The 93,690-nt window shown below is 47.4% G+C and carries 100 protein-coding genes (1 of these 100 cut by a window edge); 80 read left to right on the forward strand and 20 right to left on the reverse strand.

Features of this window, described 5'->3' with window-relative positions; all coding sequences use genetic code 11:
• The 9 genes from rpsA to spoIVA form a co-directional block, all read left to right on the forward strand.
• Nucleotides 1-885 carry the 3' portion of a 30S ribosomal protein S1 gene (rpsA, locus tag NLX78_RS21265; RefSeq protein WP_013371699.1) on the forward strand. Its footprint begins 342 nt before the window's first position, so only the last 885 of its 1,227 coding nucleotides appear in the window; the start codon falls outside the window, past its left edge; the stop codon is at nucleotides 883-885.
• 147 nt (nucleotides 886-1,032) lie between these two features.
• On the forward strand, nucleotides 1,033-2,355 hold the full coding sequence (gene der, locus NLX78_RS21270; protein ID WP_013310744.1) for a ribosome biogenesis GTPase Der: 1,323 nt from the start codon (nucleotides 1,033-1,035) through the stop codon (nucleotides 2,353-2,355).
• Nucleotides 2,356-2,366: 11 nt separating this feature from the next.
• Nucleotides 2,367-2,975: a glycerol-3-phosphate 1-O-acyltransferase PlsY gene (gene plsY / locus NLX78_RS21275; RefSeq protein ID WP_039271041.1), complete on the forward strand. Its 609-nt coding sequence runs from the start codon at nucleotides 2,367-2,369 to the stop codon at nucleotides 2,973-2,975.
• Entirely contained in the window at nucleotides 2,968-4,008 is a 1,041-nt protein-coding gene (locus NLX78_RS21280; protein ID WP_302057460.1) for an NAD(P)H-dependent glycerol-3-phosphate dehydrogenase, read from the forward strand. The genes plsY and NLX78_RS21280 overlap by 8 nt, the downstream gene beginning before the upstream one ends.
• A gap of 165 nt (nucleotides 4,009-4,173) precedes the next feature.
• Complete coding sequence (locus NLX78_RS21285) at nucleotides 4,174-4,449, forward strand: stage VI sporulation protein F (protein ID WP_013310741.1); 276 nt, start codon at nucleotides 4,174-4,176, stop codon at nucleotides 4,447-4,449.
• A 178-nt stretch (nucleotides 4,450-4,627) separates the two neighbouring features.
• Entirely contained in the window at nucleotides 4,628-5,278 is a 651-nt protein-coding gene (locus NLX78_RS21290) for a hypothetical protein (protein ID WP_254351452.1), read from the forward strand.
• Nucleotides 5,279-5,317: 39 nt separating this feature from the next.
• On the forward strand, nucleotides 5,318-5,668 hold the full coding sequence (locus NLX78_RS21295) for a 2Fe-2S iron-sulfur cluster-binding protein (RefSeq protein ID WP_235309581.1): 351 nt from the start codon (nucleotides 5,318-5,320) through the stop codon (nucleotides 5,666-5,668).
• Nucleotides 5,669-5,913: 245 nt separating this feature from the next.
• Nucleotides 5,914-6,051: a hypothetical protein gene (locus tag NLX78_RS21300; RefSeq protein ID WP_013371690.1), complete on the forward strand. Its 138-nt coding sequence runs from the start codon at nucleotides 5,914-5,916 to the stop codon at nucleotides 6,049-6,051.
• Nucleotides 6,052-6,089: 38 nt separating this feature from the next.
• Nucleotides 6,090-7,568, forward strand: a complete 1,479-nt coding sequence (gene spoIVA / locus NLX78_RS21305) for a stage IV sporulation protein A (RefSeq protein ID WP_023989182.1) — start codon at nucleotides 6,090-6,092, stop codon at nucleotides 7,566-7,568.
• A gap of 180 nt (nucleotides 7,569-7,748) precedes the next feature.
• Here the strand turns inward: spoIVA and NLX78_RS21310 are convergent, their stop codons facing one another.
• Entirely contained in the window at nucleotides 7,749-8,660 is a 912-nt protein-coding gene (locus NLX78_RS21310) for an MmyB family transcriptional regulator (protein ID WP_061829223.1), read from the reverse strand.
• 131 nt (nucleotides 8,661-8,791) lie between these two features.
• Here NLX78_RS21310 and NLX78_RS21315 point away from each other — a divergent pair, with 131 nt between their 5' ends.
• The 5 genes from NLX78_RS21315 (at nucleotide 8,792) to NLX78_RS21335 (ending at nucleotide 14,179) form a co-directional block, all read left to right on the forward strand.
• Nucleotides 8,792-9,724, forward strand: coding sequence for a zinc-binding dehydrogenase (locus NLX78_RS21315; protein WP_061829222.1), 933 nt, complete (start codon nucleotides 8,792-8,794; stop codon nucleotides 9,722-9,724).
• Nucleotides 9,725-9,975: 251 nt separating this feature from the next.
• Nucleotides 9,976-11,091: a sugar ABC transporter substrate-binding protein gene (locus NLX78_RS21320; protein WP_250268708.1), complete on the forward strand. Its 1,116-nt coding sequence runs from the start codon at nucleotides 9,976-9,978 to the stop codon at nucleotides 11,089-11,091.
• Between the two features lie 67 nt (nucleotides 11,092-11,158).
• Nucleotides 11,159-12,676, forward strand: coding sequence for a sugar ABC transporter ATP-binding protein (locus tag NLX78_RS21325; protein ID WP_254351453.1), 1,518 nt, complete (start codon nucleotides 11,159-11,161; stop codon nucleotides 12,674-12,676).
• Complete coding sequence (locus NLX78_RS21330) at nucleotides 12,673-13,659, forward strand: ABC transporter permease (protein WP_165177228.1); 987 nt, start codon at nucleotides 12,673-12,675, stop codon at nucleotides 13,657-13,659. Before NLX78_RS21325 ends, NLX78_RS21330 begins: the two co-directional genes overlap by 4 nt.
• A gap of 247 nt (nucleotides 13,660-13,906) precedes the next feature.
• The gene (locus NLX78_RS21335; RefSeq protein WP_013310732.1) at nucleotides 13,907-14,179 is read left to right on the forward strand and encodes an HU family DNA-binding protein; all 273 of its coding nucleotides are present in this window, start codon (nucleotides 13,907-13,909) and stop codon (nucleotides 14,177-14,179) included.
• A 71-nt stretch (nucleotides 14,180-14,250) separates the two neighbouring features.
• Here the strand turns inward: NLX78_RS21335 and NLX78_RS21340 are convergent, their stop codons facing one another.
• A complete protein-coding gene (locus tag NLX78_RS21340; protein WP_165176772.1) occupies nucleotides 14,251-14,544 on the reverse strand; it encodes a hypothetical protein in 294 nt (97 codons plus the stop codon).
• Nucleotides 14,545-14,581: 37 nt separating this feature from the next.
• Between NLX78_RS21340 and mtrB the strand changes: the two genes are divergently transcribed.
• The 30 genes from mtrB to NLX78_RS21490 all read left to right on the forward strand — a co-directional run bounded on the left by mtrB (nucleotide 14,582) and on the right by NLX78_RS21490 (nucleotide 40,516).
• The gene (mtrB, locus tag NLX78_RS21345; RefSeq protein ID WP_013310730.1) at nucleotides 14,582-14,812 is read left to right on the forward strand and encodes a trp RNA-binding attenuation protein MtrB; all 231 of its coding nucleotides are present in this window, start codon (nucleotides 14,582-14,584) and stop codon (nucleotides 14,810-14,812) included.
• Between the two features lie 98 nt (nucleotides 14,813-14,910).
• Nucleotides 14,911-15,462 (forward strand): hypothetical protein, encoded by a 552-nt coding sequence (locus NLX78_RS21350; protein ID WP_061829217.1) that lies wholly within the window; start codon nucleotides 14,911-14,913, stop codon nucleotides 15,460-15,462.
• Between the two features lie 116 nt (nucleotides 15,463-15,578).
• Nucleotides 15,579-16,448, forward strand: a complete 870-nt coding sequence (locus NLX78_RS21355; RefSeq protein ID WP_235309588.1) for a heptaprenyl diphosphate synthase component 1 — start codon at nucleotides 15,579-15,581, stop codon at nucleotides 16,446-16,448.
• Between the two features lie 9 nt (nucleotides 16,449-16,457).
• Nucleotides 16,458-17,186, forward strand: coding sequence for a demethylmenaquinone methyltransferase (locus NLX78_RS21360; RefSeq protein WP_254325691.1), 729 nt, complete (start codon nucleotides 16,458-16,460; stop codon nucleotides 17,184-17,186).
• Nucleotides 17,179-18,051, forward strand: coding sequence for a UbiA-like polyprenyltransferase (locus tag NLX78_RS21365; protein ID WP_061829215.1), 873 nt, complete (start codon nucleotides 17,179-17,181; stop codon nucleotides 18,049-18,051). The genes NLX78_RS21360 and NLX78_RS21365 overlap by 8 nt, the downstream gene beginning before the upstream one ends.
• Nucleotides 18,051-18,710 carry a UbiX family flavin prenyltransferase gene (locus NLX78_RS21370; RefSeq protein ID WP_061829214.1) on the forward strand — a complete coding sequence of 220 codons (660 nt, stop codon included), beginning with the start codon at nucleotides 18,051-18,053 and terminating at the stop codon, nucleotides 18,708-18,710. The genes NLX78_RS21365 and NLX78_RS21370 overlap by 1 nt, the downstream gene beginning before the upstream one ends.
• The gene (locus NLX78_RS21375; RefSeq protein WP_235309589.1) at nucleotides 18,667-19,533 is read left to right on the forward strand and encodes a menaquinone biosynthetic enzyme MqnA/MqnD family protein; all 867 of its coding nucleotides are present in this window, start codon (nucleotides 18,667-18,669) and stop codon (nucleotides 19,531-19,533) included. Before NLX78_RS21370 ends, NLX78_RS21375 begins: the two co-directional genes overlap by 44 nt.
• Entirely contained in the window at nucleotides 19,530-20,504 is a 975-nt protein-coding gene (locus tag NLX78_RS21380; protein WP_061829212.1) for a polyprenyl synthetase family protein, read from the forward strand. Before NLX78_RS21375 ends, NLX78_RS21380 begins: the two co-directional genes overlap by 4 nt.
• Before the next feature lie 110 nt (nucleotides 20,505-20,614).
• The gene (gene ndk / locus NLX78_RS21385; protein ID WP_254325410.1) at nucleotides 20,615-21,058 is read left to right on the forward strand and encodes a nucleoside-diphosphate kinase; all 444 of its coding nucleotides are present in this window, start codon (nucleotides 20,615-20,617) and stop codon (nucleotides 21,056-21,058) included.
• Nucleotides 21,059-21,088: 30 nt separating this feature from the next.
• Nucleotides 21,089-21,889, forward strand: coding sequence for a CheR family methyltransferase (locus NLX78_RS21390; RefSeq protein WP_023989169.1), 801 nt, complete (start codon nucleotides 21,089-21,091; stop codon nucleotides 21,887-21,889).
• Nucleotides 21,890-22,118: 229 nt separating this feature from the next.
• The gene (gene aroC, locus NLX78_RS21395; RefSeq protein ID WP_013310720.1) at nucleotides 22,119-23,288 is read left to right on the forward strand and encodes a chorismate synthase; all 1,170 of its coding nucleotides are present in this window, start codon (nucleotides 22,119-22,121) and stop codon (nucleotides 23,286-23,288) included.
• Between the two features lies 1 nt (nucleotide 23,289).
• Entirely contained in the window at nucleotides 23,290-24,384 is a 1,095-nt protein-coding gene (aroB, locus tag NLX78_RS21400; protein WP_254351454.1) for a 3-dehydroquinate synthase, read from the forward strand.
• Nucleotides 24,385-24,386: 2 nt separating this feature from the next.
• Nucleotides 24,387-24,761: a chorismate mutase gene (aroH, locus tag NLX78_RS21405; RefSeq protein ID WP_013310718.1), complete on the forward strand. Its 375-nt coding sequence runs from the start codon at nucleotides 24,387-24,389 to the stop codon at nucleotides 24,759-24,761.
• Between the two features lie 385 nt (nucleotides 24,762-25,146).
• Nucleotides 25,147-26,697 (forward strand): anthranilate synthase component I, encoded by a 1,551-nt coding sequence (trpE, locus tag NLX78_RS21410; protein ID WP_235309591.1) that lies wholly within the window; start codon nucleotides 25,147-25,149, stop codon nucleotides 26,695-26,697.
• Between the two features lie 34 nt (nucleotides 26,698-26,731).
• Nucleotides 26,732-27,778 (forward strand): anthranilate phosphoribosyltransferase, encoded by a 1,047-nt coding sequence (gene trpD, locus NLX78_RS21415; RefSeq protein ID WP_254351455.1) that lies wholly within the window; start codon nucleotides 26,732-26,734, stop codon nucleotides 27,776-27,778.
• Nucleotides 27,768-28,562 (forward strand): indole-3-glycerol phosphate synthase TrpC, encoded by a 795-nt coding sequence (gene trpC, locus NLX78_RS21420; protein WP_069289827.1) that lies wholly within the window; start codon nucleotides 27,768-27,770, stop codon nucleotides 28,560-28,562. The genes trpD and trpC overlap by 11 nt, the downstream gene beginning before the upstream one ends.
• Nucleotides 28,559-29,230 carry a phosphoribosylanthranilate isomerase gene (locus NLX78_RS21425; protein ID WP_254351456.1) on the forward strand — a complete coding sequence of 224 codons (672 nt, stop codon included), beginning with the start codon at nucleotides 28,559-28,561 and terminating at the stop codon, nucleotides 29,228-29,230. The genes trpC and NLX78_RS21425 overlap by 4 nt, the downstream gene beginning before the upstream one ends.
• On the forward strand, nucleotides 29,227-30,423 hold the full coding sequence (trpB, locus tag NLX78_RS21430; protein ID WP_069289825.1) for a tryptophan synthase subunit beta: 1,197 nt from the start codon (nucleotides 29,227-29,229) through the stop codon (nucleotides 30,421-30,423). Before NLX78_RS21425 ends, trpB begins: the two co-directional genes overlap by 4 nt.
• Entirely contained in the window at nucleotides 30,420-31,226 is an 807-nt protein-coding gene (trpA, locus tag NLX78_RS21435; RefSeq protein ID WP_254351457.1) for a tryptophan synthase subunit alpha, read from the forward strand. The genes trpB and trpA overlap by 4 nt, the downstream gene beginning before the upstream one ends.
• Nucleotides 31,227-31,280: 54 nt before the next feature.
• Nucleotides 31,281-32,384, forward strand: coding sequence for a histidinol-phosphate transaminase (gene hisC / locus NLX78_RS21440; RefSeq protein WP_069289823.1), 1,104 nt, complete (start codon nucleotides 31,281-31,283; stop codon nucleotides 32,382-32,384).
• A gap of 26 nt (nucleotides 32,385-32,410) precedes the next feature.
• The gene (locus NLX78_RS21445; protein WP_069289822.1) at nucleotides 32,411-33,499 is read left to right on the forward strand and encodes a prephenate dehydrogenase; all 1,089 of its coding nucleotides are present in this window, start codon (nucleotides 32,411-32,413) and stop codon (nucleotides 33,497-33,499) included.
• Nucleotides 33,500-34,355: 856 nt separating this feature from the next.
• On the forward strand, nucleotides 34,356-34,952 hold the full coding sequence (locus tag NLX78_RS21450; protein WP_172828252.1) for an RNA polymerase sigma factor: 597 nt from the start codon (nucleotides 34,356-34,358) through the stop codon (nucleotides 34,950-34,952).
• Nucleotides 34,949-35,575 carry a hypothetical protein gene (locus NLX78_RS21455; RefSeq protein ID WP_061829202.1) on the forward strand — a complete coding sequence of 209 codons (627 nt, stop codon included), beginning with the start codon at nucleotides 34,949-34,951 and terminating at the stop codon, nucleotides 35,573-35,575. The genes NLX78_RS21450 and NLX78_RS21455 overlap by 4 nt, the downstream gene beginning before the upstream one ends.
• Nucleotides 35,576-35,645: 70 nt before the next feature.
• A complete protein-coding gene (locus tag NLX78_RS21460; RefSeq protein WP_061829201.1) occupies nucleotides 35,646-36,248 on the forward strand; it encodes a histidine phosphatase family protein in 603 nt (200 codons plus the stop codon).
• 166 nt (nucleotides 36,249-36,414) lie between these two features.
• Nucleotides 36,415-37,524, forward strand: coding sequence for a hypothetical protein (locus tag NLX78_RS21465; RefSeq protein ID WP_061829200.1), 1,110 nt, complete (start codon nucleotides 36,415-36,417; stop codon nucleotides 37,522-37,524).
• A 52-nt stretch (nucleotides 37,525-37,576) separates the two neighbouring features.
• On the forward strand, nucleotides 37,577-38,083 hold the full coding sequence (locus tag NLX78_RS21470) for a gamma carbonic anhydrase family protein (RefSeq protein ID WP_023989153.1): 507 nt from the start codon (nucleotides 37,577-37,579) through the stop codon (nucleotides 38,081-38,083).
• Between the two features lie 22 nt (nucleotides 38,084-38,105).
• Entirely contained in the window at nucleotides 38,106-38,285 is a 180-nt protein-coding gene (locus tag NLX78_RS21475; RefSeq protein WP_013371655.1) for an IDEAL domain-containing protein, read from the forward strand.
• A 173-nt stretch (nucleotides 38,286-38,458) separates the two neighbouring features.
• Complete coding sequence (locus NLX78_RS21480; RefSeq protein ID WP_254351458.1) at nucleotides 38,459-39,103, forward strand: DUF1405 domain-containing protein; 645 nt, start codon at nucleotides 38,459-38,461, stop codon at nucleotides 39,101-39,103.
• A gap of 288 nt (nucleotides 39,104-39,391) precedes the next feature.
• On the forward strand, nucleotides 39,392-39,652 hold the full coding sequence (locus tag NLX78_RS21485) for a hypothetical protein (protein ID WP_155729680.1): 261 nt from the start codon (nucleotides 39,392-39,394) through the stop codon (nucleotides 39,650-39,652).
• A gap of 18 nt (nucleotides 39,653-39,670) precedes the next feature.
• Nucleotides 39,671-40,516: a sporulation protein YpjB gene (locus tag NLX78_RS21490; protein WP_061829197.1), complete on the forward strand. Its 846-nt coding sequence runs from the start codon at nucleotides 39,671-39,673 to the stop codon at nucleotides 40,514-40,516.
• 77 nt (nucleotides 40,517-40,593) lie between these two features.
• Here the strand turns inward: NLX78_RS21490 and NLX78_RS21495 are convergent, their stop codons facing one another.
• Nucleotides 40,594-41,463, reverse strand: coding sequence for a YitT family protein (locus tag NLX78_RS21495; RefSeq protein WP_061829196.1), 870 nt, complete (start codon nucleotides 41,461-41,463; stop codon nucleotides 40,594-40,596).
• Nucleotides 41,464-41,677: 214 nt separating this feature from the next.
• Here NLX78_RS21495 and NLX78_RS21500 point away from each other — a divergent pair, with 214 nt between their 5' ends.
• The 16 genes from NLX78_RS21500 (at nucleotide 41,678) to NLX78_RS21575 (ending at nucleotide 57,030) form a co-directional block, all read left to right on the forward strand.
• Entirely contained in the window at nucleotides 41,678-42,007 is a 330-nt protein-coding gene (locus tag NLX78_RS21500) for a nucleotide pyrophosphohydrolase (RefSeq protein ID WP_013310697.1), read from the forward strand.
• A 50-nt stretch (nucleotides 42,008-42,057) separates the two neighbouring features.
• Nucleotides 42,058-42,576, forward strand: a complete 519-nt coding sequence (locus NLX78_RS21505; RefSeq protein WP_013310696.1) for a tetratricopeptide repeat protein — start codon at nucleotides 42,058-42,060, stop codon at nucleotides 42,574-42,576.
• A gap of 31 nt (nucleotides 42,577-42,607) precedes the next feature.
• Complete coding sequence (dapB, locus tag NLX78_RS21510; RefSeq protein WP_061829195.1) at nucleotides 42,608-43,411, forward strand: 4-hydroxy-tetrahydrodipicolinate reductase; 804 nt, start codon at nucleotides 42,608-42,610, stop codon at nucleotides 43,409-43,411.
• Nucleotides 43,412-43,467: 56 nt separating this feature from the next.
• Nucleotides 43,468-43,905, forward strand: coding sequence for a methylglyoxal synthase (gene mgsA, locus NLX78_RS21515; protein ID WP_013310694.1), 438 nt, complete (start codon nucleotides 43,468-43,470; stop codon nucleotides 43,903-43,905).
• Nucleotides 43,902-44,594, forward strand: a complete 693-nt coding sequence (gene bshB1, locus NLX78_RS21520) for a bacillithiol biosynthesis deacetylase BshB1 (RefSeq protein WP_254351459.1) — start codon at nucleotides 43,902-43,904, stop codon at nucleotides 44,592-44,594. The genes mgsA and bshB1 overlap by 4 nt, the downstream gene beginning before the upstream one ends.
• A gap of 85 nt (nucleotides 44,595-44,679) precedes the next feature.
• On the forward strand, nucleotides 44,680-45,843 hold the full coding sequence (bshA, locus tag NLX78_RS21525) for an N-acetyl-alpha-D-glucosaminyl L-malate synthase BshA (protein ID WP_061829193.1): 1,164 nt from the start codon (nucleotides 44,680-44,682) through the stop codon (nucleotides 45,841-45,843).
• A gap of 55 nt (nucleotides 45,844-45,898) precedes the next feature.
• The gene (locus NLX78_RS21530) at nucleotides 45,899-47,221 is read left to right on the forward strand and encodes a CCA tRNA nucleotidyltransferase (protein ID WP_254351460.1); all 1,323 of its coding nucleotides are present in this window, start codon (nucleotides 45,899-45,901) and stop codon (nucleotides 47,219-47,221) included.
• A complete protein-coding gene (locus NLX78_RS21535) occupies nucleotides 47,214-48,188 on the forward strand; it encodes a biotin--[acetyl-CoA-carboxylase] ligase (RefSeq protein WP_254351461.1) in 975 nt (324 codons plus the stop codon). The genes NLX78_RS21530 and NLX78_RS21535 overlap by 8 nt, the downstream gene beginning before the upstream one ends.
• Nucleotides 48,189-48,533: 345 nt before the next feature.
• Nucleotides 48,534-49,433, forward strand: coding sequence for a 3-methyl-2-oxobutanoate hydroxymethyltransferase (gene panB / locus NLX78_RS21540; protein ID WP_023989139.1), 900 nt, complete (start codon nucleotides 48,534-48,536; stop codon nucleotides 49,431-49,433).
• Nucleotides 49,430-50,368, forward strand: coding sequence for a pantoate--beta-alanine ligase (panC, locus tag NLX78_RS21545; RefSeq protein WP_254351462.1), 939 nt, complete (start codon nucleotides 49,430-49,432; stop codon nucleotides 50,366-50,368). Before panB ends, panC begins: the two co-directional genes overlap by 4 nt.
• Nucleotides 50,361-50,744, forward strand: coding sequence for an aspartate 1-decarboxylase (gene panD, locus NLX78_RS21550; RefSeq protein ID WP_013371641.1), 384 nt, complete (start codon nucleotides 50,361-50,363; stop codon nucleotides 50,742-50,744). The genes panC and panD overlap by 8 nt, the downstream gene beginning before the upstream one ends.
• Before the next feature lie 82 nt (nucleotides 50,745-50,826).
• Nucleotides 50,827-51,459, forward strand: coding sequence for a tetratricopeptide repeat protein (locus NLX78_RS21555; protein WP_061829188.1), 633 nt, complete (start codon nucleotides 50,827-50,829; stop codon nucleotides 51,457-51,459).
• Nucleotides 51,460-51,614: 155 nt separating this feature from the next.
• Nucleotides 51,615-54,482: an ATP-dependent DNA helicase DinG gene (gene dinG / locus NLX78_RS21560; protein ID WP_061829187.1), complete on the forward strand. Its 2,868-nt coding sequence runs from the start codon at nucleotides 51,615-51,617 to the stop codon at nucleotides 54,480-54,482.
• A gap of 44 nt (nucleotides 54,483-54,526) precedes the next feature.
• Nucleotides 54,527-55,180 (forward strand): redox-sensing transcriptional repressor Rex, encoded by a 654-nt coding sequence (locus NLX78_RS21565; protein WP_254351463.1) that lies wholly within the window; start codon nucleotides 54,527-54,529, stop codon nucleotides 55,178-55,180.
• A complete protein-coding gene (locus NLX78_RS21570) occupies nucleotides 55,167-56,468 on the forward strand; it encodes an amidohydrolase (RefSeq protein WP_069289812.1) in 1,302 nt (433 codons plus the stop codon). The genes NLX78_RS21565 and NLX78_RS21570 overlap by 14 nt, the downstream gene beginning before the upstream one ends.
• A 37-nt stretch (nucleotides 56,469-56,505) precedes the next feature.
• Complete coding sequence (locus NLX78_RS21575; protein ID WP_165177181.1) at nucleotides 56,506-57,030, forward strand: cell wall elongation regulator TseB-like domain-containing protein; 525 nt, start codon at nucleotides 56,506-56,508, stop codon at nucleotides 57,028-57,030.
• A 52-nt stretch (nucleotides 57,031-57,082) separates the two neighbouring features.
• Here the strand turns inward: NLX78_RS21575 and NLX78_RS21580 are convergent, their stop codons facing one another.
• Nucleotides 57,083-57,349 carry a hypothetical protein gene (locus NLX78_RS21580; protein ID WP_254351464.1) on the reverse strand — a complete coding sequence of 89 codons (267 nt, stop codon included), beginning with the start codon at nucleotides 57,347-57,349 and terminating at the stop codon, nucleotides 57,083-57,085.
• Between the two features lie 220 nt (nucleotides 57,350-57,569).
• On the opposite strand from NLX78_RS21580, the gene NLX78_RS21585 reads away from it, so the two are divergent.
• The 11 genes from NLX78_RS21585 to NLX78_RS21635 all read left to right on the forward strand — a co-directional run bounded on the left by NLX78_RS21585 (nucleotide 57,570) and on the right by NLX78_RS21635 (nucleotide 68,042).
• Nucleotides 57,570-58,103 carry a hypothetical protein gene (locus NLX78_RS21585; RefSeq protein WP_061829183.1) on the forward strand — a complete coding sequence of 178 codons (534 nt, stop codon included), beginning with the start codon at nucleotides 57,570-57,572 and terminating at the stop codon, nucleotides 58,101-58,103.
• Complete coding sequence (locus tag NLX78_RS21590) at nucleotides 58,096-59,598, forward strand: AAA family ATPase (protein ID WP_069289810.1); 1,503 nt, start codon at nucleotides 58,096-58,098, stop codon at nucleotides 59,596-59,598. Before NLX78_RS21585 ends, NLX78_RS21590 begins: the two co-directional genes overlap by 8 nt.
• Nucleotides 59,599-59,734: 136 nt before the next feature.
• Nucleotides 59,735-60,607: a 3-hydroxyacyl-CoA dehydrogenase family protein gene (locus NLX78_RS21595; RefSeq protein WP_061829181.1), complete on the forward strand. Its 873-nt coding sequence runs from the start codon at nucleotides 59,735-59,737 to the stop codon at nucleotides 60,605-60,607.
• Nucleotides 60,604-61,800: an acetate/propionate family kinase gene (locus NLX78_RS21600; protein WP_013310675.1), complete on the forward strand. Its 1,197-nt coding sequence runs from the start codon at nucleotides 60,604-60,606 to the stop codon at nucleotides 61,798-61,800. The genes NLX78_RS21595 and NLX78_RS21600 overlap by 4 nt, the downstream gene beginning before the upstream one ends.
• 132 nt (nucleotides 61,801-61,932) lie before the next feature.
• Nucleotides 61,933-63,228: an asparagine--tRNA ligase gene (gene asnS, locus NLX78_RS21605; RefSeq protein WP_013310674.1), complete on the forward strand. Its 1,296-nt coding sequence runs from the start codon at nucleotides 61,933-61,935 to the stop codon at nucleotides 63,226-63,228.
• Nucleotides 63,229-63,231: 3 nt separating this feature from the next.
• A complete protein-coding gene (locus NLX78_RS21610; RefSeq protein ID WP_069289808.1) occupies nucleotides 63,232-63,960 on the forward strand; it encodes a DnaD domain-containing protein in 729 nt (242 codons plus the stop codon).
• A gap of 202 nt (nucleotides 63,961-64,162) precedes the next feature.
• Nucleotides 64,163-64,651, forward strand: a complete 489-nt coding sequence (locus NLX78_RS21615; protein WP_061829179.1) for an RNA polymerase sigma factor — start codon at nucleotides 64,163-64,165, stop codon at nucleotides 64,649-64,651.
• Nucleotides 64,648-65,118 carry a hypothetical protein gene (locus NLX78_RS21620; RefSeq protein WP_061829178.1) on the forward strand — a complete coding sequence of 157 codons (471 nt, stop codon included), beginning with the start codon at nucleotides 64,648-64,650 and terminating at the stop codon, nucleotides 65,116-65,118. The genes NLX78_RS21615 and NLX78_RS21620 overlap by 4 nt, the downstream gene beginning before the upstream one ends.
• A 95-nt stretch (nucleotides 65,119-65,213) precedes the next feature.
• Complete coding sequence (locus NLX78_RS21625; protein ID WP_254351465.1) at nucleotides 65,214-66,482, forward strand: multi-tm2 domain protein; 1,269 nt, start codon at nucleotides 65,214-65,216, stop codon at nucleotides 66,480-66,482.
• 1 nt (nucleotide 66,483) lies between these two features.
• Entirely contained in the window at nucleotides 66,484-67,266 is a 783-nt protein-coding gene (locus NLX78_RS21630; protein ID WP_235309608.1) for a hypothetical protein, read from the forward strand.
• Between the two features lie 164 nt (nucleotides 67,267-67,430).
• Nucleotides 67,431-68,042: a flavin reductase family protein gene (locus NLX78_RS21635; protein WP_061829175.1), complete on the forward strand. Its 612-nt coding sequence runs from the start codon at nucleotides 67,431-67,433 to the stop codon at nucleotides 68,040-68,042.
• Nucleotides 68,043-68,208: 166 nt separating this feature from the next.
• Here NLX78_RS21635 and NLX78_RS21640 read toward each other — a convergent pair whose 3' ends face one another.
• The 7 genes from NLX78_RS21640 to NLX78_RS21670 form a co-directional block, all read right to left on the reverse strand.
• Nucleotides 68,209-68,865: a methylthioribulose 1-phosphate dehydratase gene (locus NLX78_RS21640; protein WP_254351466.1), complete on the reverse strand. Its 657-nt coding sequence runs from the start codon at nucleotides 68,863-68,865 to the stop codon at nucleotides 68,209-68,211.
• Complete coding sequence (locus tag NLX78_RS21645; RefSeq protein ID WP_254351467.1) at nucleotides 68,866-69,543, reverse strand: 2-hydroxy-3-keto-5-methylthiopentenyl-1-phosphate phosphatase; 678 nt, start codon at nucleotides 69,541-69,543, stop codon at nucleotides 68,866-68,868. It lies immediately after the preceding gene.
• The gene (locus tag NLX78_RS21650; protein ID WP_254351468.1) at nucleotides 69,540-70,751 is read right to left on the reverse strand and encodes a 2,3-diketo-5-methylthiopentyl-1-phosphate enolase; all 1,212 of its coding nucleotides are present in this window, start codon (nucleotides 70,749-70,751) and stop codon (nucleotides 69,540-69,542) included. Before NLX78_RS21650 ends, NLX78_RS21645 begins: the two co-directional genes overlap by 4 nt.
• Complete coding sequence (gene proC / locus NLX78_RS21655; protein ID WP_028540660.1) at nucleotides 70,748-71,614, reverse strand: pyrroline-5-carboxylate reductase; 867 nt, start codon at nucleotides 71,612-71,614, stop codon at nucleotides 70,748-70,750. Before proC ends, NLX78_RS21650 begins: the two co-directional genes overlap by 4 nt.
• Nucleotides 71,615-71,653: 39 nt before the next feature.
• On the reverse strand, nucleotides 71,654-72,946 hold the full coding sequence (locus NLX78_RS21660) for a glutamate-5-semialdehyde dehydrogenase (protein ID WP_254351469.1): 1,293 nt from the start codon (nucleotides 72,944-72,946) through the stop codon (nucleotides 71,654-71,656).
• A gap of 12 nt (nucleotides 72,947-72,958) precedes the next feature.
• Complete coding sequence (gene proB / locus NLX78_RS21665; RefSeq protein WP_069289799.1) at nucleotides 72,959-74,164, reverse strand: glutamate 5-kinase; 1,206 nt, start codon at nucleotides 74,162-74,164, stop codon at nucleotides 72,959-72,961.
• A gap of 241 nt (nucleotides 74,165-74,405) precedes the next feature.
• A complete protein-coding gene (locus NLX78_RS21670; RefSeq protein ID WP_254351470.1) occupies nucleotides 74,406-75,587 on the reverse strand; it encodes a pyridoxal phosphate-dependent aminotransferase in 1,182 nt (393 codons plus the stop codon).
• Between the two features lie 176 nt (nucleotides 75,588-75,763).
• On the opposite strand from NLX78_RS21670, the gene NLX78_RS21675 reads away from it, so the two are divergent.
• From NLX78_RS21675 to NLX78_RS21700, 6 genes are all read left to right on the forward strand, one after another.
• Nucleotides 75,764-76,582, forward strand: coding sequence for a carbon-nitrogen family hydrolase (locus NLX78_RS21675; protein WP_254351471.1), 819 nt, complete (start codon nucleotides 75,764-75,766; stop codon nucleotides 76,580-76,582).
• A gap of 22 nt (nucleotides 76,583-76,604) precedes the next feature.
• A complete protein-coding gene (locus NLX78_RS21680) occupies nucleotides 76,605-76,985 on the forward strand; it encodes a helix-turn-helix domain-containing protein (protein WP_254351472.1) in 381 nt (126 codons plus the stop codon).
• A gap of 15 nt (nucleotides 76,986-77,000) precedes the next feature.
• Nucleotides 77,001-77,177 (forward strand): hypothetical protein, encoded by a 177-nt coding sequence (locus NLX78_RS21685; protein WP_254351473.1) that lies wholly within the window; start codon nucleotides 77,001-77,003, stop codon nucleotides 77,175-77,177.
• Nucleotides 77,178-77,195: 18 nt separating this feature from the next.
• A complete protein-coding gene (locus NLX78_RS21690; RefSeq protein ID WP_254351474.1) occupies nucleotides 77,196-77,576 on the forward strand; it encodes a hypothetical protein in 381 nt (126 codons plus the stop codon).
• Nucleotides 77,570-77,983, forward strand: coding sequence for a hypothetical protein (locus NLX78_RS21695; RefSeq protein ID WP_254351475.1), 414 nt, complete (start codon nucleotides 77,570-77,572; stop codon nucleotides 77,981-77,983). Before NLX78_RS21690 ends, NLX78_RS21695 begins: the two co-directional genes overlap by 7 nt.
• Nucleotides 77,984-78,065: 82 nt before the next feature.
• Complete coding sequence (locus NLX78_RS21700; protein WP_023989112.1) at nucleotides 78,066-78,206, forward strand: hypothetical protein; 141 nt, start codon at nucleotides 78,066-78,068, stop codon at nucleotides 78,204-78,206.
• A 339-nt stretch (nucleotides 78,207-78,545) separates the two neighbouring features.
• On the opposite strand, the gene NLX78_RS21705 is transcribed toward NLX78_RS21700, so the two are convergent.
• Complete coding sequence (locus NLX78_RS21705) at nucleotides 78,546-79,463, reverse strand: LysR family transcriptional regulator (RefSeq protein ID WP_165177151.1); 918 nt, start codon at nucleotides 79,461-79,463, stop codon at nucleotides 78,546-78,548.
• Nucleotides 79,464-79,702: 239 nt separating this feature from the next.
• On the opposite strand from NLX78_RS21705, the gene NLX78_RS21710 reads away from it, so the two are divergent.
• The 3 genes from NLX78_RS21710 (at nucleotide 79,703) to hydG (ending at nucleotide 84,090) form a co-directional block, all read left to right on the forward strand.
• On the forward strand, nucleotides 79,703-81,319 hold the full coding sequence (locus NLX78_RS21710) for an alkaline phosphatase (protein WP_254351476.1): 1,617 nt from the start codon (nucleotides 79,703-79,705) through the stop codon (nucleotides 81,317-81,319).
• Between the two features lie 250 nt (nucleotides 81,320-81,569).
• Entirely contained in the window at nucleotides 81,570-82,628 is a 1,059-nt protein-coding gene (gene hydE, locus NLX78_RS21715; protein ID WP_223822128.1) for a [FeFe] hydrogenase H-cluster radical SAM maturase HydE, read from the forward strand.
• 49 nt (nucleotides 82,629-82,677) lie between these two features.
• Nucleotides 82,678-84,090: a [FeFe] hydrogenase H-cluster radical SAM maturase HydG gene (gene hydG / locus NLX78_RS21720; RefSeq protein ID WP_254351477.1), complete on the forward strand. Its 1,413-nt coding sequence runs from the start codon at nucleotides 82,678-82,680 to the stop codon at nucleotides 84,088-84,090.
• Nucleotides 84,091-84,237: 147 nt separating this feature from the next.
• Here the strand turns inward: hydG and hydF are convergent, their stop codons facing one another.
• The 8 genes from hydF to NLX78_RS21770 all read right to left on the reverse strand — a co-directional run bounded on the left by hydF (nucleotide 84,238) and on the right by NLX78_RS21770 (nucleotide 93,543).
• On the reverse strand, nucleotides 84,238-85,491 hold the full coding sequence (gene hydF, locus NLX78_RS21725; RefSeq protein ID WP_254351478.1) for a [FeFe] hydrogenase H-cluster maturation GTPase HydF: 1,254 nt from the start codon (nucleotides 85,489-85,491) through the stop codon (nucleotides 84,238-84,240).
• Nucleotides 85,478-86,926: an aspartate ammonia-lyase gene (locus NLX78_RS21730; RefSeq protein ID WP_081330668.1), complete on the reverse strand. Its 1,449-nt coding sequence runs from the start codon at nucleotides 86,924-86,926 to the stop codon at nucleotides 85,478-85,480. The genes hydF and NLX78_RS21730 overlap by 14 nt, the downstream gene beginning before the upstream one ends.
• The gene (locus tag NLX78_RS21735; RefSeq protein ID WP_254351479.1) at nucleotides 86,923-87,513 is read right to left on the reverse strand and encodes a 4Fe-4S dicluster domain-containing protein; all 591 of its coding nucleotides are present in this window, start codon (nucleotides 87,511-87,513) and stop codon (nucleotides 86,923-86,925) included. Before NLX78_RS21735 ends, NLX78_RS21730 begins: the two co-directional genes overlap by 4 nt.
• 65 nt (nucleotides 87,514-87,578) lie before the next feature.
• Nucleotides 87,579-89,084: a [FeFe] hydrogenase, group A gene (locus tag NLX78_RS21740; protein ID WP_250261134.1), complete on the reverse strand. Its 1,506-nt coding sequence runs from the start codon at nucleotides 89,082-89,084 to the stop codon at nucleotides 87,579-87,581.
• Nucleotides 89,085-89,116: 32 nt separating this feature from the next.
• Complete coding sequence (locus tag NLX78_RS26605; protein WP_302057462.1) at nucleotides 89,117-89,767, reverse strand: 4Fe-4S dicluster domain-containing protein; 651 nt, start codon at nucleotides 89,765-89,767, stop codon at nucleotides 89,117-89,119.
• Nucleotides 89,764-91,926: a formate dehydrogenase subunit alpha gene (gene fdhF / locus NLX78_RS21760; protein WP_235309618.1), complete on the reverse strand. Its 2,163-nt coding sequence runs from the start codon at nucleotides 91,924-91,926 to the stop codon at nucleotides 89,764-89,766. The genes NLX78_RS26605 and fdhF overlap by 4 nt, the downstream gene beginning before the upstream one ends.
• A gap of 127 nt (nucleotides 91,927-92,053) precedes the next feature.
• Entirely contained in the window at nucleotides 92,054-92,536 is a 483-nt protein-coding gene (locus tag NLX78_RS21765; protein WP_235309619.1) for a DUF2294 domain-containing protein, read from the reverse strand.
• A 581-nt stretch (nucleotides 92,537-93,117) separates the two neighbouring features.
• Nucleotides 93,118-93,543 (reverse strand): MaoC family dehydratase, encoded by a 426-nt coding sequence (locus NLX78_RS21770; RefSeq protein WP_235309620.1) that lies wholly within the window; start codon nucleotides 93,541-93,543, stop codon nucleotides 93,118-93,120.
• Nucleotides 93,544-93,690: the final 147 nt, after the last annotated feature.

Genomic DNA, 93,690 nt, shown 5'->3' on the forward strand with positions numbered 1-93,690 from the left:
GAAGTATTTGAAGTTGTTGTGAATGATGTCGTTAAAGGCGGCATCGTAGTAGACGTGGGTCTGCGCGGATTCATCCCTGCATCCATGGTAGAACGCCACTTCGTTGAAGATTTCAGTGATTACAAAGGCCGCACATTGCGTGTTGTTGTAAAAGAACTGGATCGTGAAAATAACAAAGTGATCCTTTCTCAAAAAGACGTTCTGGAAGCAGAATTCGAAGCCAACAAGCTTAAAGTAATGGCTGAGCTGAAAGAAGGCCAAGAAATCGTAGGTACGGTTCAACGTCTTACTCAGTTCGGTGCTTTCGTAGATGTTGGCGGCGTGGACGGTCTGGTTCACGTATCTGAAATTGCTTGGACTCATGTCGATAAGCCTTCTGATGCAGTTTCTGAAGGAGATCAAGTGAAAGTGAAAGTCTTGAAAGTAGATCCTGAAAAAGGAAAAATCAGCCTGAGCATGAAAGCTGCACAGCCTGGTCCTTGGGAATCGGCTGCTGGACAATTCAACAACAATGACATCGTAACAGGCGTTGTAAAACGTCTGGTTAACTTCGGTGCATTCGTTGAAATCGCTCCTGGCGTGGAAGGTTTGGTTCATATTTCCCAAATTTCCCACAAACACATTGGAACTCCACAAGAAGTTCTGGAAGAAGGACAAGAAGTGAAAGTTAAAATTCTTGAAATGAATCCTTCCGAAAAACGTGTTAGCCTGAGCATTAAAGAAACTGAGGAAGCTCCTGAAGCTGCTCCTAAAGCAGAAAGAGCACCACGTGCATCTCGTGCACCTCGTGAGGAACTGAATAATCCTAACGTTTCCCTCAATAATTCCGGTCTGAGCATTACGCTCGGCGAGCGTTTTGGCGATAAGCTGAACAAATTTAAATGAGTTTAAATCAATACATTTTATAATAAGCATAACGTACACCATCGGCGGACCCAGAGGGTTCGCCGATTGTTGTTACGTGACCATATCGCTAATAGGTATGTTTTTTGCTATGATGATAGCGGAAGAATTGACAGGAGGAGTGAATTTATGGCAAGACCCGTTGTGGCTATCGTTGGTCGTCCGAATGTGGGTAAGTCCACTATTTTTAATCGGATTATCGGGGATCGTTTGTCCATCGTGGAAGATAAACCCGGAATCACTCGTGACCGTATATACGGTATATCGGAGTGGAATGGTAAATCCTTCAGTATTATTGACACCGGCGGCATTGAGATTGATGGTGAGGATGTCATTTTAAAATCCATCCGTATGCAGGCCGAACTTGCAATAGAAGAAGCAGATGTAATTGTATTCATGAGTGATGCGAAAGCAGGAATTACACAGTCAGATGAAGAGGTAGCTCAAATGTTATATCGTTCGGGTAAACCGATCATCGTAGCTGTCAACAAGGTGGACAACCTCAGTCGCGCCGATCTGATTTATGAGTTTTATTCTTATGGATTTGGTGATCCAATTGCTGTTTCTGGTAGTCATGGCACAGGGATAGGCGACCTGCTAGATGCAATTACGTCCAATTTGCCTGAGCTGGAAGAAGATCACTATGATGAAGACGTTATTCGTGTTGCCTTGATCGGCCGCCCGAATGTAGGTAAATCTTCACTGGTTAACGCCATTCTGGGAGAAGAACGGGTTATCGTTAGTGACATTGCGGGCACGACGCGTGATGCAATTGATACACCTTTTGAAAAAGACGGTCAAAAGTATGTGCTGATTGATACGGCAGGTATGCGTAAACGTGGCAAAGTATATGAAACGACTGAAAAATATAGTGTAATGCGTGCCATGCGTGCCATTGAGCGTGCAGATGTTGTACTGGTCGTTATTAACGGCGAGGAAGGCATTATTGAGCAGGATAAGCACATTGCTGGCTATGCTTATGAAGCGGGTAAAGCGTCGCTGTTTGTCGTTAACAAATGGGATGTCGTGGACAAGGACGATAAAACGATGCACCAGTTTGAAACGAAAATTCGCGATCACTTTCTGTTTATGACATATGCTCCGATTGTGTTCTTGTCTGCAAAAACGAAGCAACGCCTGCAAAAGCTGCTTCCTGTTGTACAGCATGTGGCACAGCAGCATGTATTGCGTATTCAGACACATTTGCTGAATGATGTAATTTCCGACGCGGTTGCCATCAATCCTCCACCAACAGACAAGGGACGTCGTCTGCGTATTAACTATGTGACCCAGGTTGCTGTTAAGCCGCCTACGATGGTTGTATTCGTAAACGATCCAGAAATAATGCACTTCTCGTATGAGCGTTATCTGGAGAACAAAATTCGCGCCGCCTTCAATTTTGAAGGAACTCCAATTCGTATCTTTACACGGCGCAAGTCTGACGAAAGTTAGGAGCGAATAGGTTGATTTTACAAATCGTTGCCATCGTACTCAGTTACTTGCTTGGCTCTGTCAGCTTTAGTTTGCTGTATGGAAAATTAAAAGGAATCGACATTCGCCAGCATGGAAGCGGCAATGCCGGTGCGACGAATACGCTGCGTGTGCTTGGAAAAGGCCCAGCTATTCTGGTACTGCTGCTGGACGTACTTAAAGGGGTTATTGCAGTGCTAATAGGGCACTGGTTAGGTGGAGAATCATCCTGGGTATCGGGTTTGTGCGGCATTGCAGCGATTGCGGGCCATAACTGGCCGATATATTTTCACTTCCGTGGAGGAAAAGGTATTGCGACTGCTATTGGTGTATTGGCATCGCTTGCCTTACTGCCCGCACTATATGCCGGAATCATTGCGATACTTGCAATCGTAATGACGCGTTACGTATCCTTGGGATCGCTCATATTTGTCATTTTGACTCCCTGGATATTACTCGTGCTTGGTTATGCATGGCCGTTATTTTGGACGGCTCTAATCATTTGTCTGTTCGCTGTGTGGAGACACCGTACCAACATAGTCAAGCTGGTACGTGGGAATGAGAACAAGCTTGGCTCCAAAGGAGGAGATCGTCTTGTCTGAGAAAATAGCTGTGCTGGTCGCTGGGAGTTGGGGAACAGCCCTGGCTTCCGTTCTTGCGGCCAATAACAACGATGTCTCTGTCTGGACGAGAAACGAGCAGCAAGCAGCTGAAATCAATGAGAAGCATACGAATGAGCATTATTTACCAGGCTCCATTTTGTCTGATCGCATTTCAGCTACAACTGATATGCAGACTGCGGTATCTGGTGCTAAAGCAGTGATTATCGTATCTCCTTCGGCTGCTGCTCGTCAGGTAGCACGTAGTCTGAAAGCTCATTTTAACAAGGATATGCTGGTAGTGCATGCCATTAAAGGTTTTGAAACTGAAACGCTTAAACGTATGTCCACGGTGATCTCGGAAGAACTGGAAGTCGCTGAGGGTGATATTGCTGTGCTGTCTGGTCCGAGTCATGCGGAAGAAGTGGTGAGGAAATGTCCTACAACGGTTGTTGTAGCTTCCTCCAATGAGAAGGCTGCGCAAGCCGCACAGGGTCTGTTCATGAACTCCTATTTCCGCGTCTATACAAACCGTGATTTGCTCGGCGTGGAACTGTCCGGGGCGCTAAAAAACATTATCGCATTGGGTGCGGGAATGTCAGATGGACTTGGTTTCGGTGATAATGCCAAAGCGGCTTTATTGACCCGTGGATTGGCTGAAATTACCCGTGCCGGAGTTGAGATGGGCGCTAACCCACTAACCTTTGCCGGCCTGGCTGGTATTGGCGATCTAGTGGTCACTGCAACGAGTCGTCACAGTCGCAACTGGCGTGCAGGGTCACTATTGGGACAGGGCCAACAGCTTGATGCTGTGCTGGAATCTATGGGCATGGTCGTAGAAGGTATTCGAACGACAAAAGCGGCATACGCCATCTCTCAAAAATTAGGTGTTCAGATGCCTATTACAGAGGTGCTATATGGAGTACTGTTTGAAGGACGTGACGTCCGTAAGGCCGTTGAGGCGCTGATGGGTCGCGATCCTAAGACCGAGATGGAAGTCATGCCACTTCAAACTTGGGAGCAATGGCATTCTTAAGGGCTCGGATGAGCTTTATAATATAAAGGCTGTCTCATGGTAGATTTTTTCTATAATGAGATAGCCTTTTTTAGTTAGGCGTTTGGCATGTCTTATGTATGCTTAATCACCTTTTGTCTCTGCCACTCATAGACTGAGTTGAGCAATGGCGGAGGAGGGGAGATTGTGAATAAAAACTTTCCGAAAGATGCATTGAAGGCCATTAACAAAAAAGGCGGCAAAAACATATCCGAAAATGCAGTGAAAAAGCTGGCAGGCACGGTAAAGGCGGACACGCTTCAAAGCGAAGCGCAACTGCGTCAGCTTATCAAGCAGGTGTCTGCGATGGCCAACATTCCGGTGTCGGAAGATACAGTAAGGGATATTGTTGGTGCCGTCAAAAAGAGCGGAATGAATCCTTCCAATATGGAAGCGTTGATGAAAATGATGATGAAAAAATAGACCGCTGGCCGCACGCCAGTTAGTATTATTCACCGTGAACCGGGAAGGTTCGCGGTTTTTTTTGTATTTTGGAGTAGGTAACCTCTTTTTCAGTACACAAAATATCGAACTGCCCTGTCGAACATGTTATAATGATGCCCATCAGGAAACGGAAGGAAAGACAGAAAAGGAGGCAATAATGTTGAAGGAGGCAATATCATCAGTGTTAGTGGACAGGCTTCCTCACAATCTGGCAGTTGCGCTGAGTAGCTTGGCAGAGAGCTGGTCAACAGTGTCGGTTCCGTGGATGCTGGGCGGAAGCTGTTCACTACTTGTGCAAGAAGTTGAACTGGATCGCCTGCCTCGGGACATTGATATTTATGCGGATATTCATGCCGCAAAGCAGCTTCATTCGCACCCCCTGGGTATGAGTATAGATCGACAGCAGGTTGATCGTAGCGGCTCTTACGTTTCATTGCTGAGCCACTATGATCTGAAGGGATTTCCAGTCGAGTTGGTGGGAGGATTTGAGGTATTATGTGGCGGAGCGTTATACCGCTTAGAGATCGAGCGACTACTTTGGTCGACTGGTGTTCAGCTTGAGCTGGGGAGTGCTTCACTGCGTCTGATGCCGCTCAGTCATGAACTTTTATTCAATATATTGCGAAATCGACCCGACCGGTACAAAGCGATTGCAGATGTCATGAAGCGCGACCCGCGACGTCATATAATTGTACTGAAGCAGTTACTAGTCAGTAATATTTGGAATGAGGAGCAATTGGACAAGCTTGCAGAACTTCTGCCTTGGCCAGAGTTGCACTCTGTCATCCAGATGGGCAATGAAGTATAAGCTGTGTGTATTAGGATAAAGAGAACTGGAGGACCGTTCATGAATGTGCAGATTACGTTCAAGCCGTCAGGCAGGCGCGTGCAGGTCGGTCAGGGTACGTCATTGCTTCAGGCTGCTCGTAAAGCGGGTGTATATATTCCCACTCGTTGTGATGGAAAAGCAGCCTGTCTGATGTGTAAGGTACAAATATCACCGGGATGGGCTGAATTCGCAGGTCAACCAAGCGATGCAGAGCAGCGGAAGCTGGGACCTTTACTGGATGAAGGAATACGCTTATCCTGCCAGGCCCGTGTCCAAGGCGATATGGAGGTAACCATACCGGAGGATAAGCTCAAGGCGGCTATCAGGCGGCAACTGGAGCGTCAGGCGATGGATGATGAACTGTGGTAATGCCGATTATGTCAGGAGAATAAAAAAAGGATGGTTTCCGACGACTCTAAACAGTCAGGAGAAACATCCTTTTTTTATTTAGTCTAGCGACAAAGTCATGGGATAGCCTTGCCCCGCATATATTAGGTGAGTGGACCCAAACGTAAAATATCGTTTCTGCAATGATCGCTCTGTCGTAATCTATTTTTCAAAAAACTAAACATATTTTACGGAGGGGATACATATGATGGTATCAGTCCAAATGCATGTACGAGTTTACGCCGTTTCGCCGATTCCATCAGTCTCCTGAATCTCGGCGGCGGACGACTTCCGGGCATTTTAAAGGCTGTTCTGCCGCATCTGGGATCAAGCAGTTGGTTGAACACGAAGCGGATGCTCTTTAAGCATTTTTCCTTCGGAGACTTTTGAGGAGGGGATTTCATTGGAGAAAGTGGACATTTTTAAAGACATTGCCGAACGCACCGGAGGAGACATTTATCTTGGGGTCGTCGGCGCAGTCCGAACAGGAAAATCAACGTTTATCAAGCGGTTTATGGAGACGATTGTTCTGCCAAACATTACAAGTGAGGCGGACCGTGCCCGCGCCGTAGACGAGTTGCCGCAAAGTGCGGCAGGCAAGACGATCATGACGACGGAGCCTAAATTCGTACCGAATAATGCCGTCCAGATCAAAGTAACGGAAGGACTGGATGTGAATGTACGTCTGGTTGACTGTGTAGGATATGCAGTAGAAGGAGCAAAAGGTTACGAGGATGAAAATGGTCCGAGGATGATCTCCACACCATGGTTCGAAGAACCTATTCCTTTTCAGGAAGCGGCAGAAATTGGTACACGCAAGGTTATTCAGGAGCATTCGACGCTCGGTGTGGTAGTCACTACAGACGGCACGATTGCGGAAATCCCGCGCAGCTCTTATGTAGAGTCGGAGGAACGCGTCATTGAGGAGTTGAAGGAAGTTGGCAAACCATTTGTTTTGGTTATCAACTCCACTCATCCGCGCAGTGATGAAACACTCCAGCTTCGCAGTGAGCTGGCTGCCAAGTACGATATACCCGTCATGACACTCAGCGCGGCGACTATGACAGAAGATGATGTTACAGGCGTACTTCGTGAAGTATTGTATGAATTTCCGGTGCATGAGGTGAATGTAAACCTGCCGAGCTGGGTCATGGTGCTGAACGAAGAGCACTGGCTGCGAAGCAATTATGAAAATTCCGTTCGCGATACGGTTAAAGATATTCGACGCCTACGTGATGTAGATCGAGTGGTTGGCCAGTTTATGGAATATGAATTCATCGACAGGGCCGGGTTGAGCGGAATGAATATGGGGCAGGGCGTAGCTGAAATTGATCTGTATGCTCCCGATGAGCTGTACGACCAGATTTTGGTCGAAGTCGTCGGGGTAGAGATTCGCGGCAAGGATCATTTGCTGCAAATGATGCAGGATTTTGCCCATGCCAAACGGGAGTACGACCGCTTCGCTGAGGCGCTGGAAATGGTCAAGACAACGGGATATGGCATTGCCGCGCCGTCGTTGTCCGAGATGGCACTAGACGATCCGCAGTTGATTCGTCAGGGTACAAGGTTTGGTGTGCGGCTCAAGGCAACAGCACCTTCCATACACATGATTCGGGTCGATGTGGAATCGGAATTTGCTCCGATTATCGGAACAGAGAAGCAAAGTGAGGAGCTTATGCGCTATCTGATGCAGGATTTTGAGAATGACCCAATCAAAATTTGGGAGTCAGACATTTTCGGACGTTCGCTGCATTCTATTGTACGGGAAGGCATTCAGGGTAAAATCGCCATGATGCCGGACAATGCACGCTATAAGCTGCAGGAAACGCTGGGTCGTATCATTAATGAAGGCTCCGGCGGTCTTATTGCTATTATTCTTTAAGGCTAAGCCACACCAAAAAATCTTTAAGAGAACTACCGTGGAGAGCAATTTGCTCTCTACGGTTCGCAGAAAACAAAATATTAGACTGACCTCCAAAACCAGAGAGGGGTAGCCATGGACGAGAAAATAAAGTCCTAGACTACCTCTATTTTTATTGAGCTTTCGTTTCTCATTGACTGGCTATTCATTAAACGCGAAGTTCTGACATTCTGCAGGACACCCCAAATATTCAAATACTCTGCGTGCAGGTTCGTCTATTGGTAAGTACACTTCAATTCCAGGATACATGTGGCTGCTTACAGAAAGATGAATTTGCTTGTAACGAATAGGGACAAAATCGGCCATGGTTCCCATTCTGGCCAAAATGATTTTGGATTGCTCAACTTCATTTGCTGAGTCCTTTGGCTGCATATTCCAATATTTATTGAGGTCGTCGTATTTTCGAAATCTGTCAATTAACTTTTTATACCCATGGTCGTATCGGGAAAACATGTTATTCCTTCTAAAAGCTTGTATCCCATAAATAGCATGAGACTCCCATTGTTCGAACGACTCAGTATCGAAGGTGGAACGGGGCCGAATGGAAAAATCGGAGTTAAAATGAAAATCAACTTTATTCAGCTTGCCATTCATAAAAGAATCATAGGGGATATCAAATAACTGGCGAAACGGCTCATTTAACCCCTTAATATCTAAGGTATGAGTGACGATCATTGCCGGAAAAGGCAGATTACTCATGATCTGCTGCGCTTGCTCCAGCGCCAGCTCCAGAGACCGTCCTTCCAATTCGTAATGGATCGGAAGATAATCGGCGGCGAGGAGAAGATCGTTGCGCTCATCTGAAGTGCACTCCAGATACTCAGCAATATGGATCATCGTTTGCCGATCCGGTATTCGACGAGACCGTCCAACCAATAGATTTTTATATGTAGGACAGGCCTCATCATTAAGCTCCTGCTGAGTAAATCGTTTCAATAACGGGTGAGATTGCTCGGTATATTCCCGCTGGCGTTTCATACGAACAGCTTCAATCTCTCCCAATACGATTTTTAATGTTTTGTGCTGGAAGTCCTCATCCTTGTGCATGGTCATCTCTTTTCAATCCTTTTCATAATGAGGTGTAGTTCTACACTTGGTACACATGATTCCCTACAGTATACTACATTGTGAAAAAAGGGAGCTATTTACAAAGGGTTCTCAATGACAAACATGGAGGAGATCATATGGTTCGTGCAATTGTAACAGATCCGTTTGCTTCAGGATATTTTGCGATAAAGGAAGTTGCCGCCCCACAGGCCCAGCCTTGGGAAGCGATCGTTCAAGTACAAGCCTTCTCTCTTAATCGGGGTGAAGTTGTAGATGCAAGAAATAATGGAGGACAGATCAGACCAGGCTGGGATTTTTCTGGGATCGTCGTTGAGCAGGCTAAAGATGGCACGGGTCCGAAACAGGGAAGCCGTGTCGTAGGCCTTCTCTTGATGGGAGCATGGGCCGAACAGGTTGCTGCTCCTACTTCATTACTGGCTGAATTTCCCGATGATATTACCTTTGCCCAGGCGGCTACTTTACCAGTAGCTGGTCTGTCAGCGCTCTATACGCTTAGAAAAGGAGGAATGCTGCTCGGTAAGCGAATGTTGATTACTGGCTCGACTGGCGGAGTTGGAATTTTTGCACATCAGCTAGCCGCGCAATCTGGAGCTTTTACAGTAGGTGTTGCCAGAACAACGGAAAAAGCCTTACTTGTTCAAGAGGCTGGTGCTAATGAGGTTATTGTTGGAGATACCGCGATTCCATCGGTTGATGCATTTGGACCTTATCATCTAATTATAGATTCAGTAGGTGGTGATACGCTAGCTGCCTTACTGCCTCAGCTTGTGCCAGACGGAATATGTGTATCCATGGGACATTCGTCCTCACCTTACGCAACGATTAATATCAGGGGCTTAGGTGGTAGAACCTTGTATAGCTTCTTTTTAGGAGAGGAGATAAATCGCTATTCGCCGGCGGAAGATCTGAAATTATTAGGTGAATTTGTTTCCAAAGGCCAGTTAGTACCAAGGATCGAAGTGGAGACATCTTGGAAGGAAATTGGAACTATTGCCCAACAACTGATAGATCGGAGGTTCTCCGGTAAAGCAGTGCTCCAAATAAATTAGATGTGAGCTTTCTCATATTTAAAATAACAAAACAGGATTGTATCTTCGGACTAGGCTCCGTCCTGATTTCATATTTAAGCAGCAACCGTTTTCCGGTATTCAATCGGGGGGCGGTTGTTTGTTGTGTTTTGGCTTTAAAACCGGAAATTTTTCTATATTTCATAAAACCTATTTACATACTTGGTTTAAAGCGATATATTAAGTATCAAATTTGAATCATTTTGTGGATTGAACGAGGGGGAAATGAAATCATGAATATCCAAAAAGAGCTCCAAAGAAACAAAAAGCTAGGGCTAGGGGCTATCATGCTACTGGTGCTGGTTTTGCTGGTCACTGCATGCGGCGTGCCGAAAACAGAGAGCGGCACTCAAGGGACAAGCACTGCGGGATCGAATACAACAAACGGAAAAACGGACAATTTAAATCTAAAGGGTAAACGGGTTGCGTTGATCATGGAGTTTAACACGGGCACATTTTCGCAACAGTATGTTCAAGGCGTGGAAGAGGAAGTTAAGAAATTTGGCGGTACGCTGACTAAGTTTGTGGCAGATAACGATAAGGCTAAAATGGCTTCTCTGCTTGATAGTGCGATTAACCAGCAGTTTGATGTCATTTTGACTGATCACGGTGATGCATTGCTGGAGACAGGACTGAAAAAAGCAATTTCCCGCAATATTCCGGTTATCGTGTTCGATGCTGCCGTCAATGTTCCGGGTGCGGTAGTGCTCTCACAGGATGACCAAAGCATGGCTGAGTTGACGCTGGAGCAAATGAAAAAGGATATCGGCGGCAAAGGTAACATTGTGAAAGTATGGGTTGCTGGATTTGCACCGATGGAACGTCGTCAGGTTGCTTATGATGCATTTTTGAAATCCAATCCGGATATTAAAGAAATCGCGACTTTTGGTTCGGCTCAGAATCCTGCTTTAGATACGCAAGCCAAAATGGAAGCTGTATTAAAGCAATATCCTAAGGGCGAAATTACAGCCGTCTGGGCGGCTTGGGATGAATTTGCCAAAGGCGCAGCCCGTGCGATCCAACAAGCGGGACGTACGGAAATTAAGGTCTACGGCATTGACATGAGCGACGAGGACTTGCAAATGATCCAGGACCCGAAAAATCCTTGGGTGGCCTCGGCAGCCGTTGATCCAACAGATATCGGGCGCGTACAAGTGCGCTATGCATATCAGAAGCTGCATGGGGATAATCCGGAGGAGAAAGTCGTATTGAAGGCTGTATATGTGCAACGCGAAGCGCTGCCAGATAAGCAAATTTCCACATCCGAGCTGTCCCAATATGTGGAGGGATGGGGCCAAAGTGAGCAGGGCTATAAGGATTGGATGAAGGAATATGAAACGTCCAAATAAAATGTTTGCATCATGCAAAAGGCGCGCTTCGGCGCGCTTTTATCATAAGCAGGCGTGAGGGGGCACCATGAGTTCACAAGTATATACATTGGAGATGAAGAAAATCAGCAAACAGTTTGCTGGTGTAGATGCGCTGCAAGCTGTGGATTTTACGGTGCAGGGTGGCGAAATTCACGCTCTGCTGGGTGCCAACGGGGCAGGGAAAAGCACATTGATGAAGATTTTGTCCGGTGCGTATCGTTCCGATCAGGGAGTTATCGTAGTTGGTGGCAAGGAACTAAACATTAGTTCACCGTGGGAGGCCAAAAGAGCGGGAATCCACTGTGTGTATCAGGAGGTTGATTCAGCGCTTGTGCCTCAGTTAACCGTCGCTGAAAACATTGTAATGGACGATTTGTCTGCACCTGATGGTCGATGGTGGGCTGCGCCGGGGGCTATGCGCAGACGAGCGCGTGAGGCATTAGCACGTCTAGAGGTAGATATTGACGTACGACGATATGTGTCTGAACTGACGTTGGCAGAAAAACAACTTGTACTTATCGCACGTATTCTGACACAGCAAGCAAATACGATCATTTTTGATGAGCCTACGGCGCCGCTCAGCGAGGAAGAAACGCGACGTTTGTTCCGTACAATCCATACACTCAAGGATGAGGGGGTTGCATGTATTCTCATCACACACCGATTGCCGGAGGTTATCGAACACAGTGACCGTGTTACGGTGATGCGTGATGGTGAGCGCGTGTTCACGGGGCCTGCTTCTGATTTAAGTGTAGGCGACATCGTTACGCATATGCTTGGGAAAACATTTGAAGAGGAATTCCCAAAAACAGAGGTACCGATTGGTGAAACGATATTGGAAGCAAAAGGGCTTCACAAAGGATTACGAGTGCACGGCGTTGATTTACAGGTCCGACGTGGTGAAATTCTCTCTATTGTGGGTCTGGTTGGTGCAGGCAAGACGGAGCTGTCACGACTTCTTACAGGAGCAGACAAGCCGGATAAGGGAGAGCTGACCTTTAAGGGGCGCTCCATTCGATTGAGAGAGCCAGCGGACGCGGTAGCTCGAGGAATTGTGTCCATACCCGAGGAGCGGCGTAAGCAGGGGGTGCTAATTGAGGAGAGTGTAGAAAGAAACCTCAGCCTTCCGCTATTGGGGAAGCTGAGTGTCCTTGGTTTCATCAGTCGGCGTAAAGAACGAAATAACGGTAATGGGATTGTCGCCTCTCTCGGTATTAAGACGCCATCGCTCCGTCAGAATGTTAAATATTTGAGTGGCGGGAATCAGCAAAAAGTTGCGATTGGGAAATGGCTGCATTCGGGAGCGGATGTATTTGTTTTTGACGAGCCAACCAAGGGTGTGGATATAGGGGCAAAAAGTGATATTTTCCGTATCATTGGCCAGTTGGCGGAGCAAGGAAAAGCAATCATCTATCTAACCTGTGAATTTGCTGAAGGGATTGGCATTGGTGATCGGATTGCAGTGATGTATGATGGCAAAATTATAAAGGAATTTGCGCGGGGCGAAGTGGAACAGGAACAGCTTCTGTTGTATGCCAGCGGCGGTGAAGAGGTGCATTCATGAAGGAAAAATGGTTAAACGTCTCATTTCGATACGGTGCCGTAGTTGTCATTATAGGTGTATTGGCGTTTTTTTCATCTACATTACCTTATTTCTGGACTTATGATAATTTAATGGATATTCTAGGATCGATTGCCATTGTTACTTTCGTTGCCATTGGTGTGACGTTGTCACTTATCGTGGATGGTTTTGACCTGTCGGTAGGAGCTACAGTATCTTTGACAACGGTCGTTTCAGCTTCTTTGATGGTCTGGTATGAGCAGCCTGTTGCGGTGGTCATTATTGTGTCTCTGATTGTCGGCGCTTTGGTAGGACTGTTAAATTCATTATTGATCATTAAATTGCGTATTCCTGATTTGCTCGCAACCCTTGCAATCATGTATATTGTAAGCGGGATTCACAAAACGTACGCTCAAGGCTATACCATATACAATCATATGCAGTTTCCCGATGGCAGCAAGGCGCCGGGGGAGATATCTCCTGCATTTCTTTTGCTGGGGCAAGGTAAATGGTTGGGTATCCCGATTTCGGTTATTTTACTGTTACTGGCTGTGGCGGCGGTGCATGTTTTCTTGACCTATACAAAGCATGGGCGTCAAATGTATGTAACGGGTGGAAATGAGGAAGCTGCTCGTCTGTCGGGCATACGGGTAAAAAAAGTCCGTACTCTGGCCTATGTTGCTTCAGGCGTATTTGCGGCGATTGCCGGTATTTTGTATGCCTCGCGAGTAGGCTCAGGCCAAATTGACGCAGGTTCCCCTTTGCTCATGGAGGCGGTAGCTGCAGTATTCGTCGGTTTTTCGGTCTTTGGTGCTGGTAAACCCAATGTCATTGGTACATTTATTGGTGCGGTATTGATCGGTGTGTTGGTTAATGGATTAACGATGATGAATGTGCAATATTTTGCCCATGATATTGTCAAAGGAGTAGTGCTGGTACTTGCGCTGGCCGTTACTTTTTACGTGTTAAACCGTCGTCGTACTTGAAATTGTCTGTGGACTGTATTACTATAAACCTTGTTCCACGCAAGAAGGGTGCCATAAAACGCCAGTTTCGGCCTATATTGCGGAGGTTAGGTATATTCTATGTATATTTAACGACGAAACGGAAACAGATGATAACATTATGGAAGGCAGTACGCCGCCCGGGTTATTTTATACAGGCGACCTCATATCGGTCATTAACACCGATAACCTTAATGCTGGACTACACTTGAATTGGGAGGTGAATATTATGAATAAAACGGATTTGATCAATCAGGTTTCTGAAAGCACTGAATTGTCCAAAAAGGACGTAACCAAAGCAATCGATGCAGTATTTGAGGCGATCTCTGGAGCGCTGCAAAGCGGAGATAAAGTACAACTGGTAGGTTTTGGTAACTTTGAGGTTCGTGAACGTTCCGCACGTAAAGGACGTAACCCGCAAACAGGAGAAGAAATCGAAATCCCTGCGAGCAAAATTCCGGCATTTAAACCGGGTAAAGCGCTCAAAGACGGAATTAAATAAGATTTCTTACATATTCCCAATGCGCTGAAAAGACCGTGAATTTGATTCACGGCCTTTTCTTTTTGCCCTGTTTACTTCGTGGTAGATGTGCTATGGTCTGAAGAAGAGGAAGCTGTTCTGGCGTTTCGCGAGGCATAAGCGATCAGCACCAGGGGTTTACCCGTTAGCTCAGCAAATTCATGCTCTAGCTGTTGAAGCCGTTCGATTTGGGCAGGGCTGAGATTGGCGGGAAGATAGTTTTTCATCAGATCCGTTCCTTTCTTTAATGGATGGGACTGCACGGATAGTATGGCTCGGGACACGCTAATTGTTGCAGGTAGCTCGGGAAGCATGTAGTTGACAAAACTAGCTTGAATCTCCATCATAAAAAGTATAGCTTCGGCTCTCAGGGAGGAAAAGGACATGGAAGATAATGTGACGGGTAGCAGTGAGTACGTCGTAATTAAAGCGAAAAGCAACGGATGTCAGGTTTTTGGTCTGACTAGAGGTCAGGATACACGCTTGCATCATTCAGAAAAATTGGACAAGGGCGAGGTACTGATCGTCCAATTTACGGATCATACTTCTGCTATTAAAATTCGCGGCAAAGCCGTTGTGATGACTAAGCACGGGGTAGTAGATACTGAGGATTAAAATGCAGGCATAGCCTGCTTTTTTTTGTTGTAGAATGAGAGTGAGGACCTTTACCGTAGCAAACCCACATTATGAGGTAGAGGTCAGGGGAGGCTCTGATGAAACCTTGGATTGTATTCGGTGGCTCCATTCTCATAACCATCGCAGCAGCTGTGTTGCTGCCGTCCTTACAGGTGCTGGACTCGGGAACCGCAGCAGTTCGTGAAACACAGGCGACGATTTCGCCTCAGCAACGGGTGCTGCTGTCGGATGACAATCTGGTGGATACGCTGAACGAGCTGCCGTTGACCACACCGATTGCAAGCGCAAGCTGGGAACATTCAGTCCTGACCCTGGATGTCAAGCTGTCCAAGGAAGAAACTGCCCCACTAGAGATTTATCAAAACATGGCGGAGCTTGCCGCTTTTAGCTTTTACGGAACGACGAATGTACGGCAATTGCTGCTTCGGGTGGTGACGCAGGACGAATGGTCAGGAGAACGGCATTTGCTGCTTGCATCAGATATACGCCGCAACGAGTGGACGAACGAGGCATTGGAACAGCTGAGAAGCCGGGAAGGCGCGGAATTGCCAGAGGAATTGAAATCCCGTTTCCGCATTACAGTAACGCCCATGTGGCAAAACAGGTTTAACGGTGTATATACAGATTAGATATTTCTGCCGGTGGACCTACAGTACTTTAGTCGCGAATCATTTTAAATTGTGATATAATATAAGGCATTGCAATTATTTGAGTATAGCAGAAAGTCATGTCTCGGAGGCTTAGGATGAAACCGTATCGCGTACCCCAATTAGCAAGGAAATATGTGGAATACGACATGATTCAACAACATACGGAAATGCCGGCTTTTCCTGACAGCCGTACCCGTTTGATGTTTGTGTTTTTGAACCGGAATGCGCAGGAGCTGCATGCCAGTGAGGACGAACTGTACGCATTGGTAACCTCACTTGTGCAGATGGGGCTGGATACGCATGATATGATTGATACTCTATCCGGTATACGGAGCCCGGAGGAGATGCGTTCCAGACAGCTGAAAGTGTTAGCAGGGGACTATTTTAGCAGTCGTTTTTATCAGTTGCTTGCACTGGCAGGCCGCATCACGGCCATTTCGAAGCTGAGTGATGCTGTATGTGAAGTGAACGCAGGGAAAATGAGTCTGTACTGGGGAATGAAGCAATTCCGATTGGATGCAACTCAGTATTTAACTCAGATGGTTCGTTTCAAAAAGGAGCTTTTTTTATCATTCACTTCACTTGTAGCAGAACAGGATCAGGAAATTTGGAAGCAGCTTCTCAACAAATTTGCCCTCTGTGATACCTTGGTGGAGGAATGGGGGAAGCGGACAGAACCGGACAAGTCCCGTTTCGGATATATGTTCTGGCATATTTATAGTAACGGGGACCGGAACGAGCAGGTATTGCTTTCAGAGAGTGGTACTGACACTGAAGCATGGCGTAAGCTGGTTCTGAAATACAAAGCCGAGGATGCGATACTGGACAAGCTTCGCACGGCAGTTACACACATCCGGCAGATCCTGTCAGATGATCAAAATACGGGGATCGAGGAATTTGAACGCATGCTTGAGCCTTTCCTGAAGCTGCTAAATAGTCCGCACCCAGTTGTGAGGGAAGGTTAGGTGAACGTGATGGGACCAAGCGACACCAAGCCGAAAGAACAATTCGTTCATGGCGTGTTTGAAAGTATAGCAGGTAAATACGATTTGATGAACGATATACTGAGCTTTCGCAGACATAAGGCTTGGCGGAAATTTACGATGAAAAAAATGAACATGCATCGCGGCGATACGGCAATCGATCTTTGCTGTGGCACATGTGACTGGACGCTTGCGATGGCGCGTGCAAGTGAAAGTGGTCACATCGTAGGACTGGATTTTAGTCAGAACATGCTCAATGTTGGCGAGCGTAAGATTACATCAGAATCCCGTGAAAAGCAAATTAAGCTTGTTCAGGGCAACGCGATGGAACTACCTTTTGAAGATAATTCATTTGATTATGCGACGATTGGTTTCGGTCTGCGCAACGTGCCTGACCTGCGCCAAGTGTTACAGGAGATGCAACGAGTCGTCAAACCTGGCGGGCAGGTCGTATGTCTGGAATTGTCCAAACCTACTTGGCAGCCGTTCAAGGGAATTTACTACACATATTTTCAACACATCTTGCCCATGCTCGGCAAATTGTTCGCCAAACGTTATGAGCAGTATAAATGGCTCCCTGATTCGTTGGCGCTTTTTCCAGGAAGGGATGAGTTGGCTGGCATCTTCCGTGAAGTCGGATTGAAGGATGTTCAGGCTCATTCTCTCACCGGAGGCATTGCGGCATTGCACATTGGAATCAAGGAGAGTCAGCATGTTTAAGAAAATTGCTATTTTTTTGGAAATGATTAAAATTGAACATACGTTATTTGCGCTCCCATTTGCATTCATGGGGGCTGTATTGGGGTCTGTTGTCGTGACAGGCAACCTTCCCTCCTGGCCGCAGATCGGCTGGATCCTGCTAGCTATGGTTGGCGCACGTAGCGCGGCTTTTGGCTTCAATCGTATGATTGACCGGGTGATTGACGGGAAAAATCCGCGCACAGCAGGACGCGCTATCCCAGCGGGGTTGCTCAAATCGAGCGAAGTGGTGATTTTTATTATCGTCAGTTTGGTGTTGTTATTCTGGGCATCATTCAAGTTAAGTCCGCTGGCGTTCAAGCTGTTTCCGCTGGCCTTTTTTATGCTCGTTTTTTATTCTTACACCAAGCGTTTCACTTGGCTTTGCCATATTGTACTTGGTCTGACCATTGGTTTGGCGCCACTAGGCGCGTGGGTTGCAGTAACGGGACAAATAGATTTGACCGCTATCGTACTATATCTCACGATTGCATTTTGGACGGCGGGATTTGATGTAATTTATGCTTGTCAGGATATAGATTTTGACCAAAACGAAGGAGTTTATTCTATTCCTGCCCGTTTTGGTGTAGCAGGTGCGCTGAACATCGCTCGGGCATTCCACGTCATTACGGCGATCGGATTTATTGTATTGTTCTTTATTGCAGATTTAAGCTGGTGGTATCTGGCGGGCATGATTATTTCGTACATTATTTTATTTTATGAACACTATATCGTATCTCCAAAAGATTTGAGTCGATTGCAGACGGCATTCTTTACTATGAACGGTGTACTTAGCACTGTCGTATTTGCCTTTACACTGATTGATTTGGTGGTGCGTCAATACTAATGAATAATCAGGTGAGCGGACATCAAGGCAAACGAATCGTTATTGGCATTACAGGCGCGAGCGGAAGCATTTATGGTGTGCGACTGGTAGAGACTCTGCTGGACTTGCAATACACAGTTCACCTGATCGTTTCCAATGCTGGCTGGCGGGTGTTGAAAGAGGAGTTGGGCTGGAATGTGACTGACCGGGAAGGGGCTTTGAATGAACAATTCGGAGGCCGTCCCGGTTCTCTTGTATACCATCCGTTCACAGATATTGGAGCTTCGATTGCGAGCGGCTCTTATTTGGTGGATGCGATGATTATCATGCCATGCTCGATGGGGACGTTGTCAGCAGTGGCACACGGTTCGTCCGATAATCTCATGGCGAGGGCAGCGGACGTGATGATGAAGGAAGGTCGTCCGCTGATCCTTGTGCCTCGTGAGACGCCTCTACATGCCATTCATTTGGAAAACATGCTTAAGCTTGCGAGACTCGGCGTCAAAATGATTCCGGCTATGCCGGCTTTTTACTTTCATCCCAAGACGCTGGATGATATTGTGCTGTTCCTCGTAGGCAAAGTATTGGACAGCTTGCGTATAGAACATCAATTGTTTACGAGATGGGGGGATTCCGATGCCGACACCGGACACCAAGACAATCACAATCGGAAAAATTAAATATACAAACGCTTGGCCTATTTTTCATTTTTTTAATCCTTCTAAGCTTCTCCATTCGGCGGAGATGGTATCTAAAGTTCCGGCTGAATTGAATCGAGGTATGCTGACTGGAAGTTTGGATATTAGTGCGATGTCTTCCTTTGCGTATGCATCGGGTGCTGAGGAAATGCTATTGTTGCCAGATTTATCCGTCAGTGCAGATGGTCCTGTGCAATCCATTTTACTATTTTCACGCAAGCCGCTGGACGAAATCAAAAACGGAACCATTGCACTTACGAATACGTCTGCTACATCCGTGAATTTGTTGAAAATTTTGATGCAAAAGGCATGGGAAGGTCAACCTTCCTATTTTGACTGTGAACCGGATCTTGACTTGATGCTGGAACAGGCAGATGCAGGGCTATTGATTGGAGATCACGCGATTAAGGCATCTTGGCGAAGTGAAGATTTGTATGTTACGGACCTCGGAGAAGAGTGGAAGCGCTGGACGGGCTACAGTATGACTTTTGCTGTATGGGCAGTACGACGTGCTGTTGCTGCTCAGAATCCTGCCGCGGTGGCTGAAATTGCGAGTGCGTTCCGCGCAAGTAAGCAGCGTAGTCTGTCGGACCTGACGCCTGTTATTTCTGAAGCATGCGAGGAAATTGGAGGTCTGCGAGATTATTGGGAGCGCTACTTTACTAATCTGTGTTATGATTTTGGAGAGAAGCAACAACAAGGTTTAGAGCTTTATTTTCAGTATGCGCATGAACTGGGGCTGCTTGACCGACGAGTGAAGCCGCTTCTCTGGAGTGACAATACGCTGACACGGGTGAAAGAATGAAACGATTGGATTTGTTTGGTTTATTAAAGAAGGATATGAACTTTATAGAAGAAGAGTTGTACCGCAGTATCGACAGTACGGAGCCGTTGATTAATGATACGTCGCTTCATCTGCTTAAAGCAGGGGGCAAGCGTTTGCGTCCCGTATTTGTATTGCTGGGAGGCAAGTTTGGAGAATATGATCTGGATAAGCTCAAGCGTATAGCGGTACCTCTAGAACTGATTCATTCTGCCTCTCTCGTTCACGACGATGTGATTGACGATGCGGAAATGAGACGCGGTCAACCCACCGTGAAGTCCAAATGGGACAATCGGGTGGCTATGTACACCGGAGACTACATATATGCACGTGCGCTGTCTATTGCTGCTGGACTGCCGAATCCCGACATTCACCGGGTACTGTCTAAAGCGCTGGTGCAGATGTCCATTGGTGAAATGGAACAGATTCGTGATTTTTTTAATGTGGATCAGAGTGTGCGTAATTATTTGCTTCGCATACGGCGCAAAACTGCATTGTTGATTGCGGTTAGCTGCCAGTTGGGAGCTATGGCTGCAGGGGCACGGGAAAGTATCAATTCCCTGCTGTACAGCTATGGCTATAACGTAGGTATGGCTTTTCAAATTCAGGATGATCTGCTCGATCTGTGTGGCACGGAAAAAAAGATTGGCAAGCCGCCGGGCAGCGATATGAGACAGGGGAATATTACGCTTCCAGTGATTTATGCGCTCGAACAGCCTGAGCTGCGTGCAGATCTACTGGCTGAAATCCGCCGCATTCAGGATGGGGATGGGCAAGGAGATGCACGCAAAGCGGTGGATATGATCAAAAAAAGTGAAGGAATCGCTAAAGCTGAAATTCTCGCCGACCGATATATTAATAAAGCGCTAAACGCGCTGGACTTACTACCGGATGTCAAAACAAAAAAGACGCTACGCGATATTGCTCATTTTGTAACACGCCGCTCCTACTAAAGTTGTGTTTTGGGTTTGCTGTGACAAAATACTTTAACCGTTTCCAAGCTTTCTGTTACAATACAGTTTAGTACTGTATAAATACATTAGATTGGATTGGGAGTGAGCCGATGGATCGTACTTTTTTGATGGTTAAACCGGATGGTGTACAACGTGGATTGATTGGACGTATCATCAGTCGACTGGAAGACAAAGGCTTCAAAATGACGGCTGGCAAGCTTGTGCAAGTATCTAGAGAACAGGCAGAACGGCATTATGCGGAGCATGTGGGCAAGCCTTTTTTTGAAGAGCTTGTAGGTTTTATCACATCAGGCCCTGTGTTTGCTATGGTATGGGAAGGGGATAACATCGTTACGCTCTCCCGCTTGTTGATTGGTAAAACACAAGTAACTGAAGCTCTTCCGGGCACAATTCGTGGAGACTTTGCAGCACATACACCGTTTAACCTCATTCATGGTTCAGATTCACCGGAGAGCGCAGAGCGCGAGATTGCAAATTTTTTCCTGCCGGAAGAATCCGTTCGGTATGAAAAAAGTGTGGCGACCTGGGTATAAGTTTAATTACGTATGAAGAAGGATGGTAGCATGACGGATATGGAACTGGGTCAGACGGACCCCGATTACACAGCGTTTATCCGCAAAATCAAGGACAGCACAGGTATTGATCTTGCACAATACAAAGAAGCACAGATGAAAAGGCGGTTAACTACGCTTCGCAACAAAAACGGGTTTCCCAGTTTTGTTTCTTTTTATGATGCCATGATGAAGGAAAAACCTCTATTCTATGAATTTCTGGATCGGATGACGATCAATGTTTCGGAATTTTGGCGAAATCCCAATCGGTGGGAAGTGCTGCGGGATACAATCTTGCCACAACTGCTTGTAGGAAAGCAGAAGCTTAAGCTGTGGAGTGCGGCCTGCTCGACTGGTGAAGAGCCTTATAGCCTGGCTATGGTTCTCGACGGAAAAGGGATTTTGGGGAATTGCTCCATTACAGCTTCCGACATTGATGATGGTGCATTGGCAAAAGCCAAGGAAGGTAAATATTTGGAGCGTTCGCTCAAGGATGTACCTGAGCAGGTAGCTAGCAAATATTTCAAGCCGGATGGTGCGATGTATCGAATTGATGACCGTTTGAAACAAGCCGTGAAATTTCAAAAGCAAAACTTGCTGCTGGATCGGTTTGAGGATGGCTATGATCTCATTATCTGTCGAAATGTAATGATTTATTTTACAGAAGAGGCCAAACATACGTTGTATCAAAAGTTTGCAGCCAGTCTTCGTCCCGGCGGTGTGTTATTTGTCGGTAGCACAGAGCAAATCTTTTCTCCTAACCAATATGGTCTGGAATCGACGGAAACCTTTTTTTATCGTAAAAAAGCATAAGCCTGCATATATCATCCAAAGTTTTGTAGGAACTTATTTATATCTTTGAGTAATTGATGGTTGGCTTATCAGCAAAGCACGTCCTTTAGCTCCTTTGGCTAAGAGGCGTGTTTTTGTTTATCTGCATACACGTGGCTTTTCTTGTCAAAGAAAGGTGCGTATACTATAATGAAGCACAGTTAAAGGTTTTAGCGATGCACAGTTTAACAGTTTAAAGGGGGAACGCGTCATGAGTTTACGTTATTTAACCGCGGGGGAAACGCATGGTCCCCAGCTAACTGCCATTGTAGAGGGTATGCCGAGCAATTTAAAATTGGATTTTGAGGAATTGAATTTTCAGCTGCACCGTCGTCAGAAAGGATATGGACGGGGTCGGCGTATGCAGATTGAAAAAGATACGGCGAAAATTGCCGGAGGCGTACGTCACGGCTATACCACGGGGGCACCGATTGCGCTGGTTGTGGAAAATAACGATTGGAAGCACTGGCAGAACATTATGAATATTGAGCCTATTGAAGGCAGTGATGAGGAAAAACGTCGGGTTCACCGACCACGTCCGGGTCATGCGGATTTGAATGGCGGAATGAAATACAACCTGAAGGATCTTCGTAACGTGCTGGAGCGCTCCAGTGCACGCGAAACAGCAATTCGTGTGGCATGCGGCGGTTTGGCCCGTCAATTGCTGGCTGAGTTCGGAATCAAGGTGGCAGGTCAGGTCATCCGCATTGGGGAAATCGAAGCTCCTTACCGTGATCTGCCGATTGATGAGCTGATTGCCGTGACAGAAGCCTCCTCGGTGAGAGTAACCGATCCAGAAACCGAAAAGAAAATGGAAGCATATATTGATCTGATCAAGCAAGAAGGTGATTCAGTCGGTGGGGTAGTGGAATGTATTGTAGAAGGTGTTCCGATTGGTCTGGGCAGTCATGTACAGTATGATCGGAAGCTGGATGCACGTATTGCACAAGGCGTCATGTCGATTAATGCATTTAAAGGCGTGGAAATCGGCATTGGCTTTGAAGCAGGAGAATTGCGCGGTTCACAGGTGCATGACGAGATCCTATATGATGAGGAACGTGGATATCACCGTCGTACCAATCGTTTGGGTGGTTTTGAGGGTGGCATGACGAATGGAATGCCAGTTGTGGTTCGTGGCGTAATGAAGCCGATTCCCACACTTTACAAACCTCTGCAAAGCGTCGACATTGATACAAAGGAAGCGTTCACTGCACAGGTTGAGCGTTCGGATGCATGTGCAGTACCCGCGGCTAGCGTAGTCATGGAGCATGTGGTAGCTTGGGAGATTGCGAAAGCTTTGCTAGAAAAATTCGGCGGGGATTCGATTGAAGAGATTCGTGCGAATATTGCATCCTACGAAGAACAACTGGGGCGGTACTAAGATGAGTACGCTGACGGTACAGCTTGGGGAACGTTCTTATCCTATTCATATCGGACGAGGGCTTTTACATCGAGCCGGAGAGTTGTTGAAGGAACGAGGAATTGCGCAAAAAAGCCCGTTGTTGATTGTTTCTGACGAAAATGTAGCGGGATTCTACTTGGCAACATTGGAGAGCAATCTTCAGGCATCTGGCTACAAGACAGTGTCCTTTGTCGTTAAGCCAGGTGAAACCTCCAAGTCGCTTGCTGTATTTGAGCAGGTTATAACAGCAGCCATTGAGGGCGGCTTGGATCGCAATTCAGCAGTTATTGCACTTGGTGGTGGTGTGGTGGGCGATTTGGCTGGATTTGTGGCGGCTTCTTATATGAGAGGTGTCAAGTTTGTACAGATCCCCACTACGATCCTTGCCCATGACAGTAGCGTGGGCGGTAAGGTTGGCATCAATCATCCTTTGGCGAAAAATATGATAGGAGCCTTCCATCAACCGGAACTTGTGTTGTATGACGTAGATACGTTGTCAACATTACCTCCTCGTGAGGTATCTGCGGGGCTTGCTGAAATGATCAAGCATGGCTTGATCTGGGATGCTGATTTCGCCCAGTGGTGCCGTGACCATGCGACTGATTTACTTGCGCTGGATGCGATAGCTCTGGAGTACGGCCTGGAAAAGGGATGTTCCGTAAAAGCCGAAGTAGTGTCGCGCGATGAACGAGAAAATGATTTACGCGCTATTCTGAACTTAGGCCATACGATTGGCCATGCGATTGAAGCCATTGCGGGGTATGGTGAGTTTTTACACGGGGAAGCCATTTCTATCGGTATGGTCGGCTCCGCACTTTTGGGCGTGAAGCTGGGGGCAGATCCTTCTTTGGTAGATGAAACGAAGGAGATGTTGTCTTCGCTACGGCTACCGACCTCCCTTCCGTCACATCTCGATACAGATCGGCTGCTGGACGCGATGATGCATGACAAAAAGTTCAAAGAAGGCAGCATTACTTTTGTCGTCCCACGTAGCATCGGGCACGTGGAGGTTGTGAAGGATATTTCCGTCTCTTACATCCGACAAGTTATTGAACAGTTAAAAGAGGGGGCGTAACGATGTACAATCGGGGAATTCGTGGCGCGACGACCGTAGTGAATAATGAAGAAAACGAAATTTTGGAAGCAACATGCCAACTACTGGAGGAAATTGTATCCTACAATGAAATTCAGCCGGAGGATATTAGTAACGTATGGATTACGGTGACCCATGACCTGGATACTGCCTTTCCAGCCAAGGCCATTCGTCAGCTTGATGGCTGGGATATGGTTCCGCTCATGTGTGCATTAGAAATTCCTGTGGCAGGCAGTTTACCCAAGTGCATTCGTTTGATGGTACAGGTGAACACCGATAAATCCCAGCGTGAAATTAAACATGTATATTTGAACGGAGCGCAGGCGTTAAGACCGGATCTGGCTTCCCAAGGGAAATAAGCGCCCGTTTTTAAAGTTGATGGTTGCCAAAGTAACATCCCATGAGATATAGTGTGTGTAGCAGAGTTAAGTAGAGTAGAGTTAGCCAGAGACAGAGTTGAGATGAGAAGAGTGCAGCCTTAGCCAATTCCATATGAGATTACAGAGACCGGCGGTAGCAGGTAAGCTTTTGTCTATGAAGAGATATTCTTCTACAGAGAAGCTTATTTGAAGCAACCTGCGTGTTTATACAAAAGGGATGAGTGTATACTTATCTATTTGCTGTAGTCATTTACATATGGAGCATTCTTATAATTTCAATAACTGACAGCCTCTACCTTACCGGTAGAGGCTTTTTTATATTCTCTCCTATGGTTCTGCGCCAATTTGGAAAGGAAGTGATCTCATGTTAACGCCGCATGTGGAGCAAGTGATAACGATGGCGAATGAATTTAACCTGATTCCTGTGTACAAAAAAGTGCTGGCTGATATGGAGACGCCGATTCGGATTTTCCGTCGGTATGCCGAGCGGGACCGTGCCTTTCTGCTAGAGAGTGTAGAGGGAGGCGAACAGTGGGCGCGACATTCATTCATCGGTACAGACCCGTTTCTAATGGTCTCGGGTAAAAAAGGACGTTTGATATTGGAACAACACGGTAAACGGCAAATATTAAACGACAAGCCGATTGAAGCGCTCAAAGCATTACTTCGTAAATACCGTAGTCCGAAACTGAAAGAAATGCCTCCATTTACAGGCGGGGCTATCGGATTTTTTGGATATGACCTGCTTCAATATTATGAAAAGCTACCAGAGCATTCGGTAGATGATTTGAATATGGATGATATTCGTTTTATGTTCTGCGATCAAGTCATTGTTTTTGATCATGTGAAGCAGCAAATTTTGCTGGTCGGCAATGTTCATGTAGGCGAAGGGTTCCGCGATGAGGACATTCGTGCTGCTTATGCTGACGTGGAACGCAAGTTGGAGGAAACGGCACAGTATCTGCGCAAGCAGTCTCAGCCTGAGCGATTAGGATCAGCCTCCATTCCTGATGATGTGGAACTGGGTGAGATCCAATCCAATGTGACGAAGGAACAGTTTATATCAAACGTAGAGCAGGCGAAGGAGTATATCCGCTCCGGTGATATTTTTCAGGTTGTACTATCCCAGCGTTTTCACATTGATACAGAGGCCTCACCTTTACAGGTATACCGCGTGCTGCGCACGATGAACCCGTCGCCATATATGTATTATTTGAAAATGGATGACGAGATCATCGTAGGCACTTCGCCTGAGGCACTCGTCAAGGTGGAAAACGGCCGGGTAGAAACCCGTCCTATTGCAGGAACGAGACCGCGTGGGGTAACGGAGACAGAAGATGTGGCACTTGCTGAAGAACTGTTAAACGATGAAAAAGAACGTGCAGAACATCTGATGCTGGTCGATTTGGGAAGAAATGATTTGGGCCGTGTATCACAGTTTGGCACAGTCAAATGCGATACGTTCATGGAGATTGAACGCTATTCCCATGTCATGCACATTGTATCCAATGTGTCAGGTGAGCTACGGGAGGACAAAGATTTCTTCGATGCTTTCCTGTCTTGTCTGCCAGCCGGCACCGTATCGGGGGCTCCGAAGCTACGAGCCATGGAGATTATTGCTGAGTTGGAGCGGGAAGCACGCGGACCCTATGCAGGGGCGATTGGATATTTAGGCTTTTCAGGCAATATGGACGCTTGCATTACGATTCGCACGATTGTGTTTAAAAAGAACCGGGCCTATGTCCAGGCAGGCGCTGGAATTGTGTGGGACTCGGTTCCGGAAAGCGAGTATCAGGAGACGGTGAACAAAGCGAAGGCATTGCTGAAGGCAATCCGTACGGCAGAAGTGATGTTCCCGGCAACGACACAGCCCTATAACAGCGTCATCAACCAGGATTATTTGTACACTCCGTAACACACAAAAATCTGATTTTGAGGAGGAGACGACAATGGAACGACATGACATGATGCAAGTGGGGTTAAGCCGGATCATTGAGGGACAGCACCTTTCGCGTACGGAGGCCCGTAGCGTAATGGAACAGATTATGAGTGGAAGTGCTACACAGGCGCAAATTGGCGGGCTGCTGACGGCTCTTCGCCTCAAAGGGGAAACGGTAGATGAAATCACTGGTTTTGCCGAGGCTATGCGTAGCTACGCTAGTCCAGTGCAAGCTGAAGAAGGCAACGGTCGTCTGCTGGACACATGTGGAACCGGAGGTTCGGGGATTCACAAGTTTAATATTTCCACGATATCCGCGATCATCGCAGCTTCGGTGTCTGTACGGGTAGCAAAGCATGGCAATCGTTCTGCAAGTGGCCGTGCCGGGAGCGCTGATGTCCTAGAGGCATTGGGAGTCAACATTCATTTGACGAGTGATCAGGCTAGGTCATGTCTGGACCGAATCGGCATCTGCTTTTTATTCGCACAGCTGTATCATCCGTCTATGAAGCATGCCGCCGCGCCGCGCCGCGAGCTGGGTGTGCGGACGGTATTCAATATGCTAGGTCCTTTGACGAATCCGGCTGGTGCGGATCGGCAGCTGTTGGGCATTTATGACGCCAACAAAACGGAAGTCATTGCCGAGGTATTGAACCAGCTCGGCTCCAAACGGGCCATGGTTGTCAGTAGTCTGGATGGGCTAGATGAAATTAGTATTTCAGCTGCGACACGAGTATCCGAACTGAAGGACGGCAAGGTTCACACGTTCGAGCTTCATCCGTCGGATCTGGGCTTGCAGACGCATTCTCTTGATCAAGTGCTGGGCGGCGACGCACAGGTTAACGCAGATATCATACGACGAATTTTAAACGGAGAGCATGGGGCTTATCGGGATGTTGTGTTAGCGAATGCAGGAGCGTGCATTTATGTATCAGGTGCAACGGCTACCTTGACGGCCGGAGTAGCACGAGCGGCAGAAGCCATTGACTCAGGACTGGCAATTTCTAAGCTGGATCAATTAATACAGGCAACGGGGGAATATCAATATGTATCTTGACAAAATTGTGGTGACGAAGCGACAAGAAGTGGAGCAGCTTAAGGAGCATTTTCAAATAAGTAAGGCTGAACGATTAATTGCTGATTTACCTGCGACGAGAGGATTCGAAAATGCGATCGCGAGCAGACGCAATCGTCCGCTCGGACTGATTGCTGAGGTGAAGAAGGCTTCCCCATCCAAAGGGTTGATTCGACCGGATTTCCATCCGGTGGACATTGCACGTGCATATGAGGGAGCAGGAGCGGATTGCATTTCTGTACTGACAGATGTGACGTATTTTCAGGGGAGCCCTGAATATTTACAGCAAATTCGCGATCAGGTGAAGATTCCGCTGCTGCGAAAGGATTTTATCATTGATGAACGGCAAATATATGAAGCTCGTCTGCTGGGAGCGGATGCGGTGCTATTGATTGCCGCTATCCTGGAACCCCGTGTATTAGGGTCTTTTTTACAGATTGCCAAGGACCTCGGGCTGGACGCGTTGGTAGAGGTGCATGACAGTGAGGAGCTTAAAGCAGTGCTGGAGCTGGGGACAGCAACCTTAATTGGCGTAAATAACCGAAATCTGCGGACATTCGAGACTCGTCTCCAGACGACAGAGGAGCTGATCTCACTAATTCCTAAAGGGGTTACGTTCATCAGTGAGAGCGGAATTGCGGGACCGGAAGATGTTAATTATCTGCATTCGGTAGGTGCACACGGTATCTTGGTGGGGGAGCATCTGATGCGCAAGGAAGATGTAGGACAGGCTGTAGCCGAATTGATGGACGGGGTTAAAGCATGAACAAAACGGGCGTAAAAATTTGTGGACTTCAAAGCGTTGAAGTGCTAAAATCTATGGTAAACTTACCGGTCGATTATATAGGTTTTGTGTTTGCTGACAGCAAGCGCCGGATTGACGGCGTGCAGGCTGGAAAGCTGCTTCGCGTATTAGATGAATGGACCTCAGGCAGCAGACCGCGCAGCGTGGGTGTATTTGTGAACCCTGGTGATGCACTGTTAAATGATGTGATGGAGAAGGCACCCTTGGATGTCATACAGCTGCATGGACAAGAGAGTCCGCAGCGCTGTCGGGAGATTAGGGAGCATTTTGGTATACAGGTATTCAAGGCATGGTCTGTGGACAATCAGGGACAGACAGAACGCTCGGCGGACGAATTGGATGCCTATGTCGGGACAATTGACGCTTTATTGCTGGATACATACGATCCCCTGTATGGCGGCGGCTCTGGAAAAACGTTTGCTTGGGATCGAATTCCTGCCTATCAGGCTTGGACCCATCAACATGGAATTCCTTTGTTTGTAGCCGGCGGGTTGACTGCCGATAATGCGGAAAAGCTGGTTCATGAGTATCATCCCGATGGGCTGGATGTATCCAGCGGTGTAGAGACGAACGGAGTCAAGGACATTGCAAAAATCACAGCATTTGTGGAAAGGGTGAAGCAGGCATGACACAATTACCTGATAACAACGGACGTTTTGGAACATTTGGAGGACGTTTTGTACCGGAAACGTTGATGAACGCACTGATTGAATTGGAGGAGTCCTACCGTAAGTACGCGGATGATCCCGAGTTTAAAGCAGAGTTGAACGGGCTCCTTAAGGACTATTCTGGTCGGGAAACGCCGCTTTATTATGCGGAGCGTCTGAGTCAGCATTTGGGCGGAGCTAAAATTTACTTGAAGCGCGAAGATTTAAATCATACCGGTGCCCACAAAATCAATAATGCATTAGCTCAGGGACTGCTGGCGAAGCGTATGGGGAAACAGAAGGTCATTGCTGAAACAGGCGCAGGACAGCATGGTGTCGCGACAGCGACTGTGGCTGCGTTGCTCGGATTGGAATGCAAGGTGTTTATGGGCGAAGAGGATACTGTGCGCCAGCAGCTGAACGTCTTTCGGATGCAGCTTTTGGGTGCAGAGGTCATTCCGGTGACATCAGGTACACGTACACTTAAGGATGCCGGGAATGAAGCTTTGCGTTACTGGGTCAGCCATGTCCATGATACGTTCTATATTTTGGGTTCAGCTGTCGGCCCGCACCCGTATCCGATGATGGTGCGGGACTTCCAACGTGTGATTGGTGATGAAACACGTCGCCAGATCCTAGAGAAGGAAGGCAGACTTCCGGATGTCATCGTGGCAGCGATCGGTGGCGGAAGCAATGCCATCGGCATGTTTTATCCTTTTATTGAGGATCAGGGTGTCGCATTGATTGGCGTGGAGGCCGCTGGAAAAGGTGTCGAAACGGAATTCCATGCAGCTACGATGACCAAGGGAACACAAGGGGTCTTCCAAGGCTCTATGAGTTATCTGCTTCAGGATGAGTATGGACAAGTGCAACCTGCGCATTCCATCTCGGCTGGATTAGATTATCCAGGTGTTGGACCGGAGCATTCATACCTGAAAGATATTGAGCGGGCCAAATATGTTCCGATCACGGATCAGGAAGCGCTGGATGCACTTCAGCTCCTCTGCCGTACCGAAGGAATACTTCCTGCATTAGAGTCGGCACATGCAGTTGCGCAGGTCGTCAAGCTGGCACCTACGTTGACGGCAGATGATATTATCGTTATTTGTTTGTCTGGACGCGGGGATAAAGATGTGGACTCCATTATCAAGTATTTGGGAGGAAATCCGTCATGAATTTAATTGATCAGGCGTTTGGTCGCCTTAAAAATGAAGGCAAAACGGCATTAATTCCTTTTCTGACGGTAGGCGACCCGGATGTGGATACTACAATAGAGATCATTCGGCTGTTAGAGTCGGCCGGAGCTGACATATTGGAACTGGGTGTACCCTATTCCGACCCGCTGGCGGACGGTCCTGTAATTCAGCGCGCGTCTGAGCGTGCATTGAAACGGCAAATTTCCATTCGCACGTGCATGAAGACAGCTTCTCTGGCCAGAGCGGCAGGTTCAAGTCTGCCTTTTATTCTGTTCACGTATTATAACCCTGTATTACAGATGGGTATGGATGCTTTCTTTGCAGGCTTGCAGGAGCACGGTATCAGCGGTCTGATTATTCCGGACCTTCCGCTTGAGGAAGCGGAGGAACTGGGAGGACGGGCCGCAGAGGTGGGTGTGCATCTGATTCCTCTGGTGGCTCCAACTTCTGAACAGCGGATCGAACGAATTGTCCGTCAGGTCCGTGGATTTGTATACTGTGTATCTTCGCTGGGTGTAACTGGGGAAAGAGCTTCCTTTTTTGAAGGTATAGAGGGCTTTATCGCGCAGGTCAAACGGCATACGGATATTCCGGTAGCGGTTGGCTTCGGGATCTCTACTCAAGAGCAGGTAGTCCGGTTTTCAAACATTTGCGATGGAGTTGTGGTCGGCAGTGCAATTGTACGTCAGGTGGAGGAGGCCATTCCATTGCTGAATGATTCTGCGCGCAGACAAGAAGGTCTTTTGCAAATTCATAATTTTGTGGCACAATTAAAGCAGTAACTGTCAAAATAGAAAGTAATAAATATGTTCTGATTGGATAGAGGAGGTAGGGGCATGCAACCTAAACCGCATATTGTACATTTGCCAGTATATCAGCCCGGTAAACCGATTGAAGACGTAAAACGTGAGCTGGGACTCGATGAAGTCATCAAGCTCGCCTCGAACGAGAATCCGTATGGTAGCTCTCCCAAAGTGTTGCAGGCCATTCAGCAGGAGTTTGCCAACATTAGTGTATATCCTGACGGAAGTGCCGTAGCTTTGACACAGGCACTAGCTAAACGGACGGGTTTAAAAGAGGAACAGTTTATCTATGGCTGCGGATCTGACGAAATTATTGCGTTGATTACGCGTGCTTTCCTCCTTCCCGGGGAAGAAAGCATTATGGCCGATCAGACATTTTCCGTATACAAAAGTAATGTGGAAATTGAGGGAGCGGTTGCAGTTGAGGTGCCTTTGCGTGACGGTGTACATGATTTGGATGCTATGCTGTCTCACATCAATGACCGTACAAAAATTATTTGGATCTGTAATCCAAATAACCCGACGGGCACGATTGTACCTGAAGCAGAGCTGATTGCGTTTTTGGACCAAGTACCAAAGCACATCATGGTTGTTCTGGATGAAGCCTACGCCGAGTTTGTGACGGATCGTTCGTATCCCGACGGCATTCGTTTGTTGCCAGCGTATGAAAACCTGGTTGTACTACGCACCTTCTCCAAAATCTATGGGCTTGCTTCGCTGCGCATTGGTTATGGTATGGGAGCCGAGTCAATCATTCGCTTGATAAATCAGGTTCGTGAGCCGTTTAATACATCACGGGTAGCGCAGGCTGCGGCCATTGCTGCCTTGGAAGATCAGGAATTTGTTCAAGAATGCCGGGATCGTAATGCAGAGGGCAGAGCTTATTTGCAAAATGAGCTCAAGCGTCTGGGGCTGGAGTCTTTCCCGGCACATGGTAATTTTATTATGCTGGATGTACGTCGTCCATCCGGTGAGGTATTTCAGGAGTTGCTTCGTAAAGGTGTGATTATTCGCGCAGGTCATCATAAATATCCGACATATATTAGGGTGTCGGTTGGATCACAGCCGCAAAATGAGTTGTTTATTCGTGTGCTGGAACAGGTCCTGGGGGCGGAAGCGGCGAAAGTACGCCTATAATTTCCGCAGATGGGATTTGATAATTGATGAAGATTGCCATTTTCGGCGTGGGACTGATTGGTGGGTCCCTCGCACTTTGTTTTAAAGGGAAGCCGGATATTACTGTTGTCGGCCATGCCCATCTCCCTGAACTGATGGAACCGATGTTAAGCCGTGGTGTCGTGGACACCGCGACTCTTTCGGTTGAAGAAGCGGCAGAGGATGCCGATTTTATTTTTTTATGCGTACCTGTGGGCTTATTGGAACATTATCTCGAACTGTTAAGCAAGCTACCGCTTAAAACGGGTTGTATTATTACTGATGTAGGCAGCACGAAATCGGCAATTGCCAAAAAAGCATCAGAAATTTCTTTGCGCAACGCTTACTTTATCGGTGGTCATCCGATGGCCGGTTCGGAGCGTTCCGGTGTAAAGGCTGCTTCCGCATTGTTATTTGAAAACGCATATTATGTGCTTTCCCCGGCAGAGGGTGTGCCTGAGGAAGCGTACAGTTCACTGGAACGTTTATTAAAATATACTAGTGCTCATGTTGTGCGTGTCCAACCTGATATGCATGATGATATTGTCGGTGCGATTAGCCATCTTCCGCACATTATTGCAGCGGCACTGGTGAATCAGGTGCGAAAGCACAATGATGAAAATCCGTTGTACCGTACATTGGCTGCGGGCGGGTTCCGTGATATTACACGGATAGCCTCTAGTGATCCGGTTGTGTGGCGGGACATCTTACTGAGCAATCGTGAAGTTTTACTAGGCCTGTTGGAAGAATGGAACGGACAGATTGAGCGTTTTACCCATTTACTGAGAATACAAGACGGTGAGGGAATCGCTGACGAGTTTTTGACAGCTGGGCACTTCCGCAGTGAACTGCCAGAGCGTCGTAAAGGAGTCATCGTCTCCACGTTCGATCTGTATATTGATGTACCGGATACCCCAGGGATTATCGGGCGAATTGCTATGGAACTGGGGAATCACAGCATTAATCTGAGCAATATGCAAATCATTGAAAGCCGGGAGGATGTCCCAGGCATCATGCGGCTTTCCTTCCGTCAAGAGCAGGATTGGGAGCGTGCCAAGACTCTGCTGGATTCGATGGGGTATAAAGTGGTGGTGTGAAGGGTGGAGAAAGTATGAGTGTTCGTTAAGGAGGTACACCGCTCCGCGATCCATTTGATCTTACGATCGCTGTTGCAGGGGGATTCTCTGGACTTTTTAAATTATCTAAAGGTAAGAATCCCCCTGCAAAGGCGAACGCTACGCTTCTCTAGATTCAAATGGATCGCTGCGCTACGGATCGCCTTAAAAGTACTATGCTTTCTGGGAGTGAAATAATAGGAAAAGTTTTAAAGCGGGTGAAGAAACTTTCGCCCGCTTTTTTGTTATTTGAAGAACAAATGAGACAATCCTTCTCACTAATTATTATTAAAGAAAACAAAAAAAGACCACCCGGGTAAAGCCCCGGGTGGTAGCTACTTTTAGTGAAGTAGCTGAGTAGGATAGGAGTGGAGAGAAACCATACTGTACTTTTATTATATGTATACGTTTTCATTTTGTCAATAATTTTTTTGAAGCGTTTTCTTTTTGCGTATTTATCCTTATTGGTGCATTTGAATAGAATACTTTCAATGGGTTTGTCATTTAATCTTGAAAAAATTTAAAATCCCCTGAAAAGCTGTATAAATGAATCAGGTACCAGCGTTAGGGAGGCATTGATAGAAATCGTGGGGATTTTGGACTTTTTTACTGACGGACATTTTGTGGTACAATGGGTAAGTCCATTTTGGATGTTGAATATTGTTGGGGATAGCACCGTTAATGTTGGCACTACATAGGGTAAGAAAATAACAAATGTTCCATGATGCTGTTTCATCCATTTGCGCAGAGGGCGCAACTTTTTTTGACCTGTTCGGTATATATAGACAGAATCGAACGGGAAAACAGCACATGTATGGGCGAGGAGGGTCTCACTCGGATGATGACAGATTCCCAGATGATTCAGGAAATCAAACAAGGTAATGTTGAGGTTTATTCAGAATTAATGAGGCGGCACCAACGTAAAATTTTAGCTTTTGTTTATCATATGCTGAAAAGTTCGAACCTGGAAATGATTGCTGAGGACTTGTGCTCAGAAACGTTTTATAAAGCGTATCGGAGCCTGCACTCTTTTCGCGAGGTAGACGCATCGTTTTCCACTTGGTTATATACGATTGCACGCAATACGGTGCTAAGTGAGCTTCGCAAGCACCGTAGCGGTCAGGTTCCATTGGAGGAGAGCGGTTATGTACCGGTAGCTCCATCGGATGTAATTCCGGAGCAGGCCGTCCTTCGCGGTGAGAAGGTAGAGATGGTGCGTGAAGCGATCAATAGATTGCCTGAGAAGCAGCGATCTGCGCTGATTTTGCGTGAATATGAGCAATTGGATTATCAGGAGATTGCGACTATTTTAGGACAGACGGTCAGTGCAGTGAAGTCATTGCTTTTCCGGGCAAGATCCAGTGTGAAGACGCAGTTGGAGCCTTATTTTTTTGAGCCTCTCTATGAGGAAAACGAAGGGATGAGCAGCCAATGAAATCCAGGGACACTGAGGATTTGTTCGCTACAGGCAAAAATGTATCGAAACAAGACTCGGAGCGCAGACGGGCCAAAAGCTCGTCTGCTGGGTGGGAGCATGGTTCGGAAGAAAAAGAGTGGAATTTGTCAAAAGAAAATCGGTCCGATATTCGTGATATTTCCTTTGAAATAACAGATGAAAAGCTAGAGGCAATGAATCGCAGAGTCATGGATCGAATTTATGAAGAATCACCGTGGCTTGTTCCGGGCGAGCATCGACGTGCGCGTGTGAACCCAGCAGCCCGTAAGTATATGTCTGTATGGATCGCCGGCTTCTTGGCCGTATTTTTATGTAGCTTCTTGTTTTTGAACTGGAACGGAAGCTCCTCTCAGGAAAATCCCCCTCAAGCAGCTCCTGTCATGGACACAGGTATTTTACCGACAGGCCTGTTGAAAACTACAAGTACATCTCCACAATATCAATACCACATTAAAGATGTGAATAGTGGCATTATGGACCCGCTGGTTGCTAGCATTGTTCCTACTTATCCGCAATACTGGATGTTGTTGTCTGTATTGGCACTTGCGCTTGCTTTATTTTCTCTGGGCTGGATCCATCGGGCGAGAAGGGTCAGAAATTAGCAGGACAGCTGGGCTCCAATATGAATTCATAACAATGCCTGAATAACAAAACAGCGGAGGAAACGACACGATGCTTATTGGCTTGATCAGACATGGATTGACGGATTGGAATGCGGTAGGGAAAATCCAGGGTCACAGTGATATTCCCTTGAATGAGGAAGGGCGTCGGCAGGCACGCTTGCTGGCAGAACGATTAAAGGAAGAACCTTATCATTGGGACGGGCTTATTACAAGTAGTCTCTCCAGAGCGAAAGAGACTGGGGAGATTATTGCTTCTGCTCTGCATCTCCCGTTGTTAGAGCCTGATGATCGGCTAAGAGAACGTGCTTATGGTCAGGTCGAGGGCATGACCCAGGCCGAGCGTGAAGAGAAGTGGGGAGTCGACTGGCATCTGCTGGATCTAGGGCAGGAAAGCGATGCGGATCTTCAGCTTCGCGGGCTAGCTTTTATGGAAGCCATTTGGACGGAAAATCGGGACAAGAATCTGCTGGTCGTTTCCCACGGCGGTTTTTTGGCTAATTTGTATAAGGCTCTGTATCAGGAAAAATTCACGGAACGAATCGGCAATTTGTCACTTAGTGTTCTCCAGCGTGAGGATATGGATTGGGCACCACTTTTGTATAATTGCACGAAGCATTTGCGAGAGAAAAGTGACTGTAACTCAAAAAGTTAGTGAAAGACCAAGGCTTCTACTCATTGTAGGAGTCGTGGTCTTTTTTATTTTTTAATTATAGCTTTGCAAAAAAAGAGGTTTAGAGTCTGAACAATCCGTCAAAGCTGTGGGTACAACAGGTAAGAATCAATTCCGGATGACAGTCCAGTGACGAGGCGATGGAACAATGAATCTGGCGGATATGCTGACATTTGCGGATATTGTGCATTTGAACAGAATCGCGGTGTATTACGATTGTGACTGTAAACCTAATTCCAAACATGAGTTGATCCAGGGGATTTTGACGAAGCTCGGCAGTAGTAGTTTTTTTGAGACGCAGGTCAAGGAGCTGAGGTTGTCAGAGGTAAGGTTTTTGAACGCGTTGCTGTTCGATGACCGACCGTATTTCAGCATGGAGGAATTGATTGCAATAGCCAAACAGTCTGTTGAGGAGGACGAGAATCCTGGTGAGCGGCCAAGGGATATTGTGACCCGTCTGCGTTCTAGTGGCTGGTTGTTCAACGGTTCGACGCACAATACGAGGTATTTGTTCCAAATTCCGTTGGATATGAAGGAGCGCTTTCGACGTGTTATGGTACATGACTTCCAAAACGGAATGACCCGGGTAAGCGAACCGTCGTCGTACCGGGATGAAGGGCATCTGCTGGCAGAGGATTTACGGCTTTTCCTTCAATACATGGGGCAGCATGAGGTTCCGCTAAATCCCGAGGGAGCTTGGTATCGTCGCAATCAGCAGCAGCTGATGGAACATTTGCACATTGCGGAGCCGCTTTTGGGTAAAGGAGGATGGCGTTTCGGGTATGGCTCCTCTTTTAAGTTTTATCCAGACCGAATGGCACTACTTTATGATTATGCCCGTCACTCCAAGTACATTGAGGAGAAAGGGGACCAAGTTGTGCTGACGGCAAAGGGAGAAGCGCATCAGGAGCATACAATTGAGGAAGAAATGATACAGCTATTCAGGTTTTGGTTAAGATTGTATAAAGGAGCCGTTCCTAATTTGCTGTCTCTAGTCTACTGGATTGGAGAATGTGCCAGGCCCTGGACGTCCTCAGAGTCGCTTTTTGTACATATCGGCCCACTGATTCGACCGTTTTACTATGATACGCCCCGTTCGGTCTTTGATCAGAGGATTATACGAATGATGCTTCACTTGGGTATGCTTCGTCAGGGTGAACATTCGACGGGACCATCTGTACAGATGACGGCCTGGGGGCTGAAATTGGCGGGAGAGTGCCGCATTGGGCGGAACGACTCGGGTATACGGCTCCATTGACAAGCAGCACACATATTGATAGAATTTCACCCAAAATGAGAGGGTGAAGTTGTTGCTGATTCACTATAACGGAAACATGCCACAGCTCCATTCATCTGTCTATATGGCAGAAGGAGCAAAAATCGTCGGAAAAGTAACGATCGGTCAAGATTCCTCTGTATGGTTTAATGCCGTACTGCGCGGAGATATGGCGCCTATCATCATCGGTGAACGCTGCAATATTCAGGACGGTGTCGTGGGACATGTGAACACGGATCAGCCCCTGTTGCTGGCGGATGATATTTCGGTAGGTCATGCTGCAATAATCCACGGTTGTACGGTAGGCAAAGGCACTTTAATCGGTATGGGGGCCATTGTACTCAACGGAGCGGAGCTTGGTGAATATGCTTTAATAGGAGCAGGGTCGGTCGTTACGGAAAATACCAAAATACCACCCTATACTCTTTCTCTCGGTACACCTGCCAAAGTGGTGCGCGAATTGACAGATGCAGATTTGCAGCGGATGTCACGAACGGCACTCAGCTATGTGGCGAAAGGAAAAGAATATAGGATCTCTTAAACTCATGTTGGAGGTGCATCCTATGGATAAAATGAAGGTTACTTATGAAGTAATGTTGGGCCTGTCTGCTGAAATGGTTTTGGACGAGGCATTACGTAAACACCGGAGTGAAAAACTCTACAAGGATATTGATGAGGCGCTAGCCTCCGGAGATGAAGTAGCTTTTCGTCATCTTACGGATGAGCTGAAAGCAATGAGTTAGAACAATCTTAGGAATCCTAAGTTGGATTTCAGACGAATCTTTAGTTCAAGATTATAATCATCAAACCTGACTGTAGCGGCGGTCAGGTTTTTTTGATACGCTTGGATATGATATAGTCTTTGTAGGATGGGACCTGTACAAGGCAACTGTCGTATGAACGGAGGATGAAGGACGTGTCGTTATCTTATTTGTGGAGCCGGTCGTTCTTGACGAGCCGGCCTTTTTTGTGGCTGCTGTTCTGGTGTAATCTGGTCGGAACGGTGTATGGGTACATATGGTATGGGGGGCAGTTGGAATATACACTAAATTATCACCCAATGTGGCAGATTGTATTTGTGCCTGATAGTCCGACGGCGAGTCTGTTTTTTACGATCTCTACAGCATTTTTGCTCTATTCTCCGCGTCTCAAGAGTTTGAAGGTCATTCGCCAGATCATCGAGGCGTTGGCTGTTGTCACGAGTGTAAAATATGGCATCTGGGCTTCAGCTATTATTTTTTGGGGAGTTGCGCAGGGGGGACATATGATATGGCAGGATTGGATGCTGGTGGCATCTCACACGGCAATGGCGGTCGAAGCACTGCTGTTCGTGCGTTTTTTCACCTGCAAATGGACTGCTTTATGCCTAGCCGCACTCTGGACATTGTTAAATGATACGATGGATTATACATTTGGTATATATCCGTATCTTCCGAGGACGCTAACGGATGATGTACCACAAGTGCGTGCTTTTACCTATATACTGACCCTTGTCAGTATTATAGCGGCATGGCTTGCCATGTTTGCTCGCAATCGAATGGGAGTAGAAGTGGAGAAATAGAGATGAACATTGTTATAAACCAAAAAGAATATATATTTAAAAAAGGAACCGTGATGATCATAAAATAAGAAAGAACTTTAATCATTTAGCCAAACAAAGTTTTGGTTTTGATTTTGAAGCTTGGTATCAATTGGGCTTTTGGAATGATAAATATATCCCTTACGTACGGCAGGGCAACTGTGATGCTATGTATTTGTTCGCAATGATAGTGTGAAGAATTTTTACACTAAATTCGGGTTTGTTTCAGCACAAGAATATCAATTGAACCGGAAAGTAATCATAAACCACTTGGACATTAAAGTTGAGAAATTGAATCTGGAAGAGCAGTCGGATTTAAAGTTACTGAAAAATAAAAGTGCTAGATTAAATCCGTATTCACTTTTTGCTGCGGAAAGTAGTGAATGGCTGGTTTTATTCTATGCCATCTCGTTTTTTAAAGATAAATTTATGTATATACCTCAATATGACACGATTGTGGTTGCAGATTTTGAGGGGGATACCATTTGTCCTAAAGCAAGTTCTAGTCTCGGTAACCTTGCCATACAGTAAGGTGAGGAGGGATGTCCCATGATTAGGGGTCAGGCGTTGCAAATTATGATACGTATTGTTTCGAGTGTTGTTTTATCTATGGTCCTGCTGCTGTCCGTCTGCGTCCCTCCAGGTGTGGCAGAAGCGCGTGATCAGTCAAAACCCGTAGGAAATACAAAAGAGATTGAGGAACTGGATCATGCAGCTGCGATACTGTACCGAGATGTGATGGACGGGAACATTGAAAAAGCGCGCGCGGATGTAGCCGAAGTGAGTCGATGGTTTGGCACTGGACAGGTGCAGGCAGCGTTATCTGTAGAGGCCATTCATGCTTTGTCCGGCAGCATCCTTGAGGTGCAGCAAGCTACACAGTCCGTCCAAGCATCACCGGATGAATGGGTGAAGGCTGCGGCCAATTTACGACTTGCGACAGATGCGCTTGCACATCCGCGTCAGCCCTTATGGCAGCAGTATTATAAGATTTTAAAAGAAGATGTTAGTGGCTTGAACAGCCAGTTTGCTAAAGGCAACATGAAGGGTTTCAAAGCTGGAGCCGCAGTGCTGGAGGACCACTATGAGACGATCCGTACAGCAGCATTGATTCATGGCAGAACAAGTGAAGTTGTCCGGGCTGATTCATGGATTTCCTACGTCAAAGGATTGGGAGATCAGCAAAATGCAGATGCCTCAGCGATTAGAGGGGCGTTGGATCAGGGAAATCCGACGTTTAATGCCCTGTTTGGACGTGAAAAAGACGCCACTGCCCTGGCGCCATTTATCCCGCGTGAAAGTGAGCGCCGGGCAGAATTGGCAATCGGCATGATTGTCCTGCTGGCGTTGGTCTATGCAGGTTATCGTAAATATCGAGCTGGTTTCTCTGGATAACGATGCAAAATTCGAATATTCGCGTCGTTGGCTGCTGAGCCATCCATATAGGTTAGCCCATCGCCCGGATTTCCGGGCTATTCCTCTTTGAACCCCTCCCCATGTACATCATGCACATCCTGTATGATAATAAACGCCCGTGGATCAACCGATTTAACAATTTGGTGCAAACGTCGTATTTCCTGACGAGGCACGACACAATAGGCAACATGCTTGGCCTGCTTGGAAAATGCACCTACAGCCGGAATAATAGTAACTCCACGATCCATGTCCCTAATAATAATATCCGCAATGTCCATCGTCTGGTCGCTGATAATCATAAAGGCTCTGGCAGAATAGGCCCCTTCTTGTATAAAATCAATAATTTTGGACGCGATGAACACGGCGACTAATGTATATAGAATTTTTTCTTTTGGTATGTAAAGTAGTGAAGCACCGATAATGACGATATCAATGACCAGCAGAATCCTTCCCATACTCCAGCCAAACTTCCTGTTTAGAATACGAGCGATTATATCCGAGCCGCCCGTGGTGCCGCCAAAGCGGAACACAATACCTAATCCGGCCCCAAGCGTAACCCCCGCATATAATGAAGAAAGTATAAAATCGTGTTCAGTTTGAAATGTTCCCATCCATCCGAAATGAATCATTTTTTCATACAACCACAGAAAAAAAGTGAGCGACCCGATACCCACCCCTGTATATAGAATTTGCTTGCCCCCAAGCATTTTCCACCCAATTAAAAATAAAGGAATGTTCAGCAACAATGTGGAGAGAGAGGGTGAAATCGAAAAAGCATAATTGAGCAGCAGGGTAATCCCTGTAATACCACCTTCCATCAGTTTACTGGGTATTATAAAATAAAGCAGACCGAATGCATAGATGGCGGTCCCGAGCACAATGGGTAAAATCAGTTTAAGCTGTTCCATGGACTTGGATATCTTCATATGATCCCTCGCAGTAGCAGTTTAAGGAAGAACGACTTCATGCTGATTTTGCTAAATCGCAGTTCCTTATATGTAGTATACCTTTTTACGGTATCTTTAAAAGACTGATGACTGTAAGTTGGGATCATAAGTACACAATTAAAAAAAATTTGTTTTAAAATGTGCTTTACGATAACATATGAATAAACCTGCACATGGGGGGATTGCGTGTTTCATGGAAAAATCATTAGATGAAATTCAACGTGAGGTAGACCAGTATATATCTCAATTTAAGGAAGGGTATTTTAGCCCTTTGGCGATGTTGGCTCGGATGTCTGAGGAAGTCGGGGAACTCGCGAGGGAAGTCAATCACTCCTTTGGCGAGAAACCGAAAAAAATGGATGAGGCGGACAATTCGATTGAGCTGGAGCTGGGAGACATTTTGTTCATCACAGTTTGCTTTGCGAACTCGCTAGGTATAAATTTGACCGAGGCTCATGATAAGGTCATGCAAAAATTTAACACGCGTGACGCGAATCGCTGGACCAAAAAGGACACCGATTAGGCGTTTTGTACATATGCTGTACCAAACCGGTTACCCGGAGGTGCAGTGTCATGAAGGCGGAGGAATACGTTCAGAAAGCTTATCAGTGCATTTTGCAGAACGATTTTGAGCAGGCCGTGGAATGGTTTGAAAAAGCAATTTCAGCTCAGCCTGATCATGCGGAGCATTATTTCCGGTGCTCGGTTACCTATGCTCGTAGTGGTCGTTTGGAGCAGGCTCTCGCATATGCAGAGCATGCGGTTCGTCTCGCTCCACAGCAGGATGAATATGTTCTCCATCTGCATGCGCAGGAAGCCAGGCAGCATACGGAGAAGGCCAGAAAAATGCTGGATGTCGACAGAGCTACGCCACAGGTGCGTCAGGATGCGATTTTGCTACTGGAACGAGCAATAGCCCTCGATCCGTTATGTGGGGATGCTTTTTTGCTGCTCGCATTGATTTATGATGAATTGAATGAGTATAAGCTAGCTGTGCAGGCTGCTCGCGAGGCGGCTGCACTGTTTCCTCACAATGTGCAGCTTGCCAACCTCATGAAGAAGTTATGCCAGCAGATGAATGAACAGATCTAACACAAATGGATGCATAAGGAGTTGTAGGGATATGTCAGAACCAATAAAAGTGGCTGTTGTAGGAGCAGCAGGGCGTATGGGCCGTGAAGTTGTCAAATTGGTTCTTCAGGATGAGGAACTACAGCTTGTGGCCGCAGTGAACAGAACACATGCCGGCAGTGATGCCGGCCTTCTCGTCGGATTACCGGAAGCGGGTATCGCTATTGTGGAGGACGTGGAGCAGGCTTTACTGGATAGTCGAGCGGATGTCATGGTCGATTTTACGGGGCCGCGTTTTGCGTACGCACATACAGCGATTGCTATCAAGTATGGAGTACGTCCGGTTATCGGAACGACAGGGTTTACCCCCGAACAGATTAATGAACTGGACAAGCAGTGTCGTGAGCAGCAAATTGGTGGTCTGATCGCCCCGAACTTTTCGATTGGAGTCATTTTGATGATGCGGTTTGCGGCTCAGGCAGCGAAATACTTCCCACATCTGGAAATCATCGAATATCATGGTGACCAAAAATTGGACGCGCCATCGGGCACAGCCATTAAGACCGCAGAGCTGATCGCCGAACAGCGTGAAGAGCTACGACAGGGTAACCCGGAAGAGGAAGAAACGTTAGAAGGATCACGGGGGGGGTACTATCAAGGGTTCCGTGTTCACAGTGTCCGTCTTCCCGGTGTGTTCGCACAGCAAGAAGTAATCTTCGGAGGGTTTGGACAATCTCTGAAAATTCGTCAGGATTCTTATGAACGAGCGGGCTATATGCCGGGTGTTAAAATCGGTATTCAGAAGGTTATGGAGCAGCCAGGACTTGTATATGGATTTGAGCATTACATCGATTAAGAATACGCGAATGATTTGACGAACGAAATTATAGAATGAGGCAGGAGGAACTTTGAATGTTAAAGATTGCATTTATAGCGCATGACCGAAAAAAGGATGAAATGGTAAATTTCATAACGGCCTATGAGCATGTTTTTACAGATCACCAGTTATTTTCAACAGGTACAACAGGTCTGCGCATTATGGAGCAAACCAAGCTTCAAATTCACCGTTTCATGTCCGGGCCGCTTGGAGGAGATCAGCAAATCGGGGCTATGGTTGCACAAAATGACATGGACTTGATTATATTCTTGCGTGATCCGCTTATGGCCCAGCCGCATGAGCCGGATATTAGCGCTCTGTTACGTCTGTGTGATGTACAAGGGATTCCTCTGGCAACCAACGTTGCAACTGCTGAAATACTGGTTAAGGCGCTAGACCGTGGTGATTTTGCTTGGCGTGAGCTGGTACATAAATATAAACCGGGGATTGACCAGCAAGGTGATATAAAATGACACTGGACATCTTGATTTTCGGAGCCCATGCCGACGATGCAGAAATAGGAATGGGAGGCACGATTGCCAAGCATACAGCCGCTGGTTTAAAGGTGGGCGTTTGCGATTTGACGCGGGCTGAAATGTCATCCAATGGTGATGTGGATACTCGTATGGCAGAGGCAGAACACGCTGCAAAAGTACTCGGACTTGCCGTGCGGACGAATTTAGGTCTGCCGGATCGTGGATTATATGTAACTCCAGAACATGTAGCTGCAGTTACAGCAGAAATACGGCGCCATGCACCAAAAGTCGTATTTGCTCCTTATTGGGAGGATCGGCATCCAGACCATGTCATGTGCAGTAAGTTAGTGGAGGAAGCGGTATTTAACGCCAAGTTGCGACGTTTTATGCCAGAAAATCCTGCGGTACAGGTAGAGCAACTATATTTTTATTTTATTAATGATATTGGCAGAACGGATTTAATTGTGGATATCACCGAGCATTATGAAGCCAAAGAACGGTCTTTGTTGAGTTATGCTTCGCAATTTCAGACATCACCTGGAAAGGATACAGTATCCACACCCTTAAATCAGGGATATGTGGAACGCGTAAAAGCTCGCGACTCGTTGTTGGGTCAACGCAAACTGATTTCGTATGCAGAAGGCTTTGCGTCCAAAACGCCATATCTGGTTAAGCTATTCACATAAGAATTCTATACTTGAGCATTTTGCAGAATGTTAAAATAAATCGGCAGGAAAGTTATCACTGATGAGCGGAAGGAGGCAGCTTAGCTTGAATGACAAATTGAAAATTGGCATTACCTGTTATCCGTCGTTGGGTGGCTCCGGCGTAGTGGCTACTGAGTTGGGTAAGTTGCTGGCAGAAAAAGGGCATGAGGTCCATTTCATTGCCAATAGCATTCCGTTCAGATTAGGCGGGGCGTTTCAGAAAAATATTTTTTATCATGAGGTTGAAGTTAACGATTATTACGTGTTTAGATATCCACCCTATGATTTGTCACTCGCGACCAAAATGGCCCAAGTCGCACAAATGAAGAATTTGGACGTACTCCATGTTCATTATGCAGTACCTCATGCAGTATGCGCTTACTTGGCGAAGGAAATGGTGGGTGATCATCTGAAGGTGGTAACCACCTTGCACGGTACGGACATTACAGTGTTGGCACAGGATGAGTCGTTGAAGGACCTGATTCGGCTGGCTATTAACAAAAGTGACGCTGTGACAGCGGTTTCCAAGGATTTGATTCGGGAGACGATAGATGCGTTGGAAATTACACGACCTATTGATTTAACCTACAATTTTGTAGATAAACGGGTATATTATCCACGAGATGCCGCGGCGCTTAGAAGAGATTTTGCCCAACCGCATGAAAAAATAATGATGCATATTTCCAATTTCCGTCCTGTCAAAAGGGTGGGAGATGTGCTGGATATATTTGAAAAAGTGCAACGTAAAGTACCTGCGAAGCTGCTGTTGGTGGGAGAAGGACCGGATCTTCCAAAAATCCGTTGCAAAATCGAGAATTTAGGCCTGCAAGATAAGGTCTTCTTTTTAGGTAAGCAGGATCAGATCGCAGAAGTGATTTCTATGGCGGATGTGCTGCTGCTTCCCTCGGAAAAAGAAAGTTTTGGTCTGGTTGCACTGGAAGCAATGGCTTGTGGAGTGCCGACAATCGGTTCTCAGGCAGGGGGAGTACCTGAACTCGTTGTGCATGGAAGTACGGGGTATCTTGCTGAAATCGGTAATACTGAGGCAATGGCTGATTATGCAGTAGAGCTGTTGTCCGATGAAGCGATGGCGGAACGTTTCCGTGAAGCGTGTCTGACCCGCGCCCGTACCGTTTTTTGTGATGAGCTGATTACCCGTCAATATGAAGAGATATATTACCGTGTGTTGGGACGCGAGGTGCCGGATCTTAAACCGATCAGCGTTTAAGGGGGCGGACTCGCGTCCGTTTTTTATATTGAATACTTGCAAAGGGGGAAACCCTATGAATACAAATACTTGGCAATATGCTGACCAAGAGATGGCATTTCATGGCAGAGAGGTCATACATACACTAACAGCAGCAGGCCACGAAGCCTACTGGGTCGGTGGCTGTGTGCGGGATGAGCTATTAGGAAGAGCCATTCATGATATGGATTTGACTACTTCGGCTGAGCCTGAACAGGTCATAGCGCTATTCCCTCACGTCATTCCGACAGGAATTCAGCATGGGACGGTTACGGTCATGCAGGGTGGCCATGCGTTCGAGGTAACCACTTTTCGTACGGAAAGTGGTTATGCCGATCACCGCCGTCCAACGGAAGTTGCCTTCGTAAAGGATATCCGTGAGGATCTGATGCGACGGGATTTTACTATGAATGCGATTGCGATGGCAGAACACGGAGAGCGTGTCGACCCATTTGGAGGAGAAGCCGATTTACGAGCCGCTCTCGTTCGTTGTGTAGGCCGAGCCGAGGAACGTTTTGAAGAGGACGGGTTACGAATGCTGCGTTGCATCCGTTTTGCCTCTGTGTTTCGGTTCCGTGTTGCTTACAACACCTGGAAAGGCATGATTCGGCGCAAAGAGGGACTTCGTTACATAGCCATGGAACGTGTGCGGGTCGAGCTGGAAAAGATGCTAGCGGGCCCTGATCCCTTACGTGGGTTGGAGATGCTGAGCCGTAGCGGATTGCTCGGTTGTACGAAGGTTCCGGTTCCTTGGGAACAATGTGAAGCATGGGCGCTCAAGGGGATCGTTCAACTGCAAGAAGAACTGCGGTGGGGCCTGCTCTTAATGTCTTGTAGACTTACCTCAGAGGCAGCGGACGAGCTACTAAGAGCTTGGACCTTTTCCAACGCGGTACGACTTCGGCTGGTTCATCTGCTGGAATGGGAGACCGAATTAATCTACAGTGCTGGTGTCATAGCTGGCGATTCCGTTCCGGAGGAGTCTGACATTGTCAACGATGAGGCACTGCGTCGTAGCTGGATTCGACTGCTAATTAGACTGGGAAAAGATACAGCTTCAGACTGGCTTGATCTTTACAAGACACTGCCTGCTTCATTCCGCGGATTACCGCCGTGGGTAGAAAAGCATGTGGCGAAAACAGCCGAACTGGCAAGCTCGTGGACAAAGCAGGCTGTAGTCGTTCGTATCAAAGATTTAAATATTACAGGAAATGAACTGGTTCAGGCGATGAATCGACCAGGCGGCCCTTGGCTGGGTCAGATGATGGAACAGCTTTTACAAGCTGTTGCCTACGGAGATATTCCGAATGAAACAGAAACATTGCTTCAGGAAGCGAAACGGGTGATGAGTAGTGAATAATCATGAAAGATTGTTAGGCATACTGGAGGAAGGTACATCCGATTACGTATCAGGGGAGGAAATCAGCCGACGCCTCTCGGTTAGCCGAACAGCAGTATGGAAGCAGATCAACAAACTGCGTGAGTTGGGCTACAACATTGATGCCTCCTCGCGTCGGGGTTATCAATTGATATCCCGACCGGATCGGCTGCAAGTCTCCAAATTGGCCGATATGTTAAATACTCAATCGTTTGGCCAGCGTATCGTTGTACTGGATTCGACGGTTTCCACTCAGCAAGATGCCATGGGTTTGGCAGAAGAGGGCGCGCCAGAGGGGACAGTAGTGCTTGCGGAGGAACAAACGGCAGGTCGGGGACGTTTGGGACGGAAGTGGTATTCCCCTCGTGGCAAAGGAGTCTGGATGAGCATTGTGTTGCGTCCTACCCAGCCCTTGGCTTTTACCCCCCAGCTAACGCTACTTACAGGTGTAGCAGTGTGCAGGGCCATTCGTCGGCTGACGGGTGTGGAGGCTGGTATCAAATGGCCAAACGACGTGCTGATTCATGGTCGCAAAGTATCCGGTATTCTGCTGGAATCTGCAACAGAGGATCAACGGGTTCGATACTGTATTGCAGGGATTGGCATTGATGTGAATTTAAATAAAGAAGATTACCCGGAAGAGTTATCGCAGGTGGGAACGTCCTTGAAAATAGAAGCAGGGCGTGAAATTGACCGTACTGTGCTGGTCGCCTCAGTGCTGGAAGAGATGGAACAGCTAAGTAAGTTGTATGCCGAGCAGGGGTTTCAGCCTATAGCCATGCTGTGGGAGGCTTTGTCCGTGACTATGAACCGTAGCATACGGGCACATACCGGACAAGGGGTAACTGTAGAAGGCACAGCTGTTGGCTTGGACCCTTCCGGGGCACTCGTAGTAGAAACGGATCAGGGAGAGCGAATTCAGGTCATTTCAGGGGATATACAATTGTAGAAGCAACCCTAGCTATGAAAACGACCGAAATCGCTCTATTCCCTGTGCAAAACTTCACGTGAAAAAGCTGATGTTTTTTGTTATACTGTGCAGGAGGCGGCATCGGACGGTCCGAGCTGCACTCCAGGGGCACATGCTCTACTTTAGCAAGTTTGTAAGACCATCATAACTTCATTTGAAGGTTACGTTGGATTCTGCTCTGAGCCGAACAGGACCGAGACAGAAGGGACGATCTCAAAATGAGTGTCTTTTTTGGCTGTTCGGACCTTTTGATGACGCAGATGTACAGGCGTTCATAAAAGGTTATTTTTTGTGCCAAAAAAAGATGGAAGGGAGCCATTTACAATGGCAGGAAAACAAGCACTGAATATTGTGAAAATGAAAAAAATGAAGCAAGAGGGCATTCCGCTCAGTATGCTGACCGCCTATGATTATCCATCGGCTAAAATAGCCGAGGAGGCGGGAATTGACATGATTCTCGTAGGTGACTCGCTGGGTAACGTAGTTCTTGGTTACGATTCAACCATCCCTGTAACCTTGGATGATATCGTGTACCATTCCCGGGCAGTCGCAAGAGGCGCGGAACATACATTTATCGTAGCGGACATGCCTTTTATGACATATCACAGCAGCGTATCAGAAAGTCTTCAGGGCATCCGCCGTCTGATGCAGGAAGGACATGTGCATGCTGTTAAATTGGAGGGCGGAGCTGAAATTGCTGATGTTGTAAAAGCAACTGTTCAGGCAGGTGTGCCTGTATTGGGACATATCGGGCTTACTCCGCAATCGGTTAATCAAATTGGTGGCTATCGCATTCAAGGCAAGGACGAAGCGGACGCACGCCGGTTAATGGCGGACGCCAAGGCGCTGGAGCAGGCGGGTGCTTTTGGCGTTGTATTGGAACTGGTAACTGAGGAAGTGGCAACAGCGATTTCTAAAGAGCTTTCCATTCCAACCATTGGAATTGGTGCTGGACGTGGATGTGACGGTCAGGTACTCGTTTATCACGATCTGATTCAGTACGCATCGCCTTATTTCAGCAAACGCTTTGTTAAAACCTATGCCGATGTAGGCGGCTTGATTCGCAGCAGCATTGAGCAGTATGTGAGTGATGTAAAAGGGCGGGCATTTCCGGCCGCGGAGCATGTGTTCAGCGCGGATGACCGCGTTGTGGAATCCCTGTATGGTAAAGCAAAAGGACAGACACAGGAACAAGCTAAGGAAAAGGTGGAATCACGCTCATGATCATCGTTAGAGAAGTGGCTCAGCTGCGCAAGATTATTGCTGAACGTCGGCAGCTTGGGACAAGCGGAACAAAAAAGGTACACGGTTCTACCTCTTTACAGCAACATAAAGTCGGCTTTGTACCAACAATGGGATACCTGCATGAAGGGCATGCGAGCTTGATGCACAAGGCGCGTGAAATGGCGGATACGGTGGTGCTTAGCATTTTCGTAAATCCGATTCAATTTGGACCAAATGAAGATCTAGACAGCTATCCTCGCGATGAAGCTCGTGATTTGGAGGTAGCGCGGCGCGAAGGCGTGGATATTGTTTTTTTACCAACTGTAGCAGAAATGTATCCACAACCAACCCAAACCAAAATTCGTGTATCCGCTTTGACAGATCGTTTGTGCGGTGCTTCCCGTCCTGGCCATTTTGATGGTGTGACTACGGTGGTAGCCAAGCTTTTTAACATGATAGGTCCTGATTTGGCTTTCTTTGGAATGAAGGATGCGCAGCAGGTTGCTGTGCTCCAGCAGATGGTGACTGATCTCAATATGAACGTGATTATCGTACCTTGTCCCATCGTCAGAGAGGCGGATGGTTTGGCCCTCAGCTCCCGTAATGTGTATTTAAGTGCAGAACAGCGCGAGCAGGCGTTGGTGCTGTCTCAGTCACTGCGTAAGGTGCAAGAAGTGAGCGAAGATATAGTAACAAACACAATTACGATTCGTCAGCTACATCAAATGGTGGAGTCCACCATTACTTCCTCTCCTTTAGCAGACATTGATTACATTGAAATATTAACTTTTCCCGGTCTGGAGCCCCTTCTTCCCGAGCAGCGGCTATGTGATGTTCAGGAAGACGTCATCGTAGCGCTGGCTGTGAAATTTGGCAATACCAGACTGATTGACAATATAAGAATACAGAATGCGGAGGTGCTTTCCCATGTTTAGAACCATGATGAAATCCAAAATTCACCGCGCTACGGTTACGGAAGCTAACCTGAACTACGTGGGGAGTATCACTATAGATGAAGATCTCATGGAGACATCGGATTTGTTGGAGAATGAAAAGGTTCAAATTGTAAACAATAACAATGGAGCTCGACTGGAAACCTATGTTATCCCCGGACCGCGTGGGAGCGGCGTAATCTGTCTCAATGGTGCGGCAGCCCGTTTGGTGCAGCCTGGTGATACAGTCATTATTATTTCCTATGCTTCCATGTCGAATGAAGAGGCCAAAACATACAAACCAACAGTGGTATTTGTTGATGAACATAATAAACCAGCCCAAACGATGAACAAAGAAGTACACGCGACGATCATGTAATGAATGGGAGTGCGGATGAAACCCGTCTTTTAAGCGAAAAATGTGAGTGTATTAATCCATCTTTCATAAGGGCGGGATGCACATGTTCCAGCATGTATTCGCAGAAATGAACAGCATGTTAGATGATATCGTGAAGCATTACCCATCAGCCCAGGGCTCCCGCAGGCAGGAGCTGCTACAGCACTGGAGTCTGCTGCGGAGAATGAGTGACGGAATTATGGATGAGTGGCTGGCCTTTGAGGAAAAAATGGTTTGCCTGCGTGCGGCCGGGTTTTCCGCGGAGACCGATATGTCTGACACGGAGCTGCCTGAAAAAGAGCTGCCAGCTTTTAATCGGGGGCAAGGGTATTATCGATTACTCATGTACCCTGAGGCGATCCAACAATTTGAGCAGGTACTACAGCATTTTCCGAACAGCTGGCAGAGTCGCATGTATATGGGAATGGCCTATTTTCAACTAGATGATCCAGCAGAGGCTGTATGCCATTTTCAGAAGGTGCTGGACCTGACTGAGCAGGCAGGACTGAAGGCGGTCATCTATAATGCGCTAGGCTGTCTGTTGGCAAAGCAGGCTGACGTAGAGGAGGCGCAAAAATGTTTTGCTCTCGCACATCAGTTCGATCCTGCGTTACCCGAGCCGCTGCACAATATGGAAGCCTGTCTGTCCGGTACCGAAAAGCTTCGATACGACAGCTCCATGATGACCTGGATGTAGTTGTCAGACACCGAGCAAGACGATGCATGCCCACCTCTCAGGCGGCGTGTGCATCGTCTTTTTTGGCTGTCTTAATTTCCAAACAGGCGATCTTCTGCTATGCTAATATACAGAGTTATTATTTTTGTAAGTGTCATAAGAAAGGATTAGCCCGAATGAAATTTGCGGTATTGGATTTTGAAACGACAGGCACCCAGTCCGCGGATGACATCATTCAAGTCGGACTTGCAATTATAGATCATGATAACAGCATTTCCCGTGTTTACGGCTCTTATGTAAACCCTGGCAGATCTATTCCCCCTTTTATCACCGGGTTGACCGGAATTACAGACGATGACGTCAAGGATGCTCCTGCACTTGAAGAAATGATGATGGAGCTCGTGCCTATGCTGGACGATGTTGTACTGGTCGGTCATAATGTGGCGTTTGATTTTAATTTTTTGCAAAACGCTCTGGATCGGTGCGGTTATTTGCCGTTTAGCGGAAGAATCTTGGATACAATGGATTTTCTGAAAATTATGTTTCCATCGCTATCTTCGTATCAGTTGGGTTTTGTGTCTTCTGAGTTTGGGCTGGCGCATGATCGCCCTCACCAAGCAGACAGCGACGCGTTGGCTACGGCTGAGGTGTTTTTAAAGTGTCTGGGTGAGCTTCAAGCATTACCTTTGATAACGATACAGCGGCTTAGCGATTTGTTTGCAGAGGAAGACAGTGACCTTGGATGGTTTCTTGATGGGGTGCGTGAAGAGAAAGAGCTTGATCCTATTCAGGATCTGGAGGGACATCAGTTTTTTCGTCAGCTTGCGCTAAAAGTGGAAGATTGGACGGAGCTAGCTGCTCCGCGTAGAGAAGATGACCCGAATCCACTGTCAGGTGTTTCCTTTGAGGAGTACATGGATGATGTGCGGGACAATTTGCGTTCATCCTTGAGCCAATATGAGGAGCGCGAGGCGCAGATACAGATGATTGAGGGTGTAAATCAGGCACTGAGTGAAGACAAGCATCTGCTGATCGAAGCAGGTACAGGAACAGGGAAGTCCCTCGGCTATTTGCTCCCATCGCTGTATCACAGTGTGAAAAAAGGACAGCGAGTTATGGTAAGTACACATACGATCAACCTGCAGGAGCAATTACGCGAGCGCGACATTCCGATGCTGACCAAGGTGATTCCGTTTCCGTTCCGGGCTGCTATTTTCAAGGGTCGGGGACATTATTTGTGTCTGCGTAAGTTTGAACATAAAATAAACAGAAGAGACTTCGCGACACCGAAGGAAGATTTAATTACAGCTGCTCAGATGATCGTCTGGTTGACGCTAACAGAAACCGGTGATGATGAAGAACTGAATCTGAGCAACCGTGGTGGAGATTTCTGGGAAACGGTGGCGAGTGATTCAGAGTCCTGTCTTGGTCGTTCTTGCCCATGGTTCCGCAAATGCTATTATCATCGTGCACGCCATGAAGCAGGGATAGCGGATGTTGTTATTACGAATCACTCTAAGTTGTTTACAGACGTCAAAGCTAGTCACCAGTTGTTGCCAAGCTATGAACATCTGGTGATTGATGAAGCCCATCACCTGGAGGAAGTAGCTGGTAAGCACCTAGGTATGCATATGAAATATTTCACACTCGTGCATACACTGACGCGACTGTTCAAAGACAGCAAGAATGGACAACTGCCTTCACTTCGTCAACAGTTGGCGAAATCGGGGCACGAGAAGTCGACGGATTGGGCCTCAACCATCGATCAGATGTATCCGCTCGTGTTAGAGGTTAAGGAAACTTGGGACCTGCTAAGCGACAAGCTGTTTGGCATGTTGCCAGAACGAAGCGATGCGACACCGGGTGAAACAGGACAGTTTTCTTCCCGTCTCAAACCTTCAGCCAAGCCTGCAAAGTGGGATCAGGCGGGGGCTTTGGAAAATCAGCTATATGTAACGATGAGTGAAATTTTGCGCAAGGGCGACAAGCTGATGCTGGACGTCAAGGAAGAACATGACGATTATGCGGCGGATAGCCTTATTACAGATATCACGGGTCTGCTCAAGGATCTGGCGGGGATTCGAGAAAATTTGCGCTTTTTTATGCGACTCGATGATGAAACAACCGTATACTGGCTCGAAGCGAGTGGGCAATTCCGCAGTAAATCATTACAATTTTATGCGGTGCCCGTCGATGTGAGCCGCCAGTTGAAAGAAATGTTTTTTGACAAAAAAAGAAGCATTATTCTGACGTCTGCTACCTTATCGGTAGATAAGTCGTTTCAGTACATGATCGATCAGCTCGGCTTGCAGGAGGCCGCAGATCAAGAGCGGCTGATGACTTCGCAGCTTCCGTCACCCTTTAATTACAGGGATCAGGTGTTGCTGGTCATTCCACGGGATTTCCCAAGCGTGAAGGGCAGTGTAGGAGATGCACACTTTGTAGATATGCTCGTTAGCTCTCTAGGAGCGACTGCTCAGGCGACGCGGGGGAGAATGCTCGTTCTGTTTACTTCCTATCGGATGCTCCGGCAAGTGTATGAGCCGCTCAAAGAGGCCTTAGCATCCAGCGAAATTACTGTGCTGGGACAAGGTGTGGACAGTGGGAGTCGCAGCAAGCTAACCCGCCGTTTTCAGGAAGCCAAAGCTTCTGTATTGCTGGGAACCAGCAGCTTCTGGGAAGGCGTCGATATTCCGGGGAAGGCTCTGACTTGTCTGGCCATTGTTCGCTTGCCGTTTCAACCGCCGAATCACCCGTTGCTGGAGGCAAAAAGCGAGCTGCTCCAGCAGCAGAAGAAGAATCCATTTATGAAGCTGTCTGTACCACAAGCGGTCATTCGCTTCAAACAGGGATTTGGTCGGTTGGTTCGTACAGCGAGCGACCACGGGGTCGTTATCGTTTACGATACGCGTGTGATCGAATCCTATTACGGAAAGCACTTTTTGTACTCGTTACCGGGACCAAAAATGGAGCATATGCCATCGGAGCAAATGGTGCCCCGCATCGCCGAATGGCTCCAATCCGCCCCGGAGACCGAGGCATAACGGACGGACACTAAGTATGTTCGTTACAATTAGGGGGAGCAAGTATGAAATCAGATAAAATTTCAGAGGCTGTCGTACGGAGGTTACCCGTATATTTACGTTATCTGAATGCACTTCACAAACGGGAGGTGGCTACGGTCTCTTCTCAAGAGTTGGGACAGAGGCTAGATTTAAACCCGGCCCAAATCCGTAAAGATCTCGCCTATTTTGGAGATTTTGGTCGGAAGGGTATCGGTTATGATGTTTCTTATCTAATTGAGAAAATACGCCATATCCTGAAAATCGATCAGCAAATTAATGTAGTATTGGTCGGAGCGGGTAATCTGGGGCAAGCCCTTTCGAATTATAACGCTTATTTAAAAGACAATATGAAGATTGTAGCGGTATTTGATGCGTTTCCAGATAAGGTAGGGACCAAGATCAATACATTGGTCGTGCAACCGATGGATGAACTGGAAACGACTGTGAAAGAAAAAAACATTCGAATCGGGATTATTACCGTACCTGATTTTGAAGCACAGCACGTGGCTGACAGGCTTATTGATAGCGGAATTGGAGCGATCCTGAACTTTGCACCGACTACTCTCAAGGCACCGGCCAACATTCGGATTCATGCCACAGACTTTACAACTGATTTGCTTAGCCTCGCTTATTATTTGGAGGACGGAAAGGAAGAAACACAATATGACAGTGAATAAATGGATGATTAAAAACGGCTCTTTTGCCGTAAATGGACCAGAAGCTGGGGTAATCCATGGTTTTATGATTGTGGAAGATAGCCGCATTACTTACATTGGCGAGACTTTGCCTTCGGGTGAGGAAGAGACGGAAGCGATCGATGGTAAGGGGCTTTTGTTTTTACCTGGTCTGATTAATACTCATGGTCATGCGGCGATGTCTCTGCTGCGTGGGCATGGAGATGACTTGGCACTTCAAGTATGGCTTCAGGAAAAAATGTGGCCTATGGAAGCCAAGTTTACATCTACGGACGTGTACTGGGGTACGTCGTTGTCTGTGCTGGAAATGCTGAAAGGTGGAACAACGACCTTCCTGGACATGTACGATCATATGGATGAGGTGGCTCGTGTGGCTGAAGAGTCAGGTATTCGTGCAAGTCTGATGCGTGGAGCAATTGGACTATGTTCGGAGGAAGAACAGCGAATCAAGCTGGCTGAGGCCGTAACTTTTGCGCGTAACTGGCATGGTAAAGCAGACGGGCGTATTACAACGATGATGTCACCGCATGCGCCATACACCTGTCCACCTGCGTTTATTGAAAAATTCGTACAAGCTGCGCATGATCTGGATTTGCCGCTGCATACGCACATGTCTGAGACGATCGCCGAAGTGGAGCAAAACGTACGTGACTACGGTTTGCGTCCAGTTGCACACTTGGATAAGCTTGGTTTTTTCTCCCGTCCTTCGCTTGTTGCCCATGGCGTTCATTTGAATGACGAAGAAATAGCTTTACTGGCTGAACGTGGTGTAGCGGTTTCGCACAACCCAGGTAGCAACTTGAAGCTGGCAAGTGGTGTGGCAAGAGTGCCTGAATTGCTGCGTGCAGGGGTTACCGTTTCTCTCGGAACGGATGGTCCTGCCAGTAATAATAACCTGGATATGTTCGAGGAAATGCGTCTGGCAGCACTTATTCACAAGGGTGTATCTGGTGACCCTACGGCAGTTCCTGCGAGTGAAGCGCTGCGTCTGGCAACAGAATACGGTGCAAAGTCAATTGGTTTAAAAGAAGTAGGAGCGTTGGCAGCAGGCAACAAGGCTGACTTTATCGCGCTGGATCTGAATCAGGCACATTTCTTGCCGCGTACAGATCTTATTTCCCATGCGGTATACTCAGCAAGCGCCAAAGACGTGGTTCACGTATGGGTAGACGGTCGTCAGGTTGTGAAAAACGGCGAATGCCTGACTATGGACGAGGAACGCATCAAACATGAGGCACAAGCCGCCTTTGAAGGGCTGCTGTCGCGCTAATTCAGGTGTCACATCCCCTTAGAGAGGAAGCACGGGTTTGAAAAATAAGAAAAAGTGGATAGCGGTCGCCATTTTGGCCGTAATACTGATCCTGGTCAGCATTTTCTGGTATTATTCCTATGTTACTCAAGACCAGGTGGCTGAGAAAAATGCCGCTATCATTAAGGCCAAGCAATCAGGTGGTCTGGTTAGCACGACTCAAACATGGAAGTCTGTGTGGGATCAGGTATATTGGGTGGTTCAAGGGAAAAATGCACAGAATGAAAATATAATGGTGTGGGTTCCTTTTCAAAAAGTGGAAGGACAACCTAACGTACCTGCCGCAGATAATAGCGGTGTTCACACCGAACTGCTGAAGAATGGAGTCGATGAGCAAAAAATGACGGCAATAATTCAGCAGCAGCTTCCAGGTGTAAAAATTGTAAGGCTTCAGCCGAGTGTGTTCAATGGCGAATATGTGTGGCAGTTGTTTTACGATGATGGAAGTCATCATTACTACAGCTTTTATCGTTTCTCAGATGGGGTAGCGACGGGTGTAAAATATACTTTGCCCAATAACTAGCTGGTTGAGGATTAGCAGATGTGGAATGAATGACTAGTAAATAATTGAAAGCTTAAGAAAAAGACGTAAATGCGATGAAATTCGTATTTACGTCTTTTAGTCTTGCTATGCCGTAAAATGGGCTGAAAGCCAGTGAAGCATCTTTACCAATCCATTTTCTCTCTAGGGCAAATTCATCTTTATGGCGGGCAGTACGGAGTGAAAGATTTGAATCTGGAGAAGCGGAGCGTTCGCCTTTGCCGCCGGATTTTCTCCGTAAGAATCTAATCGAAAAAAATCCGGTGGCAACAGCGATCGTAAGATCAAATCCTACACGCATCGTCTCGCCTCCACCTTAACCAAAGATTTTGCCTCATCACAACTCCTCCACACATTGCCTTCGATATTAGATATACGTTATGATATACTATATTTTATAAGTGATAGACAAAAATGATAGAAAAAAGAATTGCTGATCGCTGTAAGATCATGCAATTTGGTTGTTTGTTGACATTCGTCCCGTTTCTTCTGGGTTTTACATTTTGAGAGGAGGATGTTGTTTGAAATTGCGTGCAGTTCCTATCGTTGTGGCGGCAGTTTTGGCAGCTTTGCTGCTATTTGGGGGATGGTTCATTTACCGTCAGGTTACAATGCAAAGCCCTCTGGAAAAACTGGTTTCTCAATATCCAGGCGTGACAAGCGCTCAAATAGATATTAAACAGGATCAGGTTGTATTGAAACTAGATCTCAAACCGCAGGCGGATGTGGCCGGATTAGTCGATGTGGTTAAGCAAAAAGGACAAACCATCATTGGCAGCCGTACCATTAAGCTGGATATTGAAGATCGTTCCAATTCAGCACTGAATCAATGGTGGTCTGAGGCTATGTTTCCTGTAGCCGAAGCGATGGAAAATAAAAAGTATACTCAAATTTCATCTACAGTTGAGCAGATGAAAAAGAAAAAGACGGGTATCAAAGCTGATACCGACATGGATTCGAACAATGTCTATATCCGACTCAGCGAAGGGAAAGCGACCAAATTTATCGTTTTGCCACGTCAATCTCAGCAAATGGGGGTATGGCCTAATGCCTAGATGGATCAAGGAAACATTAATCGGCATAGTGCCGGTGACTATTATATTTCTCGTTTTTATTGGGGTGAATATTATCCCTCTTCTAGTTGCTGGCGTGATGCTCAGCGGCTTGTTAATGCTCATGCATGCACGTGGTGGCTTGGCCGTAGGTGCTGGGCAAGAACGTAAACGCAAAAAAAATGGTCCGGACAAGCTGACTTTTGAGGAAATCGGTGGGCAGGAAAGCGCTAAACAGGAGTTGCGTGAGGCCCTGGACTTTTTGAATCGACATGATGAAATTTCTAAGTTTGGTATCCGTCCATTAAAAGGTGTTCTGCTCACAGGTCCTCCGGGAACAGGGAAAACACTGATGGCGAAAGCAGCCGCACACTATACTAATTCTGTATTTGTTGCAGCCTCAGGTAGTGAATTTGTTGAAATGTACGTTGGTGTTGGTGCGGGTCGTGTCCGTGAGTTGTTTCGGGAGGCACGTACTCGTGCAGCCAAGGAAAAGAAGGAAAATGCGATTATTTTTATTGACGAGATCGACGTAATTGGTGGTAAGCGTGAGGGTGGACAGCAACGAGAATATGATCAGACTTTGAATCAGTTGCTGACAGAAATGGATGGCATTTATTCGGCAGATACACCGCGGATTTTGATCATTGCAGCAACAAACCGTAAAGAAATGCTGGACAGTGCCTTAACGCGTCCAGGGCGTTTTGACCGTCATATTCAAGTGGATTTGCCTGATAAGAAGGGCCGTCTTCATATTCTTAAAATTCATGCCAAAAACAAACCGATTCAGGAAGATGCGAATCTGGACAAAATTGCTGAGGAATCTTACGGGTTTTCCGGCGCACAGCTGGAGAGCGTGATGAATGAAGCGGCAATCTATGCGATGAGACAGGATCAGAAAATGATTGCGCAGAAGCATCTGTCGATGGCAATTGACAAAGTAATGATGGGTGAAAAGACAGATCGAGAATCGACGTTGGAAGAGAAAAAACGTGTAGCGATTCATGAACTAGGACATGCTATTATGGCCGAAATTGTTCGTCCCGGTAGCGTAAGCCAGGTAGCACTTAGCCCACGTGGAAAAGCGCTTGGCTATGTGCGCCACAATCCACAGCAAGAGCATTATTTATACACCAAGCAGTTCCTGGAGGAGCAGATCATGATCTCGCTCGCAGGGGCCACAGCGGAAGAAATGTACTATGGCGGTCGCAGTACCGGCTCAAGTAATGATTTTGAGCAGGCGCTGAATATCGTCCATACGATGATGACTTCCGGTTTGACTTCACTTGGCATTATTAACATGGAAATGGTAACCAAAGAAGAACTTATGCGGGAAAATGGCGAGATTATGGCTGACCTGCATACCCGAACTTTGGAGTTGCTGGAAAAGCATCGTCCTGTGTTCGACAACTCACTTGACATCCTAATGAAGGAAGAAACTCTGTCTGGAGACCAATTTAGATGTCAATTTAGTGAAAATGCTTTATTACCAGCATAATTTTTTATGCTGGTTATTTTTTTTTACTTTTAGTCCGTGCTAAGATATTATTATCTATTGGGACATAAACATGTATTTTTCGACAAAGAAGGATACAATATATGAGAGTGACCAGGAAAGGGTGGAGTAAAGAATCATGCAATTTAAAAAAATCGGCGTCATCGGCGGCGGCACCATGGGACAGGGGATTTCTGAAATGCTCGCGTCCAAAGGAATCGATGTGCTGCTGGTAGAGCAGACACCAGAGAAACTAGACTACGCCTACAATATGATTGAAACGAGTCTGGACAAACAACTGGAAAAATGGGCAATTACTCAAGCTGAGAAAAAATTGATCTTATCCCGTATTCAAAAAGTAATCCATTTGGCGGAGCTCGGCAGCTGCGATATGGTCATTGAGACTATTACAGAGAATCTGGACGAGAAGAAAGCAGTGTTCCAAGAGCTAGATTATGTGTGTCCAAGCAATATTATTCTTGCAAGTAATACATCTACGCTGAGCCTGACCGAGCTTGCTAGCTCGACTAAGTATCCTGAGCGTGTTATTGGTATGCACTTTATTTATCCAGTATCCCGTATTGATCTTGTAGAAATTATTCGTGGTTTGAAAACTTCGGACGATACATTTGAACACACTAAAATGTTCGTGGAAGAAATAGTGGAGAAAAAAGGAGTCATGATTTATGAATCTCCTGGATTCGTAACAAGCCGGATTATCTGTCTGCTGATTAACGAAGCGGCCCATGTACTTCAAGAGGGCGTGGCTTCCGCTGAAGATATTGATGACGCTATGCGAATCGGCTATAACTTCCAAAGCGGTCCTTTGGAAATGGCTGACCGCTTTGGTCTAGATTCCGTTTTGGCTGCTCTGGAGCGTATGTTCCGTGAATTCGGCGAATTGAAATATCGTCCGTCCATCGTACTGAAGAAAATGGTGCGTGCAGGTAATCTGGGCGTGAAATCGGGCGAAGGCTTCTTTAAGTACGACAAGGATGGTGACCGGATATGAAAATTCTCGTAATCAATGCAGGGAGTTCTTCCCTGAAATACCAATTGTATGATATGACGGACGAGTCCGTTCTGGCAAAAGGATTGGTAGAGCGCATCGGTATGGATTCCTCCATTCTTACGCATAAGCCAACCAATAAAGAAGAATACACCGAAGTTAGCGAAATTTTGGAACATACTACAGCCATCCGTAAAGTGCTGAACGCACTCACAGATGCTGAACATGGTGTAATCTCCAGTACTAGTGAAATTCAGGCTGTAGGCCACCGTGTGGTTCATGGAGGCGAAATCTTCAAACAGTCTGCAGTTGTAACGCCTGAAGCGAAGAGTGAAATCCGCCGCTTGTTTGACCTGGCACCACTGCATAACCCTGCTTCCATGATGGGGATTAAAGCGGCTGAATTGAATATGCCAGATGTACCGCAGGTTGTGGTATTTGATACCTCGTTCCATCAAACCATGCCTGAAAAAGCTTATATGTACGCCATTCCAAGAGTGTTGTACAATAAGTATAAGGTTCGTCGTTACGGTGCCCACGGCACTTCCCATGATTTTGTAAGTAAGGAAGCTGCTAAATTCCTTGGTCGTCCTTTGGAAGACCTGAAGATTATCACTTGTCATATCGGTAATGGTGGTAGTGTAACAGCAGTTCAAGGCGGTTTGTCTGTTGATACTTCCATGGGTATGACTCCACTGGAAGGTCTTATGATGGGTACTCGTAGTGGTGATTTGGACCCAGCAATCGTACCTTATGTCATGAACAAAGAAGAATTGACTGTCAATGAAGTCAATTCCATGCTGAACAAGCATAGTGGACTTTTAGCTATTTCCGGTATCAGCAGTGACATGCGTGAAATCACAGAAGGTATGGAAAAAGGCGAAGCTAATTCTACATTGGCATTCGAAATGTATGAATACCGTCTGCGCAAATACATTGGATCGTATGCTGCCGCAATGAACGGGGTAGACGTAATTGCATTTACAGCAGGTGTAGGCGAGAACTCCATCGTTCTGCGTAAGAGAGTGTTGGAGCAATTGACATTCCTCGGTATCGAGCTGGATGAATCGTTGAATGCTATTCGTTCTGGCGAGCCTCGCCGGATTACAACTGCAAATTCAAAGGTAGAAGTACTGATCATTCCAACGAACGAAGAACTGGTTATTGCCCGTGACACGTTCCGTCTGGTTCAGTAGTTCGGTTCGAAAGTATAAACTTTATGCATGCGGACTTACGTTTGAGTTCCGCATGCACCAAACAGCGAGAGCAAACAGCCTGACCCAGGGGGAAGGGCTGTTTGATTTTCGGTTAAGAGGAGAGAGACGGTCATGACGAATAAAAGTACGATTGCCCAAGTGGGCCGCCATGTAGGGGAAACGGTTACAATCGGTGCTTGGGTAAACAATAAACGATCTAGTGGTAAAATTCAGTTCCTGCAACTGCGCGATGGTAGCGGGTATATTCAAGGGGTTATCGTGAAAAGCGAAGTGTCCGAGGATATTTGGAATGACGCCAAATCCTTGACTCAAGAGAGCTCCCTTTACGTTACTGGAGTGGTGCGTGAAGAACCGCGTAGCCAATCGGGCTTTGAATTAACGGTTACAGGCATTGAAATTATTCATTTGACCGAAAACTACCCGATTACACCCAAAGAGCATGGTGTAGATTTCCTGATGGATCATCGTCACTTGTGGCTGCGTTCCGCCAAGCAACGTGCTGTTCTGATCGTACGGGCGGAAATTATCCGTGCGGTACAGGAATTCTTTAACGGCAACGGCTTTACGAAGGTGGACCCACCCATTTTGACTCCTTCCTCTGCAGAAGGCACAACAGAATTGTTCCACATTAAATATTTTGATGAAGATGCGTATTTGACACAAAGCGGGCAGTTGTATATGGAAGCCGCGGCAATGGCGCTGGGCAAAGTATATTCCTTTGGTCCAACTTTCCGTGCGGAAAAGTCTAAAACACGTCGTCACCTGATTGAGTTCTGGATGATCGAGCCTGAGATGGCTTTTGTGGATCATGAAGAATCCTTGCGCGTTCAGGAGCAGTTTGTAAGTCATATCGTGCAATCTGTTCTGAAAAATTGTGCGAAGGAGCTTGAAACAATCGGACGCGATGTTTCGAAGCTGGAGCAAATTCAAGGCGAATTCCCACGTATTACGTATGATGAGGCGATTGCCTTCCTTCAAGGTGAAGGTTTCGATATCCCATGGGGAGAAGACTTTGGTGCTCCTCATGAAACGGCGATTGCTGAAAGATATAACAAGCCTGTGTTCATTACACATTGGCCGACTCACATTAAGGCATTCTATATGAAACCCGACCCGACCCGTCCAGAGGTTGTTTTGTGCGCCGATATGATCGCTCCTGAAGGCTACGGCGAAATTATCGGGGGTTCCCAACGGATTGATGATCCAGCATTGATGGAAGAACGTTTTAACGAGCATAACTTGGCTCGTGAAGCCTACCAATGGTATATGGATCTGCGCACCTATGGTACCGTTCCGCATTCCGGCTTTGGACTGGGCCTGGAGCGTACAGTAGCATGGATTTGTGGACTCGATCATGTACGTGAAACGATTCCGTTCCCACGTATGCTGTATCGTTTGTATCCGTAACCGATGACCGGATCATTCGACAAGACATCAGCGGCAGAATGGGCGGAGGGAGTAGCCTTTGCTATGGAAGCCGGAATGGTCCAGATTCCCTACGCCCTGCTCAAGCATTATCGGACACTTCGGCTGACGGATGGTGAAATGCTGCTACTGATGCAGTTGCTTGCCTTTAAACAAGCGGAACGTAATGAATTTCCGACATGGGAACAATTGCAGTCACGTATCGGATGCACTGCGAACGAAATCGCACTCTATTTCAGTAAGCTCATGAAAGAAGGATTTTTGAGAATCGATTCCGTAGAAGACCGCAGCTCATCCGTACAATTCGAACGTTACAATTTGACGGGGCTGTACCGTAAGTTGGCAGAATGTATGATCGCTGAGCGTAATGAGCAGCACGATGAAGATGACATTTTGTTTGCCGGAAAGCCGGATTTACTGAATGGAATATCAGAATCCCCGCTTACAGAAGAACGGAATTTGTTCACGATTTTTGAGAAAGAATTCGGGCGCCCATTGTCACCGATGGAATACGAGACGATCACCAGCTGGGTGGATCAGGATCGGTATCCCGAGGAGCTGATTTTGCTGGCTTTGAAGGAAGCGGTATTTGCAGGGAAAGTACATTTCCGGTATATAGACCGTATTTTGCTGGAGTGGAGCCGAAACCGTGTTCGTAATGCACAGGATGCCAAAGAATACGCCCAGCGATTCCGTGGTGGCGGACGCAATTGATATATCGGTCTAAATAGGCTTTAATGATAGAGGACACACCATTCCGTCAGGAGGGTGTGTCCTTTTTTAAATATTTTTTTTCGAAATATGCAGGGGAAGGAAATTTCCTGGCGTCTATAGTATTGGGAAGGGGGAGAGCGTCATTGATATAGAGAGAATCATTGAACGAATACGGTCCGGTGACCGGCAGGCGTTCCGTGAGATCGTAGAGCTGTACAGCAAGCATGTATTTCATATCGCCTATTCGGTACTGCATGACAGCAAGGAAGCCGAAGATGCCGCGCAGGAGGCGTTCGTTCAGGTGTACAAGTCTCTCCCCCAATACCGGAACGAAGGATTTAAAACGTGGCTGAGCCGAATTGCGCTCCACAAAGCGCTGGATATTAAGCGCAAACAGGACAGACGACCCGCAGAGCTTATAGACGTGGCACAATCCCTTGTACAGCTCCCTTCCCGGGATGAGGATGTGCTGGCCCGTCTCATCCGCGAGGAGCAAACTGTAGAACTATCGCAAAAAATTGCCCAGTTGCCCCAGCAACATCGGGATATTATTCAAGCCTATTATATGCAGGGCAAAACTTACGATCAAATTGCAGAAGAGACGCAGGTAGCTTTAAAAACAGTAGAGTCGAGACTCTATCGGGCGCGGCTATGGATTCGAAATCACTGGAAGGAGGAGGAATGGCAATGACTGACCAACAAGATAAACCGTGGATTGAAGGGAAATCGAATGACTGGCATGCTTACATTGCAGGAACTTGCACGATAGAAGAATCTGCCCGGCTGGAAAAGCTACTGCTGGAAGACGAACAGGCGCTGATGTTATATCTTGTTGCACTGGAGCAACTGGAGTCAACTTTAAAAGATTATTCTGCCTGGATGGATACGGAGCGCTTCACAGATCAGGTAATGGCCGTTCTTCCCGAGATAGAAGCTGAACCGAGTCAAGTTATGTTCAAAAAACGCCGCTGGTTTGAAAAACCTGTGTTTCATTATGTTGTCGCCGCAAGTCTAACGTTGATCTTGTTGTCCAGTGGAGCCTTTGACAAAATGATGCCGCAAACAGACGGAAAGCCGATTCCTCCAAAAGAACGCGTTTCTTACAGTGAAGAGGTCATGCGAGCTACAACAACCTGGCTCGATAAATTAAAGCCCTAAATCATCGGATAAAGGCTGAGATGAAAAAACTCAAAAATAGCAACCTTCAATTGGGAACTTTATCAAAATCCCATAAATAGAAAGGAAGTGTAGCGATGCCTTATACGGAAAGAAGCAAGCTCTTGGCATTTCTATTGAACATCATTCCCGGTGTGGGACACTATTACTGGACCCGAAAAGCCAATGTGTTTGTATACACCATTTTGTTTTTCGGATGTTTGGCAGGAGGATTATTTCTTGCATTCGTAGTAAGAGACGAATCGCCTTTATTATTCGGTATGTTTGTTGCCGCCCTTTTTTGGGGACTCAGCATGCTGCATATCATGATTAGCTTGTTGCGTTATGATCCTCGTGCAGTCGCTGCTCCATACCCCCCTCATGCAGGGCCCAATCCATATGATTTTTACTCGCAAAATGGACCTTATGGACAGGCTGGTTTAACAGGGGAGGTACCGGAGGGGGCAACACACGCAGATACGGATGTACCGGGAGCAGGAATGGGATATGGCCCGGGCTATAATAACCATTATCAACAAGGACACTATGGTATGGCAGGATCACCTGCTTTTCAAAGAGGATCGGAGAATGAGCGCTTTTTTACGATTTTGCTGTCGTTCATTCCTGGATTGGGACACCTCCATTTGGGGCTGATGCAGCGTGGTTTGTCTTTTTTACTGTCCTTCTTTGGCTTTGGTGCGATTCTTATCTTTATTACTAGCATTACTAACGAATCCGGATTTTTGGCCTTTGCGGGCGTGTTGCCGATTATTTGGCTGTATTGCATGTTTGATGCGGTGCAGCATGTACATCGCAAACAAGCTGGAGAAATTCTTCAGGACCGGACTTTGTTTGAGGAACTGGAGCATGGAAGAATCGAGGGACGTCGAAGTAAAATGCTGGCTACCATTTTATCGGTATTTCCCGGTGCCGGACATATGTATATAGGTTTGCAAAAGCGCGGACTCCAACTCATGCTTTTGTTTTTAGGAGGCATCTATGTACTGGATGTGCTGCATCTTTCACTCTTTTTATTCTTGCTTCCGGTGGTTTGGTTTTACAGTTTTTTTGATGCATTGCAGCAAGTAAGCCGTTATGGACGGGAGCCGCTGATCGACAAACCTGTGATCGGTATGTTTGCACAATATCACCGCTGGGTAGGCTTGGGGTTACTATTGCTGGGCGCCTATTACATCTTAATCAACGTACTAGTTCCTACTCTGGATCGTCTGTTTCCAAACAGAGAGATTTATAATTTGGTTGACATGTATCTACGGACGATTATCGTATCCTTATTGTTGATCGGCGGTGGTATTTGGATGATGATTGGGAATTCCAAATCTAAACGAGTAAAGGAGAAGCAATAGAATGGATACTGAATTTTCAAAGAGTGAGGCTCCCTTAAAGGGAGTCCATCATCCTCATAGCGATGGAGGAGGTGCCACAGGTATATTGGGTACATCATCTAACAAAAATAGCTCCTCTAAAGCGTCAAACACTCCGGCAGGGGTGTGGAAAGTTGGAAGGCTGTCAATGGGACTTTTCCTTGTTCTGCTGGGGGGCGTAACGTTTGCCTCCAAGTTTTGGGGAGCGGGCATTCTGGACCAGGCGTTAACCTGGTGGCCTGTCGTTTTTGTTTTGCTGGGATTGGAAATTTTAATGTATACTGCTTGGAAAGGGACGCGTGAGCGCATTCGTTATGATTTATTCAGTATGTTTATTACGGCGGTATTGGTTTTTTGCTGTATCGGATTTGCCTTGGTCAGTTCATTTGGGATCACTCCGCAAGTCAGAGAAATAATGAGTTCGGTTCAGGAAACAAGGGTTCTCCCAGACTGGCATGAAAAACTGCCTGCCGAAGTGACCAAGGTGATTGTACAGGGAGAAGATCCTTATGCGGTCAAAATTGACGCAACCACCTCACCGGAGGTGCATGTGTTCGGAAGTTATGTATACACAGGTAAAGAGGATGAAATAAAAGGACAAGATTTATACCAGACCAAGCAAATCGGCGATACATTGTATGTATTACTGGGTCAAATTCCGACACGTTTTATGCAGACTCAGCAGCAGCTTGATGTTACGATTGCTGTACCTGAGGGAATTACGGTTACTGTGCGCGATAGCCGAGGAAATATAATTGAAAAATAGGGAGATCTTCCGGCTCCAACTTTACATTTCGTATCATTCACGCGATACTGGAAGGGAAGCCTGAGATGTCATCCATGTTGCTAGCTAATGGTGTATTTGCTTATCAGGCGAAACTTGATGATGTGCAGTCGAATAGCGATTGTGATCGGAAATGAGGGAGAAAAATGATTTCATTGAATCCTGATACGCTTACAGGGCGTGAAAATTATAAGCTGTTGACCGGAAGTATCATCCCAAGGCCGGTAGCCTTTGTAACGACTTTGAGCAGCGAAGGGGTGCTGAATGGTGCGCCGTTCAGTTATTTTTCCATCGTAGCCTCTGAACCGCCACTGCTGTCTGTATCCGTACAACGTGTCGATGGAGTATCCAAAGATACAGCACGTAATGCGATGGAGCACAAGGCATTTGTCGTACATATCACAGACGAGGACAATGTGGGAGCGGTGAATGTGACGGCTTCCCGTCTGTTGCCGCAGGAGAGTGAGGTTGCACTGGCAGGCCTTACCCCAGTCAAAAGTACAAAAATCGAAGTTCCCGGTGTGGCAGAAGCGAAAATACGCATGGAATGTATTCTGGAACAAGTTATACCGTTGGGAGGCAAGGAGGACTCACCTGCCTGTGATCTGTTAATCGGACGCGTAGTGCAGTATCATTTGTCCGAGGAAGCATACCAAAATACGTATGTGATTGCTAAGGAGTTGCGTCCAGTAAGTCGGTTGGCTGGGAACAACTATGCGAAGCTAGGAGAGCAATTCACGCTGGAGCGTCCCCAATAGGGGGCGTTTTTTTACAGCATGCCTAAGATTTTATGTGGCTAGTAGAATAGAATACCCTAATAATAAAAAAGAGAACGTTCCTGTGCTATCGCTTAGGCTCCGTTCTCGATATTCAATGGCCACTTTTACAAATAATGATAAGCATCTTTGATATTTATGAGTTTATTTACTTCAAAGTTTTCAGTAGCAGGGAGCGATAGGTCGTTTCAAACAAAAATTCAAACGCCTCCAAATGCTTTTTAGCCTCAAATACATTACGGCCCCACGCATAAATGCCGTGGTTACGCAATAAAATTCCAGGCACCTGATCATTTAGCACACTGGGCACCAGCTTGGCAATCGAGGCAATATCTGCGTAATTAGGCAGCACAGGAATATCAATCGCAGCATTTTCGTCCCAAATGTTAAAAGCCTTGATCAGCTCAATACCTTGGATAGGTACAGCGCCTTGCTCACCGTAATATTCGGAAATCAGATTATTAAACACGGTATGCACATGAAAAACGGCTCCGCAGCCTGTTAGGCGGTAAATTTCGCAATGTATAAGCGTCTCTGCGCTTGGCTTGAGGTTTGTCGCTTCTGCCGCTTTTCCGTACTGGTCTACGAACAGAAAATCTTCCGGAGTACGCTTGGTTTTATCCTTACCGCTGGCGGTCACTGCAAAATAAAATTGTTCGGGATGAAAGTCACCGATTCGGATCGACAAATTGCCGCTCGTGCCTGGGAACCAGTTGCGAGCTGCGAATAGTTCTTTGACATCAGCGAGTTCTTCCAGTGCGCGGCGTTTTTCTTCCAATCTAATGTCTGCCAAGTTAAAACTCATTTACAGCACCCCTTGCTCCTGTTTTTGCTTTAAATCCTCGATAATGTCATCAAATGTTTCAAAGGGTACATGTGATACGCCAAGCTCTTGACACTTTAAAGTCAGATGCGAACGGGAGTACACAAGATCGGCAATTTTGGCTCCTTCAAAATCGGTCAGGCTGTCGCCGATCAAAATCCGTTCGTATTGTTCGGAAGGATATTGACGAATCACAGTCGTTTTACACATGCCACAATCATTTGTACACGGTTCCTCACATGGATGCGGCCAAGTAATCTGGATGCGCTCCCCGGAAAAATCCGCTCCGTTGCAATAGACGTGGTCGTGTGGAATGTCAAAGGGTTTTAGCAATGGATCAATAAAAAAATCAATGCCTCCACTGGTGACGAAAAATTGAATCTGCTGCTCTCGTACATAGTCCAAAAAGCGTGCAAAGCCCTCGCGTATACCAGCTTGTCCAAGTACATATGAGATAATTTCGTCCTTTTGTTCCGAAGGCATCAGGGCGAACATCGCACCTACGCCTTCACGAATGGATGTATGCCCATTTACGATTTGATGCATGATGGGCTCACAGCCTGTAGGCTGAAAATGCTTCATGATGGCGACAATATTGTCGCTGTTCGTAATTGTCCCGTCAAAATCGCAAAAAATGACGGGCTTTTTTGCTATGCTCATCGTTCGCCTCCCCATGTGTCGAGCGCAGATTGCAGCTCGGGGTGAGTACGGGCATATTCTGCCAGGGGGACATTCTTCTGTACCGCTTCAATCGCCTGCACAAAGGCGCGCCCACCAGCTTCTGTACCCAGCGGATGTCCGTGAATGCCGCCCCCAGCGTTGACAACAACGTCAGTACCAAAATCACGTACAATGAGCGGCACGAGGCCCGGGTGAATCCCTGCGGAAGGGACAGGCATGCTGGCCTTCAGCGGTAGATCAGGGTTGATCAGCTCATCGCGGATTGCCATGTTTTCGTCACGCGGCATCGTCACTGAGCCGTAGGGAGAAGGGAAGAGCACGAGGTCAGCGCCAGCCAGCCGCATAAGCTGACCGAGCAGGACGGACGCCGATATACCATAATGCGGCGATGGATAAGCAGCACCCGCTAACGAAGGATGGGCTGCAATCGGCACCGAGACGGCGGGATCGCTGCTAAGTTCATGCAGCACATCATAACCGTAGGCCAACACGTTAAACAGTAACGCGTTGGCACCCGCATCAATGGCCTTGAGAGCTTGCGTCTTAAGCTGCGAGGTCGGTCCAGTTAAATTAGCGGCATACAGCAGCTTTTTACCGGTTTCACGCTCAGCCGCTTCGGCGGCTTTGATGCAGGCTTCGACACGTTTTTCAATCGGCGTCAACGCGTTTTCAAATAAGATCTCGTCGTCCTTGATCAGATCAACGCCACCGATAGCCTGCCGTGTAAACTGTTCACGAAGTTCGTCCAAATTGAGTCCAATCACAGATTTGAAAATGCTCATGAGCAGGGGGCGATCATACACGCCAAGCTGCTCGCGCAAGCCACTGATACCGAATTTCGGTCCTGGAAAAGCAGAGCGGAATGCTTCCGAGAAACCCAGCTTCGTTAGCTTAATTCGGCCGTCCATCGAAATTTTGCCGAAGACCGTGACCAGCAGAGCGGGAATGTCTCGGCTGAAGTTGACATCCGGGTAAGCGATGGTCAGGTCCGCGTACCGTTCACCGGGACCTCCATCGTGAATATCCACAGAATGAACCGAGCCAAGATGCTTTTGCATCGCGTCCCGTTTGGCTTGCGGGAGCTCAGTCCAGCTGCCCACCGTCATGCCGATGGCAATAGATTGGGCCTTTTGGTTAAAATCGGCTTTGTCATCGTATACCCGGTAGGTCGCCAAGCAATAGCTCATTCAATTCCCTCCTTGAGTACAGCTCCCATCTCGCGGGATCGTTCAGCGCACCGCTGCACCGCCGCAATCACCGTTTCGTAGAAGTCACCTTTGTCCAGCATTTCCAATGCAGCTACCGTAGAGCCATTAGGAGACATAATTTTGTGGCGAAGGGCAGAAGGCTCCTCTCCGGTTTGCTGCACCATACGTGCCGCTCCAAGCGCGGTTTGCACCGTTAGTTCGTGCGCTTGCTCAGGGGTCAAGCCACCACGGATTCCTCCGGCAATCATGGCTTCCATCAGGTAGTAGACATACGCAGGGCCGCTTCCAGATATCCCGGTCAAAACATCCATTTTCTCTTCTTCTATAACCGTTACCGTACCTACAGATTCGAACATTGTAAGCACGTTTTTACGCTGGTTTTCGCTGATCTCCTTGGAAAAGCTAATACCTGTGGCTCCCAGCCCAATTGAGCTGGATGTATTGGGCATCGTCCGTGCGATCGGCTGCTTGCGACCCAGCAACGTTTGCATCGTACGAATAGACAATCCGGCGATTACCGAAATGATCAGCTGCTCATCAGACAGAAGTGGGCCGAGCTGTCCAAGTGCTTGTGCAGCATCCTTGGGCTTCATGGCAAGCACAATGACCGGAGAACGACGCAGAAGCTCGGTTTTGGCGGCATCCTCGGTTTGGAACAAGACTCCATATTGCTTTTGAAGTTCCTCAAGGCGAGCCTGATTACTGCGGTTGATGACAGTAATACCACTAGGTTTGACAACAGAACGAGCCGTCATTCCGCGAATAATAGCCTCTGCCATTGATCCTGCCCCGAAAAATGTAATTTGCTCATTAATTAAAACCTTTGTTTGTGATTCACACATAGATTCATAACCTCCAAGGATACAGATTGATTTAAGTTATTATTCCCTGATTTGTCCAGTACCGTACACGCGATATTTGGTTGAAGTCAAGGCAGGCAATCCCATTGGACCGCGGGCATGTAATTTTTGTGTGCTAATTCCGATCTCGGCACCAAACCCAAATTCGAAGCCATCCGTGAAGCGAGTGGATGCATTGTGGTACACGGCTGCCGCGTCCACTTCTTGCAGAAAACGCTCGACATGGGCTTTGTCCTCGGTGACAATACACTCTGAATGCATCGTACCGTAACGGGCAATATGCTCCAGTACTTCGTCCAGATTGTCCACGACCTTTACGTTCATAATGTAATCATTATACTCGGTGCCATAATCCTCTTCTGTAGCAGGAACAGCCCAAGGAGCCAATTCTCGTGTGCGTGCACAGCCGCGTAGCTCAACCCCCGCATCACGAAAGCGTTCTGCCAATTCTGTTAAATGTGCTTTTGCATAATCCGAGTGTACGAGCAATGTTTCCATTGAGTTACACACGGACGGTCTTTGCACCTTGGCATTCAGTGTAATCGCTTCGGCCATTGCGGTATCCGCTGTAGCGTCCAAAAAGGTATGGCATACACCAGCTCCGGTTTCGATGACAGGTACGGTAGCGTTCTGAACGACATTTTGAATGAGTGAACGCCCGCCGCGTGGAATAATTACATCCAGCAAGCCGTTCAAGGTGAGCATTTCGTTGACCGAGGCACGGTCTGAATCTTCAATAAGTTGAAGTGCCTCGCGTGGCACAGCGGTTGCGTCTAGTGCCTGCTGGAGTACTTCGATAATCTTGCGGTTGGAGAAGAGGGCGGCCGAACCACCGCGTAGCACAACCGGATTGCCTGTTTTCAAGCACAGGCCCGCGGCATCCACGGTTACATTTGGACGCGCTTCATATATGATGCCGATGACACCCAGCGGTACACGTATCTTCTCAATTCGCAGACCGTTTGGACGTTCAATTTGCTCAAGGGTGTCGCCGACCGGGTCAGGCAGTGCCACAATTTGGCGTAATCCTTCGGCAATAGCTCCGATTCGGTCCTCGGTCAGCTTGAGGCGGTCGAGCAGCGATTCCGATGTTCCCTGTTCCCGTCCACGTTTCAGGTCATTATGGTTTGCTGCAATCAGCTCTTCAGTATGGTTTACTAGAGCTTCAGCCATAGCAAGCAATGCTTCGTTTTTTTGTGCTGTAGTCAGTCGGTTCATGACCCCGGCACTTTTTTTGGCAAGATTCGCTTTGGTTCGTACTTCGCTAAACTGATTCTCCTCGGTTGTAGCTGTGTTAGTCGTTAAATCACTCATGTTACGGCCTCCCTACATACATAATGTAATCCATTCATCCCTGTGGATCACCTCAAGCCGGTGAATGGGACCAATTTTGCCCACAACCTCGCCGCTGGGTAATCCTTGTACATTTCGGAGCTGTTCATCGTCATAATTGACGATGCCGCGTCCTAACACTTTATTTTCCGGTCCGAGCACCTCAACGACATCTCCGGCATGAAAGCTGCCCTCGACACGTCGTACGCCAACCGGAAGTAGACTGTGTCCTCCGTGAACCAACGCTTCCTCAGCCCCTTCGTCTACATGAACTGCGCCCAGAGGGGTGGACATAAATCCAAGCCACTGTTTTTTCATCGGAAGTGAAGAGAGGTGGGTGTCAAAATAAGTTCCCGGTCCGTGTCCTTCGACGGCTGCGTCTAGATCACCATTCGCGCTTACGCGTCCCACATATACAGGTACACCGCCGCGTGTAGCGACTTTGGCAGCTTCGATCTTGGATCGCATGCCGCCGGTACCTACAGACGATCCAGAACCTCCAGCTAATGCATAAATCTCCTCTGTAATTTCTTCGATACGTTCAAAACGTACGGCATTCGGATGTTTGCGCGGATCTGCCGTATATACGCCATCGGTGTCCGTAATGATAATCAGATGCTGAGCTTTGACCAGATTGGCAACCAGCGCGGACAGCATATCGTTATCGCCGAATTTCAATTCGTCAATCGATACAGTATCATTTTCGTTAAAGATCGGGATAACCTGCTGGCGCAGCAATTCTTCTACGGTCATTCCGGCATTATTCATCCGTTTGCGGCTCAAAAAGTCACTACGGGTTAGCAGAACCTGCGCGATCACTAGGTCAAAATCTTTAAAAGCCTGCTCATAGGCCTGCATGAGAAGAGCTTGGCCAACAGCCGCTGCCGCCTGCTTTTCATGCAATAGCTTAGGGCGAAACGGGTACCCAATCTCCCTGAATCCGGCGGCTACTGCGCCTGATGTAACCAGCAGCACTTCATGACCTTTTGCACGAAGCAAGCTGATTTCCCGGGCAAAATAAGCGATGGCTTCCCGATTCAAACCACCTTCCACTCCAGTCAGAGAGCTGCTTCCGATTTTAATGACGATTCGTGTTGACAAGACGTCCACTTCCTTAATTTTACTCTTTTTAATGCAAAAAAACTTCCATCCTTTGTATGCAAAGGACGAAAGTTTGTGCTTCCGCGGTACCACCTTCATTGATGATTCATGATCATCCCACTTGAAACCTGTTAACGGCAGGGACCGCCTGATTGCGCAGGGCGCTCGGGGATAGGAGTTGGGAGAGAGTCCAGGTAAATTCTTGCAGCCTATCGGAATTTACTCTCTGAACAGGACCGAGTCTCTCTTAATAGTCCCTTCAACGCGCTAAATGATATTGGATACAGAATACCACGAAAAGACCAGGTTTGGCAAAGAAGTTGTAGCTGGAAAATACGGCTTAACCAAACAGGTTTAGCTTGCCAATTCGATCAGCCGCCTCGGTCAGTCGAGCTTCTGAGCTCAGCAGCCCCGCTCGCACATATCCTTCGCCGCCGCTTCCGAAGCCGATCCCTGGAGCGACAGCCACCTTGGCTTCCCGCAACAGCAGATCGGCAAAAGAAGCCGAAGTATAGCCCTGCGGCACAGGCAGCCAACTGAAAAAGGAGCCGCTTGGGCGCGTCGCCTTCCAGCCTATTTGCCCAAGTGCATCATAAAAAGCGTTACGGCGTGATTCATAGCGGGCTACCAGCTCGCCTACGCAGTTCTGCGAGGCCGTCAGGGCTGTCGCCGCTGCTGCCTGAATGCCGCCAAACAAGCTTACATAAATATGATCCTGTAGCAGATTAATCATCGAGATGATTTCGGCATTACCGAGCGCGAAACCAACACGCCAGCCCGCCATATTGTACGTTTTGGACAAGGTATAGAACTCAATTCCCACGTCTTTAGCACCCTCTGCCTGGAGGAAGCTCACCGGACGTTCGCCATCAAATCCAATAGCGCCATAGGCGAAATCACTGGCAACCACAATACCGTTACGTTGCGCGAATTCAACCGTATCCTCGTAAAAAGAAAGTGGGGCCGTTGCCGAGGTTGGATTATTCGGATAGTTAAGGAACATTAACTTGGCGCGGCGGCGTTCTTTCTCAGAAATGGCTTCATAATCGGGCAGAAAACGGTTCTCTTCCTTTAATGGGAGAAAAGACATTTCCGCTTTAGCCAAGGCTACGCCAGACCAGTAGTCCGGGTAGCCGGGATCAGGTACGAGACACACATCGCCGGGATTGAGTAAGACTTGCGGCAGCTGAACCAAACCTGTTTTTCCGCCAAACAGGATGGCGACCTCGGTTTCAGGGTTGAGCGTCACACCGTAATCCTCCTGATAGCGCTGGGCAACGGCTTCCTTGAGAAAGCTGTAACCGCGAAATGGCGAATATTTATGATACAGCGGGTTATCCGCTGATTCCTGCAAAGCTTTTACAATATGAGAAGGAGTGGGGGTGTCCGGGTTCCCTTGTCCGAGATTAATGACATCATGTCCCGCCGCAATTTCACGGTTTACATTTTGTACAAGTGTGGCAAAAAATTGAGTGGGTAACTGTTTCATGACGTCAGCGGAGGGAATAGAAAAATGAGTCATCAATACACACGACCTTTTGGAATAGTTTAAGAAATAATCTATCACGATTTTACCGAGTTGTATAGGAGGAATTAAGCTTGCATAGTTGCGTAATCCAGACTGATCGGGCTATGATGGGGGAAAATACCGGATAATGGGTCGCAGAAAGCTCCGGCTCACAAGGAGGATGAAGGATTTTGACGTATCAGGAAGCTCAGCCGTTCAGTGTTGCACTCATACAAGCTCATATAGAGATAGGAAATCCCCCGGAAAACCGCAGTCATATCCGAGCTTTAATGGAACAAGCGATGAAAACCGAACTGAAGCCGGATCTGATTGTCCTGCCGGAAATGTGGAATACGGGCTATGCCTTGGATCGCATTCATGAGCTGGCGGACAAGGAAGGGACGGAGACTCGGGCATGGATAGCAGCATTCGCCGCCACCCATCAAGTGAACGTAGTAGCTGGGTCAATCGCAGAGAAAAAAAGCGACGGTCATGTGTATAATACGATGCTCGTTTTTGACCGCACAGGCAGAGAGGTTGCTTCGTATTCCAAAATTCATCTATTCCGACTTATGGATGAAGAAAAATATTTGCAGCCTGGCGAAGAAAAGGTTTTATTCGCACTGGATAGCGGGATTCAGGCAGGTGCGTCAATCTGCTATGATATCCGTTTTCCTGAACTAGCCCGCAGTTTGGCCCTGTCGGGCGCAAATTTGCTGATCGTACCCGCGGAATGGCCTCATCCCCGGCTTCATCACTGGCGTACCTTGCTGACCGCACGTGCTATAGAAAATCAAATGTATGTCATTGCTTGTAACCGGGTAGGTCGCAGCGGAGATACTGATTTCTTCGGACATTCGCTTATTATTGATCCGTGGGGAGAAATCATTGCCGAGGGCGGAGAGCAGGAGGAGATTCTCACAGGAACAATTGAGTCTGTCTTGGTGCAGGACGTGCGTGGTCGTATTCCGGTGTTTGAAGATCGGCGTCCCTCACTATATGACCGATAATCAGTGTAGAAAGGAATACTCCATGCTTAAGGAACGCATTGAATTTTTGTGTAAAAAGAAAAACTTGTCCCGTAAAGAGCTGGTAGACGGGCTGGTGACACCCGCACATTTTGCGAATATACTGGCTGACCGATACCCGTTAGCAGAGGATCTGGCCGAGCAAATTGCTGGGCGTTTAGGTGTAAACCCATCCTACCTCTTGCGTGCAGCGGCAGAGGATGAGGAGACGCTGGCTACAGCGGATAAGATTTTCACAGAGCTGTCCAAGCTGGATAATCCTGCCACTGAAAGCTATGTGGATCAGCTGGAGGATCGCAACGATTCGCTTGTGGTGGAAATGACGACTTATTTGATGAAGGCCGTATATTACCAGCAATTAAATGACCCAACGGCCTATGAATAGTTACATCAGACCTATTTGAATTTTTATTTGGAGAAGTTTGGCCGTTCGGATGAGGTGGAGCTGCCCGCACCGCTAAAAAAAGCAATTTTATTTTATAAAATCCAGTATTTCCGCTCTAAAAATCATTATTATGAGGTGCTGAATAACGTTACGCAGCTAAAACGTCTGGTGGAAGAGGGAACGGAAAACTAGCTGAATGCGCAAAACATAATGATGGAGGCCTGTATTCAGGTCAAGCAATTTGATCAGGCGAAGCAGGTATTCGAGCAGACGATGCGTAGGGTATATGATGATCGGCTTTTTCACCGTTTGACGGGCCTGTATGTGGCTTACAGCGGATATTGTTTCGCCATGGGTTCTGTACAGGAAGCACTGTTAACGTTGTCTATGGCTGAGGCCAATTTGGTGTATTTGGAAAATGAACCAGATATGCTCACGACCATCCTGAACAACCGTATTATTATGCTAACATCGATTGGCGAGCTGGATAAGGCTTTGGAGGAAGTAGCACGTTTTGAAGCTCTGGTGAGCAGGGAGCGAGATGAAATGCAGCAGATGATGCTGCCCGTTACGCTGACATATCGTTGTTAAATTGCATTTACCTGGAAAAATGGAGGCTGCTGTCACAGCATTTGGATCAGCTTCGCCAAACCAATCTGACAATAGATCAGCAAATGGTCAAGCAGGGCGTATCGCCTGAACTGTTGGAAGTTGCCAAAACCGGTGAGCAGGCATATGCGAAGGTGCTGGATGTCACACCCATGGGGGAAGCTGGACCTAATAAAATTAAGCTTCAGTTTAAGCTGAGTGTAACGAAAAACAACGGCGATACATTTAATGTAACCACACAAAAGGATGTTTTTTCTTCCCAACTATCCAAACTGCAGCAGGGAAGTATTATAGAGGTCATTTATTCACCTCAAGATCCTTCAAAATTAGTCTTTAAAACACAAGTGAGTGAAGCCGAGGTACAGCAGGCATTTGGTTCAACTCGATAGTAAAAAAGTTTTTCGATATCTGTTTCAGATACAGCCCATAGGTGTATTATAATAGTATCCCGACACCAGGAGGTTGATAACGATGGATAACCAAAGTAGATCCGAACTGGCGAATAGGGATGGCCTGTCACGGCCGAGAGGCTTAAATAGACAGGTTGTCGGAAACAATTATGAAATGGGCTATGATCAGGATAAAAGTCCACCAGATTTAGGGAGACCCTGATCACAAAAAGGCGAGGACAGGCACTTTGGGATCACACAGCACATTGGAACTGAGGTAGGACACTCTTGGGAGACCAAGGCTAGAGACCTTAAGGAAAGAAGTGATGCGAGATGGATAAAGTGGAGTTTCCGAGCAAGCGTAAAGTAATCAGGCGAGGCTGACATGAAATTCAAATGAACATGAAATGTGGTTCGTTGAAGACAGATGGAAGCAACATCGCAACAGTGTAATCGAACCCGTAAAGTAAATGAAGTATTGAAAGTATAGGGGTGAAGCCCCGGGACCGCCTTCTTCTCTGGCTTTGGCTAGGGAGGAAGACGGTCCTTTTCACATTGGAAGCTACTTTTGAGAAAGTTGCTCGACCGTTTCTCGGAAGGTATCAATAAAGGCTTCGGCAGCTTTAGACAAATAACGTCCGTTTCGGTAAGCAATGGCCAGGGTACGGCTAGGGGTAGGTTCGGCGAGTGGCAATAATGCTGGAACGAACTCGCTGCTGGCGGCCCGGGCGATAAAACGGGGGACGAGTGTCACTCCCATACCTGTCGCTACGAGCGATTGGAGCGTCTCCATATTAGTGCTCTCAAACACCACATTGGGTTCAAAGCCCGCTTGATGACACAAATCCATCGTCAGCTTGCGAAAGCCTTGCCCTTTTTTCAGCACGACAAAAGGCTCATCTTTCAGTTCTTCCATATGCACAGGCTGCGGATGGCCTCCGTTTTTACGCAGGGCTAGGGGGTGACCTGGAGGAACGGCTAGATCAATCCACTCTTCACCGATGGGCACATAGGAAAGTGTAGGTTCAACTAATGGAAGAGATAGCAGGCTGAGATCTGTATCCCCACTGGCAGTTTTTTTCTCCAGATTCATGGATGAATCCTCGACTAACACGATTTCAATGTCGGGATGAGCCTTTTTGAATACAGGCAGCACATGCGGCAGCAAATGAGAACCTGTGATAGGCATACTGCCAACCACAACCTTCCCTTTTCGCAGTTGAGAAATGTCGTCCATTTCCTGCCGGAGCTGCTCGACTGCATCGACTATTTTTTTTGCCTTTTCTACAAAGCTCGCTCCTGCATGTGTTAATTCCACCGTGCTGGTGTTGCGTTGAAATAAAAGTACCCCAAGTTCTTTTTCCAGTTTGGATAATTGTTGGCTCAAAGAGGGCTGAGCAATATGCAGTTTTTCTGCTGCTCGTGAGAAGTTTTTTTCCGCTGCAATTTGCAGGGTGTACTGAAGCTGTCTGAATTCCATCGAATTTTGCGCCCCTTGTCTTATAAGCTTTACCTATTACATCATAGACTGATTATACAATAATAAAATGAAATTCCCAATCTTAACGAATCCCATGTGTCACAAGTTTTATATAGATGAAGCGTTTTTATACAAATAGAGTCTTTTAATACAGATAAGCAATTCATTTAACATTCTCCTGATAAAACGTGATTAATCTTAGTTCTGGTTGTACAAAAAAGTGTCTGGGAGGAAAATGAATGCTAAAATTTTGGGGGATACATACGAAAAAATCGTTGGCTGCACTCGTAGCGACTATGATGCTAGCCGTAAGCGGTGGGACGGCGATGGCAGTCGAAAAGGACACGTCGATTAAAAACGTAATTATTTTGATTCCAGACGGTATGGCTAATGACGCCACTGCACTGGCTAGATGGTACAAAGGATCCTCCTTAACGTTAGACAGCATGGCAAGCGGCATGGTGCGTACGCATTCTGCGGATGCTCCAATTGCCGATTCTGCTCCAGCGGGTACTGCTTTTGCCACGGGACATAAATCACATACTGGGTATGTAGGTGTCCTTCCTGATGAAGCGACAATGCCTGGACAACAACCCATTGCAGCGGGTGACGCCAAAAAGCCTGTAGCTTCCATTCTTGAGGCTTCCAAGCTGGCAGGGAAATCGACCGGAATTATTGCGACTTCCGAGATTATGCATGCGACACCAGCTGATTTTACCGCACATTATCCTGATCGTAAAAATTATGATGCACTCAGCATGCAGCAAGCCTACAACGGGGTTGACGTAGTGTTAGGTGGAGGCGGCAAGTTTTTGGAGGCAGCAGGGCGTAAAGATGGCCAAGATTTGATAGCCCAAATTAAAGACCAGGGTTATGACTTTGTCACGACACCTGAAGGGTTGAAAAAATCGACCTCCAGCAAGCTCTGGGGCAGCTTTTCTCCCGAAGCCCTTGCGTATAACCTGGATCGCGATGCATCCAAGGAACCTAGTCTGGCGGAAATGACATCGAAAGCCATTGATGTGTTGTCCAAAAACGATAAAGGCTTCTTCTTAATGGTAGAAGGCAGTAAAGTGGATTGGGCCGCCCATGCAAATGATCCAACCGGAATTATCAGTGACGTGCTTTCATTTGACGATGCAGTGAAAGTTGCTGTGGATTACGCCAAACAAAACCAAAATACAGTCGTCGTAGCAGTGACAGACCACGGAAATGGTGGATTGACGATTGGTAGCAGCGATACAACTAGCAATTATGATAAAACACCTTTAGCTTCTTTTATAGACCCGCTGAAAAAAGCGAAGCTGACGGGTGAAGGCTTGGAAGCCAAGCTGAATGCAGATCGCAGCAATATTAAAGAGGTGCTTTCCACATATTTTGGCATCACCGATTTGACAAACGAAGAAGTAAAAACCATTAAAGATGCCAAAGAAGGCAGCATGAACTATGCTGTCGGACCGATCATTAGCAAACGTGCGAATATTGGCTGGACTACAGGCGGACATACAGGAGGCGATGTCGTGTTGTACACGTACGCGCCGAACGGAGATCGTCCAACCGGTGTAATCGACAATACAGATGTCAATAAATATATGACACGTGTACTCGGACTGGATTTGGATACGGTCAGCAAGCAGCTGTTTGTTCCTGCAAAAGCCGCTTTTGAAGCTAAAGGAGCCAAGTTTACTGCGGACACGAAAGTCATTACAGTGACCAAAGGCAGTAACAAGCTGGAGCTTCCAGTATACAAAAATATAGCTACGCTGAATGGCAAAAATACCAAGCTCAACGGTGTAGTTGTATTTAACGGCGTTGATTATTTTGTACCCCAGCAGGCGATTGATTTGATTCAGTAGTAGGCAGAACCATCGACAAGGGCTGTTTCTTCCTTTAGAGGAAGAGACAGCTTTTTTGTGTGTTGATATAAATGTGTATTTTTTGGGGCAGAAGTTGGAGGCGGTTTTTATAAGATGGGATTTTTTGTGAAACTAATCACGTTACAACCTCTCCGATATTGCTAGAATAATACATGTACGGTACAAGCCGCTGATGATGTGAAGTCCGGATGGACGAGGGAAGAAGGGATGAGTCACGGACGAATTATTACTGCGTCTAGCTGACGGCAAGGAATGGACGCATACGGAAATGATGGAGCTGCTGACACGTCTGGATGATGAGCCGACGCTACGGGCTCAACTGAGACACCTGGCAGCTCGCACCAAATTGGAGCGCTATGGCAAAGGTGTTTTTTTACGGGGATTAATTGAATTCTCCAGTATATGTCGTCAGGACTGCATGTACTGTGGGCTGCGCGCTTCGAATAAACAGGCAGATCGTTACCGTTTGCAGCCAGAAGAAATTCTGGCCTGTTGTGCGGAGGGGTATGAACTCGGTTATCGGACCTTTGTGCTGCAAAGTGGGGAAGATTACTGGTTTACTGCAGCCCGGCTGACGAAATTGATTCGGGAAATTAAAAGCCGTTTTGCGGATGTGGCGGTTACACTGTCCATCGGTGAACGGGATGATGAAACTTATGAGCAATTATACGAGGCTGGCGCGGACCGTTTTTTGCTGCGGCATGAGACAGCTTCTCCCCATTTGTACGCCAAGCTGCATCCGACGATGACGATGGAAAGCAGGCGCAGCCGTCTGCTGGCTTTGCAACGAATCGGTTTTCAGATCGGGGCCGGATGTATGGTGGGGTTACCAGGACAAACGAATAGTGAATTAGCAGACGATTTGGTCTATCTACACAGCCTGTCACCAGATATGATCGGGATTGGTCCCTTTTTACCGCATAGCAACACGCCGCTTCGGGATGCCAGTCAGGGGAGCATGGAAAAGGCACTCGATATTATTTCGTTATCCCGATTGGTCGTTCCAGATGCACTTATTCCGGCGTCTACGGCAATGGGAACGATTCATCCCCAAGGCAGGGAGAAGGCGCTTCAGGCGGGAGCAAATGTGGTGATGCCCAATTTGTCACCACTGGCGGTGAGACCTAAGTACGCGATTTATGAGAATAAAATATGTTTGGGCGATGAGTCTGCCCAATGTCGACATTGCCTGGAACTGCGGATTCGCGGAGCGGGATTTGAAGTCGATATGGGGCGCGGCGATAGTTTGAGGGTGCAACGACAGCTTATGAGACAGGAAACTTTGTGAGGCCATAACGGAAACATTGCAGTAACCATAAATAAGGAGATGGGTATACGTGAGTGGAGTACGAGAGAAAGTGTCGGCGGATTTTATTAATGAAGCAGAAATTATGGCGGCAGTGGAGCAGGGGAAACAAGAGGCAACAGATCGACACCGTATTTTAGAAATTTTAGAAAAGGGGAGAGCCTGCCGGGGACTGAGTGCGAGTGAAGCGGCGGCTCTTTTGCATGTGGATGATCCTGAATTATTGGAAGAGATGTTCAAATCTTCGAGGGCAGTCAAAGAACAAATTTATGGCAACCGGATTGTGCTGTTCGCCCCTTTATATGTAAGCAACCACTGCGTGAATAACTGTGAATATTGTGGTTATAAACATACCAATGACAGCTTTACTCGTAGCCGTCTGACACCGGAGGAATTGGTGGAGGAGGTTAGAGTGCTTCAAGAACTGGGACACAAGCGGCTCGTGCTGGAAGCGGGGGAAGACCCAGTCCATTGTCCCATTGACTATATCGTCGATTGTCTGCGTCAGATCTATGAGGTCAAGGTAGATAACGGCAGCATACGGCGGATCAATGTGAATATTGCATCCACAACCGAGGAGGACTATCGGAAGCTGGCAGAGGTAGGCATTGGTACGTATATTTTATTTCAGGAAACGTATCATCGGGAAAGCTATCGTAAATTCCACCTACAGGGACCGAAGCGGGACTTTGATTGGCACACCACCGCAATGGACAGAGCCATGCGTGCGGGTATAGATGATGTGGGGATCGGTGTGTTGTACGGCTTGTATGATTTCCGCTATGAGACTGTCGCGATGCTGAAACATGCTGAGCACTTGGAAGAAGCCTTTGGCTGCGGTCCTCATACGGTTTCAGTTCCACGATTGCGTCCGGCTGAAAATGTAGATCTGGAGCGATATCCGTACCTGGTCAACGATGAGGATTTTATGAAAATTGTATCCGTTCTTCGACTGGCTGTCCCTTATGCTGGTATGATCCTGTCCACTCGCGAGGAGCCGGAATATAGAGACCGCGTCATTGGTCTAGGCGTGTCGCAGATTAGTGCAGGTTCAGCTACAGGTGTAGGGGCATATGCAAAACAGGAAACTGATGATAAACCTCAATTTGAGGTGGGGGATCATCGCTCACCATCGGAAATTATTAAAAGTTTGTGCCGTGGCGGATATATGCCGAGCTACTGCACAGCTTGCTACCGTGAGGGGCGAACTGGGGATCGTTTCATGGAGCTTGCCAAATCAGGACAAATTCATAATGTGTGCCAGCCGAATTCGCTGCTGACCTTCCAAGAATATCTGCTGGATTATGGGGATGAGGAGGCGCGTGAACTGGGAGCTGCCGCTCTGCGAGAGAATCTGGAGCGTATACCACGTGAATCGACGCGCCGTTTGACGCTTGACAGACTGGAACGACTGGAAGCAGGCGACCGTGATTTGTATTTTTAGCAATTTATATTATTCGTAGTATCATTTCACGCTATGAAAATTCTCATGATTTATAATAGAACTTGAAAATGAAAAGCAGTCGCGTTGGAATCAGCGCGACTGCTTTTGTGTGTCTGGAAAAAAATATTAATGATGAGATGAGGTCTTTTAGGAATAACTGCCGGCTTCTACAGCTTGCTCCCATGCCAGCATAGCAGATGGGAAGCATTCAATAGCACGGGGAAAGACCCCCTGTACATAAGCGATGAAAATACCATAGTTCACAATCGGCACCCCGGCAGCTTTTGTTTCCGACATTCGATGAAGCATCGTACGCCGATTGAGCATGCATGCACCGCAATGAATAACCAGTGCGTATTCGCTCAGATCATCAGGGAAGCTGGAGCCGGATGCATGCTCGATGATGAGACGTTTGCCTATAGTTTGGCGGAGCCAGCGGGGAATTTTCACTCGACCAATATCGTCAGATTGGCATTGGTGAGTGCAGGCTTCGGCAATGAGTACACGGTCTCCATCCTTGAGGCGATCAATGGCTCTTGCACCTCGTACCAGTTCGTCCAGATCGCCTTTATGACGGGCAAACAGGATGGAAAAAGAGGTAAGAGGCACATCCTTAGGTGTGTCGGCCGCTACTTTCATAAAAACCTGTGAATCGGTAATGACCAAGCGAGGCTTGCGTCCCAATCTCTCCATCGTCAATCGTAGTTCATGTTCTTTGGTCACTACAGCGATGGCATCACTCTCTAGTGTATCGCGGATTGTTTGCTGCTGTGGCAGGATCAATCGGCCTTTTGGTGCAGCTTTGTCGATGGGAACGACCAGCACAACAACATCGCCGGGTGACAACAGGTCACCGACGATACGGAAACGATCCTCGTTTTGAGGGAGCGTATTAGTAATAGCTTTTTTCAGTTCCGTGTCTCCCCAAAGCAAAGATGCACTGAAAGGAATCAGGGTGAGATCCAGTTCAGTTGCCAGCTTTGTAGCCGTATTATCTGATTCAGTAAGGGTATCTATCTTATTCAATACCCCAATAACAGGAATCTTTTTGGTGCGGAGCTTTTCGAGCAGCTCATGCTCGAATGGTCCGACACCAACGGTGGCGTCGATAACGAGCAAGGCCAAGTCTGTACTATTAAGTATTTCGAGCGTTTTGTTGCGGCGCAGCTCCCCGATCTCACCCTCATCGTCCAGTCCGGCGGTATCCACCAGAACAATGGGACCCGCTGGGAGCAGCTCCATTGGTTTGAAAACGGGGTCCGTGGTCGTTCCTCCTACAGGAGATACCACAGCGACGGGCTGACCAGTCAGGGTGTTCAGAATGCTGGATTTGCCTGCGTTGCGGCGACCGAGCAGGACGATATGTGGTCGATTGCTACGAGGGGTATCATTCATTCCCATGGTGAGTTCCTTCTTCCTGTCCCGGAATTCCGGGCTTGGTTACTGTATAGGGATGGCATAATTGGTCAATCCGCGAACGGGTCAGTAGGCCGCGATCTTCTACAATATCCTCTGGTGCGCGACCTTGCACAATGGCTGCAGATGCAATAGAGGCAGCTTCATCATAGCCAAGCTCCGCGACCAGCGCAGAAGCCATCACGGCAGAGTTACGCAGATTAGTAGTACAGCGTTCCTCACGCACGATCAGGCCACGCACACATCGCTCCTCGAATAGTCGAACCGCGCTGTTCAGAATATGTAGCGATTCCAGCAGCGATTCGGCAATCAGCGGCAGGAATGCGTTTAGCTCCAACTGACCGGAGGCAGCGGCCATAGTGATAGCCGCATCTTCGGCTATCACACGCATGGCTGTGAGTCCTGCCATTTCAGCTATTACCGGATTGACCTTGCCAGGCATAATAGAGGATCCCGCCTGAACTGGAGGCAGCGTGTATTCGCCAAAACCACCGAAAGGACCAGAGGCCAGTAGGCGAAAATCGCCAGATATTTTGTACAGATTCACGGCGGCTGATTTGAGTAGACCGGACACCTCCACAAAGACATCCATATTTTGAATCGGGTCCATTGGGTGGTCACTGCGACTCAGTCCAAAGCCAGTCTCATCCGCCAGCTTTTCGACCATCCGATAGCTGTATGCGCGGGGCGCGTTCATACCTGTGCCAATCGCCGTGCCCCCAATAGGGATTTCCCGCAGTCGCTCTTCAGCTTTATAGAGACGCCAGCGGTCGCGCGCTATAGCCTTTGCGTAGGCACCAAAGCCCTGCCCGGCCATCATGGGCAGAGCATCCATTAGCTGAGTGCGACCTAGCTTAAGCAAGTCGGCATATTCTGTTTCTTTGTGCTGTAAAGCATCCTGTAACGAAGACATCGTGTCACATAAAGGCCGAAGCAGCCGTATCGCTGCAATTCGTAGCGCTGTCGGATAGACATCATTCGTAGACTGGCAGCAGTTCACATCATCCAGCGGATGTAAAATCTCATACTGCCCTGGTCTGCCTCCCAGCTGTACGATGGCCAAATTAGCAATGACCTCATTTACATTCATATGGGTACTGGTGCCTGCGCCGCCTTGCATGGCATCCACGGTAAACATATGTTGATGCCTCCCGGCGAGTATTTCGTCGCAGGCATTTACAATGGCAGAGGCCCGTTGGGCAGGAAGCCGTTTCTGCTCACCATTCACTTGAGCGGCTACTTTTTTTACCAACACAAGAGCGTGAATCAGGTTTTTGTTCACAGGCCTGCCACTGACCGCAAAATTGTTCATCGCGCGTGCGGTGTGAATGCCGTAAAAGGCATCTGCGGGAATTTCCATCTCTCCTAGCGCATCCCGCTCGGTTCGCGTATTTGTAGGCAGAGGGAAACCTTCGGTCATAGACCCGTTGCCGGAATGCGTGTCATATGCAGTAGCTGACGTGCACTTGCAACACGTTTTTCCTCAACACGGGCGTGAACCAGATCTGGTTCGACCAGCTTGAGGGCTTGTGTTGGACATTTACCAATGCAGGCCGGGCCACCGTCCACACCTTCGCACAAATCACATTTGCTGGCAATCATGCGTTCTTTGGGTTGCAAACGACCTGACATATTGGTATACAATCCGTTCTGCACTACAGGCTGCCCGTTTCGATACTCGGGTACCATGGTAATCGCGCCGTAAGGGCAGGCGATCATGCAGGTTTTACAGCCAATGCAGCTTTCACTATTAATGAGAATGCAGCCATCTGCATTCGTAATGGAGCCGTTCGGACAAGCGTTGGCGCATGGGGCATCCTCGCAGTGACGACACTGAACGGGTGCAGTGACTCCAAATGATTTGATAACCTTCAGACGAGGGTGAAAATGAAACTCATCATCCGGCGAGATAAAAGGGTTCTCCGCTGAATGTGCGATGACACATGCGATTTCACAGGTACGACAGCCGATACACTGATCGGGATCAGCTAAAACAAAACGGTTCATACAATTCGACTCCTCTCTAACTAGCGACAAATATAATGTATACAGCATAAAAATAACTTAACGTATTAATGAATGGAGTAACCCGTATCCCCTTTGGTGGAAATAGTGCTACTGCGGCTTTGCTTGCCGGGTCCCCGTTGTTGGAAGGTCGTGTGCAGCAGATGATGCGACACATGACCCAGCGGCTCACCTAGAAATTCATCATAAAGTTTGATGATGTGAGGGTTCTCATGCGATTTTCGTACCTGGTGTGCAGCATCATGTCCATAGATGGAGGATTTACGTGCCCGATAAGCTTCAATTCGATGCTTTTCTAACATGAGCTTGGGTTGTCCCCCTCCGCTGATACATCCAGCAGGGCAGCCCATCACCTCAATAAAATGATAATCACATTCGCCCGCCTGGACACGATCCAATAGCTGATAGGCATGTTGTAGCCCGGCGACGACCGCTACCTTGAGCTGCAGCTTGCCTACCTGAACCTCAGCTACTCGAATGCCTTCCTCACCACGAACAAAATCGAGTTGGAGCTTCGGCAGTTTTTCATTTGTCAGCAGCTCGTAACCTGTACGGATGGCAGCTTCCATGACTCCTCCGGTGACTCCAAAAATGGAGCCTGCACCTGAATATTGTCCTAACGGTGAATCGAATTCTTCATCAGGCAGGTTCGCAAAATCAATTCCGCGCTGCTTGATCCAGTATGCAAGTTCACGCGTGGTCAGTACCTCATCCACATCACGGTAACCGTCAGATTCCATTTCGGGACGATCGCACTCAAATTGTTTACAGGTACATGGCATGATGGCAACGCTGTATATATTCGCAGGTTCCACCTCGTCTAGTTGTGCGCCATAAGATTTGATTAGCGCTCCTAACATTTGCATCGGAGATTTGCAGCTGGATAGATGGTCTAGCAGATCGGGATATTCTATTTCTGCAAATCGGACCCATGCTGGACAGCAGGATGTGAACATGGGTAAGGGACCGCCTTCGGTCACGCGACGAATCAATTCAGTGCCTTCCTCCATGATGGTCACGTCAGCTCCAAAGTTGGTGTCGTATACCCGGTCGAAGCCAAGGCGGCGCAAAGCAGCAGCCATTTTCCCAGGCGTCAAGGTGCCGAACGGCATTCCGAATTCCTCCGCGAGTGAAACGCGAATGGCAGGAGCACATTGGACGATCCGAAACTGTCCAGGTTTGGTCATCATATCGGCTACCTTATTCAAGTTGTAGCTATAATAGGCAGCGAATAGCGGCTCTCTGATGTCGGCAGGCATATCGCGTTCTTGGATACGTTCCAGCCGTCTAGCGGCGCCTTCCTGTGGAGATGAACCTGCCCAGTCAGATGCGTATACGCTGCATATTTGTACACATTGACCGCAAATAACACATCGGTCTGCATTAACGGTTTGCGGTTCTCCGGGCAGTCCCTCTATGGCATCTACTGGACAAACCCCAGCACAACGTCTGCATCCCGTGCAGAGCGTAGGGTCAATATGAATGACAGGGTCTGTGCAATCAGTCGTCTTCATACAAGGAGGTGAAGAGATCTTGTCTATTGTGGTTGACATGTTTTTCTACCTTTCTGCGGCTGATTTTGACCTTATAGGCGTGGGAAAAAGACTTCCCGCCGAGGCTCTGGAGGTGAGTCGGATATACCTTTGGCCAGCCGTAGGACATGATTCGGGCAGGCCTCTACACATGCAGGCTGTCCGTTCTCTGTTTCCGCGCACAGATCGCATTTGCTTGCCGCGGTGCGGGGAAGGGCGACTCGATTTGCACGGTGAGTCAGGCCGGACTGCGTTACAACGTGTCCTGCCCGGTAGACCGGAGACACCTCAATTGCCCCGAAGGGGCAGGCCAAAACACAGGAGGTACAGCCGATACATCGTTCCTCATCTATCATAACGACGCCGTCCTCCTGACGAATGGCCTGTACCGGACAGGCATGTGCGCAGGGGGCATTTTCGCAATGCCGGCATTGCACCGGCACATACATCTCCCCTGTACGTACAACATACACCTTGGGTACAACAGGTACGCTGACGGTTCCGACCGAAGCTCCTATACCGTTGGCCTGACTGTGAACGGCGAAGCACGCCAGTTCACAGGCTTTGCAGCCGATGCACTGCCCGGCGTCTGCGACTACAAAAGAAGAAGCAACAGCGCTTGTTCTACTGGCTGCTCCCATTCTACTCGTCGAAGCTGACCGGTTATCTGTCGGACGGCGCATCATATTCCCTGTGCCGCTCATCTCGTCACCTTATCAGCCAAAACAGCTTCCTGGACGTTCATCTGTCTGCGAATCCGTTGGTACGATTCATGTACATCACGTTCGGCCTGCACTTGGTCGGCGATCCGTTCCAGACGGATGGCACAGTATTTTAATTCCGGGGTTTTGGATACCGGATCGAGAAAATCAGCGGTCAGCTCGTTACATGCTCCAACCCACCAGTGATAGGTCATGTAAGTCGCACCTTGTTGCACACGGTCACTGATTTGTGCCCGTGCCATGATGCGTCCCCGACGGGAGGATATGGCAACAATTTCACCATCCAGAATATTCAGATCTGCTCCGTCTTCTGGGCTAATCTGAATAAAGCCAGGCTCATCAGACAACTGGCGCAGCGCGCGGCAATTGCCTGTCATAGTTCGCACGGAATAGTGACCTACCTCACGGACTGTGGACAAGACAAGCGGGTATTTTGCATCCGGTTGTTCTTGTGGCGGACGCCATTCGCAGGCGAATAATCTGCCTTTGCCACTAGGTGTCGAGAATTGATTTCCCTTATACAAATACGGTGTACCTGGATGATCCTCGGTAGGGCAAGGCCATTGAACGCCGCCTTGCTGCTCCATTTTTTGGTAGCTAGCACCCGAGAATAATGGGCTGAGGCTGCGCATTTCATCCCAAATTTCCTCTGTGTTTGCATAGGACATAGGGTAGCCCATGGCGGTAGCAACCTCGCTAATAATGGCCCAGTCTGGCTTAACATCACCCTGTGGCTCAACGGCTTTACGGATGCGCTGAAAGCCCCGATCTGCCGAAGAATATACACCGTCATGCTCGCCCCAGGCAGTAGAAGGGAGGATGACATCGGCGTGCAGCGCTGTTTTGTTCATGAAAATATCCTGGACCACGACAAATTCCAATTGGTCTAGGGCTTCACGCAACTCGGCGGCGTTCGGATCACTTTGTACAGGGTCCTCTCCGAAAATGTAATAAGCTTTCAGCTTGTTCTCCTTCAGGATGAGGTGCGGTACCTCTGTAAGTGGATAGCCTTTTTTACGCGGCAGCTCAACACCCCATGCTTTTTCAAACTTTTTGCGGACTGTGTTGTCTGTTACATCCTGATAGCCAGGGTACACATTCGGCAAAGCACCCATATCACAGGACCCCTGTACATTGTTTTGTCCCCGTACTGGTCCGATACCGACATTCGGCTTGCCCAGATTTCCCGTCAACAGTGCAAGGGAAGCGAGCCCCTTTACTACATCAACGGCCTGTGAAAATTGACATACGCCCATTCCGTACAAAATTGTAGCGGTAGGGGCCTTTGCATATTCCCTCATAGCCGCCCGGATATCGGCCGCCTTGACCCCCGTAATGCCTTCCGCATATTCGGGAGTATATTTTTTAATGCTGTCTACGTATTCGGCAAAGCCTTCTGTGTTTGCTTCCACATATCGTTTGTCGTACAGTCCTTCATGCACAAGTACATGACCAAAAGCGTTCACCAAAGCCATGTTCGAACCGCCCTTTAGGGGTAGCCACATATTCGAAATACGAGCTGTTTCGGTCATGCGCGGATCGCATACAATAATCTTGGCGCCTCTTTGCTTGGCAGCTACAATGCGTCTTGCGACGATCGGATGTGTTTCGGGTGCATTATATCCAAACACGAAAATGAGATCAGAGTGTTCAATTTCAGGAATAGAGTTGGACATAGCTCCATCTCCGAGCGAGTAAGTCAAACCTGCCACAGAAGGGCCGTGGCATACACGAGCGCAATGGTCAATATTGTTCGTGCCAATGACCGCCCGCATGAACTTTTGCATGACATAATTGGCTTCATTTCCCGGACCGCGTGCGGAGCCCGTTCCCATAATGGAGTCGGGTCCGTATTTTTCCTTAATTGCTGACAGCCGTTCGGCAGTATATTGAATGGCTTCCTTCCACTCCACTTCCTCCATAACTCCATTTTTGCGAATCATGGGCTTGCGCAAGCGTGCAGTCAGAATTTGTGGGTCATTCAAAAAATCCCATCCATAGTGTCCTTTCAGACACAACGTTCCTTCATTCGTACGACCACCAGCCGGCTCTGCGCCAATTACCTGTCCTTTTTCCACCAGCAAATGAAGCTGACAACCGCTCCCGCAGTAGGGACATACGGTCAATACCTTGTCTGCCATAAGTGCAGCACCTCTTTTATATGAAATAGATGAAACTCGTAACATAAAAAAAGCCAATACAAAAATGCCGCTTTACGCTGCATCCTGTACTGGCTTATCCGCGAGCGAGGAGACAAGCTCCTTCCCGCTAATCCAACCGGTGTATGTGTTGTAGTTCTAGAGAAATGATAATGTGTCCGTCTCCATGGACGGAGGGGCAGACCTCCCAAGTATAAGTGAAGGGACTGCCGAGTGTTTTTTCGGCTTCGTTCATAAACTCCTTTTCCAGATAGGGACGAAGGACGTTCCAATATTCCCTGACCTTGTCCTCGGCCCCTTCATGAACGAGAATTTCGGACAAATTAGACAATGTACCTCGAATTTCTACCGTAATCCGGAGCGGCGAATCCAGTGAAACCTTGACGTTGTCCGGTCCTTTTCCACGGTAGTGCTTGACAATACATACGGCCAACTTCCTGATGCGCTCACGGTATTCCAATTCGGTATTCAACATCTGGACACTCCGCTTCGAATCAAAATAAAGGCGTACTTGCCGCGCATGCCAGACAGCCTGTGTAGCTGGTTTTAGAACAAAATGTAACCGTCCCGACCCAAGTGGTCTGCCCAGCACGGCGTATCACCCTTCTATGGTAGAACAGGTTGACCCGGAAAGATGTGAAATTCATTACACTGAACCAAAAATTTACATAGATTAGACCACTCTTGAAGTAGCTATACCTCTATGGTTTGTATGATGCTTCTCATTCCGTCGTGTTGTTTGTACAGCTCCAATACAAAAGAAGTTGAATGACATACTATGGGCTGAGATTAGTAAATGGCATACTCAAAGCCCTCTATACTGAAATAGCTCAGTGCGAATCTCAGAGATTTATAGTAAATTATTCATTTATATGATTTGCAATATCAATTTATTATTATTACATTGGATGGAAATGCTAGTCGAACTCCAGAAGGCATAGATATGTTATCCCAAATGGTGGTAAAGTACGGGTTCAAGATGTAGAATCTATGCGATATTCAGTTTGTAGAAGGGCAACGTCAAGGTCGCCAAATGAAGACTTAGTAGGAATTACTGCAACGTGTGGCTGAACATGAAGCCGCAAGTCAAGCCACGTTAGAATAAAGAGAAGAGGTCCGTGCTAAAATGCATGGACCTCTTCAGACCTGTAATAATTGATTTTTTATGAAACTTTACTGTTTAACCAGAACGGATAAATCGCCTTCAAAAACTTGCTCCTCTTTCTTGTTGAAAGTCGACAGCAATACAGTAACGAGTCCTGTTCCATTCCTCATCTCTTTTACTCCAATCACTTCAACAATGGTGTACAATTCGTCGCCTGGATATACTGGTTTAATAAATTTAATATTATTCATAGCAGTTCCAGCAATAACCTCATCACCGTAACTGCCTGTTTCAACCCAAAGCTTAAAAGAAACAGCTAATGTTTGAATTCCTGAAGCGATAATTCCATTAAATCTGCCTTGTAATGCTTTTTCTTCATCTAAATGCATATATTGCGGGTCAAACTCCCTTGCAAATCTGGTAATATCCTCTTTAGTTAATTTTAAAGACTTGGTTTTAAATACTTGTCCGATATAAAATTCATGAAACCGCATTATTACACCTCTTAATTAAATTATTTGCTTATTTATAGAGTAGCATAATATCACCAATCAAGTTAAGCTGCCCGTTAGAATTCCTGTAAAACGAATAATCTGGTCTTTGCACAAAAACGAGCGCCTCGGTACGATGGGGTTACGTCA

The sequence above is a fragment of the Paenibacillus sp. Lou8.1 genome, from assembly GCF_024213565.1.
In the GTDB taxonomy this organism is placed as follows: Bacteria; Bacillota; Bacilli; order Paenibacillales; family Paenibacillaceae; genus Paenibacillus; species Paenibacillus polymyxa_B.

What these genes read in the sequence shown, in the direction of transcription:
- der (WP_013310744.1), top strand. Translation starts at nt 1,033, where the DNA reads ATGGCAAGACCCGTTGTGGCTATCGTTGGTCGTCCGAATGTGGGTAAG.
- NLX78_RS21290 (WP_254351452.1), top strand. Translation starts at nt 4,628, where the DNA reads ATGTTGAAGGAGGCAATATCATCAGTGTTAGTGGACAGGCTTCCTCAC.
- NLX78_RS21295 (WP_235309581.1), top strand. Translation starts at nt 5,318, where the DNA reads ATGAATGTGCAGATTACGTTCAAGCCGTCAGGCAGGCGCGTGCAGGTC.
- NLX78_RS21300 (WP_013371690.1), top strand. Translation starts at nt 5,914, where the DNA reads ATGTACGAGTTTACGCCGTTTCGCCGATTCCATCAGTCTCCTGAATCT.
- NLX78_RS21310 (WP_061829223.1), bottom strand. Translation starts at nt 8,660, where the DNA reads ATGACCATGCACAAGGATGAGGACTTCCAGCACAAAACATTAAAAATC.
- NLX78_RS21315 (WP_061829222.1), top strand. Translation starts at nt 8,792, where the DNA reads ATGGTTCGTGCAATTGTAACAGATCCGTTTGCTTCAGGATATTTTGCG.
- NLX78_RS21320 (WP_250268708.1), top strand. Translation starts at nt 9,976, where the DNA reads ATGAATATCCAAAAAGAGCTCCAAAGAAACAAAAAGCTAGGGCTAGGG.
- NLX78_RS21325 (WP_254351453.1), top strand. Translation starts at nt 11,159, where the DNA reads ATGAGTTCACAAGTATATACATTGGAGATGAAGAAAATCAGCAAACAG.
- NLX78_RS21330 (WP_165177228.1), top strand. Translation starts at nt 12,673, where the DNA reads ATGAAGGAAAAATGGTTAAACGTCTCATTTCGATACGGTGCCGTAGTT.
- NLX78_RS21335 (WP_013310732.1), top strand. Translation starts at nt 13,907, where the DNA reads ATGAATAAAACGGATTTGATCAATCAGGTTTCTGAAAGCACTGAATTG.
- NLX78_RS21340 (WP_165176772.1), bottom strand. Translation starts at nt 14,544, where the DNA reads ATGATGGAGATTCAAGCTAGTTTTGTCAACTACATGCTTCCCGAGCTA.
- mtrB (WP_013310730.1), top strand. Translation starts at nt 14,582, where the DNA reads ATGGAAGATAATGTGACGGGTAGCAGTGAGTACGTCGTAATTAAAGCG.
- NLX78_RS21350 (WP_061829217.1), top strand. Translation starts at nt 14,911, where the DNA reads ATGAAACCTTGGATTGTATTCGGTGGCTCCATTCTCATAACCATCGCA.
- NLX78_RS21355 (WP_235309588.1), top strand. Translation starts at nt 15,579, where the DNA reads ATGAAACCGTATCGCGTACCCCAATTAGCAAGGAAATATGTGGAATAC.
- NLX78_RS21360 (WP_254325691.1), top strand. Translation starts at nt 16,458, where the DNA reads ATGGGACCAAGCGACACCAAGCCGAAAGAACAATTCGTTCATGGCGTG.
- NLX78_RS21365 (WP_061829215.1), top strand. Translation starts at nt 17,179, where the DNA reads ATGTTTAAGAAAATTGCTATTTTTTTGGAAATGATTAAAATTGAACAT.
- NLX78_RS21370 (WP_061829214.1), top strand. Translation starts at nt 18,051, where the DNA reads ATGAATAATCAGGTGAGCGGACATCAAGGCAAACGAATCGTTATTGGC.
- NLX78_RS21375 (WP_235309589.1), top strand. Translation starts at nt 18,667, where the DNA reads ATGCCGACACCGGACACCAAGACAATCACAATCGGAAAAATTAAATAT.
- NLX78_RS21380 (WP_061829212.1), top strand. Translation starts at nt 19,530, where the DNA reads ATGAAACGATTGGATTTGTTTGGTTTATTAAAGAAGGATATGAACTTT.
- ndk (WP_254325410.1), top strand. Translation starts at nt 20,615, where the DNA reads ATGGATCGTACTTTTTTGATGGTTAAACCGGATGGTGTACAACGTGGA.
- NLX78_RS21390 (WP_023989169.1), top strand. Translation starts at nt 21,089, where the DNA reads ATGACGGATATGGAACTGGGTCAGACGGACCCCGATTACACAGCGTTT.
- aroC (WP_013310720.1), top strand. Translation starts at nt 22,119, where the DNA reads ATGAGTTTACGTTATTTAACCGCGGGGGAAACGCATGGTCCCCAGCTA.
- aroB (WP_254351454.1), top strand. Translation starts at nt 23,290, where the DNA reads ATGAGTACGCTGACGGTACAGCTTGGGGAACGTTCTTATCCTATTCAT.
- aroH (WP_013310718.1), top strand. Translation starts at nt 24,387, where the DNA reads ATGTACAATCGGGGAATTCGTGGCGCGACGACCGTAGTGAATAATGAA.
- trpE (WP_235309591.1), top strand. Translation starts at nt 25,147, where the DNA reads ATGTTAACGCCGCATGTGGAGCAAGTGATAACGATGGCGAATGAATTT.
- trpD (WP_254351455.1), top strand. Translation starts at nt 26,732, where the DNA reads ATGGAACGACATGACATGATGCAAGTGGGGTTAAGCCGGATCATTGAG.
- trpC (WP_069289827.1), top strand. Translation starts at nt 27,768, where the DNA reads ATGTATCTTGACAAAATTGTGGTGACGAAGCGACAAGAAGTGGAGCAG.
- NLX78_RS21425 (WP_254351456.1), top strand. Translation starts at nt 28,559, where the DNA reads ATGAACAAAACGGGCGTAAAAATTTGTGGACTTCAAAGCGTTGAAGTG.
- trpB (WP_069289825.1), top strand. Translation starts at nt 29,227, where the DNA reads ATGACACAATTACCTGATAACAACGGACGTTTTGGAACATTTGGAGGA.
- trpA (WP_254351457.1), top strand. Translation starts at nt 30,420, where the DNA reads ATGAATTTAATTGATCAGGCGTTTGGTCGCCTTAAAAATGAAGGCAAA.
- hisC (WP_069289823.1), top strand. Translation starts at nt 31,281, where the DNA reads ATGCAACCTAAACCGCATATTGTACATTTGCCAGTATATCAGCCCGGT.
- NLX78_RS21445 (WP_069289822.1), top strand. Translation starts at nt 32,411, where the DNA reads ATGAAGATTGCCATTTTCGGCGTGGGACTGATTGGTGGGTCCCTCGCA.
- NLX78_RS21450 (WP_172828252.1), top strand. Translation starts at nt 34,356, where the DNA reads ATGATGACAGATTCCCAGATGATTCAGGAAATCAAACAAGGTAATGTT.
- NLX78_RS21455 (WP_061829202.1), top strand. Translation starts at nt 34,949, where the DNA reads ATGAAATCCAGGGACACTGAGGATTTGTTCGCTACAGGCAAAAATGTA.
- NLX78_RS21460 (WP_061829201.1), top strand. Translation starts at nt 35,646, where the DNA reads ATGCTTATTGGCTTGATCAGACATGGATTGACGGATTGGAATGCGGTA.
- NLX78_RS21465 (WP_061829200.1), top strand. Translation starts at nt 36,415, where the DNA reads ATGAATCTGGCGGATATGCTGACATTTGCGGATATTGTGCATTTGAAC.
- NLX78_RS21475 (WP_013371655.1), top strand. Translation starts at nt 38,106, where the DNA reads ATGGATAAAATGAAGGTTACTTATGAAGTAATGTTGGGCCTGTCTGCT.
- NLX78_RS21490 (WP_061829197.1), top strand. Translation starts at nt 39,671, where the DNA reads ATGATTAGGGGTCAGGCGTTGCAAATTATGATACGTATTGTTTCGAGT.
- NLX78_RS21495 (WP_061829196.1), bottom strand. Translation starts at nt 41,463, where the DNA reads ATGAAGATATCCAAGTCCATGGAACAGCTTAAACTGATTTTACCCATT.
- NLX78_RS21500 (WP_013310697.1), top strand. Translation starts at nt 41,678, where the DNA reads ATGGAAAAATCATTAGATGAAATTCAACGTGAGGTAGACCAGTATATA.
- NLX78_RS21505 (WP_013310696.1), top strand. Translation starts at nt 42,058, where the DNA reads ATGAAGGCGGAGGAATACGTTCAGAAAGCTTATCAGTGCATTTTGCAG.
- dapB (WP_061829195.1), top strand. Translation starts at nt 42,608, where the DNA reads ATGTCAGAACCAATAAAAGTGGCTGTTGTAGGAGCAGCAGGGCGTATG.
- mgsA (WP_013310694.1), top strand. Translation starts at nt 43,468, where the DNA reads ATGTTAAAGATTGCATTTATAGCGCATGACCGAAAAAAGGATGAAATG.
- bshB1 (WP_254351459.1), top strand. Translation starts at nt 43,902, where the DNA reads ATGACACTGGACATCTTGATTTTCGGAGCCCATGCCGACGATGCAGAA.
- NLX78_RS21530 (WP_254351460.1), top strand. Translation starts at nt 45,899, where the DNA reads ATGAATACAAATACTTGGCAATATGCTGACCAAGAGATGGCATTTCAT.
- panB (WP_023989139.1), top strand. Translation starts at nt 48,534, where the DNA reads ATGGCAGGAAAACAAGCACTGAATATTGTGAAAATGAAAAAAATGAAG.
- panC (WP_254351462.1), top strand. Translation starts at nt 49,430, where the DNA reads ATGATCATCGTTAGAGAAGTGGCTCAGCTGCGCAAGATTATTGCTGAA.
- panD (WP_013371641.1), top strand. Translation starts at nt 50,361, where the DNA reads ATGTTTAGAACCATGATGAAATCCAAAATTCACCGCGCTACGGTTACG.
- NLX78_RS21555 (WP_061829188.1), top strand. Translation starts at nt 50,827, where the DNA reads ATGTTCCAGCATGTATTCGCAGAAATGAACAGCATGTTAGATGATATC.
- dinG (WP_061829187.1), top strand. Translation starts at nt 51,615, where the DNA reads ATGAAATTTGCGGTATTGGATTTTGAAACGACAGGCACCCAGTCCGCG.
- NLX78_RS21565 (WP_254351463.1), top strand. Translation starts at nt 54,527, where the DNA reads ATGAAATCAGATAAAATTTCAGAGGCTGTCGTACGGAGGTTACCCGTA.
- NLX78_RS21570 (WP_069289812.1), top strand. Translation starts at nt 55,167, where the DNA reads ATGACAGTGAATAAATGGATGATTAAAAACGGCTCTTTTGCCGTAAAT.
- NLX78_RS21580 (WP_254351464.1), bottom strand. Translation starts at nt 57,349, where the DNA reads ATGCGTGTAGGATTTGATCTTACGATCGCTGTTGCCACCGGATTTTTT.
- NLX78_RS21590 (WP_069289810.1), top strand. Translation starts at nt 58,096, where the DNA reads ATGCCTAGATGGATCAAGGAAACATTAATCGGCATAGTGCCGGTGACT.
- NLX78_RS21595 (WP_061829181.1), top strand. Translation starts at nt 59,735, where the DNA reads ATGCAATTTAAAAAAATCGGCGTCATCGGCGGCGGCACCATGGGACAG.
- NLX78_RS21600 (WP_013310675.1), top strand. Translation starts at nt 60,604, where the DNA reads ATGAAAATTCTCGTAATCAATGCAGGGAGTTCTTCCCTGAAATACCAA.
- asnS (WP_013310674.1), top strand. Translation starts at nt 61,933, where the DNA reads ATGACGAATAAAAGTACGATTGCCCAAGTGGGCCGCCATGTAGGGGAA.
- NLX78_RS21610 (WP_069289808.1), top strand. Translation starts at nt 63,232, where the DNA reads ATGACCGGATCATTCGACAAGACATCAGCGGCAGAATGGGCGGAGGGA.
- NLX78_RS21620 (WP_061829178.1), top strand. Translation starts at nt 64,648, where the DNA reads ATGACTGACCAACAAGATAAACCGTGGATTGAAGGGAAATCGAATGAC.
- NLX78_RS21625 (WP_254351465.1), top strand. Translation starts at nt 65,214, where the DNA reads ATGCCTTATACGGAAAGAAGCAAGCTCTTGGCATTTCTATTGAACATC.
- NLX78_RS21630 (WP_235309608.1), top strand. Translation starts at nt 66,484, where the DNA reads ATGGATACTGAATTTTCAAAGAGTGAGGCTCCCTTAAAGGGAGTCCAT.
- NLX78_RS21635 (WP_061829175.1), top strand. Translation starts at nt 67,431, where the DNA reads ATGATTTCATTGAATCCTGATACGCTTACAGGGCGTGAAAATTATAAG.
- NLX78_RS21640 (WP_254351466.1), bottom strand. Translation starts at nt 68,865, where the DNA reads ATGAGTTTTAACTTGGCAGACATTAGATTGGAAGAAAAACGCCGCGCA.
- NLX78_RS21645 (WP_254351467.1), bottom strand. Translation starts at nt 69,543, where the DNA reads ATGAGCATAGCAAAAAAGCCCGTCATTTTTTGCGATTTTGACGGGACA.
- NLX78_RS21650 (WP_254351468.1), bottom strand. Translation starts at nt 70,751, where the DNA reads ATGAGCTATTGCTTGGCGACCTACCGGGTATACGATGACAAAGCCGAT.
- proC (WP_028540660.1), bottom strand. Translation starts at nt 71,614, where the DNA reads ATGTGTGAATCACAAACAAAGGTTTTAATTAATGAGCAAATTACATTT.
- NLX78_RS21660 (WP_254351469.1), bottom strand. Translation starts at nt 72,946, where the DNA reads ATGAGTGATTTAACGACTAACACAGCTACAACCGAGGAGAATCAGTTT.
- proB (WP_069289799.1), bottom strand. Translation starts at nt 74,164, where the DNA reads ATGAAGGTGGTACCGCGGAAGCACAAACTTTCGTCCTTTGCATACAAA.
- NLX78_RS21670 (WP_254351470.1), bottom strand. Translation starts at nt 75,587, where the DNA reads ATGACTCATTTTTCTATTCCCTCCGCTGACGTCATGAAACAGTTACCC.
- NLX78_RS21680 (WP_254351472.1), top strand. Translation starts at nt 76,605, where the DNA reads ATGCTTAAGGAACGCATTGAATTTTTGTGTAAAAAGAAAAACTTGTCC.
- NLX78_RS21690 (WP_254351474.1), top strand. Translation starts at nt 77,196, where the DNA reads ATGATGGAGGCCTGTATTCAGGTCAAGCAATTTGATCAGGCGAAGCAG.
- NLX78_RS21700 (WP_023989112.1), top strand. Translation starts at nt 78,066, where the DNA reads ATGGATAACCAAAGTAGATCCGAACTGGCGAATAGGGATGGCCTGTCA.
- NLX78_RS21705 (WP_165177151.1), bottom strand. Translation starts at nt 79,463, where the DNA reads ATGGAATTCAGACAGCTTCAGTACACCCTGCAAATTGCAGCGGAAAAA.
- NLX78_RS21710 (WP_254351476.1), top strand. Translation starts at nt 79,703, where the DNA reads ATGCTAAAATTTTGGGGGATACATACGAAAAAATCGTTGGCTGCACTC.
- hydF (WP_254351478.1), bottom strand. Translation starts at nt 85,491, where the DNA reads ATGGGAATGAATGATACCCCTCGTAGCAATCGACCACATATCGTCCTG.
- NLX78_RS21730 (WP_081330668.1), bottom strand. Translation starts at nt 86,926, where the DNA reads ATGACCGAAGGTTTCCCTCTGCCTACAAATACGCGAACCGAGCGGGAT.
- NLX78_RS21735 (WP_254351479.1), bottom strand. Translation starts at nt 87,513, where the DNA reads ATGAACCGTTTTGTTTTAGCTGATCCCGATCAGTGTATCGGCTGTCGT.
- NLX78_RS21740 (WP_250261134.1), bottom strand. Translation starts at nt 89,084, where the DNA reads ATGTCAACCACAATAGACAAGATCTCTTCACCTCCTTGTATGAAGACG.
- NLX78_RS26605 (WP_302057462.1), bottom strand. Translation starts at nt 89,767, where the DNA reads ATGAGCGGCACAGGGAATATGATGCGCCGTCCGACAGATAACCGGTCA.
- fdhF (WP_235309618.1), bottom strand. Translation starts at nt 91,926, where the DNA reads ATGGCAGACAAGGTATTGACCGTATGTCCCTACTGCGGGAGCGGTTGT.
- NLX78_RS21770 (WP_235309620.1), bottom strand. Translation starts at nt 93,543, where the DNA reads ATGCGGTTTCATGAATTTTATATCGGACAAGTATTTAAAACCAAGTCT.